The 111,640-nt window shown below is 72.0% G+C and carries 115 protein-coding genes and 2 pseudogenes (1 of these 117 cut by a window edge); 76 read left to right on the top strand and 41 right to left on the bottom strand.

What is annotated here, in order from left to right; genetic code table 11:
* Positions 1-235 carry the 3' portion of a helix-turn-helix domain-containing protein gene (locus ABZS77_RS15715; RefSeq protein ID WP_354822994.1) on the top strand. The gene continues 1,001 nt to the left of window position 1, outside the view, so the window shows 235 of its 1,236 coding nt (coding positions 1,002-1,236); its start codon lies off the left edge, out of view; the stop codon is at positions 233-235.
* A gap of 171 nt (positions 236-406) precedes the next feature.
* Here the strand turns inward: ABZS77_RS15715 and ABZS77_RS15710 are convergent, their stop codons facing one another.
* Positions 407-1,198, bottom strand: coding sequence for an SDR family oxidoreductase (locus tag ABZS77_RS15710; RefSeq protein WP_354822992.1), 792 nt, complete (start codon positions 1,196-1,198; stop codon positions 407-409).
* Between the two features lie 434 nt (positions 1,199-1,632).
* Positions 1,633-2,727 (bottom strand): acyl-CoA desaturase, encoded by a 1,095-nt coding sequence (locus ABZS77_RS15705; RefSeq protein WP_354822990.1) that lies wholly within the window; start codon positions 2,725-2,727, stop codon positions 1,633-1,635.
* A gap of 53 nt (positions 2,728-2,780) precedes the next feature.
* On the opposite strand from ABZS77_RS15705, the gene ABZS77_RS15700 reads away from it, so the two are divergent.
* A complete protein-coding gene (locus tag ABZS77_RS15700; RefSeq protein ID WP_354822988.1) occupies positions 2,781-3,065 on the top strand; it encodes a hypothetical protein in 285 nt (94 codons plus the stop codon).
* A gap of 171 nt (positions 3,066-3,236) precedes the next feature.
* Here the strand turns inward: ABZS77_RS15700 and ABZS77_RS15695 are convergent, their stop codons facing one another.
* Positions 3,237-3,605 carry a VOC family protein gene (locus ABZS77_RS15695; RefSeq protein WP_354822986.1) on the bottom strand — a complete coding sequence of 123 codons (369 nt, stop codon included), beginning with the start codon at positions 3,603-3,605 and terminating at the stop codon, positions 3,237-3,239.
* A 1-nt stretch (position 3,606) separates the two neighbouring features.
* Positions 3,607-4,380, bottom strand: a complete 774-nt coding sequence (locus tag ABZS77_RS15690; protein WP_354822984.1) for an oxidoreductase — start codon at positions 4,378-4,380, stop codon at positions 3,607-3,609.
* An 82-nt stretch (positions 4,381-4,462) separates the two neighbouring features.
* Between ABZS77_RS15690 and ABZS77_RS15685 the strand changes: the two genes are divergently transcribed.
* Positions 4,463-5,083 carry a TetR family transcriptional regulator gene (locus tag ABZS77_RS15685; protein WP_354822982.1) on the top strand — a complete coding sequence of 207 codons (621 nt, stop codon included), beginning with the start codon at positions 4,463-4,465 and terminating at the stop codon, positions 5,081-5,083.
* A gap of 61 nt (positions 5,084-5,144) precedes the next feature.
* The gene (locus tag ABZS77_RS15680) at positions 5,145-5,528 is read left to right on the top strand and encodes a hypothetical protein (protein WP_354822980.1); all 384 of its coding nucleotides are present in this window, start codon (positions 5,145-5,147) and stop codon (positions 5,526-5,528) included.
* Between the two features lie 87 nt (positions 5,529-5,615).
* Here ABZS77_RS15680 and ABZS77_RS15675 read toward each other — a convergent pair whose 3' ends face one another.
* Positions 5,616-6,689 carry a glycoside hydrolase family 43 protein gene (locus ABZS77_RS15675; RefSeq protein WP_354822978.1) on the bottom strand — a complete coding sequence of 358 codons (1,074 nt, stop codon included), beginning with the start codon at positions 6,687-6,689 and terminating at the stop codon, positions 5,616-5,618.
* A gap of 312 nt (positions 6,690-7,001) precedes the next feature.
* Here ABZS77_RS15675 and ABZS77_RS15670 point away from each other — a divergent pair, with 312 nt between their 5' ends.
* The 5 genes from ABZS77_RS15670 to ABZS77_RS15650 all read left to right on the top strand — a co-directional run bounded on the left by ABZS77_RS15670 (position 7,002) and on the right by ABZS77_RS15650 (position 11,098).
* Positions 7,002-7,382 (top strand): hypothetical protein, encoded by a 381-nt coding sequence (locus ABZS77_RS15670; protein WP_354822976.1) that lies wholly within the window; start codon positions 7,002-7,004, stop codon positions 7,380-7,382.
* A gap of 13 nt (positions 7,383-7,395) precedes the next feature.
* Complete coding sequence (locus tag ABZS77_RS15665; protein ID WP_354822974.1) at positions 7,396-8,916, top strand: hypothetical protein; 1,521 nt, start codon at positions 7,396-7,398, stop codon at positions 8,914-8,916.
* A gap of 30 nt (positions 8,917-8,946) precedes the next feature.
* A complete protein-coding gene (locus ABZS77_RS15660; RefSeq protein ID WP_354822972.1) occupies positions 8,947-9,390 on the top strand; it encodes a DUF5990 family protein in 444 nt (147 codons plus the stop codon).
* Between the two features lie 124 nt (positions 9,391-9,514).
* On the top strand, positions 9,515-10,504 hold the full coding sequence (locus ABZS77_RS15655; protein ID WP_354822970.1) for a hypothetical protein: 990 nt from the start codon (positions 9,515-9,517) through the stop codon (positions 10,502-10,504).
* 63 nt (positions 10,505-10,567) lie between these two features.
* A complete protein-coding gene (locus ABZS77_RS15650) occupies positions 10,568-11,098 on the top strand; it encodes a hypothetical protein (protein WP_354822968.1) in 531 nt (176 codons plus the stop codon).
* Between the two features lie 95 nt (positions 11,099-11,193).
* Here the strand turns inward: ABZS77_RS15650 and ABZS77_RS15645 are convergent, their stop codons facing one another.
* Positions 11,194-12,285, bottom strand: a complete 1,092-nt coding sequence (locus ABZS77_RS15645; RefSeq protein WP_354822966.1) for a winged helix DNA-binding domain-containing protein — start codon at positions 12,283-12,285, stop codon at positions 11,194-11,196.
* A 61-nt stretch (positions 12,286-12,346) separates the two neighbouring features.
* On the opposite strand from ABZS77_RS15645, the gene ABZS77_RS15640 reads away from it, so the two are divergent.
* The gene (locus ABZS77_RS15640; RefSeq protein WP_354822964.1) at positions 12,347-12,886 is read left to right on the top strand and encodes a hypothetical protein; all 540 of its coding nucleotides are present in this window, start codon (positions 12,347-12,349) and stop codon (positions 12,884-12,886) included.
* A gap of 29 nt (positions 12,887-12,915) precedes the next feature.
* Here the strand turns inward: ABZS77_RS15640 and ABZS77_RS15635 are convergent, their stop codons facing one another.
* The 3 genes from ABZS77_RS15635 to ABZS77_RS15625 form a co-directional block, all read right to left on the bottom strand.
* On the bottom strand, positions 12,916-14,973 hold the full coding sequence (locus ABZS77_RS15635) for a glycogen debranching N-terminal domain-containing protein (protein ID WP_354823115.1): 2,058 nt from the start codon (positions 14,971-14,973) through the stop codon (positions 12,916-12,918).
* A gap of 5 nt (positions 14,974-14,978) precedes the next feature.
* Positions 14,979-15,347 carry an SCP2 sterol-binding domain-containing protein gene (locus ABZS77_RS15630; protein ID WP_354822962.1) on the bottom strand — a complete coding sequence of 123 codons (369 nt, stop codon included), beginning with the start codon at positions 15,345-15,347 and terminating at the stop codon, positions 14,979-14,981.
* 117 nt (positions 15,348-15,464) lie between these two features.
* A complete protein-coding gene (locus tag ABZS77_RS15625; RefSeq protein ID WP_354822960.1) occupies positions 15,465-15,926 on the bottom strand; it encodes a hypothetical protein in 462 nt (153 codons plus the stop codon).
* A 512-nt stretch (positions 15,927-16,438) separates the two neighbouring features.
* Here ABZS77_RS15625 and ABZS77_RS15620 point away from each other — a divergent pair.
* From ABZS77_RS15620 to ABZS77_RS15595, 6 genes are all read left to right on the top strand, one after another.
* Positions 16,439-17,389: an SRPBCC family protein gene (locus ABZS77_RS15620; protein WP_354822958.1), complete on the top strand. Its 951-nt coding sequence runs from the start codon at positions 16,439-16,441 to the stop codon at positions 17,387-17,389.
* A gap of 28 nt (positions 17,390-17,417) precedes the next feature.
* The gene (locus ABZS77_RS15615; protein ID WP_354822956.1) at positions 17,418-18,590 is read left to right on the top strand and encodes a zinc-dependent alcohol dehydrogenase; all 1,173 of its coding nucleotides are present in this window, start codon (positions 17,418-17,420) and stop codon (positions 18,588-18,590) included.
* A gap of 125 nt (positions 18,591-18,715) precedes the next feature.
* A complete protein-coding gene (locus ABZS77_RS15610) occupies positions 18,716-18,949 on the top strand; it encodes a hypothetical protein (RefSeq protein WP_354822954.1) in 234 nt (77 codons plus the stop codon).
* A gap of 10 nt (positions 18,950-18,959) precedes the next feature.
* Positions 18,960-19,532, top strand: coding sequence for a GNAT family protein (locus tag ABZS77_RS15605; RefSeq protein ID WP_354822952.1), 573 nt, complete (start codon positions 18,960-18,962; stop codon positions 19,530-19,532).
* 19 nt (positions 19,533-19,551) lie between these two features.
* The gene (locus tag ABZS77_RS15600; protein WP_354822950.1) at positions 19,552-20,862 is read left to right on the top strand and encodes an alpha/beta fold hydrolase; all 1,311 of its coding nucleotides are present in this window, start codon (positions 19,552-19,554) and stop codon (positions 20,860-20,862) included.
* A gap of 133 nt (positions 20,863-20,995) precedes the next feature.
* The gene (locus tag ABZS77_RS15595) at positions 20,996-21,382 is read left to right on the top strand and encodes a DUF2267 domain-containing protein (RefSeq protein ID WP_354822948.1); all 387 of its coding nucleotides are present in this window, start codon (positions 20,996-20,998) and stop codon (positions 21,380-21,382) included.
* A gap of 65 nt (positions 21,383-21,447) precedes the next feature.
* On the opposite strand, the gene ABZS77_RS15590 is transcribed toward ABZS77_RS15595, so the two are convergent.
* Positions 21,448-22,464, bottom strand: coding sequence for an LD-carboxypeptidase (locus tag ABZS77_RS15590; RefSeq protein WP_354822946.1), 1,017 nt, complete (start codon positions 22,462-22,464; stop codon positions 21,448-21,450).
* 166 nt (positions 22,465-22,630) lie between these two features.
* Positions 22,631-24,109 (bottom strand): glutamate--cysteine ligase, encoded by a 1,479-nt coding sequence (locus ABZS77_RS15585; protein WP_354822944.1) that lies wholly within the window; start codon positions 24,107-24,109, stop codon positions 22,631-22,633.
* A gap of 154 nt (positions 24,110-24,263) precedes the next feature.
* Here ABZS77_RS15585 and ABZS77_RS15580 point away from each other — a divergent pair, with 154 nt between their 5' ends.
* Positions 24,264-24,602, top strand: a complete 339-nt coding sequence (locus tag ABZS77_RS15580) for a DUF3817 domain-containing protein (protein WP_354823113.1) — start codon at positions 24,264-24,266, stop codon at positions 24,600-24,602.
* A 39-nt stretch (positions 24,603-24,641) separates the two neighbouring features.
* On the opposite strand, the gene ABZS77_RS15575 is transcribed toward ABZS77_RS15580, so the two are convergent.
* On the bottom strand, positions 24,642-25,190 hold the full coding sequence (locus ABZS77_RS15575; RefSeq protein WP_354822942.1) for a hypothetical protein: 549 nt from the start codon (positions 25,188-25,190) through the stop codon (positions 24,642-24,644).
* 142 nt (positions 25,191-25,332) lie between these two features.
* On the opposite strand from ABZS77_RS15575, the gene ABZS77_RS15570 reads away from it, so the two are divergent.
* From ABZS77_RS15570 to ABZS77_RS15560, 3 genes are read left to right on the top strand one after another with little or no spacing between them, the layout of a single operon-like run.
* Positions 25,333-26,457: a Vms1/Ankzf1 family peptidyl-tRNA hydrolase gene (locus ABZS77_RS15570; RefSeq protein WP_354822940.1), complete on the top strand. Its 1,125-nt coding sequence runs from the start codon at positions 25,333-25,335 to the stop codon at positions 26,455-26,457.
* A complete protein-coding gene (locus ABZS77_RS15565; RefSeq protein WP_354822938.1) occupies positions 26,450-28,201 on the top strand; it encodes a thiamine pyrophosphate-binding protein in 1,752 nt (583 codons plus the stop codon). The genes ABZS77_RS15570 and ABZS77_RS15565 overlap by 8 nt, the downstream gene beginning before the upstream one ends.
* A gap of 49 nt (positions 28,202-28,250) precedes the next feature.
* Complete coding sequence (locus ABZS77_RS15560; RefSeq protein WP_354822936.1) at positions 28,251-29,342, top strand: iron-containing redox enzyme family protein; 1,092 nt, start codon at positions 28,251-28,253, stop codon at positions 29,340-29,342.
* A 5-nt stretch (positions 29,343-29,347) separates the two neighbouring features.
* Here ABZS77_RS15560 and ABZS77_RS15555 read toward each other — a convergent pair whose 3' ends face one another.
* Positions 29,348-29,578: a CDGSH iron-sulfur domain-containing protein gene (locus tag ABZS77_RS15555; RefSeq protein ID WP_354822934.1), complete on the bottom strand. Its 231-nt coding sequence runs from the start codon at positions 29,576-29,578 to the stop codon at positions 29,348-29,350.
* A 184-nt stretch (positions 29,579-29,762) separates the two neighbouring features.
* Between ABZS77_RS15555 and ABZS77_RS15550 the strand changes: the two genes are divergently transcribed.
* Positions 29,763-31,166, top strand: a complete 1,404-nt coding sequence (locus tag ABZS77_RS15550; RefSeq protein ID WP_354823111.1) for a hypothetical protein — start codon at positions 29,763-29,765, stop codon at positions 31,164-31,166.
* 224 nt (positions 31,167-31,390) lie between these two features.
* A complete protein-coding gene (locus tag ABZS77_RS15545; protein WP_354822932.1) occupies positions 31,391-32,533 on the top strand; it encodes a SigB/SigF/SigG family RNA polymerase sigma factor in 1,143 nt (380 codons plus the stop codon).
* 66 nt (positions 32,534-32,599) lie between these two features.
* Here ABZS77_RS15545 and ctaD read toward each other — a convergent pair whose 3' ends face one another.
* The 5 genes from ctaD to ABZS77_RS15520 all read right to left on the bottom strand — a co-directional run bounded on the left by ctaD (position 32,600) and on the right by ABZS77_RS15520 (position 38,241).
* Positions 32,600-34,591 (bottom strand): cytochrome c oxidase subunit I, encoded by a 1,992-nt coding sequence (gene ctaD, locus ABZS77_RS15540; RefSeq protein WP_354822930.1) that lies wholly within the window; start codon positions 34,589-34,591, stop codon positions 32,600-32,602.
* Positions 34,592-34,714: 123 nt separating this feature from the next.
* Positions 34,715-35,443 (bottom strand): STAS domain-containing protein, encoded by a 729-nt coding sequence (locus tag ABZS77_RS15535; protein ID WP_354822928.1) that lies wholly within the window; start codon positions 35,441-35,443, stop codon positions 34,715-34,717.
* Between the two features lie 92 nt (positions 35,444-35,535).
* Complete coding sequence (locus tag ABZS77_RS15530; RefSeq protein WP_354822926.1) at positions 35,536-35,982, bottom strand: DUF4383 domain-containing protein; 447 nt, start codon at positions 35,980-35,982, stop codon at positions 35,536-35,538.
* A gap of 98 nt (positions 35,983-36,080) precedes the next feature.
* On the bottom strand, positions 36,081-37,238 hold the full coding sequence (locus ABZS77_RS15525) for a glycosyltransferase (protein WP_354822924.1): 1,158 nt from the start codon (positions 37,236-37,238) through the stop codon (positions 36,081-36,083).
* A gap of 19 nt (positions 37,239-37,257) precedes the next feature.
* Positions 37,258-38,241, bottom strand: coding sequence for a glucosyl-3-phosphoglycerate synthase (locus ABZS77_RS15520; RefSeq protein ID WP_354823109.1), 984 nt, complete (start codon positions 38,239-38,241; stop codon positions 37,258-37,260).
* Between the two features lie 230 nt (positions 38,242-38,471).
* Here ABZS77_RS15520 and ABZS77_RS15515 point away from each other — a divergent pair, with 230 nt between their 5' ends.
* The 7 genes from ABZS77_RS15515 to ABZS77_RS15485 all read left to right on the top strand — a co-directional run bounded on the left by ABZS77_RS15515 (position 38,472) and on the right by ABZS77_RS15485 (position 47,157).
* A complete protein-coding gene (locus ABZS77_RS15515; RefSeq protein WP_354822922.1) occupies positions 38,472-39,482 on the top strand; it encodes a Gfo/Idh/MocA family oxidoreductase in 1,011 nt (336 codons plus the stop codon).
* Positions 39,475-40,563 (top strand): zinc-binding dehydrogenase, encoded by a 1,089-nt coding sequence (locus tag ABZS77_RS15510; RefSeq protein ID WP_354822920.1) that lies wholly within the window; start codon positions 39,475-39,477, stop codon positions 40,561-40,563. Before ABZS77_RS15515 ends, ABZS77_RS15510 begins: the two co-directional genes overlap by 8 nt.
* Positions 40,564-40,604: 41 nt before the next feature.
* Entirely contained in the window at positions 40,605-42,356 is a 1,752-nt protein-coding gene (locus ABZS77_RS15505) for an ABC transporter ATP-binding protein (RefSeq protein WP_354822918.1), read from the top strand.
* Positions 42,357-42,429: 73 nt separating this feature from the next.
* On the top strand, positions 42,430-44,721 hold the full coding sequence (gene secA2, locus ABZS77_RS15500) for an accessory Sec system translocase SecA2 (protein WP_354822916.1): 2,292 nt from the start codon (positions 42,430-42,432) through the stop codon (positions 44,719-44,721).
* A 181-nt stretch (positions 44,722-44,902) separates the two neighbouring features.
* The gene (locus ABZS77_RS15495) at positions 44,903-45,643 is read left to right on the top strand and encodes a GAF and ANTAR domain-containing protein (protein WP_354822914.1); all 741 of its coding nucleotides are present in this window, start codon (positions 44,903-44,905) and stop codon (positions 45,641-45,643) included.
* 201 nt (positions 45,644-45,844) lie between these two features.
* Positions 45,845-46,336, top strand: coding sequence for a DUF2231 domain-containing protein (locus ABZS77_RS15490; RefSeq protein ID WP_354822912.1), 492 nt, complete (start codon positions 45,845-45,847; stop codon positions 46,334-46,336).
* Between the two features lie 62 nt (positions 46,337-46,398).
* On the top strand, positions 46,399-47,157 hold the full coding sequence (locus tag ABZS77_RS15485) for a class I SAM-dependent methyltransferase (RefSeq protein WP_354822910.1): 759 nt from the start codon (positions 46,399-46,401) through the stop codon (positions 47,155-47,157).
* 13 nt (positions 47,158-47,170) lie between these two features.
* On the opposite strand, the gene ABZS77_RS15480 is transcribed toward ABZS77_RS15485, so the two are convergent.
* Positions 47,171-48,121 carry a DUF3500 domain-containing protein gene (locus ABZS77_RS15480; protein WP_354822908.1) on the bottom strand — a complete coding sequence of 317 codons (951 nt, stop codon included), beginning with the start codon at positions 48,119-48,121 and terminating at the stop codon, positions 47,171-47,173.
* A gap of 32 nt (positions 48,122-48,153) precedes the next feature.
* Entirely contained in the window at positions 48,154-48,546 is a 393-nt protein-coding gene (locus ABZS77_RS15475) for an ankyrin repeat domain-containing protein (RefSeq protein ID WP_354822906.1), read from the bottom strand.
* A 65-nt stretch (positions 48,547-48,611) separates the two neighbouring features.
* Here ABZS77_RS15475 and ABZS77_RS15470 point away from each other — a divergent pair, with 65 nt between their 5' ends.
* From ABZS77_RS15470 to ABZS77_RS15425, 10 genes are all read left to right on the top strand, one after another.
* On the top strand, positions 48,612-48,989 hold the full coding sequence (locus ABZS77_RS15470; RefSeq protein WP_354822904.1) for a signal peptidase I: 378 nt from the start codon (positions 48,612-48,614) through the stop codon (positions 48,987-48,989).
* A gap of 106 nt (positions 48,990-49,095) precedes the next feature.
* Positions 49,096-49,551 carry a cysteine dioxygenase family protein gene (locus tag ABZS77_RS15465; protein ID WP_354822902.1) on the top strand — a complete coding sequence of 152 codons (456 nt, stop codon included), beginning with the start codon at positions 49,096-49,098 and terminating at the stop codon, positions 49,549-49,551.
* Between the two features lie 47 nt (positions 49,552-49,598).
* Positions 49,599-50,087: a rhodanese-like domain-containing protein gene (locus tag ABZS77_RS15460; protein WP_354822900.1), complete on the top strand. Its 489-nt coding sequence runs from the start codon at positions 49,599-49,601 to the stop codon at positions 50,085-50,087.
* Positions 50,088-50,138: 51 nt separating this feature from the next.
* Entirely contained in the window at positions 50,139-50,681 is a 543-nt protein-coding gene (locus ABZS77_RS15455; protein WP_354822898.1) for a winged helix-turn-helix domain-containing protein, read from the top strand.
* 260 nt (positions 50,682-50,941) lie between these two features.
* Positions 50,942-51,547 carry a winged helix-turn-helix domain-containing protein gene (locus ABZS77_RS15450; protein ID WP_354822896.1) on the top strand — a complete coding sequence of 202 codons (606 nt, stop codon included), beginning with the start codon at positions 50,942-50,944 and terminating at the stop codon, positions 51,545-51,547.
* Positions 51,548-51,588: 41 nt separating this feature from the next.
* A complete protein-coding gene (locus ABZS77_RS15445; protein ID WP_354822894.1) occupies positions 51,589-52,236 on the top strand; it encodes a uridine kinase in 648 nt (215 codons plus the stop codon).
* A gap of 164 nt (positions 52,237-52,400) precedes the next feature.
* Positions 52,401-52,799, top strand: a complete 399-nt coding sequence (locus ABZS77_RS15440; RefSeq protein WP_354822892.1) for a TraR/DksA C4-type zinc finger protein — start codon at positions 52,401-52,403, stop codon at positions 52,797-52,799.
* A gap of 48 nt (positions 52,800-52,847) precedes the next feature.
* On the top strand, positions 52,848-53,720 hold the full coding sequence (locus tag ABZS77_RS15435; RefSeq protein WP_354822890.1) for a DUF72 domain-containing protein: 873 nt from the start codon (positions 52,848-52,850) through the stop codon (positions 53,718-53,720).
* A 123-nt stretch (positions 53,721-53,843) separates the two neighbouring features.
* Positions 53,844-54,029, top strand: coding sequence for a hypothetical protein (locus ABZS77_RS15430; RefSeq protein WP_354822888.1), 186 nt, complete (start codon positions 53,844-53,846; stop codon positions 54,027-54,029).
* Positions 54,022-54,450 (top strand): DUF2267 domain-containing protein, encoded by a 429-nt coding sequence (locus ABZS77_RS15425; RefSeq protein WP_354822886.1) that lies wholly within the window; start codon positions 54,022-54,024, stop codon positions 54,448-54,450. Before ABZS77_RS15430 ends, ABZS77_RS15425 begins: the two co-directional genes overlap by 8 nt.
* Positions 54,451-54,480: 30 nt before the next feature.
* Here the strand turns inward: ABZS77_RS15425 and ABZS77_RS15420 are convergent, their stop codons facing one another.
* A complete protein-coding gene (locus tag ABZS77_RS15420) occupies positions 54,481-55,260 on the bottom strand; it encodes a DUF72 domain-containing protein (protein ID WP_354822884.1) in 780 nt (259 codons plus the stop codon).
* 156 nt (positions 55,261-55,416) lie between these two features.
* On the opposite strand from ABZS77_RS15420, the pseudogene ABZS77_RS15415 reads away from it, so the two are divergent.
* A pseudogene (locus ABZS77_RS15415) lies at positions 55,417-55,653 on the top strand (hypothetical protein); the annotation flags it as partial.
* A 15-nt stretch (positions 55,654-55,668) separates the two neighbouring features.
* Positions 55,669-56,937 carry a cupin domain-containing protein gene (locus ABZS77_RS15410; protein ID WP_354822882.1) on the top strand — a complete coding sequence of 423 codons (1,269 nt, stop codon included), beginning with the start codon at positions 55,669-55,671 and terminating at the stop codon, positions 56,935-56,937.
* Here ABZS77_RS15410 and ABZS77_RS15405 read toward each other — a convergent pair whose 3' ends face one another.
* The 7 genes from ABZS77_RS15405 to ABZS77_RS15375 all read right to left on the bottom strand — a co-directional run bounded on the left by ABZS77_RS15405 (position 56,938) and on the right by ABZS77_RS15375 (position 65,236).
* The gene (locus ABZS77_RS15405; protein WP_354822880.1) at positions 56,938-57,453 is read right to left on the bottom strand and encodes a trypco2 family protein; all 516 of its coding nucleotides are present in this window, start codon (positions 57,451-57,453) and stop codon (positions 56,938-56,940) included. It lies immediately after the preceding gene.
* 40 nt (positions 57,454-57,493) lie between these two features.
* A complete protein-coding gene (locus ABZS77_RS15400; RefSeq protein WP_354822878.1) occupies positions 57,494-60,016 on the bottom strand; it encodes a CHAT domain-containing protein in 2,523 nt (840 codons plus the stop codon).
* 73 nt (positions 60,017-60,089) lie between these two features.
* The gene (locus ABZS77_RS15395; RefSeq protein ID WP_354822876.1) at positions 60,090-60,752 is read right to left on the bottom strand and encodes a hypothetical protein; all 663 of its coding nucleotides are present in this window, start codon (positions 60,750-60,752) and stop codon (positions 60,090-60,092) included.
* Positions 60,749-63,424, bottom strand: coding sequence for an FtsK/SpoIIIE domain-containing protein (locus ABZS77_RS15390; protein ID WP_354822874.1), 2,676 nt, complete (start codon positions 63,422-63,424; stop codon positions 60,749-60,751). Before ABZS77_RS15390 ends, ABZS77_RS15395 begins: the two co-directional genes overlap by 4 nt.
* On the bottom strand, positions 63,417-64,436 hold the full coding sequence (locus tag ABZS77_RS15385) for a hypothetical protein (protein WP_354822872.1): 1,020 nt from the start codon (positions 64,434-64,436) through the stop codon (positions 63,417-63,419). Before ABZS77_RS15385 ends, ABZS77_RS15390 begins: the two co-directional genes overlap by 8 nt.
* A gap of 6 nt (positions 64,437-64,442) precedes the next feature.
* Complete coding sequence (locus ABZS77_RS15380) at positions 64,443-64,703, bottom strand: hypothetical protein (RefSeq protein ID WP_354822870.1); 261 nt, start codon at positions 64,701-64,703, stop codon at positions 64,443-64,445.
* A gap of 152 nt (positions 64,704-64,855) precedes the next feature.
* A complete protein-coding gene (locus ABZS77_RS15375) occupies positions 64,856-65,236 on the bottom strand; it encodes a hypothetical protein (protein WP_354822868.1) in 381 nt (126 codons plus the stop codon).
* 139 nt (positions 65,237-65,375) lie between these two features.
* Between ABZS77_RS15375 and ABZS77_RS15370 the strand changes: the two genes are divergently transcribed.
* From ABZS77_RS15370 to ABZS77_RS15360, 3 genes are read left to right on the top strand one after another with little or no spacing between them, the layout of a single operon-like run.
* A complete protein-coding gene (locus tag ABZS77_RS15370; RefSeq protein WP_354822866.1) occupies positions 65,376-67,931 on the top strand; it encodes an ATP-dependent Clp protease ATP-binding subunit in 2,556 nt (851 codons plus the stop codon).
* The gene (locus ABZS77_RS15365) at positions 67,928-68,137 is read left to right on the top strand and encodes a hypothetical protein (RefSeq protein ID WP_354822864.1); all 210 of its coding nucleotides are present in this window, start codon (positions 67,928-67,930) and stop codon (positions 68,135-68,137) included. Before ABZS77_RS15370 ends, ABZS77_RS15365 begins: the two co-directional genes overlap by 4 nt.
* Positions 68,137-68,487: a DUF3140 domain-containing protein gene (locus ABZS77_RS15360; RefSeq protein ID WP_354822862.1), complete on the top strand. Its 351-nt coding sequence runs from the start codon at positions 68,137-68,139 to the stop codon at positions 68,485-68,487. Before ABZS77_RS15365 ends, ABZS77_RS15360 begins: the two co-directional genes overlap by 1 nt.
* 60 nt (positions 68,488-68,547) lie before the next feature.
* Here the strand turns inward: ABZS77_RS15360 and ABZS77_RS15355 are convergent, their stop codons facing one another.
* The 3 genes from ABZS77_RS15355 to ABZS77_RS15345 all read right to left on the bottom strand — a co-directional run bounded on the left by ABZS77_RS15355 (position 68,548) and on the right by ABZS77_RS15345 (position 70,518).
* Positions 68,548-68,793 (bottom strand): hypothetical protein, encoded by a 246-nt coding sequence (locus ABZS77_RS15355; protein ID WP_354822860.1) that lies wholly within the window; start codon positions 68,791-68,793, stop codon positions 68,548-68,550.
* Between the two features lie 68 nt (positions 68,794-68,861).
* Entirely contained in the window at positions 68,862-69,833 is a 972-nt protein-coding gene (locus ABZS77_RS15350; protein ID WP_354822858.1) for a LysR family transcriptional regulator, read from the bottom strand.
* Positions 69,834-69,915: 82 nt separating this feature from the next.
* Positions 69,916-70,518, bottom strand: a complete 603-nt coding sequence (locus tag ABZS77_RS15345) for a hemerythrin domain-containing protein (RefSeq protein ID WP_354822856.1) — start codon at positions 70,516-70,518, stop codon at positions 69,916-69,918.
* A gap of 160 nt (positions 70,519-70,678) precedes the next feature.
* Between ABZS77_RS15345 and ABZS77_RS15340 the strand changes: the two genes are divergently transcribed.
* Both ABZS77_RS15340 and ABZS77_RS15335 read left to right on the top strand, forming a co-directional pair.
* Positions 70,679-71,986, top strand: coding sequence for a M20/M25/M40 family metallo-hydrolase (locus tag ABZS77_RS15340; RefSeq protein ID WP_354822854.1), 1,308 nt, complete (start codon positions 70,679-70,681; stop codon positions 71,984-71,986).
* Between the two features lie 58 nt (positions 71,987-72,044).
* Positions 72,045-72,707, top strand: coding sequence for a hypothetical protein (locus tag ABZS77_RS15335; protein ID WP_354822852.1), 663 nt, complete (start codon positions 72,045-72,047; stop codon positions 72,705-72,707).
* A gap of 45 nt (positions 72,708-72,752) precedes the next feature.
* Here ABZS77_RS15335 and ABZS77_RS15330 read toward each other — a convergent pair whose 3' ends face one another.
* Both ABZS77_RS15330 and ABZS77_RS15325 read right to left on the bottom strand, forming a co-directional pair.
* Positions 72,753-72,944 carry a DUF5703 family protein gene (locus ABZS77_RS15330; RefSeq protein ID WP_053655860.1) on the bottom strand — a complete coding sequence of 64 codons (192 nt, stop codon included), beginning with the start codon at positions 72,942-72,944 and terminating at the stop codon, positions 72,753-72,755.
* Positions 72,945-73,025: 81 nt separating this feature from the next.
* Positions 73,026-73,997, bottom strand: a complete 972-nt coding sequence (locus ABZS77_RS15325; RefSeq protein WP_354822851.1) for an aldo/keto reductase — start codon at positions 73,995-73,997, stop codon at positions 73,026-73,028.
* A gap of 177 nt (positions 73,998-74,174) precedes the next feature.
* Here ABZS77_RS15325 and ABZS77_RS15320 point away from each other — a divergent pair, with 177 nt between their 5' ends.
* The 16 genes and pseudogenes from ABZS77_RS15320 to mshC all read left to right on the top strand — a co-directional run bounded on the left by ABZS77_RS15320 (position 74,175) and on the right by mshC (position 89,741).
* Entirely contained in the window at positions 74,175-75,227 is a 1,053-nt protein-coding gene (locus ABZS77_RS15320; protein ID WP_354822849.1) for an LLM class F420-dependent oxidoreductase, read from the top strand.
* Positions 75,224-76,060, top strand: a complete 837-nt coding sequence (locus ABZS77_RS15315) for an undecaprenyl-diphosphate phosphatase (RefSeq protein ID WP_354822847.1) — start codon at positions 75,224-75,226, stop codon at positions 76,058-76,060. The genes ABZS77_RS15320 and ABZS77_RS15315 overlap by 4 nt, the downstream gene beginning before the upstream one ends.
* 182 nt (positions 76,061-76,242) lie before the next feature.
* On the top strand, positions 76,243-77,688 hold the full coding sequence (locus tag ABZS77_RS15310; protein ID WP_354822845.1) for a sugar porter family MFS transporter: 1,446 nt from the start codon (positions 76,243-76,245) through the stop codon (positions 77,686-77,688).
* A gap of 169 nt (positions 77,689-77,857) precedes the next feature.
* The gene (locus tag ABZS77_RS15305; protein WP_354822843.1) at positions 77,858-78,160 is read left to right on the top strand and encodes an urease subunit gamma; all 303 of its coding nucleotides are present in this window, start codon (positions 77,858-77,860) and stop codon (positions 78,158-78,160) included.
* A 41-nt stretch (positions 78,161-78,201) separates the two neighbouring features.
* A pseudogene (locus ABZS77_RS15300) lies at positions 78,202-78,537 on the top strand (urease subunit beta); the annotation flags it as partial.
* 173 nt (positions 78,538-78,710) lie between these two features.
* Positions 78,711-80,429: an urease subunit alpha gene (locus ABZS77_RS15295; RefSeq protein WP_354822841.1), complete on the top strand. Its 1,719-nt coding sequence runs from the start codon at positions 78,711-78,713 to the stop codon at positions 80,427-80,429.
* 60 nt (positions 80,430-80,489) lie between these two features.
* Positions 80,490-81,053, top strand: coding sequence for an urease accessory protein UreE (ureE, locus tag ABZS77_RS15290; protein ID WP_354822839.1), 564 nt, complete (start codon positions 80,490-80,492; stop codon positions 81,051-81,053).
* Between the two features lie 22 nt (positions 81,054-81,075).
* Positions 81,076-81,753 (top strand): urease accessory protein UreF, encoded by a 678-nt coding sequence (locus ABZS77_RS15285; RefSeq protein WP_354822837.1) that lies wholly within the window; start codon positions 81,076-81,078, stop codon positions 81,751-81,753.
* Positions 81,754-81,796: 43 nt separating this feature from the next.
* Complete coding sequence (gene ureG, locus ABZS77_RS15280) at positions 81,797-82,426, top strand: urease accessory protein UreG (protein ID WP_354822835.1); 630 nt, start codon at positions 81,797-81,799, stop codon at positions 82,424-82,426.
* Entirely contained in the window at positions 82,423-83,340 is a 918-nt protein-coding gene (locus tag ABZS77_RS15275) for an urease accessory protein UreD (protein ID WP_354822833.1), read from the top strand. Before ureG ends, ABZS77_RS15275 begins: the two co-directional genes overlap by 4 nt.
* An 18-nt stretch (positions 83,341-83,358) precedes the next feature.
* Complete coding sequence (gene yut / locus ABZS77_RS15270; protein ID WP_354822831.1) at positions 83,359-84,384, top strand: urea transporter; 1,026 nt, start codon at positions 83,359-83,361, stop codon at positions 84,382-84,384.
* Between the two features lie 25 nt (positions 84,385-84,409).
* Complete coding sequence (locus ABZS77_RS15265) at positions 84,410-86,080, top strand: ammonium transporter (RefSeq protein WP_354822829.1); 1,671 nt, start codon at positions 84,410-84,412, stop codon at positions 86,078-86,080.
* Positions 86,081-86,146: 66 nt separating this feature from the next.
* Complete coding sequence (locus tag ABZS77_RS15260; protein ID WP_354822827.1) at positions 86,147-86,851, top strand: MSMEG_4193 family putative phosphomutase; 705 nt, start codon at positions 86,147-86,149, stop codon at positions 86,849-86,851.
* Positions 86,852-87,038: 187 nt separating this feature from the next.
* Entirely contained in the window at positions 87,039-87,620 is a 582-nt protein-coding gene (locus ABZS77_RS15255) for a DUF3090 domain-containing protein (protein WP_030332806.1), read from the top strand.
* Positions 87,617-88,435, top strand: a complete 819-nt coding sequence (locus tag ABZS77_RS15250; protein WP_354822825.1) for an SCO1664 family protein — start codon at positions 87,617-87,619, stop codon at positions 88,433-88,435. The genes ABZS77_RS15255 and ABZS77_RS15250 overlap by 4 nt, the downstream gene beginning before the upstream one ends.
* A 67-nt stretch (positions 88,436-88,502) precedes the next feature.
* Positions 88,503-89,741: a cysteine--1-D-myo-inosityl 2-amino-2-deoxy-alpha-D-glucopyranoside ligase gene (mshC, locus tag ABZS77_RS15245; protein ID WP_354822823.1), complete on the top strand. Its 1,239-nt coding sequence runs from the start codon at positions 88,503-88,505 to the stop codon at positions 89,739-89,741.
* Between the two features lie 154 nt (positions 89,742-89,895).
* Here mshC and ABZS77_RS15240 read toward each other — a convergent pair whose 3' ends face one another.
* The gene (locus ABZS77_RS15240; protein WP_354822821.1) at positions 89,896-90,687 is read right to left on the bottom strand and encodes a GntR family transcriptional regulator; all 792 of its coding nucleotides are present in this window, start codon (positions 90,685-90,687) and stop codon (positions 89,896-89,898) included.
* 123 nt (positions 90,688-90,810) lie between these two features.
* On the bottom strand, positions 90,811-91,680 hold the full coding sequence (locus tag ABZS77_RS15235) for a PAC2 family protein (RefSeq protein WP_139586737.1): 870 nt from the start codon (positions 91,678-91,680) through the stop codon (positions 90,811-90,813).
* 262 nt (positions 91,681-91,942) lie between these two features.
* On the opposite strand from ABZS77_RS15235, the gene metH reads away from it, so the two are divergent.
* From metH to ABZS77_RS15200, 7 genes are all read left to right on the top strand, one after another.
* On the top strand, positions 91,943-95,458 hold the full coding sequence (gene metH / locus ABZS77_RS15230; protein WP_354822819.1) for a methionine synthase: 3,516 nt from the start codon (positions 91,943-91,945) through the stop codon (positions 95,456-95,458).
* Between the two features lie 59 nt (positions 95,459-95,517).
* Positions 95,518-95,844, top strand: a complete 327-nt coding sequence (locus ABZS77_RS15225) for a hypothetical protein (protein ID WP_354822817.1) — start codon at positions 95,518-95,520, stop codon at positions 95,842-95,844.
* Between the two features lie 212 nt (positions 95,845-96,056).
* Positions 96,057-96,413: a winged helix-turn-helix domain-containing protein gene (locus tag ABZS77_RS15220; protein ID WP_354822815.1), complete on the top strand. Its 357-nt coding sequence runs from the start codon at positions 96,057-96,059 to the stop codon at positions 96,411-96,413.
* A complete protein-coding gene (locus ABZS77_RS15215) occupies positions 96,414-96,641 on the top strand; it encodes a hypothetical protein (protein WP_354822813.1) in 228 nt (75 codons plus the stop codon).
* Positions 96,638-97,228, top strand: a complete 591-nt coding sequence (locus ABZS77_RS15210; protein WP_354822811.1) for a CDP-alcohol phosphatidyltransferase family protein — start codon at positions 96,638-96,640, stop codon at positions 97,226-97,228. Before ABZS77_RS15215 ends, ABZS77_RS15210 begins: the two co-directional genes overlap by 4 nt.
* The gene (locus ABZS77_RS15205) at positions 97,225-97,725 is read left to right on the top strand and encodes a hypothetical protein (RefSeq protein ID WP_354822809.1); all 501 of its coding nucleotides are present in this window, start codon (positions 97,225-97,227) and stop codon (positions 97,723-97,725) included. Before ABZS77_RS15210 ends, ABZS77_RS15205 begins: the two co-directional genes overlap by 4 nt.
* Before the next feature lie 156 nt (positions 97,726-97,881).
* Positions 97,882-98,322 carry a VOC family protein gene (locus ABZS77_RS15200; RefSeq protein ID WP_354822807.1) on the top strand — a complete coding sequence of 147 codons (441 nt, stop codon included), beginning with the start codon at positions 97,882-97,884 and terminating at the stop codon, positions 98,320-98,322.
* Between the two features lie 138 nt (positions 98,323-98,460).
* Here ABZS77_RS15200 and ABZS77_RS15195 read toward each other — a convergent pair whose 3' ends face one another.
* Together ABZS77_RS15195 and ABZS77_RS15190 are read right to left on the bottom strand one after the other, a co-directional pair.
* Positions 98,461-98,673, bottom strand: coding sequence for a hypothetical protein (locus ABZS77_RS15195; protein ID WP_354822805.1), 213 nt, complete (start codon positions 98,671-98,673; stop codon positions 98,461-98,463).
* Positions 98,674-98,774: 101 nt separating this feature from the next.
* Positions 98,775-99,494, bottom strand: a complete 720-nt coding sequence (locus tag ABZS77_RS15190; protein ID WP_354822803.1) for an SDR family oxidoreductase — start codon at positions 99,492-99,494, stop codon at positions 98,775-98,777.
* Between the two features lie 157 nt (positions 99,495-99,651).
* Here ABZS77_RS15190 and ABZS77_RS15185 point away from each other — a divergent pair, with 157 nt between their 5' ends.
* Both ABZS77_RS15185 and ABZS77_RS15180 read left to right on the top strand, forming a co-directional pair.
* Positions 99,652-100,545, top strand: a complete 894-nt coding sequence (locus ABZS77_RS15185; RefSeq protein WP_354822801.1) for a LysR substrate-binding domain-containing protein — start codon at positions 99,652-99,654, stop codon at positions 100,543-100,545.
* Positions 100,546-100,634: 89 nt separating this feature from the next.
* On the top strand, positions 100,635-101,084 hold the full coding sequence (locus ABZS77_RS15180) for a GNAT family N-acetyltransferase (protein WP_354822799.1): 450 nt from the start codon (positions 100,635-100,637) through the stop codon (positions 101,082-101,084).
* Here the strand turns inward: ABZS77_RS15180 and ABZS77_RS15175 are convergent.
* The gene (locus ABZS77_RS15175; protein ID WP_354822797.1) at positions 101,081-101,992 is read right to left on the bottom strand and encodes an NAD(P)H-binding protein; all 912 of its coding nucleotides are present in this window, start codon (positions 101,990-101,992) and stop codon (positions 101,081-101,083) included. The two genes, ABZS77_RS15180 and ABZS77_RS15175, sit on opposite strands and share 4 nt — an antisense overlap.
* Before the next feature lie 109 nt (positions 101,993-102,101).
* On the opposite strand from ABZS77_RS15175, the gene ABZS77_RS15170 reads away from it, so the two are divergent.
* The 3 genes from ABZS77_RS15170 to ABZS77_RS15160 all read left to right on the top strand — a co-directional run bounded on the left by ABZS77_RS15170 (position 102,102) and on the right by ABZS77_RS15160 (position 104,177).
* On the top strand, positions 102,102-102,530 hold the full coding sequence (locus ABZS77_RS15170; RefSeq protein ID WP_354822795.1) for a VOC family protein: 429 nt from the start codon (positions 102,102-102,104) through the stop codon (positions 102,528-102,530).
* A 69-nt stretch (positions 102,531-102,599) separates the two neighbouring features.
* Positions 102,600-103,184 (top strand): hypothetical protein, encoded by a 585-nt coding sequence (locus ABZS77_RS15165; protein WP_354822793.1) that lies wholly within the window; start codon positions 102,600-102,602, stop codon positions 103,182-103,184.
* A gap of 48 nt (positions 103,185-103,232) precedes the next feature.
* Entirely contained in the window at positions 103,233-104,177 is a 945-nt protein-coding gene (locus ABZS77_RS15160; protein ID WP_354822791.1) for an acyltransferase domain-containing protein, read from the top strand.
* Between the two features lie 79 nt (positions 104,178-104,256).
* Here ABZS77_RS15160 and ABZS77_RS15155 read toward each other — a convergent pair whose 3' ends face one another.
* The 3 genes from ABZS77_RS15155 to ABZS77_RS15145 form a co-directional block, all read right to left on the bottom strand.
* Positions 104,257-107,088 carry a PQQ-dependent sugar dehydrogenase gene (locus tag ABZS77_RS15155; RefSeq protein WP_354822789.1) on the bottom strand — a complete coding sequence of 944 codons (2,832 nt, stop codon included), beginning with the start codon at positions 107,086-107,088 and terminating at the stop codon, positions 104,257-104,259.
* A gap of 87 nt (positions 107,089-107,175) precedes the next feature.
* On the bottom strand, positions 107,176-108,312 hold the full coding sequence (locus ABZS77_RS15150) for a ThuA domain-containing protein (RefSeq protein ID WP_354823107.1): 1,137 nt from the start codon (positions 108,310-108,312) through the stop codon (positions 107,176-107,178).
* A gap of 361 nt (positions 108,313-108,673) precedes the next feature.
* Positions 108,674-109,294: a TetR family transcriptional regulator gene (locus ABZS77_RS15145; protein WP_354822787.1), complete on the bottom strand. Its 621-nt coding sequence runs from the start codon at positions 109,292-109,294 to the stop codon at positions 108,674-108,676.
* Positions 109,295-109,402: 108 nt separating this feature from the next.
* Here ABZS77_RS15145 and ABZS77_RS15140 point away from each other — a divergent pair, with 108 nt between their 5' ends.
* Both ABZS77_RS15140 and ABZS77_RS15135 read left to right on the top strand, forming a co-directional pair.
* Positions 109,403-109,876, top strand: a complete 474-nt coding sequence (locus ABZS77_RS15140) for a MarR family winged helix-turn-helix transcriptional regulator (protein ID WP_354822785.1) — start codon at positions 109,403-109,405, stop codon at positions 109,874-109,876.
* On the top strand, positions 109,873-111,516 hold the full coding sequence (locus ABZS77_RS15135; RefSeq protein WP_354822783.1) for an MDR family MFS transporter: 1,644 nt from the start codon (positions 109,873-109,875) through the stop codon (positions 111,514-111,516). Before ABZS77_RS15140 ends, ABZS77_RS15135 begins: the two co-directional genes overlap by 4 nt.
* Positions 111,517-111,640: the final 124 nt, after the last annotated feature.

The following is a 111,640-nucleotide window of genomic DNA, read 5'->3' as shown; positions in this document are numbered from 1 at the left end:
GCGGCGGTTGCCGGCCGAGTATCGGGGCGCGTACCTGATTGATGTCGCGCGGGCGTACCTCCAGGTGGGTGACCTGCGCGGCGCCGCACGGGCCCTTGTGGACGCGGACAGTGTCGCGCCGGCCGAGGTTCGGTGCCGGCCGTCGGCGCGTACGGTGATCGCCGAGATCGCCCGTGCGAATCCGGCGCCGGCCGGCGTGGCGCGACTGGCGACGCTGGTCGGCCTCACCCGCTGACCGGCCGGCTGCTCCGGCCCAGGACGACGGCGTGTGGCTACGCCGGGGCGCGACGATGCGCGGTCCTGACCCCGATGCCTGCCATCGCGGTCAGGACCGCGGCCCGGGTCCTGCTCGACCGGCGACGGCAGAAGCTTCGCCGCCCCGGCCACCTCGCCGCCTGCTGCGGACTCACAGAATCGTTGTCAACACACCTCCATCGACGCGTACCGCCGATCCGTTGATTGCGGACGCGGCGGGACTGGCGAGGAAGGTCACGGTGTTCGCGATCTCGCTCGGTTCGATGAAGCGTCCCAGCAGGGAGGTCTGGTTGGCGCCGATGATCGCCACTTTCAGGTCGTCCTCCAGCAGGGATTGGGCATCGGCTAGCGACCTGACCGTTTCGGCGACTCCGGTGGAATACGTGGGGCCGCCCAGCACCGAGTTGACGGTCACCGCAGTGCCCTTCGTGAGCTTCGCCAGGCCGTTGCCCACTGCGAGCATCGCCGTCTTGGACGTGCCGTAGTGGATCATGTCGGCGGGGATGTTGACGCCCGACTCGCTGCTCACGAACACGATCCGGCCCCACCCTCGTTCGAGCATTGCCGGCATGAGGTGCCGCGCGAGCCGGACCCCGCTGAGCACGTTCACCTCGAAGTAGCGCCGCCATTCCTCGTCGGAAATGAGGTCGAAAGGTTTGAGCTCGAAGAGCCCGACGTTGTTGATGAGAATGTCGACGCTGGGCAGTTCGTCGCACAGCCTGTCGACGTCATCGACAACCGAGAAGTCTGCCGGGATACCAGTGACGGATACGCCGGGCGCCTCCCGACGCAACACGTCGACAGCCTCGGCCAGCTTTGCCGGGTCGCGGCCGTTGAGGACCACGTTCACGCCCTCGCCGGCCAGGGCCTTCGCGATTGCGTAACCGATGCCTTGACTGGATCCGCTGATGAATGCGGTCTTGCCGCTGAGCTGCAGGTCCACGTGCTGTTCTCCTAGTGATGTGGTCGCCAACCGGTGGCAGAACGGTGCGCCTGCCGCAATTCCGCAAGCGCTCCTCTCGACCTTGCCGCAGACCGATGAGCATCTGATGAGCACCGCGTCAGTGGCTGACGCTGGTGTGGTCGGACCGCTGGTACCTGCCGCCACGGCCGATCGATCTAACTGCGAGGAAAGTCCCGCCTCGGGGTTCCTGGGTCTTTCGTACCGGTCCGCGGTGATGACCCGCCCACAACCGGGCGCTGCGCATGGCGGCTGCGGATTACCGCTTCCGCACTCCACATTGTGGGTCGGAGCCGTTCTGAACGACGCCGGTTCGGCCGGATCGCTCATCCGCTCGTCCGCCATCGCCCAGGATCACCTCGTCACTGCTGGTGAAGCTCGGCGAGGCCGACCTAGCCTGGCTGGCCGCTACCGTTTCAGCCGTCGCCCGGTCGGGTCGATCCGGCGCCCACTGCCCGTAGGTGTGCCAGCCCTTGCGCCCAGGACTGGATGAGGGTGGTTTCGCGGTACGCGATCTCGTGTTCCGCGCAGAACCGGCGGATCAGCGGCTGGGCCTGGGGGAGGTTGGGTCGGGGCATGCTGGGGAAGAGGTGGTGTTCGATCTGGTAGTTGAGCCCACCGAGTAGCGCGTCGAGGAACGGGCCGCCGCGCACGTTGCGGGAGGTGAGGACCTGTCGGCGTAGGTAGTCGAGGTTGTCGGCCTCGGTGAGGACGGGCATGCCCTTGTGGTTCGGGGCGAAGGAGCTGCCCAGGTAGAGCCCGAAGAGGGCCTGGTTGACCAGGATGAACACGATCGCCTGCGGCACGCTCAGCACCAGGAACACGGCAGCGAGATAACCGGCGAAATGCAGGACGAGCAGGCCAGCCTCGGTACGTCGGCGTTTGAGTCCGCCACGGCTGACGACCGCTCGGACGCTGGCGGCGTGCAGGTGCAGACCCTCCGCCAGCAGCAGGGGAAAGAACAGTGCCGCCTGGTGCCGGACGAACAGCGCCCCCAGGCCGCGCTGCGCCGCAGCCTGACCGGGGGTGAAGGACAGCGGCCTCACCGCTAGGTCGGGGTCGCGGCCTTCGGTGTTCGGATGCGCGTGGTGGCGGTTGTGCTTGTCGACCCACCACCCGTAACTGATTCCGGTCACCAGGTTGGCGCACACCAGGCCGACCACGTCGTTTGCCTGGCGGGAACGGAAGATCTGCTGATGCCCGGCGTCGTGACCGAGAAACGCCAGCTGCGCGAGGAGCACCGCGACGCCGGCCGCGGTGGCCGTCTGCCACCACGACGACCCGAGCCGCACGAACAGCACGCCCATCAGTACGAGACAAGCGAGGATCACCGTCACCCGGGCCGCGTAGCGGCGGGGTCGCCGGTCGAGGAGACCCGTGTCTCGGACCAGGCGGGAGAGGTCGGCGTACTCACTACCCCGGTCGCTGCGGGAGCCGAGATCCGTTTCACTCAACGTCGCCACTCCCTTGTCAGCCACGCCCATCGGCTGGTCGGCTCCGCCGTCAGCCATGCCAGGCACTCGCCCTCTCGGGTAAGTCTGCCGATCTGCTGCGAGCTTCGTTCGTGAAGTCCGACAATCAGCACCATGAAGTCACGTTGGGTTCGGGGGTAGTCATGGCACGCAAGAAGAAGTCCACCGCGAGGCAGGCACTCATCCTTGCCTTCACGGCCGGGACGCTGACCGGAGCGGCAGGCATGCTCACGCTGCGACGTGCCCGGCAGGATCGTGACTTCGCGCGAGGTGATGTCGCCGGGCAGCTCGGCGAGAGCATCGCTCCGCCGCTCGGCGGGCGTTTCGACGCCTCCCCTCAGGGGCCCGTGAGCGCGCCCGCGGCGCAGCACAGCTGACCCGCCGGGACCGCCGGTCGCCACAGGGGTGGTGCTCCCGGCGGCGATCATGCCCGACGCTGTGGCGACTCTGATCGTCACGGTGATTAGCCGCACCGGCGGCCAAGACCGACGTCAGAACCCGTGCACGCAGCAAAGCCACTACCGCCGTCGGCGGACTCCGATGGCGGGTCAGGCGGGCCGCAGGCAGAAAGGGTGTCCGGCGGGACTGGCGTAGACACGGCTGCCCTGGTGGGTGGCGAGATCGGCGTCGTCCGTGGGACGCAGCCGACGTGCGCCGGCTTCGAGCGCCGATCTGTCCGCTGAGGCGAGGTCGTCGGTGGCCAGGTCCACGTGCATCTGCTGGGCGCCGTCCTGCGGCCAGGCCGGCGGAACGTGTCCCGGAGCTCGCTGGATCACGACTGCGGGGAACCCGTCGACGCGCAGGAAGTGATGGTTCTCGGTTTTCGTGATCGAGCCGCCGAGCAACCGGTGCCAGAAGGTGCTCTCGGAGTCCACGTCGGCCGCGTCGATGATGATGGCGGCAAGGTTGAAGGTCATGTCAGACCACCGGGATGATTCCGCCGTCGACGCGGAACTCCGCGCCAGTGATCCACTTCGCGCGTCGGGACGCGAGGAAGACGATCATCTCGGCCACGTCGTCAGGATCGCCGGGCCGGCCCATCGGGACCTTCAGGTTCTCCACGATCTGCTGCTTGAGTTCTTCGAGGCCGATGCCCTGCTGGTCGGCGATGTGGGTCAGGTGCCCGACGGCGCCGGCGGTGGCCACGAACCCCGGCAGGACACAGACCACGCGGACCCCGTGCGGGCCGACCTCGGTGGCCAGTTCGCGGCTGTAGACGTTCAGTGCCGCCTTGGCCGCCGCGTACGAAGCCTCGGTGCGCTGCGGCAACCGGCTGGCGATCGAGGAGACGTGTACGACGACGCCGGAACCCCGTTCGACCATGCCCGGGACCAGCGCCCGGTCGAGCCGGACGGCGCTGAGCAGGTTCATCTCCAGGTCCGAATACCACGATGAGTCGGAGCGTTGCAGCGTCGGCGCGGGTGCGCTCGCGCCAGCCGCGTTGTTGACCAGCACGTCCACCCCGCCGACACGGTCGACGATCAGCCGGCCGAGTTCGGCCACTCCCTCCTCGGTCGCCAGGTCGGCGGGGAAGTGGGTGGCCGGCAGGTCCTCCGGGGGCGTACCCCGCGATGCGGTCAGGACCGTTGCCCCCGCGGCGGCGAACCGGCGGACGGTCGCCTCACCCAGGCCCCGGCTGCCGCCGGTGACCAGCACACGAAGGCCCTTCAGGCCCTCTTCCTCGTGGGTCATGTGTGTTCCTCTGCGGTAAGGTGAACCGGACTCCGGAAAGCTAACACATAAGCGGAGTCGGACTCATATTATGGAGGATCTGTTGCCCACGTCACGGCCGCTGCGCGCCGACGCCCGCCGCAACCGCCAGGCGCTGCTGACCACGGCCCGGGAGGTGTTCCTCGCCGGCGCGGCCGACACCGGGGTGGAGGAGATCGCGCGGCAGGCGGGAGTCTCGGTGGGAACGCTCTACCGCCACTTCGCCACCCGCGAGGCTCTCGTCGAGGCGGTCTACCGCCAAGAGGTCGACGAACTGTGCGCCGCCCCCGCGGACCTCCTCGATCGGCACGCCCCGGACGAAGCCCTGCGTCGCTTCCTGCTGCTGCTCGTCGACCACGCCGCCATCGGCAAAGGCATGGCCGAGGCCCTGGAGAGCATCATGGCCACCGACTCTCCGGTCTTCGACGACGCCCGCACCCGGATGGCGCAGTCACTCGATCGGTTGCTCGCGGCGGGAGCGGCAGCGGCCATCATCCGCGACGACGTCACCGGGCGCACACTGCTGCGGGCGATGGGCGGCATCTGCGAAATGCGGGCCATCGCCGGATGGCAGCAGGAGGCCCGGCAGATCTCCGCGATCCTCTTCGACGGCCTCCGTCACGTCACGCTGTCAGGGAATTCACAGACTATTCGAAGCTTAGACGGCAGTGAATCAGATGCTTGACGCTTCAACTTTCCCGGTGGTAACTTTCATCGACCGATATCCCTGGGGAGAAGAGAGATCTGTGCGACTGAAATCCCTCGCGCTTGCCCTGTCCACCGCGGGTCTGCTGGCCGCTGCCCCCGCCGCTTCGGCCTCCGCCGCCGCGCCGAACGAGGAGCCGTGGCCGCCCGGCAACTGCCAGTCGGGCACGTTCTGCGCCTGGCCCAACTGGGCTCCCCCGAACACCGGCCCCACCGAGACCCCGTCGCTGGTCACCACCGGCGCGTGGGCCGGCAGCGCCCCGACGAAGCAGTTCTACAACTACACGTCCGCGAACGTCGAAGTGGAATACCACCACACCTGGCAGAACGGTTCGACGGTCATCACGCACTGCGCGACGCCTGGCGGAAACATTTTCTACCTCCAGGTCATCGTGACCAAGGTGAATTGGCACGGCTCCTGCTAGTGGCGTAGCGCCGGCCGCCGGTGTGGGTGCGACTGACCACGCTCGTCGACCCCCACCCGGCGGCCCGGCCGCTGATGCCGCAGAGATTCATTCGAAGAACTTGATGCTGAACCCGGTGTCGGCCGTCGGGCCGGGCACGTTGGCGCGGCGGTAGGTGGTGTTGCCCCACCAGCAGAAGGTGCCGGTGTACCAGTAGCGGTTCGCCCACGAGTACGCGGTGCCCTTCGGTACGGCGTGGAACATCAGCGGGAACCTCGGCCCGGCCGGCGGGCTCGTGGCGATGTCGCCGTTGAGCAGCACGAAGCTGTGGTGGCCGGGGCCGTTGACGTACAGGGTGGGGTCCCAGCCGGACATCATGGTGGCCCGGTTCGACCCGAACAGGCAGCCGTTCGACTTGTACCAGTCCCACACGTACGTCGGGTCGCCGCCGGCGCGCAGCCGCAGGTCGGCGATGCAGTACTGGTCACTCCAACTGCCGTTTGCGGAGTAGACGATGTGGAGTTGCCCGTTCGGGTCCCTGATCGCCTCGGGGGACTCGTTGATGAACGGGTTGCCGACGACGCGTTCCCAACTCTCCCTCGGCTGGGAGATGATGAACCGGCCGCCGGTCGGGGTGAGCGGGTCGCTCATCCGGCTGAGGTAGATGTTCTGTTCGACGTTGGTGTCGCCGGCCCAACCCGACCAGACGAACCACCGCTGGCCGTTGAAGGTGAACAGGCTGCCGTCGATGGCCCACTTTCCGCCGGGCAGCGCGAGCTGCCGCTCGGCCGTGTAGCCGCTCGCCGGAGACGCCGAGTGGATCACGTACATCCGGTGTGCGGCGGCGCGCCCGGCCGAGAAGTAGATGTAGTAGCGGCCGCCGTCGGTGACGATTTCCGGGGCCCAGACCTCACCGAGGTTGCGGCTGTCCGTCCACACCTGCCGGGCGGGTGCCGCCGCCAGCCCGGCGGTCGATGAGGCCTGCCGTACGGCGACCCCGCCGTTGAGCGACTGCACGGAGATGTACGTGCTGCCCACGCGGATGACGCTCGGGTCGGCGGCCCGCAGGCTTGTCTGCCCGGCCGCCGCCGGCCCGGCGCCGGCAGCGGACAGGCCGGCGGCGAGTACGGCGGTCAGCACCACGGAGAGGATGCGCGCAAGGGTTCGGTCGCCCACGTTCACGATGGGGACTCCTTTTCGGCCGGCCGACGAACTCGCTGACCCTCAGGACGCTGCCACAAGGTCACTCCCATGGCCACCGCTGACGCGGCAGCGGAGTCGCTTGAGGAGCCACGGGGCGGACGACGCCGCAGGTGTCGCAATCCGGACAGCACCCGACGCGCTCGGCCCCCGTACCCGCTCGTGACCTGTCCAAAGGCGCGCGGCCGGACCGCCGTTCCCGGCCGCTGACGCGACGCCTCGCCCGTCGCGGGCATCCACGCGGCGGTGTACGGATGGTGCAATAGGGTCAGTCGTCGCTGACCGGAGGTACGCGTGGACGGTGTGGAACTGCTTCTCGCCGCCTTGACGGCGGGCGCCACGGCGGGAGTCACCGACGCGACGAGCGGCCTGGTGCGCGACGCCGCCACCAACCTTCGCGCTCTGGTGCGGCAGCGGTTGACCGGCGACGGCCGGGAGGCGCTGCGGTCGCTGGAGGCGGCCCCCACCGAGTCGGGTGTCTGGCAGGTACGCCTCGCCGACGACCTGGTCCGCGCGGGTGTCGACCGGGACGAGCAGGTCCTCAGCCTCGCACGGGACGTGCTGGCGCGGGCCGAGGCGGCCGGCGGCCGGACCGACATCGGGCCGGTCGACCTGCGCGGGGCGAAGGGTGTGCAGTTCGGCACCGCCAACACCCAGCACAACACTTTCAACTGAGGCGACCGGGCGGATGGGCGACAGCGGACAGCCGGAGGAGCGCCGATCGCGGGAGGTCGACGCCCGCGACGCCAAGGGTGTGCAGTTCGGGGACAACAACATCCAGTACAACAGCTTCGGTCCCGTGGTGCGGTCGGCGTATCTCGCGGAGGTCCGCCGCGTCGCCCCCGCCGAGCTGCTCGACCGGGAGGCCGAACTGGCCCGGCTCGCGGCCTTCGCGACCGGCGACGGACCGGACCCGTACCTGCGGTGGGACGCCCACTCGGAGTCCGGGATGACGGCGCTGCTGTCCTGGTTCGTGCTGCACCCGCCGCCGGGCGTGCGGGTGGTGTCGTACCTGGTCCCCGCCGGCCGCACCGACCGGAAGAACCGCGACGCGTTCGTCGACGTGGTGCTGGAGCAATTGGTCGAGCTGACCGACGGGTCGATGCCGGGCCACCTGACCGTGGCGACCCGCCAGGCGCACCTGTTGGGCGGGTACGCCGAGGCGGCCGAGGCGTGCGCGCGGCGCGGCGAACGCCTGGTGCTCGTCGTCGACGGGCTCGACGACCGGCGCAACGTCTCAGGTGTCGTGAGGCTGCTGCCGGACCGGCTGGTCGGCGGGATGCGGGTCGTGCTCGGCACCAGCGTCGGCTGGCGGCCGCCCACGGACCTGCCGCCGCATCATCCGCTGCGCGAGCAGAAGCGTTCCATCTACCTGTCGCCGTACCTCAGCCCGGCCGAACGGCTCGAGCGCGAAGCCGAGCAGGCCGAGTGGGACAGGGAACACGGTCGGCGGGAGGCCGAGCGGCAACGCGCCGCCGAGGCACGCCGGGCCGCGCAGCGACAGGTCGACGAGTGGCAGGCGGCCGAGGCGGCCCGGATCAGCACGGCGGCCCGTGCGGCGGCCGTGCGGCGGGCGCTGGTGTTCGTCGCCGGGTGGACGGGCGCCCTCGTCGTCGTCGCCTGGCTGGCGTGGGCCTGGTATGCCCCGCAGGTCGCCGGCATCCTGACCGCCCAGATCGTGGCCGGCGGGGTGGGCGCAGCCCTCGGGCTCGCGCCGGCGGCGTTCCGGCTCGGTGCCGCGTACGCGCCGGCGTCGCGTACCCCCGCGTCCTGGTTCCCGTCGCCCCTGGCCACTGTGGTCCGGGGCGGTGCCGCGCTGGTATTCGTCTGGCTCGCCGGGGCCGTGGCGGCCGACTACGTCGACGCCCACCAGGACCGCCTGCTGGAACGGTCAGTCGGCCGGGCCGGAGCCCTGCCCTCCTTCGCGGAGGCGGTGGCGTTCGTGTTCCTCGTGCTGGTGGCGCTCGGGTGTGTGGTGGCCGGTCTCTACGTCGGGGCGGCGGCCGCCGCCCCGTGGCGGGAACGCCACCAGGCCGGGCTGCGCGCGTACCAGGCCGCCACCATGGCGGTGGCCGCCGCGACGGAGCGTTCGGCGTACGCGGACATGTCCGCCGACGTGATGTCCCCGAAATCGGCGGTCCGCGCCCAGGTGTACCAGGATTTCCTCGCCCGACTGTCGGGCGAGCCGCGACGCCGACCGCCCCGCTGAGGGCCCGACCAGGCACCTAGAGTCGCAGGCATGCGGATCCGGATCGAGGGCAGCGACCTTCCCGGGCGACGCGTCAGCGCCGGGGCCGACGCGCTGCGCCTGGGCAACGTGCACGTCGGGATGCAGCGAAAGGCCGAGGTGGTCGACCAGGTGCCCGCCGACGCGACGGAGGCGACCTGGTCCGTCGAGGTGTCCAGCCGGGAGATCGACGGCGTGCTGGACGTCGGTGGTCCGTGGGTGCACGGGCGCCCCGGCTCGCGATTCCTGTACCTGAGCTGGGGTGCGGTGACCGACGACGGCTTCGCGATGTTCCGGCGGGCGAAGCTGATGTTCACCGACATCCCCACCGAGCTGCTCCGCGCCGCGCACGAGGACGGTGGGATCCTGGTCGGCCGGCTCGGCCTGACCGACGCCACCGGCGAACCGCTCTGCGCCCGGGTACGCCCTCCCGCCATCGCCTGGACGGTGGAGTGACGCTCCCGGTACCGGGCAGGGACGGACTTCCGACGTTGCGGGCCTGTCCGCCACCGGGGTGGCCCATCCTTGTATTCGGCTCACCACTCTGGGTGACCGTACACAAGGGACTGTGGAGGTCGGCATGCTGACGATCGCTGAGGACCGGACGACATATCCGCCGGACGGCCAGATCCCCAACCTGGAGGACGACGAAACGGCGTGCGCCTCCATCGGTACGCGCATCGAACGGCTGCTGCCGGCCGACTACCAGGGAGAGGTCTTCGCCCGCCTGGTCACGTGGTCGGCGAGCGGGCTGAGCAAGCAGAGCTTCCCCACCTGGGCCGACGCCATCGCCGCCGCCACCAAGTACGCGCGGGAGGAGTTCGCCGGCGGCACCGACCAGCGGCGTCGTGAGAAGGCCCTGGACGCCACCGACCTCACCAGGCTCGGCACGGCCGTCGTCAGCACCGGACGGACCGACGACCCGCGGATCGCGGCGCGCGACAAGAGCCGCAAGTGGGCCAACTGTGGCCTGGCCGCATTCCAGATCCGCGAGCGGCTCGGCATCCTTGGCGGCGAACCGGTCCGCCGGTCGGCGCACACCTACGGGGCCGGTCAGGGCGATGCGCTCCGGAATGCCCTGCTGGTGCTGCCGGCGAACGCCCAGACCGTCCTGCTGCTCGACTGCCAGTTCCCCCAGGTGCACAACTTCATGATCGAGGTGCACCGCGACGGTTCCCGCTACCTCGCCCAGGGCTACCAGGGCACGTACCTCGCGCACTGGTGGCTCGGGCTGGACGCCACCTACTCGGGCACGCCCGGCGCGGAGATCCTCGCCCTGCGCGAGCGGTACGGGCTCGGCCGTCCGATCAGCACGCCCGACTACACGACCCTGCTCGACGGTCTGGTCGCCGCCATCTCCGGCGGCTGGCCGCAGGCCGCCGCCCAGTGGCGGACGCTGCCGTTCAACCCGGACCAGCAGGAGGTCGAGGGGATCGGCCGACGATCCGCCTCCCCGACCATCCTGATCGAGGAGTTCGAGGTACGTAGGCCGGAGGTGGCCCGCGCGGCTCTCGGCGGCGGCGACGCCTCGCTCAGCGAACTGACGACCCGAGGCTTGACCACCGACTGACCGGCGAACCAGGTCCGCCAAGCGGATTGATCATCACGGGGGCTTCGGTTAACGTGCGCGTCTGTGAAGCCCAGTCGCGTCGCCTCCGCCCTGTTGATCCTCGCCGCTACGACGGTCCTCACCGCCTGTGGGGGAGAGGACGCGGCGCCGACGGCTGGCTCGACCCCGCCGGCGCCGACGTCCGCGGCCCCGGCCTCGGCAGCGCCCTCCACGCCGGCGACCCCGACGTCGGCCGCCGCGGCCCCGTCGGGCGCGACGACGGGCGGGACGAGCGACAAGAAGCTCTGCGAGTCGGCGAAGAAGGCCGGTGACGAGATGAAGGCGGCCCTCATCGAGATGGTGAGGACGGGCGAGCCCTCGGCGGCGGACTACAAGAAGATCCTGACCGGGATCGACCGCGAACTGACCAGGGTGGCCTCGACCGGCGCGGCGAACAGCAAGGTGGCCGCCGCCCTGCGCCGCTTCGGTGACGAGGCGGCCAAGGCGGCGGCCGCGCCCGACCCGGCGAGCGCCGCCGACAACCCGACCTTCGAGAAGGCCGGGGCGACCATCACCTCCGCGTGCAAGGCCGCCGGCGTCAGCGTGAACTTCTGACCAGGCGTCCGCCGAACGGCGCCACGTGGCTTCCGCGAGCGCGGCACCGAGGACCCTCAGCCGTACGCGCGGCGCCATGCCTCCGCGTGGCGTGACTAGCTGGCGAACTCGACGCCGGCGAGGGTGACCGAGCGGTGCGCGGCGAGGAGTTCGGCCTGTGCGGTGATGGCCTTACGCGTGGCGTCCGACAACCTTTGCCAGGGCTGGACGGCGACCGTGAACGTCCGGCCCGACTTGCGGGGACGCCAGGCGCCGACCACCTCGCCGTCGGCCAGGACGGCGCCGGGTCGACCCAGCACCGGCCACAACTCCTTGGCGCGGGCGGCGTCCGGCACCACCGTCGCCCGGTCCTTGGCCTGTAGGAACAGGTCGTACGGGCCGAGCAGGTGTGTCCCGGTGCCCTCGGTCGACTCCAGCGCCTCCTCGTCGGCGGCCAACAGCGAACGCGCCTCGCCGTCGACCCGCACCTCGATCACGTCGTCGGGCCAGAGCGCCTTCACGTCCTTCACCGGCGCGTCGAGGTAGTCGGCCACCTGTTTCGGGGTGGCCGGACCGAGCAGGCGAAGGTACGCGCGCACGAGGTCGAATTGCTCGCCCGCGGCCGTCGCCTTCCGGAATCCGGCGATGCGTCGCAGGACCGGAGGCGACGTGTCGAGATCCAGCTCCAGGCCGGCCCGCACGGCGGCGAGCCGGAACGGCATCTCGTAGACGTGCGTGGCGTCGCACGGCCGGCAGAACCGCAGGTACGGCTCGGGCAGCATGGTGGCCAGACGGCCGGACACCGCACCCTTGACCGTCGGCGCGGTGACGATGGCCCGCATGCGGTCGGCCACCTCGTCGAGGGCGGCGAGGTTGCCGATACCGGCGGCCTTCAACGGCTTGGACGCGTCGTAGATGCGCTTGCCCGCGTCGGCGTCGGAGAACGGCTCGACCGCCGCCGCCACCGCGCCCACGTCGGCCCGACGGTAGAGGTGGGGAGCGCCGCGCACCGTCCACAGCAGGATCACGTCCCGGTCGGACAGCGCTGTCACGTCGACCCCGCGCGCGGCGAGTGCCCACCGGGCGCCGTCCGGTCCGGTGTTCTGCACACCGATGTCCAGGACCGCGGTGTCGGCGAGCGTGCCCTCGCTCCGGTCGAGCTGCTGGGCCCGGATGCGGAAGTTCATCACCTGGTGACGATCGACCATGCCTGCACCCTAGTCGGGCACAATGACACGCTCGTGCCAACGCCGCCGGGAGGAGGCTCCGATGGGTTACAGCTTCGAGCACGTCGACCTGCCCGAACCGGCCGCCAACGCGCGCACCCACGCCGAGGAGTGCCTCGACCTCGGCGGATCGTGCGGCAGTTGGCCACGGTGCCGCGACGACTACCACTCGCTCGCCGCCGACCACCAGTTTCACCTCAACATCGCCGGCATGGGGTTCTGCCGGGAACTCATGCGGCGCGCCGGCATGACCTACCAGGCGACACCGCGTCCCTTCCCGGACTGGCCGTTCGACAGCGTCGACGACTGGCGCGACGCCGACCAGAGCCGACGGGACGCGTACAAGGAGGCCGAACGGGCCGCCGCCGCGCAGACCGAGCCCGGCATGGTCGGGATCCCCGAGTTCAAGTTCACGAGCAACGGCCCCTGGCTGGTCGGCCCGACCGAGATCGAGCAGGCGCTGATCTTCTACGAGGCGTCGCCGGCGGACCTGCGCGCCGAATGTGAGGCCGACGAGCTGTGGGTCGCCTGGCTCGGCTGGCTGCGTGAGGCGCGCGCCCACGGCGGTTTCACAGTCAGCTGAGCTGTCCGTAGGCCGCGCGCTGGTGACACCTACGTCGCCCGACGGCCGGGCTGGTCGGGGCGTTGGCGGGCGAAGGCGTCGGTGAGGCCCCAGCGGCCGGGGATGTCCAGGAGCGCGATCCGGCCGAAGGCGGCCGGCAGGGCGGGATTCACCGCCAGGTGGTCCTCGTGTGGGTTGATGCCGAGCATCGTGCGGATGAGCAGCATCGACGCCCCACTGGACCAGGCCTGTGGGCTGCCAGCGGTCGGGTACCGCACCGGGTACCGGGTGGTGCGGCGGTCGAATCCACCGAAGGCCTCCGGCAGACGGCCCTGGAAGTAGGTGGCGGCGGAGAGGATGCTCTCGGCGATGCGGCCCGCCTCCGCGCCGAACCCGTACCGGCGCAGACCCCAGGCGATGAACGAGTTGTCGAACGGCCAGACCGTGCCGTTGTGGTATCCGAGGGGGTTGTAGCGGCCCTGCCCCTCGGCGAAGGTCCGCACCCCCCAACCGGAGAACAGGGCCGGACCCATCAGATGCTCGACGACCTGCGAGGCCCGCTCGCGTGGCACGATGCCGCTCCACAGCAGATGCCCGATGTTCGACGACAGGCTGTCGACGGGGGTGCCGTCGTGGTCGAGTGCCAACGCGTAGTAGCCCCGGTCGTCGAGCCAGAAGTCCCGGTTGAAGCGTTCGTACAGGGCCGCCGCCTGGTGTTCCAGCCGGTCGGCGTAGTCGGGGTCACCCCAGACGGTACGGGCCAACCGCGCCCCTCGGATCTTCGCGTCGTACGCGTACCCCTGGGCTTCGCAGGTGGCCCTGGGGAAGCCCGGCAGCCGTCCGTCGGCGTACGAGATGCTGTCCCAGGAGTCCTTCCAGCACTGGTTCTCCAGGCCGGTGTCGCGGTTGCGCCGCTCGTACCAGATGTAGCCGGTGCCGGTGAGGTCCGCGTACCGGTCGATCCATTCCAGTGCCGCGCGGGCCTCCTGCTCCAGCTCGACCACCAGCGCGCGGTCGCCGCTCCACCGTTCGTACTCGTCGAGCAGCACCACGAACAGCGGTGAGGCGTCCACAGTGCCGTAGTAGGGGGAGTGCGGCTGTTCCTCGAACGCGGCCGACTCCCCGTAGCGCAGCTCGTGCAGGATCCGACCCGGATCCTCCTCCAGGACGTCGTCCCGGCGGGCGCCCTGGAGCGAGGCGAGGATCCGCAGCGTCGGCGGGGTCAGCGACGGCGTGACGGCCAGGGTCTGTAGGCAGGTCAGCAGGCTGTCGCGGCCGAACAGGGTCATGAACCAGGGCAGACCGGCCGCGGGTACGGCGGCGCCGCCGAGCGAGAGCGGGGAGAAACGCAGTGCCGCCAGGTCCACCAGGCTGCGCTGGTACACCTGCTGGAGGGCGGCGCTGTCGGTGTCGAGTGTCGGCGCCTGGGCGACCCACTCGCGGACGCTCTCGGGCAGGGTGGACTCGTCCGGCCGGAGCACCCGCAGGGCCGACCGGAGGTCGAAGCCGTCGGGGCGCAGCGCCCGCATGACCACCTGCAACCGGGTCGACCACTGCTGGCCGGCCCCCAGCCGTGTCGTGAAGCGCAGACCCCGCGGGTCGAAGGTGGCCGGTTCGCTCGCCGTCACGGAAACCTCGCGCTGGTACGTGCCGCGCCGGTAGCCCAGCCGCAACTCGTTCTGCTCGACCTCGGTGTAGTGCTGGCCCACCTTGTCCTGGATGTCGAACTTGATCTCGAAGATGTCGGCGAAGTCGGCCGTCACGTCGAGCCGTACGTCCAGGTCGAGGTCATGGTCGCCGTAGTTGAAGATGGTCAGGGACTCGGTCAGGTCCGGACCGATGCGTCGCCGCCGGATCGCCGACACGTCGGCCTGCACGTAGTCGACCGCCCCGCCCGGTACGACGAAGAACGTGATCTCGTAGTACTGGCTGTCGTCCACCGACAGCGCGTTCAACCGTTCCCCGTTGACGGTGAGCACCCAGCCGGACAGGAAACGCGTGTCGGCGGCGAACAGGCCGACCGGAGCGGAGGACGACGCCTCCACGTCCCCGCTGGCGTCGGACACGATGAACGTGTTCCCGTCGATGCACGCCACCGTGCCGGGGATGTCCCTCATCGGGGTGTTCCCGGATCCGGAGCGCCGCCCACGGGCGTCTCCGACGCTCGGGGGAACAACCGGCCGACCCGCAACGCCAGGCCGAGGTCGCCGTCGACCATGATCTCGCCCCGCGTGATCGCCGCCAGGCCGTTCACCTCACCACGTGCCATCGCGTCGGCGACCTGGGCGGACACCCGGATGACGGTCGTGGCGGGTTCGGGACTCTTCGTCACCCGGATCCGGCCATGATCGATGTTCAGTAGCCACTGTTCCAGGTCGTCCCCGTCGCGGATGTCGAATCGCACGCTCCCGCAGACCTTGCGGAACCGTGGATCCTCGCCGGCATCGGTCAGCCGTTCGAAGAACACGCTTGTCGCAGTCATCCGACCTCCCCGACGCCTGCTGGAGCGGGTGTCGGCTACCCGGAAGCGGCCACTGTTAACTCCGGCCCGGCGACGCGTTGACGGGGGAACCCGCCGCGTCGGGCCGACCGGTGGCGCTCAGCTGGGCAGTCGGAACAACACCATGCTGACCCGGGTGAGCGCACCGTACGACAGCCGGCGGGTCGTGTCGCCGTCACCGGCGCGCACCGCCACCTGGATACGGATCTGGGTGCCGGTGGGCAGCTCCACGTTCACGTCGGGTGTGTTGACGACGAACACCCCGCCGGCCGTGTCCGGGTTGATCGACACCAGTTCCTGGGTCAGCAGGGGCGTGGACAGCTCCGGGTGGCCCGGCTCGGTGTACTCCGCGCGTATCCGTACGAGATCGTCGAGCTGTAGCCCGCGCAGGTCGACGGTGGCCTGGATTGCGGCGAGCCCCGCGTCCGGCAGTGTCCAGTGGTAGTCGCCGGCGGTCCACCGGATGGCGTGGAAGGTGTCGTTGGTGTCCAGCGTCTGGCCGGGGTGCGGCACGCTGAGGAACGTGGCGCAATTCGTCGTCTCCTTCCGGCGCTTTCGCACCGATCATCTCCGCGAAATCGTCGATGGTGCCGCGAAAGGTGTCCGCGTCGCAGGTGTGCTGCCGGCCGATGATCGCCGAATCGGTGAACTGCCAGATGCGCGGCATGGAATCCGGCTTCCCGGGCGGTCGCTGAAATCGTTCCGGAGATTGTCGGGTCCACTCCGGACGGGCTTTTCCGAATCGGCGCGAAAACAATTCGAAGACATTCATCAAAGGCCAGCCAGAATGGGGGCACGGCGGATCGACGTCCGCGTCGGACGTATCGCTCAAAACGGTCCCGTGTGGTCGATGCTACTGGCTGCTCCGCAATTAGGCCACTGCGGGCGGCGGCCAATTACGCAAACAATTCTCGCTATCGTGCCGTGTTCGCGGCACTGCGGTGATTCGTTCGCAGGCGTGGTCTGCTCCGAATCGGGCGCACGCGTCACGCGCACCGCATAGCGTCACGGGGGCGGAAGCACCGCCGCTCCGCTGGCCGGCCGGCCGTCACGTCCACCGGGAGGGACCGGGTATGAGCCGTATCGACACTGTTCTCCTGCCGGAGTTGGACGGGCCGGTGCCGGCGACGCTGCCGAGGGCACTCGGCCTGCTGAGCCTGGCCCTGGGCGTGGGCGCCCTGGTCGCCCCCGGACCCCTCGCGCGCCTGACCGGGGTGGACGACTCCGCGGCCGCGCGGGCCGTGCTCCCAGCCGTCGGCCTGCGTGAACTGGGCAGCGCCGCCGGCCTGCTCAGCGGCCGTCGCCCCGCCGGCTGGGCCTGGAGCAGGGTGGCCGGTGACGCCATGGACCTCACAATGCTCGGACGAGCACTCGCCGACCGCGGCGGTGACCGGCAGCGTCGGGTCGCGCTGACGACCCTCGCGATCGCCGGCATCACCGCCGTCGACGTGCTCGCCGCCGTCCGTATCGGGCGGGCCCGACGGGCCCGGTCCCGCCTGATCCGGATGCGGATCGCGGTGACGGTGAACCGGTCGCCCGCCGAGGCGTACCGGTTCTGGCGGGACATGGAGAACCTGCCCCGGTTCATGGCACACCTGGAGTCGGTGCACGCCGACGACCTGCGCCGCTCGCACTGGATCGCCCGAGGCCCGGCCGGCCACCGCGTCGAGTGGGACGCCGAGATCATCGACGACCAGCCGAACAAGTCGATCACCTGGCGTTCACTGCCGGGTAGCCGGGTGCCCAACGCCGGGCGGGTCGCGTTCGTGCCCGCCCCCGGCGACCGGGGCACCGAGGTCCGGGTGCACCTGCGCTATGCGCCGCCCGCCGGGGCGCTCGGTCGGGCGGTGGCGAAGCTGTTCGGCGAGGAACCCGCGCAGCAGGTCCGCGACGACCTGCGCCGGTTCAAGCAGGTCCTGGAGGCCGGCGAGGTGGTCCGCTCCGAGGGCAGCCCCAACGGCATCTCCGTACGCCAGCAGGCCATGCAGCGTCCCGCGCAGCCCTTGCCGGCGTCCCGCCGCTGACGCACGCGAGTTTGGAAAGGGACCGACCATGAAGGCCACCGCCTGGATGGGCACCGACAGCGTCAAGGTGATCGACGTGCCCGACCCGACGATCATGAACGCGCGGGACGCCATCGTCCGGATCAGCACCACCGCGATCTGCGGCTCCGACCTGCACCTGTACCACGGGTACATCCCCGCCATGCGCAAGGGCGACATCCTCGGCCACGAGTTCATGGGCGAGGTGGTGGAGGTCGGCCCGCAGGTGCGCAACCTCAAACCCGGGGACCGGGTGGTCGTACCCTTCCCGATCGCCTGCGGGCACTGTTCCTCGTGCCAACGTGGCCTCTACTCGGTCTGCGAGAACTCGAACCCCAACGCCGGCATCGCCGAGAAGATCATGGGGCATTCGCCGGCCGGCATCTTCGGCTACTCGCACCTGCTCGGCGGGTACGCCGGCGGTCAGGCCGAGTACGCCCGGGTGCCGTTCGCCGACGTCGGCCCGCTCAAGGTGCCCGACGACGTCCCCGACGAGCAGGCGGTCATGCTCGCCGACGTGTTCCCGACCGGCTACATGGGCGCCGAGATGTGCGACATCAAACCCGGTCAGGTGATCGCCGTGTGGGGCGCCGGGCCGGTCGGGCTGCTCGCCGCCGCCAGCGCCCGGCTGCTCGGCGCCGAGCGGGTGATCGTCATCGACCGGTACCCGTACCGGCTGCGGCTGGCCGAGGAGCACGCCGGCGCCGAGACGATCAACTACGAGCAGGACGACGTGCTGGACACCCTCAACGAGATGACCGCCGGCCGGGGACCGGACGCCTGCGTCGACGCCGTCGGCCTGGAGGGTCACCACGGCAACGCCGCGATGTACGCGTACGACCGGGCCAAGCAGGCCACCCGGACCGAGACCGAACGGCCGTTCGCGCTGCGTCAGGCGGTCCTGGCGTGCCGATCGGGAGGGGTGGTCTCGGTCGTCGGCGCGTACGGCGGCTTCGTCGACAAGTTCCCGATGGGCGCCTTCATGAACAGGTCCCTGATCATGCGGACCGGTCAGTGCCACGTGCAGCGCTACACCCGGCCGCTGCTGGAGCGGATCCGGCGCGGCGACATCGACCCGAGCTTCATCGTCAGCCACCGGATGCCGCTGCGCGACGCCCCGAAGGGCTACAAGATCTTCCAGAAGAAGCAGGACGACTGTACGAAGGTGCTGCTCTCGGTCTGAGCGGTGCGGCGGGTCAACTCCACAGGGCACTCACCACCGTCGCCCACCCGCTCCGCCCCCGGTCCGCCCGGCCTGCCGGCGCGGGAGGGACCCCGACCGTCGCCCGGCGTCGGTAGCCTCGCGTCATGTCGAACGACATCCACCGGCCTCAGCTTCGGGTCGAGGTCCGCGCGTGGACGGCTGCCGACGCCGTGACGTTGGCGGGGCTTCGATGGCGAGGGCTGACCGAGGAGGGCGGCTACACCGGCGACGGCACGACGGGCCACGTGAGGGTCCACTCCAGTGAACGCGCGGTGCCCCTGTATCAGCGGATGGGCTTTCGGAGCGGGCGGGCCTGGCTCAGCTGGCAGCCCGAGTGAGGTGACCGACATGCCGTCGACGGAGAGTGCGGACCCGGCGCCGTCCATCGGGGACACCGTGCGGCTTCGACCGGTGGACGAGGCGGACCTGGCGATGTTCCGGCGGTTCTGCGTCGAGCCCGGTCTGATCGGCCTCGACTGGGCCGGCTTCCGCGACCCCGGCGCGCCGGCGCGGCGTTTCGCCGTCGACGGCTGGCTGGGCGCAGACGACGGGCGGCTCATCGTCGAGGTGGAGCAGGATCAGGCCGCCGGCTTCGTCAGCTACACGTCCGGGCGGTACGGCGGGTCGGCGTCGTACTGGGAGATCGGGATCGTGTTGCTGCCCGGGTGGCGGGGCAGGGGCGTCGGCTGGCGGGCCCAGGCGCTGCTCTGCGACCACCTGTTCACCCACACCCCGGCGCAACGCGTTCAGGCCGGAACCCATCCGGAGAACGTCGCCGAGCAGCGGTCGCTGGAGAAGGCCGGCTTCCAGTTCGAAGGCGTGGTGCGGGCCTGCGAGTTCCGGGCCGGCCGGTGGCGCGACGGGTATCTTTACAGCCGGCTGCGCGACGATCCGCGGCCCGAAGCGCTCGCCGGGACGTGATCCCCGGGAAGGGACACCCGTGCCGGTCCACCACCACCCAGGCACCGTCATCACCGACCACCGCTTCCCGGTGCCGCTCGACCACGCCGACCCGGCCGGGGAGCGGATCGAGGTGTACGCCCGCGAGGTCGTGGCCACCGCGAAGCAACACGAGGCGCTGCCGTGGCTGCTCTTCCTGCAGGGCGGCCCCGGTGGTCGCTCACCACGTCCGGTGGGCCGGGACGGCTGGCTGGACCGGGCGTTGGACGACTACCGGGTGCTACTGCTGGACCAGCGGGGCACCGGCCGTTCGACTCCCGCCGACCGGCACAGCCTGCCGCTGCGCGGCGACGCGGCCGCCCAGGCCCGGTATCTGGCCCACTTTCGAGCCGACTCGATCGTGCGGGACTGTGAACTGATCCGCCGGGACCTTCTCGGCGAGGACGGCCGGTGGAGTCTGCTCGGCCAGAGCTACGGCGGCTTCTGCACCCTCACCTACCTGTCGTACGCGCCGCACGGCGTCCGTGAGGCCTTCGTGACCGGCGGCCTGCCCGGTCTGCGCAGCACCGCCGAAGACGTCTACCGGGCCGCCTACCCGCGCGTGCGGCGCAAGGTCGAGGCGCACTACGCGCGGTACCCGCAGGATGTGGAGATCGTCCGGGAGATCGTGCGGCACCTGCGGGAGCGGGAGGTGCGGTTGCCCGGCGGTGGACTGCTGACCGTCGAGGCATTCCAGGCGATCGGGATCCTGCTGGGCACCGGCAACGGGTCGCACACCCTGCACTACCTGCTCGAGGACGCCTTCCTGCCGGGGATGCCCGGCCGCCGGCTCTCCGACCCGTTCCTCGCCGAGATCCAGGGTCACCTGTCGTACGCGAGCCGCCCGCTCTACGCCCTGCTGCACGAGTCGATCTACGGTCAGCGTTCGGTGACGCCACGCGCCACCGGTTGGACGGCCGAGACGGTGCGGGCCGAGTTCCCGGAGTTCGACGCCGACCGGGCGGTGGCGCAGGACCGACCGGTGCTGCTGACCGGCGAGATGATCTACCCGTGGACGGTCGCCACCGACCCCGCGCTGGCCCCGCTGGGCGAGACGGCGGAGCTGCTGGCCCGGCGTACCGACTGGCCGGACCTGTACGACCCGGACCAGCTGGCCCGCAACGAGGTGCCGGTCGCCGCCGCGATCTACCACGACGACATGTACGTCGACACCGACGACTCGACGACCACCGCGCGGGCGGTGCGCGGCCTGCGCCCCTGGATCACCAACGAGTACGAGCATGACGGTCTGCGGGTCAGCGGGGGTCGCGTCCTCGACCGGCTGATCCGACTGGTTCGCGACGAGATCTGAGGCCCCTCTGGCGTCCGGGCGGAACGTCCGGGTCGGCGCCCGGGCCCGTTTGTGGTCGGGGAGCCGGGGAACCCGCCTCGTTCGTCCGCCGCCAGGCCCGACGGCCGGTCGCGGAGACCGAAGGGAGCGGGTCATGGAGTACGAGCAGATGATCGCCACCGTCCGGCAGCGCGCCGGTCTGGGGGAGAACGAGGCCGTGCGGTCCGTGCAGGCCGTCCTGTCGGTGCTCGGCGAACGACTCGCCGGACAGGAGGCCGACAACCTCGCGGCACAGCTGCCGGACCCGCTGAACGGGTCCGTCACCCGTAATCCGCAGGGTCGCCGGTGGGACGTCGGCGAGTTCCTCAAACACGTCGGCGACCGCGAGCAGGTCGCGAACGCGGACCACGTGCGCCAGCACGCCCAGGCGGTGCTGCGGACCGTCGCCGAGGCACTCGACGACGACGAGCGGCACGACCTGCTGGCCCAGCTGCCCGCCGGCATCATCGATCTCTTCGGCGTGCCCACCCCGCGTGGCTGAGTAGCCGCCCCGTCGCGACCGGCGCGCGGCGGGTCGGTCCCGCCGGCGCGCCGGTCGTCACACCGTCACCGGGCGCGGACCCCGGCCTCCACCGTCAGGGTCCCGGCCTCGGCGTCGATCGTGGCCCGCGTGCCGAGCGGGACGGTGAGCTGCCCGTCGCCGTGCCCCAGCCGAAGCCCGCCCAGGACCGGCACGCCGAGGTCGTACAGGCGGTCCTTCAGCACCGATGCCGCGTCCCACTCGCCCGGTTCACCGACGCTGTTGGTGATCTGGCCGATGACCACCCCGGCGACCCGGCGCAGCACGCCGACCCGGCGCAACTCGGTCAGCATCATGTCGATGCTGTACGGGGCCTCGTCCACGTCCTCGAAGAACAGGATCGCGTCGTCGAAGTCCGGGGCGTCCTGCGCGCCGAGCGACGTGGAGATCAGCGTCAGGCAGCCGCCGAGCAGCGGCCCCGACGCCCGTCCCGGCACCAGGACGGGGGCGGCGGTCTCGGCCGGATCCCTGGTGATGGTGACGGGTGCGGTGGTCATCACCGCCCTGCGCAGCGCCTCGGCCGACTCGGGACCGGTGCGGCTGTCGTTCCAGTTGACCATTGGGCCGTAGAAGGTGGACAGCCCGATCTCACGCCACAGCCTGCCGTGGATGCTGGTGATGTCACTGAAGCCGACGACCACCCGCGGATCCCGGCGGAGGCCGGAGACGTCGATCTGATCGGCGATCCGCTGCGTCCCGTAGCCGCCCCGGGCGGCGAAGACGGCACGGACCCCCGGGTCGTTGAGCGCGGCGTTCAGGTCGGCCAGCCGCTCCGCGTCGGTGCCGGCCAGGTAGCCGTACCTGGTGAAGACGTGCCTGCCCAGCTCGACCTTCAGGCCCCAGCCGCGCAGGATCTCGATGCCGCGGGCCATGTTCGTGGGGTCGGGGGTGCTGCCGGGCGACACGACCCGCACCCGGTCGCCGGGTGCCAGCGCCGGCGCCCGCAGGACGCGTTTCGTGCGACGGGGAGCGGCCTGGGCGGACGCGGCCTGCCCGCTGCCGACGAGCACGGCGCCGCCGGTAATAGCTCCCATCCGCAGCATGCGTCGACGGGACAGGGGTGCTCGCGCGGGAATCTCTGTCGGGGTGGGGTCTGTTCCGGAAGTGGCCACAGGCGTCCCTCTCATCGTCAGCAGAGCGATGGTCCGAGTTGCCACAGCCTACGACGATGTTCGATTCGTCAGGGGGTCCACAGAGGACGCCGGGAGCCTACGGGATCGGCCACTCGTGCACCGGACGGTTGCTGTGCATCAGGTCCACGTAGTGCCGGACCACCTCGCGCAACGCCGCCGGACGGTCCAGGTGGTCGGCCGACTCCAACCGGTGCAGGGTCTCCACCTGCCAGGTCGCGCCGTTGCGGCCGGTCAGGCAACGCTGCTCGATGATGCCGAGCAGGCGGTCCCGTTCACCCGGGTCGAGCCCCCACCGGTCCAGGCCGTGATGCGCCATCGGCAGCAGCCGGCGCAGCACCAGCTCGGTCACCGGCAGATACCCGAGGCCGGGCCAGAACACCTGCGCGTCGATGCCGTACCGGGCGCAGCTGGTGAAGTTCTCCTCCGCCGCGCTGAACGACATCTGCGACCACAGTGGCCGGTCCGACTCGGCCAGGGCGCGCACCAACCCGAAGTAGAAGGCGCCGTTGGCGATGGTGTCCAGAACGGTCGGGCCGGCCGGAAGCACCCGGTTCTCCACCCGCAGGTGCGGCCGGCCCCGCGACACGTCGTACACCGGCCGGTTCCACCGGTAGATGGTGCCGTTGTGCAGCCGCAGTTCCGCGAGGTTGGGCACCTCACCCGAGGCGAGGGCCTGCGCCGGATCCTCCGGGTCGCAGACCGGGAGCAGCGCCGGGAAGTAGCGGACGTTCTCCTCGAACAGGTCGAACACGGTGGTGATCCACCGTTCGCCGAACCAGACTCTGGGGCGTACCCCCTGGGCCTTGATCTCCTCCGACCTGGTGTCGGTGGCCTGCTGGAACAGCGGGATGCGGGTCTCCCGCCACAACTCGCGGCCGAAGAGCAGCGGCGAGTTCGCGCCGACCGCGACCTGGATGCCGGCGATGGCCTGGGCGGCGTTCCAGTAGTCGGCGAACTGCGCCGGGCTGACCTGGAGGTGGAACTGGGTGCTGGTGCAGGCCGCCTCCGGGGTGATCGTGTCGGCGGTCACCGCCAGCCGCTCCACCCCGCTGATCGCGATCGGCAGATCCTCGCCACGGGCGGCGAAGATCTGCTCGTTGAGCAGCGCGTACCGGGGGTTCGCGGAGAGCGTCTCGGCGGTCAGGTGCTCCGGGCGCAGCGTCGGCAGGATGCCGATCATCACCATGTGCGCGCCGATCGAGCGGGCCTTCTCCTCGGCGGCGTTGAGACTCGCCCGCACGTCCTGCTCGAAGGCCGCGGTGCCGGTGCCGGTCAGCCGCCTCGGTGGCACGTTGATCTCGACGTTGAACTGGCCCAGCTCGGTCTGGAACAGCGGGTCGGCGATGGCGGCCAGGACGTCGGCGTTGCGCATCGCCGGCATCGAGGTCTCGTCGACCAGGTTCAGTTCGATCTCCAGCCCGGTCATCGGCCGGTCGACGTCGAAGCGTGACTCACGCAGCATCTCGGCGAAGACGTCGAGACAGATGCGGACCTTCTCGCGGTAGCGGGCGCGGTCCTCCCGACTGAAGGTCCGAACCCCGACGTCCTCGCCCATGGTCACCACCCTGTCACCGCTGGTCCCCCCCAACCTCGCACGGGCCCGGCGGGCGGGGGAAGACCCGATGGTCCCTTCCTACCCAGCTGCCCGCCCCGATAGCCCAGCTGGAGCGCACCGATAGCATGGCGTTCCGAAAGGTGGTGGCGTGGGGATGCGCGAGAAGGTGACCCGACTGTTCGTCGCGGCGGCGATCGCCGAGGCGTGCTCCTGGCTGGCCCTGCTGGTCGGGATGGCGGTCAAGTACGGCCCGCCGGACAACGAGCTGGGGGTGCAGATCTTCGGCCCGATCCACGGCGGCCTGTTCGTCGCGTACGGCCTGCTGGTGCTGGCCGTGGCCCGGCTGCGCCGGTGGAGCCTGCCGGCCACGGTCGTGGCGCTGGCCAGCGCCGTGCCGCCCTTCGCCACGCTGATCTTCGAGCGCTGGGCCCGCCGCCGGGGGATGCTCGGCGTCGAGCGCGAAGCCGTCCGCGAGCCCGCCCCGGTCGGCTGACCCGCCGCCCGGTCGGGGCGCGCCGGCCGACCGTGCCGCTCAGGTCAGCGCCGAGCAGGCCACGATGCCGGTCAGCAGCAGAACACCCAGCATCGCCTGCAACAGCAGCGGCGGGCCGAGGTGCGACCAGAGCGTCGCGGTACGCGGGGTGAGCAGCTGCCCGGTGGTGAGGTTGACGATCCGCTCGATGCGCGGCGGCAGGTCCGGGTCGCGCTGCCCACGCAGGGTGAGCTGGAGATGGTCCGCCGGGTGCAGGGCGCTCTGCGGCAGGTGCCCGTGCAGCTCCACCTCGCACAGTTGGCCGGCGGTGTCGCGCAGACGCACCGGGGTCACCAGGTACTCCGGGCCCTGCTTCAGCTCCTTCCAGCGCCGCCGGGTGCCGCCGCCACCGAAGGAGAACAGGGTGCGCAGCAGCAGGGCGGGCAGGCGGGCGACCGCCGCCGCGACCAGCACGGCCACCAGCACCGGTTGCCCGACGCGTACCTCCCGGGTGTAGCCGTCGAGCAGGCGGACCAACCGCCCGGTGACGATCCGTTCCGTCGGGTGCACGATGCGTCGGGTTTCGAGTCCGCTGTCCATTTCCACCACCGAGAGTCCGCGTCCGTTCACTGATCGTATCGATGTCCTCGGTTGAACGACGTGAATGAAACCTGGTCACGGGCTCACGGCGGCGAGGTGACATCCCGGGCGAGCAGGGTAAGCGGGGGGCCGAGCTGGAAAGGGGTCGAGCATGCAGCTGTCCTTCCTGCGCCCGCTCTACGACCGTCCCGGGCCGTGGTGCTCGGTGTACGTGGACGCCTCCGCCGACACGGAGGACGCCCACGAGGCGCTGGCCCTGCGCTGGCGTGCCCTGGAACGCGCCCTGGCCGACCAGGGCGCCGACGAGGCGAGCATCGCCGCGTTGGACCGGGTGGTCCGTGGCCACGACCCGATGGTCGGGGACTACGGGCTCGCGGTCTTCGCCAGTCACGGCCGGGTGGTGCTCTCCGAGTACCTGTCCGCGCCGCCACTGCGCGACCTGGCCCACTACGGGCCGCTGCCGCACGTGATGCCGCTCCTCGCCCAGCGCGGCGAACAGGTCGCCTGGGTGCGGGTGCTCGCCGACCGCACCGGCGCCGACGCGGTCGCCATCAGCGCCGGCGGGGTGCCCCGACGGGCGCACGTCACCGGCCGGGAGACCTTCCCGCTGCGCCGGGTGCAGCCCGGCGGCTGGTCCCAGTCACACCACCAGAAGGCCGCCATGGAGGCGTGGCACCACAACGCCGGGGACGTCACCGCGGCGACCGTGGAGCTGGCCGAGAAGGTCGGCGCGGAGGTGGTGGTGGTCGCCGGCGACGTCCGGGCCACCGGGATGATCGCCGCGCAGATGCCCGAACGCTGGCAGGACCTGATGGTGCGGACCGACGCGGGCTCCCGCGCCGGCGGCGCCGACCAGACGCTGCTGGACGACCTCACCGTGCAGACCATCGCGGAGGTCGCCGACCAGCGGATCGCCGCCACACTTGACAGGTTCGGTGTGCAGGAGGACGTCGGCGGCGGCCTCGACGCGGTCGTCTCGGCCCTGCAACGCAACCAGGTGGACACCATGCTCATCGTGGACGACCCGTCCGCCAACGGTGAGCTGTGGATCGGTCCGGAACCCACCGAGATCGCCGTCGACCCGGGGCAGCTGGCCGCCATGTCGGTGCGTGACCCGCAGCGGGTACGCGCCGACGCGGCGCTGGTCCGGGCCCTCGTCGGCACCGACGCGGCGTTGACCGTGCTGGGTCCGGAGGAGGCGCCCGACCTCGCCGACGGCGTCGGGGCGGTCCTGCGCTACGTCGACCCCGGCACCCCCGGGCGCGGCAATGGCTGAGCGGCGCGTGGCCGACCTCGTGGTGCAGCGCCTGCTGGCCTGGCGGGTGCCCCGCGTGTTCGGCTACCCGGGCGAGGCGATCGCCCCCCTCGTCGAGGCGTTGGAGCGGACCGGTGGCGACCCGGGGTTCATTCCGGCCCGGCACGAGGAGACGGCCTCGTTCATGGCCACCGGGCACGCCAAGTTCACCGGCGGCATCGGCGTCTGCCTGGCCACCCAGGGGCCCAGCGCGGTCCAACTGCTCAACGGCCTGTACGACGCCAAGCTGGACAGCAAGCCGGTCGTGGCGATCGTCGGCGAGGACATCTCCGGACCGCTCGGCGGCGCCCACCAGGAGATCGGGCTGAGCCGGCTCTTCGCGGACGTGTGCAACCAGTTCGTCCGCTACGGCCGCACCCCGCAGGAGGTGCCGGGGCTGCTGGACCAGGCGTTCCGTACGGCGGCGGCGACCCGCAGCCCGACCTGCGTGGTGCTGCCACGGCAGTTGCAGGAGGCCCTGGTGCCCGACCTGCAGGGCAACTCGGTCGGGGTGATCTCGGCGACGCCCGGTGAGCCGCTGGCCCGGGTCCTGCCGCACGAGGTCGACCTGGAGGCCGCGGCACAGCTGCTCGGCGGTGGCCGGCGCACCGCCATCCTGGTGGGCCAGGGCGGGCGGGGCGCCGCCGCGGAGATCGTCGAGCTGGCCGACCGGCTCGGCGCCGGGGTGGCCACCTCGCTGCTGGGCAAACCGGTCCTCGACGAACGGCTGCCCTTTCACACCGGGGTGCTGGGCGAGGTCGGCACCCCGGCCGCGGCCGAGCTGATGGGCGGCTGCGACACGCTGCTGCTGGTCGGCACCAACGATCCGTGGACCGACTACCTCCCGGTGTCGGGGCAGGCCCGCACGGTGCAGATCGACATCGACGGCCGGCGCATCGGCGCCCGCTACCCGGCCGACGTGCCGCTGGTCGGCGACGCCGCCGAGACGTTGCGGGCGTTGCTGGCCCGGGTGCCCGACCGACCCAACCCGCAGTGGCGCGCCACCGTGGAGAGCTCGGTCGACCGCTGGCGCGCCGTCGCCGCCGACCGGGCCGCCGCGCCGGCCGAACCGATCAACCCACAGCTCGTGCTCCAGGAGCTGTCCAGCCGGCTGCCGAGCGGCGCGGTCGCCGTCGACGTCGGCTCGGTCCTCTACTGGTACGCCCGGCACCTCGTCCTGCCGCCCGGGGTCAACGCGCAGCTGTGCGGCACCCTCGGCTCGATGGGCTGCGCCCTGCCGTACGCGGTGGCCGCCAAGCTGGCCGCGCCCGACCAGCCCGTGGTGGCGCTGGTCGGCGACGGCGCCATGCAGCTCAACGGGCTCGCCGAGCTGATCACCGTCTCGCACCACTGGCAGCGCTGGCGTGACCCTCGACTGGTCGTGCTGGTGCTCAACAACCGGGACCACAGCGGCATGGGCGGCGGCCGGGAGGCGTCGAGCGACCCCACCCACCGCCGGCCCGACGTGCCGTACGCCGGCTGGGCGCGGCTGCTCGGGATGCACGGCGTCCGGGTGGACCGGCCCGAACTCGTCGGCGCGGCCTGGGACGAGGCCCTCGCCGCGGACCGTCCCTGCGTCCTGGAGGCCGTCGTCGACCCGGCGGTGCCGTTGGTGCCGCCCGAGCCGGCGTTCGCCGACCTGCGGGGCCTGTACGCCGACGGGGCGGCGGCCCGCAAGGTCCGGGAGCAGACCGAACGTACGGTGGCCGCCCAGTACCTCGTTTAGACGTGCTGCTCAGGGGCATCAGAAGCGGCCCGACGACGCTGGAGGTCACATGCCGGAGCCCGCCGACCGCCGCAACGGTCCCGCGCCCCTACCGCAACCGCGCGGCCCGCTGTCCGCGGCGGTGACCGACGCCCTGCGGCGTGCCCCGCACGACCTGCCGGCCAGCCTGGGCGCCGACCTCGACCCGGCGGACCCGCTCACCGACGAGGACCTGCAACTGACCCTGTTCCTCTGCTACGAGCTGCACTACCGGGGTTGGCGGGGTGTGGACGAGCGCTGGGAGTGGCAGCCGACGCTGCTGGGCCTGCGCGCCCGTGTCGAACGGCCCTTCGAGGAGGCGCTGCGCCGGCTCGTCGGCTTCCCCCGGGTGCCGGCCGCAGGCGTGGCCGCCGGACTGGTCGAGCTGGTCGCGGCCGACGACGGCCCGTCCCTGGCCGCGAACCTGCAGCGACGGGCCGACCTCACCCAGTTCCGCGAGTTCGTGGTGCACCGGTCCGTCTACCACCTGCGCGAGGCGGACCCGCACAGCTGGGCGCTGCCCCGCCTCGGCGGCGAGGCCAAGGCCGCCCTCGTGGAGATCCAGACCGACGAGTACGGCAACGGCCGGCTGGACCGGATGCACGCCGAACTGTTCCGGCGCACCCTGGACCGGCTGGGCCTGGACACCGCGTACGGCGCCCACCTGGACGCGGCGCCCGCCGTGACGTTGGCGACCAACAACCTCATGTCGCTGTTCGGGCTGCACCGGCGCCTGCGCGGGGCGCTGCTCGGGCACCTGGCCGCCTTCGAGATGACCTCCTCGCTGCCCAACCGTCGCTACGGCAACGGGCTGCGCCGGCTCGGCTTCGACGAGGTCGCCACCCGCTTCTACGACGAGCACGTCGAGGCCGACGCGGTGCACGAGCAGATCGCCGCGCACGACCTGTGCGGCGGCCTGGTCCGCGCCGAGCCGGCCCTGGCCCCGGACGTGCTGTTCGGTGCGGCGGCGGGGCTCGCGGTGGACCGGCTGTTCGCCGCGCACCTGTTGGACAGTTGGGCCGCCGGCCGCAGCTCACTGCGCGCACCCGCCCCGCGCAGCATCTCGGTGTCCACGACCGCCCTGCCGGCGACCACCGGGGGACCGCTGGCCGGGGTGGCCTAGCCGGGTCAGCCCTCGCGGGAGGTGCCCGCGCGGAAGTTCACCACCTTGTGGGTGCCGTCGCAGAACGGCTTGAGCGCCGACTTGCCGCAGCGGCACAGCGCCACCGTGCCCCGGCGGGCGTCGATCCGCTCGCCGTCCGGCGTGACCAGAGCGAAGTCGCCACGGACCAGGAGCGGTCCGTCCTCGTACGGGGTGATCGTGGCGGCCGCGGGCTCGCTGGTGTCGTCGGTGCGCATGGCCCCGGATGTGCCCGCCCTGGCTGCCCCGAAACCCGAGGGACCGAACGCCGGTGATGACCGGCGCACCCCACCGACCAGCGGATTGTGCCGCCGGGAGGGTGATGCCCCGTTTGAACCCCATCGGGACGGGAAGCCGGGCCGCGTGGTGAGCGAACGAGGCAAGGTGGGGCCGGTGCACAAGGTGCGCAAGGGGCTCACGGCCGATGGCGCCGGTCTGGCCGGCGACCGGGTCGTGGCCGTGGGCAGCGCCGCCCGGGTGCTGGTCGCCGCCACCGCCCGCGCGCTGAACGGCACGGACTGCGCCGACCTGGGACACACCGGGCCGATGTCGCGGTTCTCCGGGACACCCGAGCCGGTGCGACGGGCCGCCGTGAGTCGGGCGGCGGGACGCGTCGCCCTCACCGCCGCCCAGGTCGACGAGGTGGACGCCGCCCGGGTGGCCCGCTGGTTCGTGGACCAGTACCCCCGGCGGCGCTACCCGGGGGTGCTGATCGGCTCGCCGCACGGCGCGGCGGCACACCTCGCGGTGGCCCTCGGCGTTCCGTGGCTCCCGGCCGGCTTCGAGATGACCGCGCACTGGTCCGACGGCGCGGTGGACCGCCCGGCGGACGCGCTTGAGCACGGCGCGGCACTTGTCACCCGGCTGCTCGCCGGCAACGCCGACCTGCACCTGCGTCAGGTGCACTGCCCGGCCAGCCGCGGCTCCCTGACCGGGGTGACGGTGTCGCTGACCGCCGTGTGGCAGACCCTGCCGGACGCGTACGGGCAGTTCCTGGCCGACCGGCTCGTCCCGGGCGCCCCGGTCGTGCTGGTCCGCGACGGGCGGACCTGGCCGGTGCTGGAGCGGGGCCCGCGGCACAGCTTCCAGGTCGGCTGCCCCGCCAGCGGGCTGGACCCGGTGGACTTCCACCCGGACAGCCACGCGCTGCGACAGGTGCTGCGCTCCGTCGGCGGCGACGCCGCCCGGTGGGAACCGCCGCAGGTGTCCGCGCCGTCCGGTTACGCCGAGAACGGCGTCGACCCGGGCTTCGAGCTGTCGGCGCGGGACTGGGCGGCCCGCCGTGACCACCCGCTGCACCGGGTGCTGGTGCCCCGGCCGGCGGCGCTGAGCGCGGGCGTGGCCGACCTGTACCGCCGCTGGCTGCGCGGCGCCGGGAAGACCGGTGACCGGTTGGTGGTGGAGTGCGGCCGGCTGCTGGACCCGTGGCAGGTGGTGCGGGCGGGGCTGGTGCCGTACTGGTGTGAGAACGCCACCCGGCGCAGCGTCGACGAGGCCGAGTGGTGGCTGGCCGGCAGTGAGGCGTTCACCTCGGTGGACGTGCTGCCCGAGCCGCCCGGTGTGCGCTCGCCGGCGCTGGCCGGCCTTCCGCAGTGGCTGGCGGTCGCCGGGTTCGGCCGGCGGCGTCGGGCGCTGGACCGCACCTCCGCCCGCGGCTACCCGGTCACGTCGGTGCCCACCCGCCGGGCCACGGAGGTGCTCCGCTCCCAGCCGTACGACCTGCCCGCGCCGCCCCCTCTGGGGGCCGCCGAGGCCCTGTCCACGCTCCAGGACAGCGGCCGCCACCAGGGGTTGTTGGTCTCCTGAGGCGGAGGACGCCGAAACATCCTCGCGAACCCGGGGTCCCGTGATTGAGTACCTACGGAGCGGGAACATCGCTGGCTGCGACGCCCTCATCGCGTTGCGTGCAGGCGTTGTCGCCCGCTGGCATCCCAGTCACTGACCCACCTTTTCCGGCCCGGTGCGTGGCTCGACCACGCGCACGACCGGTTTCCCGATCCGGGCGGGGGACCTTCCTGAGGGAGGCGCGGATGTTCGGACAGACGAGCACGACCACGACCACACCACCACCCACCGAGCGCGGTCTGGAGGACCTCGACGCGGCGGCGCTGGCGTACGCGGCCCGGATCGAAGGGCTGCCGCCGGAGCGCCGGCAGGAGGCACGGGACGACCTGGTCCGCTTCGCGCTGCCGTTCGCCGGACGGCTCGCCCGCCGCTACCGGGGGCGCGGAGAGCCGCTGGAGGATCTGGAGCAGGTGGCCCGTCTGGGGCTGGTCAACGCCGTCGACCGGTACGACCCGGAACGGGGCTCCTTCACCGCGTACGCCGCGATCACCATCGTCGGTGAGATCAAGCGGCACTTCCGGGACCGCACCTGGGGTGTGCACGTGCCCCGGCGGCTGCGGGACCTGATCCTCGAGGTCGGTCAGGCCACCGCCGCGCTGACCAGTGAGCTGTCCCGGGCGCCCACGGTGGCCGAGTTGTCGGCCCGGCTGGAGACGCCGGAGGAGGAGATCCTCGCCGCGCTGGAGTCGGCGGCCGGCTACAGCCCGGCCTCGCTCAACGCGCCGGTCGGCGGGGAGAGCTCCGCCGAGTTCGGTGACCTGGTCGGCGAATCGGACAACGCGCTGGAGTCGGTCGACGACCGGGTGACGGTCAGCGGCCTGCTGCACCGGCTGCCCTGGCGGGAACGGCGCATCCTGGCCATGCGCTTCTACGGCAACCAGACCCAGGCGGAGATCGCCGCCCGGTTCGGCATCTCGCAGATGCACGTGTCCCGGCTGCTGTCGCGGGCGCTGACCTGGCTGCGTCAGGCGATGCTCGCCGACGCGCCGCCCCCGTGGCAGAACGGCGCCGCCGAACCGGACCCGGGCAAGACCCGGATCTCGGTGAAGCAGAACGGCGACCGGGTGGTGGTGGAGGTCGGCGGCGAGGTCGATCGCGACGGCGCGGACCAGCTCCGTCGGGCCATGCTGGAGGCGGTCACCGGCCAACCCAGCGAGGTGGTCGTCGACCTGGTCGGCGCGGGAGGCTTCGACGCCGGCGGGATCGCCGCGCTGATGGCCGGACGGGAGGCCGCGGAGCGTACCGGGGTGCCGCTGCGGCTCACCCGGGTCCAGCCCGCGGTACGCCGTTCGCTCACCGCCGCCGGTCTGGCGCCCGCCCGGGACTGACCCGCTGGTCGAGAGACGACGAGGGCCGACACCGGGTGGGGTGTCGGCCCTCTCGGCGTACGCCGGTCAGCGGTCCTCGGTGTTGCTGTCGCCGCGCGGGTGCCGCCACCGCTCGTGCGGCTTCGGCGCGTCCTCGGCGTCCTGGGGCGGGTCGCTCTGCTCGAAGCTCGGTCGCCTTATGCCCTCGGGTTCGGGCACGTCCACCGGGCGGGCGCCGGAGCGGGGGGCCGGCTGGTACTCGGCGGCGTCGCGGGCGCCGTGCGCGCCCTCGGCGGCCGGCGACTCCGGAACGTGGTGCTCCATGTGCAGCTCCTCGGCGAACTGCTGCGGCGGCTTCGTGGTGCGCTGCGGCAGGTCCCGGCCCAGGTCGGAGACGAGCGGGCCGTACTTGAGGTCGAACGCGGGCCGCTCGGAGCGGATCCGGGGCATCTCGTCGAAGTTGCGCAGCGGCGGCGGGCAGCTGGTGGCCCACTCCAACGAGTTGCCGAAGCCCCACGGGTCGTCCACCGTCACCATCGCCCCGTACCGCCAGGACTTCCAGGCGTTGTAGATGAAGAACAACGTGGACAGGCCGAGGATGAAGGCGAAGATGCTGGAGATCGTGTTCAGCGTGGTGAACCCGTCGCTGGGCAGGTAGTCGGCGTACCGGCGGGGCATGCCCTTGGTGCCCAGCCAGTGGTGCACCAGGAAGGTGCCGTGGAAGCCGATGAACATGGTCCAGAAGTGCGCCTTGCCCAGCCGCTCGTCGAGCAGCCGCCCGGTCATCTTGGGCCACCAGAAGTAGTAGCCGGCGAAGAGGGCGAAGACCACGGTGCCGAAGACCACGTAGTGGAAGTGCGCCACGACGAAGTAGCTGTCGTGGGTGTGCCAGTCCACCGGCGGGCTGGCCAGCAGGACCCCGGTGAGCCCGCCGAGCAGGAAGGTGACCAGGAAGCCGATGGAGAAGAGCATCGGTGTCTCGAAGGTGAGCTGTCCCTTCCACATGGTGCCGATCCAGTTGAAGAACTTCACGCCGGTGGGCACCGCGATCAGGTAGCTCAGGATGCTGAAGAACGGCAGCAGCACCTGCCCGGTGGCGAACATGTGGTGCGCCCAGACCGTCATCGACAGCACGGTGATCGCCACGGTCGCCAGCACCATGCCGGTGTAGCCGAACAGCGGCTTGCGGGAGAAGACCGGAATGATCTCGGTGATGATGCCGAAGAACGGCAACGCGATGATGTACACCTCGGGATGGCCGAAGAACCAGAACAGGTGCTGCCAGAGCATCGGGCCGCCGGTGGCCGCGTCGTACACGTGGGCGTTGAGCAACCGGTCGGCGGACAGCGCCAGCAGCGCGGCGGCCAGCAGCGGGAAGACCAGGATCACCAGCACGCTCGTGAACAGCATGTTCCAGGTGAAGATCGGCATCCGGAACATGGTCATCCCGGGCGCGCGCAGGGTGAGGATCGTGGTGATCAGGTTGACCGCGCCGAGGATGGTGCCGAGGCCGGAGACGACCAGGCCGACCACCCACATGTTCGCGCCCACGCCGGGGCTGTTCTCCACGCTGCTCAGCGGGGTGTACGCCGTCCAGCCGAAGTCCGCCGATCCCTGCGGGGTGAGGAACCCGCCGATCACCATGAGGCCGCCGAACAGGTACAGCCAGTAGGCGAGCGCGTTGAGGCGGGGGAACGACACGTCCGGCGCGCCGATCTGGATCGGCACGATGAAGTTGCCGAATCCGAACGCGGCGGGGGTGGCGAACAGCAGCAGCATCACCGCGCCGTGCGAGGTGAACAGCTGGTTGTACTGCTCGGCGGAGAGGAACTGCATGCCCGGGCGGGCCAGCTCCCCCCGGATCAGCATCGCCTCCAGTCCCGCCACCAGGAAGAACGCGAAGGAGGTCAGCAGGTACAGGATGCCGATCTGTTTGTGGTCGGTGGTGGCGAGGAACTTGATCAACGAGTTGCCGGGGACCGGCGCCCGCACGGGTCCGGGGAAACCCCCGAAGCGTGCCGGTGCCAGGATCGCCGGACCTCGATCGCGACCGGGTTCCGTGGTTACCCGCTTGGGCATGGCTGCTCACCCCGTCGTGACGGCAAAAGGACGGGCGTGCCTACCCGGCCCTCTGACCATGAAACCAGGCCGAAGGGGTAATTTCGGTCAGATCGCCAGGACCGGCGGAACCACCGCGAACTCTCAGCCGACCGGCAACAGCGCCCAGACGGCCTTGCCCGGACCGATCGGCACGCTGCCCCACCGCTGCGCCAACTCCCGCACCAGCAGCAGCCCCCGGCCACCCTCGGCGCGCAGGTCCAGTCCGGCCGGCTCGGCCGCCGCGCGGCTGCCGTCCACCACCGCCACGTGCAGGTACGGCCGACGCAGGGTCAGCGTCACCTGCATCGGCGTGCCCGCGTGGCGGACCACGTTGCCGACCAGCTCGCTGAGCACCAGCGCGGCCGGACCGGCAGCCTCCGGCAGATTCCACCGGGTGCACGCGTCCCCGACCAGCTCCCGCGCCCGCCGGCAGGCGCCGGCCACCGGCTCCAGGCGCGCCCGCAGCCGGGGCGAGCTGGCGGCGCCGGCCATCCGGGTCGCCTCCGCGCAGTCCTGCGACACCGGCACCACCCGGCACGTCGTCGACTCGGCCAGCCAGCGCGCGGCGGCCGGCGGGGGAGCGCAGAGCACCACAGGCACGGCCGGCCACTCCTCGGCCCGCCGGGCGGTGGCGGCGAAGACCGACAACGCCAGCCGGTCCTCGACGGTGACCTCGGCGAGGTCGACCACGAGCGCGTCCGGCTGGGCGGCCAACGCCCCGTCGAGCGCCTGATGCACAGACCTCATGGTGCCCAGGTCAAGGGCGCCGGTGAGCCGGACGACCGCCACCGGTGCCGTGTCGCGCACCTCGCAGGTGATCCGGCTGGGCATGCGGGTCCCTCGATTCACTCGATCGGTCGGTGTCTGCCAACTACCCGAGCCCGAGGAGCGTCAAACCGGACCGACCGACCGGCCGGCGCAGGTCACCGCCGGACCCTGGCGGTCAGCAGGCCCAGCGCGATCATGCCGGCGCCCAGGCCGAGGTGCAGCCACCCGTCGGCGTCGTTGACCGGCAGAACGTTCGCACCGGTGTCGTGGTCCACCGCCAGCCCGTACAGCCACAGCACCAGGTAGACGGCGCCGCCACCGACCAGGAAGGTCCGCGCGCCGCCGACCGTGCGCGCCAGCACCAGGCCGGCCACCCCGAACAGCAGGTGTACGAGGTTGTGCAGCACCGACACCTGGAAGACGCCGAACAGGAACGCCCCCGAGCCGTGCCCGGCGAACCGCAGGTCACCCGTACCGCTGGTGATCCCCGGCACGAAACCGAGCACGCCGACAAGCAGGAACACCACAGCCACAGTGCCCGCCGCCCGCCGTACCGGCGGTTTGCCCTCGGCCGGATTCGCCCGGGCCCGGGAATGCGCCATCGGTCCGACCATCACCGGCTCCTCGCTGCGCGACGGGCATGGGCGCCGCCGCCTACCCGTTGCCGCCGACGGCAAACCGCCGACGGCAACGGGGCAGGTCAGGCCGGTTGCAGCCGGGGCGTACCGGCCAGCTCGCGGACCCGCTGGTACAGCTCGACATAGCGCTGCGCCATCACCGCCGGGGTGAACCGTCGCGCGGCCACCCGCCGGCACTCGTCGGGGTCGAGCAGCTCGGCGGCCAGCACGAGGTCGGCCAGCTCGTCCTCGTCGGCAGTCAACAGCCCGGTGCGGCCGTGCTCGATCAGCTCCGGCAGGCAGCCCCGGGCGGTCGCCACCACGGGTGTGCCCAGGGCCAGGGACTCGACCACCGCCGTACCCCCGGGCTCCTCCCACCGCAGCGGGAACAGCGAGGCGCGGGCGCTGGCCAGCAGGTCGTCCCGCTCCTGACCGGCCACCGTCCCGATCCAGCGGACCAGGTCACCGTCGACGTGCGGCGCCACCTCGTCGAGGAAGAACCGCACATCCGGGTTCTGCCGGGCCTCGTCGCCCGCCGCGGCCAGGTCGGCCGGCCGATGGTACGGACCCACCGGGCCGGCCAGCACCAGCGGGAACCCGACCCGGTGCGCCAACCGTGCGCCCACGTCCTGCCCCTTGCCCGGGTTGATCCGGCCGAGGATCAGCAGATGCTCACCCTTGGCCGGGCGGGGCCGCCGGTCGGCGTCCACGGCCAGCGGGGTGGACAGGTGCACGTGCCCCACCGAGTGTTCCCGCAGCGCCAGCGGCGCCCGGGCCAGCTGGGACGCGGACACCCCGTTGACCCGGACCCGGTCGCCGCCGTCCAGGCTGCCGTACAGGGCGGGGTGCTTGGCCAGATCCCAGTGCAGGGTGTGCAGGGTCGGCGGACCGGCCGGCCCCATCGCGGCCATGGTGGCCAGCCCGACGGCCTCCACGTGGTCGTGCACCAGGTCGATGTCGTCGCGGGAGTGCAGCTCGCGGACCACCCCGGCGAGGTGCGCCTGGGCGATCCCGCAGACCTGGTTGTACGGGCGCTGCAACGCGGCGAACTGCCCGTCGGGGAAGACCGACATCCGGTCGTCGACCGGCAGGGTGCTGCTGCCCACCGAGGCGAGCACCACCCGTACGCCGAGTCGCCGCAGCTCCGGCACCAGCGTGGCGATGACGTTCTCGATGCCGCCGTAGCCGGGCGGCGGCACGGACAGCCAGGGACCCGCGTTCATCAGCACGGTCAGGCTCATCGGACGACCTCCCGGGCGCTCATGCGGCGGCCACCCGTCGGCGCGGCACCCGGTGCCGCAGCTCGGCGAGCGGCGGACGCTCCTCGATGGACACGTCGCTGACCACGATCTCGCGGTCGAGGTGCGGCAGCGTGTCCGAGCCGCCCCGACGGAACTGGGTCAGCAGCGCCTCCGGCGACAGCTCGGGGCTCGCCCAGCCGCGCCGCTGCAGGCGGGACCACGCCGTCAACATGATCTGCGCGGACATCCGCCCGAGCGCCGCCGTGTCCTGGTGCCGGTGCTTGCGCTCACCGAGGTCGACCTGCGCCAGCGCGTCAAGACCGACCAGGTCCAGCAGGTCGATCAGCATCGCCGTCTCGACGCCGTACCCGGAGACGAACGGCACCCGGGCGAGCACGTCGCGCCGGGCGGCGTACTCGCCGGCGAGCGGCTGCACGAAGCCGGCCAGCTCCGGCCAGAACAGGTTGAGCAGCGGGCGGGCCATCAGCTCCGTCACCCGGCCGCCGCCGTCCTGCTCGACGGTCGCCGTACCGACCAGGGGCCGGTGGTAGAAGCCCTTCACGAAGTCGACCGACGGGTCGGTCAGCAGCGGGCCGAGCAGCCCGCTGACGAAGTGCGGCCGGAACTCGCGCAGGTCGGCGTCGATGAACGCCACCACGTCGCCCTCGGCCGCGGCCAGGCCGGCCCAGAGCGCGTCGCCCTTGCCGGTGAGCCGGGGCAGACCCCGGGTCATGTCGTCCTGGCTGACGACCTCCGCGCCGGCGGCGCGGGCCACCTGCACGGTGCGGTCGGTCGACCGCGAATCGACCACGATCAGCTCGTCGACCAGGGCCACCCGGTCCATCAGATGCTCCCGGATGGTCGACACGATGGCGCCGACCGTGGCCTCCTCGTTGCGCGCCGGCAGCACCACGCTGACCCGGCTGTCGCCCTTGGCGCGCAGCAGCCGGCGTGCCGGCCAGTCCGCCGCCGAAGTGGTCCGGTACGTGGCCCACGCCTCCACCACCGGTGACACGCTCGATGTCGTATCCCGCACTGGCACCCCTTATGAATCGTGGGCGGAAAGAACCGCGTTTGGTAGTTCCCATTCCCCACCACGCGCTAACCGCTTCCAGGGCAACAGCTTGATCACACAGGTGACGACGTGGCGTTCCCGGGGGATGAACGTTTGATTGCGCACACACCAGGGGACTGCTCACAGCGCTCATGAAAAGTTCTCGAAGGGGTTGTCGAATGCGTAGATGCCGGGTGGGTCTGGTCGGCGCCGGGGGAGTGGCACAACGCCACGCCCGGGTGCTGGACGGGTTCGATGACGTCGAGTTGATCGGGGTGACCGACGTGGTGCCCGACGCCGCCGCCGCGCTGGCCGCCGCGCACGGGACGCGGTCCTACGCCGACGTCGCCGAGCTGCTCGCCGCCGGCCCGGACGCGGTGTACGTGTGCGTGCCGCCGTTCGCGCACGGCCCCGCCGAGCAGGCGGTGCTCGACGCCGGACTTCCGATGTTCGTGGAGAAGCCCGTCGCCGTCGACCTGGCCACCGCCGAACACATCGCCGCCGAGGTGAACCGCCGAGGGCTGCTGACCGCGGTCGGCCACCACTGGCGGTACCTCACCGTCCTGGACGAGGCCCGCGCACTGCTCGCCGACCGTCCGGTGCGGATGGTCAGCGGCGCCTGGCTGGACAAGGTCCCCCCGGTGGCGTGGTGGGCACAGCGGGACCGCTCCGGCGGCCCGGTGGTCGAACAGGCCGCCCACGTGCTGGACCTCGTCCGGGCGCTGGTCGGCGAGGTGAGCGAGGTCACCGCGTACGGCAACGGCACCCCGCCGCCGGTCGACGGCGCGGACATCGACTCGGTGACCACCGCCGTGCTGCGCTTCGCCGACGGCGCGGTCGGCACCCTCAGCGCCGCCTGTGTGCTGGGCTGGAAGCACCGTGCCGGGCTGGAGATCCTCGCCGACGGGCTGGCGCTGTCGCTCACCGAGGAGGGCCTGACCGTCCGCGACGCCGACGGCGAGCGGCACGTACCCGCCGACCCCGAGGCCGCCCGGGTGGCCGTGGACCGCGCCTTCGTCGACGCGGTGCGCGGTGTCGGCGACGACGTCCGCGTCCCGTACGCCGAGGCGCTGGCCACCCAACGGCTGGCCCTCGCGGTGTCCGACTCGGCCCGCACCGGCAAGACCGTGAGCCTGGCCACCGCCAGCGCCCCGGCGGTGCTCAGCAGTGGGGTGACCGTCGATGCGTGACAAGGTCGTGGTGGTCACCGGGCCCGGCCGCGTCGAGGTGGTGGAGCAGGACGCCGCGCCGCTGCGCCCCGGCACCTTCCGGGTCGAGACGCTGTTCAGCGGCGTCTCCGCCGGCACCGAGCTGAGCTACGTCAAGGGCACGAACCCGTACCTGAACGTCACCTGGAACGCCGACCTGGGGCTGTTCCAACCGGGCGAGGCGAGCACCCCGTACCCGGTGAACCGGCTCGGCTACATGCAGGTCGGCCGCGTGGTGGAGAGCGACACCCCGGCCGTCGCGGTGGGCACGGTCGGCGCGATGACGTACGGGCACCGCACCGGCTGGCTGGCCGATCCGGTCGCCGAACGGTTCGTGCCGCTGCCCGACGACCTGGACCCGCTGCTCGGCGTCTACGTCGCGCACATGGGCCCGATCTGCGCCAACGGTCTGCTGCACGCCGCCGCCGACCTGCACGGCACGGACGTGCGTACGCTCGGCGACGGCGTCCGCGGCCGGCGGGTCGCCGTGGTCGGCGCGGGAGTGGTGGCCCTGCTGACCGCCCTGTTCGCCAAGCGGCACGGCGCGGCCTCCGTGGTGGTGCTCGACCCCACCGAACAGCGCCGGCAGGTCGCCGAGGCGCTCGGCCTGGAAACCCTCGACCCCGAGGGGGACGACCCGGCGGCCGTGCTCAAGACCCGGTGGGCGCACACCGCCGGTGACCGGGGCGCCGACGTGGTGTTCCAGTGCCGGGGGCAGGCGTGGGCGTTGCAGCTCGCGCTGCGGCTGCTGCGCCCGCAGGGCACCGTCATCGACCTCGCCTTCTACCAGGGCGGCGCGGACGCCGTCCGGCTCGGCGAGGAGTTCCACCACAACGGGCTGGCGCTGCGCTGCGCGCAGATCGGCCGGGTGCCGCGTGGGCTCGCCCCCACCTGGGACCGGGAACGGCTCTCCGCCGAGACGATCGAGCTGCTGCGGGCGTACGGGGACGGGATCCGCAAGCACCTGGTCTCGGCGGTGGTGCCGTTCGACGAGGCGGCCACCCTGCTCACCGACCTGGCCGATCGGCGACGTCAGGAACTACAGGTGGTCCTGGCCGCCTGACCTGGCGTCCGGGCGTGCCCCGGCGGACTACCGTTCCCGGCATGACCGCTTCGAAGGGCCGGCCTCCCGGCCTGGCCGCGCTGCTGCCGTACCTGCGGGACCACCGCGGCACCCTCGCCGTGGTGGGCGCGTTGTCGCTGGTCGGCGCGGCGGCGTCCCTCGCTCAGCCGCTGCTGACCCGGTCGGTGCTCGACCGGGTCGGCGGCGGCCTCGGGGTGTCCGACCTCGTCGCGGCGCTGGTGGTCCTCGTGCTGCTCGGCGCGGCGATCGGCGGACTGCGCGACTACCTGCTGCAACGCACCGCCGAGGGGCTCGTGCTGGGCACCCGGCGGCGGCTCGCCGGGCACCTGCTGCGGCTGCCCATCGCCGAGTACGACAGCCGGCGCACCGGCGACCTGCTCTCCCGGCTGGGTTCGGACACCACCCTGCTGCGGGCGGTCGTCACCTCCGGACTGTTCGAAACGGTCACCGGGGCGGTGATGGTGCTCGGCGCCGGCACGGCGATGCTGCTGCTCGACCCGCTGCTGTTCGGCGTCACCCTGCTCGGGGTCGGCCTCGGTCTGGGATTCGCGCTCACGTTCGCCCGCCGGGTCCGGGCCCTCGCCCGTGCCGCCCAGGAACGGATCGGCGAGATGACCTCGGCGGTGGAGCGGGCCATCTCCGCCGCCCGGACCATCCGGGCCAGCCGCGCCGAGGCCCGCGAGGCCGAGACGGTCACCGGCAGCGCCCGCGAGGCGTACACGGCGGGACTGCGGGTGGCCCGGGTGCAGGCGGTGGTCGGACCCGTGGGCTCGGTCACCGTGCAGGGCGCCTTCCTGCTGGTTCTCGGAGTCGGGGGCGCCCGGGTCGCCGCCGGCGCGATCACCGTCGGCGACCTGGTCGCCTTCGTCATGTACCTGTTCTTCCTGGCCCTGCCCCTGGCTCAGGTGCTGCGCGCGTACACCCAGTTGCAGTCCGGCCTGGGTGCGTTGCAGCGGATCGAGGAGATCCTGATCGTGCCCGCGGAGGGCGCGGCCGACCGGCCGGCCGTGGGAGGCGCCACGGCGACCCCCCGCCGACCCGCCCCGATGATCGAGTTCGACCGGGTGGGCTTCGGCTACCCGGGCGGGGCGCCGGTGCTGCGCGAGGTCAGCTTCGCGGTGCCGGCCGGCACCCGCACCGCCCTGGTCGGCCCGTCCGGCGCCGGCAAGTCGACCCTGCTGGCCCTGGTCGAACGCTTCTACGAGGTCAGCGACGGCGCGGTCCGCCTGGACGGCGTCGACGTACGGGACCTGCCCCGCGACGCGCTGCGGGCCCGGCTCGGATACGTCGAGCAGGAGGCGCCCGTGCTGGCCGGCACGCTGCGCGAGAATCTGCTGATCACCACCCCGGATGCCACCGACGACCGGCTGCGCCAGGTGCTCGACGAGGTCAACCTCGCGCACCTGGCCGAGCGCACCCCCCAGGGCCTGGACGTCCAGGTCGGCGAGGGTGGCGTGCTGCTCTCCGGTGGTGAACGCCAGCGCCTGGCCATCGCCCGGGCGCTGCTCGCCGGCCCGCCGGTGCTGCTGCTGGACGAGCCGACGAGCAACCTCGACTCGCGCAACGAGGCCGCCCTGCGCCGCGCCATCGACGCCGTGGCCGTCCGCCGGACGCTGTTGATCGTGGCGCACCGGCTCGCCACCGTGGTCGACGCCGACCAGATCGTCGTCCTCGACGGCGGTCGGGTGGTGGCCACCGGCACCCACACCGAGCTGAGCGCGACCGACCCGCTCTACCGGGAATTGGCCGCCCACCAGCTACTGGTCGCCTGAGCCGTCCGTCGGGGGCGGACATGCCGGCGGCCGGGCCGCGCAAGCCGGCCCGGATCGCGTACCGTTGCCGCTCATGGGTGTCTCGCAACGGTTCAAGAGCAAGTTCCGGCGGTTCCTCCAGCGCCCGGGCTCGACCGTCGAACTCGCTCCGCTGGAGAAGCTGCTGCCCGCGATCGAGGCACGCGAGGCCGACCTCGCGGCGCTTGACGACGCCGAGCTGACCGAGGCCGCCGGTGCCGCCACCGGGTACGAGGAGATCTGCGCCGTCGGCCGCGAGGCCGCCCGCCGGGGCCTCGACCAGCGGCCGTACGACGTGCAGCTGCTCGGCGCGATGGCGCTCCTGTCCGGCAAGGTCGCCGAGATGGCCACCGGTGAGGGCAAGACCCTGACCGCCGTGATCGCCGCGTACGGGCACGTACGGCTCGGAAACGGGCCGGTGCACGTGCTCACCGTCAACGACTACCTGGCCCGACGCGACGCCCAGTGGATGGAGCCGGTCTACACCCTGCTCGGCCTGACCGTGGGCTGGGTCAACGAGGCCTCCGGCCCGCAGGAGCGGCGCGACGCGTACGCCTGCGACGTCACCTACGTGTCGGTCAGCGAGGCGGGCTTCGACTACCTGCGCGACCAGCTCGTCACGGACATCGCCGACCGGGTGCAGCCGCCGCTGACCACCGCGATCGTCGACGAGGCCGACTCGATCATGATCGACGAGGCGCGCGTGCCGATGGTCCTCGCCGGCGCCGTGCCCGGTGAGCAGGACCCGGTGCACGCCGCCGCCGCGCTGGTGCGTGGGCTGCACAAGGACCGGCACTTCACGGTCGCCGAGGACGGTCGCAGCGTCGCGTTCACCTCCGCCGGCCTCGCCGCCATCGAGGCCAAGCTCGGCATCGACCTGTACGACGAGGAGCACGTCGCGCAGCTCTCCGCCGTCAACGTGGCCCTGCACGCGCACGCCCTGCTGCACCGCGACGTGGACTACATCGTCCGCGACGGCTCGGTCGAGCTGATTGACGAGATGCGCGGGCGGGTGGCCCAGCGCCGTCGCTGGCCCGACGGGCTCCAGGCGGCGGTCGAGGCCAAGGAGGGCCTGGACGCCACCGCCGAGGGTGAGGTGCTGGGCACCATCGCGGTGCAGGCGTTCATCGCCCTCTACCCGAAGGTGTGCGGCATGACCGCCACCGCCGTGCTGGTCGGCGACCAGCTTCGGGAGTTCTTCGACCTCGAGGTGGCGGTGATCCCACCGAACACGCCGTGCGTCCGGGAGGACGAGCCGGACCGCATCTACGCCACCCGGGCCGAGAAGGACGAGGCGTTGATCGACGAGATCCAGCGCTGGCACGCCAAGGGGCGGCCGGTGCTGGTCGGCACCCTGGACGTCAAGGAGTCCGAGGCGCTCGCCGCCGGCCTGAACGCCGCCGGGGTGCCCTGCGCGGTCCTCAACGCCAAGAACGACGACGAGGAAGCGGCGATCATCGCCGAGGCCGGCGCGTACGGGGCGGTGACCGTCTCCACCCAGATGGCCGGCCGGGGCGTCGACATCCGGCTCGGCGGCAGCGACCAGGCCGACCAGGAGCGGGTTGCCGAACTGGGTGGCCTCTACGTGATCGGCAGCGGCCGGCACGACAGCCGGCGGGTCGACGACCAGCTGCGCGGCCGGGCCGGCCGGCAGGGCGACCCGGGTGGGTCGGTGTTCTTCGTGAGCCTGGAGGACGACCTGGTCGTCCGCCACGCCTCCGACTCGGTGCCCGCGTCGCCACGGATGAACGCCGACGGCCTGGTCACCGACGAGCAGGTCGACTACGCGGTGGAGCACGCCCAGCGGGTCGCCGAGGGCGTCAACCACGAGATCCACCGCAACACCTGGCGTTACAGCGTGGTGATCGAGCAGCAGCGCAAGGCCCTCGCCCAGCGCCGGGAGCGGCTGCTGACCAGCGACGTGGCCGCGCTGATGCTGCTGGACAAGGTGCCTGAGAAGGCCGGCGAGATGGACGAGGACCTGCTCGCCCGGGCGGCCCGGTCGATCGCGCTCTACCACCTGGACCGGCTCTGGGCCGAGCACCTGTCCGAGCTGTCGGAGGTCCGCGAGGGCGTGCACCTGCGGGCGCTGGGCCGTCTCGACCCGCTCGACGAGTTCCACCGGGCCGCCGTGCCGGCCTTCAACAACCTGGTACCGGAGATCGAGGCCCGCACCATCGCCACGTTCAACGAGACCGAATTCGACGAGGGCTGGGAGCCCGACGACGGCACCCTGGTGCGGCCGACCGCAACCTGGACGTACCTGGTGCACGACAACCCGTTCGGCTCCGAGCTCGACCGTTTGATCGCCTCGATCGGGCGGCGGCTCAGCGGCGCGTCGCGCTGATCGCTGCGGCGGGGCTCCTGCTCACGCGCCACCCGGCGCGGCAGGAGCCCCGTTTTACGCCGTTTCGACCCGGGTTCCGCAGGGTAGTAGGGCGGGTCGGTCAAGTCGGAAGAGAGCAGACGATGACACAGGTGACGATGCCGGCTGGGCGGGCACGGAGGCGTACGGGAGCTGCGGACCAGTGAACCTGGACACGCGGGAACCCGTGGTGCACAACCTCGGCGTACTGGAGACCGCCGCTCTGTTGCGGGAGCTGACCGCCGGCCTGATCGCGCTGACCGATTTCGATGAGGCGCTGCTGGCGTTGGTGCGGGTCACCCGGGACGCCGTGGCCGGCGTGCGCTGGTGCGGGTTCACGGCGCTGCGCGCCGGTGAGCCGGCCGGCGCGGCCGCCTCCGACGAGCGGCTGGCCGGCCTGGACGACCTGCGCCACGGTCCGGACTCGCCGGCGATGAGCGCGATCCGGCGCCGCGAGATGATCCTGGCGGTCGACCTGGCCGGCGAATCACGCTGGCCGGCCTGGACGGCGCGCGCCCGGGACCTCGGCGTACGCGGGGTGATCTCCGCCCCGGTGGACATCGACGACCAGGTGATCGGGGCCATCAACCTGTACGCCGCCGGACCGAACCTGCTCACCCCGCAGCACCAACTGACCGCGATGCTGCTCGCCGAACACGCCGGTCTGCTGCTGGCCGCCGTCCGGGACCGGGGCCGGCAGGCCGAGATGGCCGGCGCGCGCGACGCCGAACTGCTGCTCGACGGCGTGATCGGCCAGGCCGTCGGCGTCATCATGACGCAGCGTGGCTGCCCGCCGGCCGAGGCGCTCGACGTGCTGCGTACCGCCGCGTCCTCGCTGGACATCCCGCTGCGCGAGGTGGCCGAGCGTCTGGTCCGGACGGTGTCCCGCCAGCGCGAGAACTGACCGACGCGCCGTACCCGATCTCCCGGTCGGCGACGGCGGCCCCTGGGCGGCGCGGCCGTCCTTCGGAGCTGAACCGTTCCGACAGCGCCGACCCGCGCCCGCTCTGGCACGCGGCGGCGATTCGGGCGGTGTCGTTTCGTGAAGACGGGACACGGGTAGCACCCTGGTACTGGTGAGCTGCGCCGACCCTGGGGAGGACCGATGCAGAGCCGGCTGCGGGTGCAGGGGCACCCCATCCAACCGATGCTCGTGACGTTTCCGCTCGGGCTGTTCGTCAGCGCCACCGTCTTCGACCTGAGCGATGTCATCGGCGGGCCGGCGTTCCTCGGCGAGGTCGGCTACTGGACGGGCGTCGCCGCCCTCTTCGCCGCCGCGATGACCGCGATCGCCGGCATGGTCGACCTGTGGGACGTGCCGGTCGACCGCACCCGCCGCACCGCCGTCGCCTTCAATCTGGTGAACGCGGCGATGGCCGGCCTGTTCCTGGTCACCTGCCTGGTGCGGGCGCAGTCGCCGCAGCGCGGCGCGACCGTCGCGATCCTGCTCACCGAGCTCGTCGCGCTGGCCGCCGGTGGTGCCGGCGTGCGCCTGGGCGCCCAGCTCATGCGCCAGTTCGACACCGGCCGCGCCGAGGTCGGCAGCCTCGACGCGCTCGCCGGCTCCACCGTCGAGGTCGCCCGCCCGCGTCCCTGACCGACCACGTACGACGGCAATTGGGTTGCCGCCGGCGGGGACGGCCGGCGAGGCTGACCGCCATGAACACCGAGCGGGAAGCCGACGAGTTGATCGCGGAGGCGGCCGCCGCGCCGGTCGACGGCTGGGGCTTCGACTGGTTGGCCGGTCGGGCCACCGAGGAACGTCCACCGTGGGGGTACGCCCGGCTGGTCGCCGACGCGATGGCGCAGGCGCACGCGGCGTTGGACGTGGACACCGGCGGCGGCGAGGTGCTGGCCGAGGTTCCCCGCCCGCCGAGGCTGCTGGCGGCCACCGAGGGCTGGCCACCAAACGTCGAGGTCGCCCGGCGCACCCTGCGGCGCGTCGGCGCCACGGTCGTGGCCGTCGACCCGGACGCGCCTCTGCCGTTCCGGGACGCCTCCTTCGACCTCGTGGTGAGCCGGCACCCGGTGCGCACGGACTGGGCGCAGACCGTGCGGGTGCTGCGCCCCGGTGGGCGGTTCCTGTCGCAGCAGATCGGCGCGGGCACGATGCGGGAGCTGAGCGAGGCGATCCTCGGCCCGTTGCCGCCGCCGTCGCAGCGACACCCCGAGCAGGCGGTGGCCGACGCCGAGGCCGCCGGGCTGCGCGTGGTCGACCTGCGCCGCGCCTCGCTGCGGGCGGTCTTCTCCGACATCGGCGCGGTGGTCTGGTTCCTGCGCAAGGTGATCTGGACGGTGCCCGACTTCACAGTGGACCGTTACCGCCCCCAACTGCACGCCCTGCACCACCGGATCGTCACTCGCGGTCCGTTCGAGGCCCGGTCCACCCGCTTCCTCATCGACGCCGTCCGCCCCTGACTCCGGCGGGCGTTCAGTGGGGATGGGACCGGTGGTGGTCCGCCAGGACGTCGGCGCCGAAGTCGCTGGCGGGGCGGCGCAGGACGGTGTGCGCGTGGTTGCCGTCCTCGGCGGTGTTGTCGTACTCGATCAACAGGTCGTCGCCCTGGACCCGGTAGTAGTGGCGCTGCCCGGGGCGGGTCGGCCCGGCCCAGGCGAAGTGCAGCTCGCCGCCGTCGAGACGCCGCGCCTCGCGGATGGCCAGCTCCGGCGGTAGCCGGTCCAGGTAGAGCGCGACCACCTGGTCCAGCAGCGCGCGGGCGGTCGGTCCCAGCCGGTCGGCCGGCACGCCGAGCGGCTCCAGTGGGGTGTCGACGTGGGCGCGGGTGGCGCTGATGATGTCCGCCGGGGCCTCGTCGGCGACGATCGCGGCGGATCGTCCGGCCGGGTCGAGCGCGTCGAGCAGGGCGCGGGCGAGGTCTTCTTCCACGCCGAGCGGCCGGGAGACCGGGCGGCCGGCGTACCGGACCGCCGCCGGGTTGGCACCGAGGAAGATCGGCGCGGGGGAGACCTGGTCGTCCACGACGGTCATGGTCACCGACAGGTGGTGCCCCTCCAGCCGCCACGACCAGCGGTCGTCGCGTGCCGGATCGCCGAAGACGGCGACCCAGTAGTCGCCGCTGTGCCGCCCGCGACGCCAGCCCTCGGCGCGGTCGAGGACCTCCTCCAGCGCGATGATCGCCATCGCCTGCGCGTACGCGGACGGGCTGAGCGCCGTGGCGAGCAGCCGGTGTGCGGCCTTGCGCCCGACGACGTCCAGCTCGGCGAGGCTGACGCCGGGTCTGGGCCGGGGCCGGTACTCCAGCCAGCGTCGGGCGGACTCGTCGTCGAACGGGTGCGTGGCCTGGTCACGGGCCGCCGGGTCGAGCGCGGCCAGCAGTGCCGTGCCGGCGGCGCGCATCTGCTCGGGCAGGGGATCTTCCACCGACCCTGTATACCTGTCGGCCGGGGTCGACGTCAGCCGGCGCGCAGCAGTTCGGTCATCTCCGGCAGGTCGAAGAACTCGGCGGTCTCCACCGCGGAGGGGGTGCCGTGCGCCGGGTCGGCTCCGGCCGCGAGCAGCGCGCGGACGGCGTCGGTGCTGCTGCGGAAGACGGCGGCGGCCAGCGCCGTCTGGCCCCGGTCGTTCACCCGGGTGTGGTCGGCGCCGCGGCTGAGCAGGGCGGCCACCGTGTCCGGGTGGGAGTGGTACGCGGCCAGGATCAGCAGCGTGTCGCCCTTGTCGTTGGTGAGGTTGACCGGCAGGCCGGCGTCGATCTGCGCGGACAGATCCTCGGTGGAGCCCGAGCGGGCCAGGTCGAACATCCGGTGCGCGAACGCCAGCGTGGCGGCGTCGAGGTCCTCGGTCACCGCTCCAGGTTAGGCCCTGCGGCCCTGATACGTTGCTCGGCCGGTGCGTGGGGGAGAGGGTTCCGATGGGTGAGACGGTGTACGTGGGCAACGCGGGTGTCGACGGCGCCACCAACGCCGGCTGGCTGCTCGGCCACTTCGCGCCGCCCGGGGAGGTGCGGCACAGCACCGACGTCGAGGTGAAGTGGGGCGTGCACCCGCCCGGGCAGGCCCGGTCGCGGTGGGCGACGGGGGAGCGGCGTACCACTCTGCTCGTACTCGTCCAGGGGTGTTTCCGGGTGGAGTTGCCGGACCGGACCGTGCGGTTGGCCGAGCCGGGCGACTACGTGGTGTGGGGCCGCGGGGTGGACCACTCGTGGTACGCGGAGCGCGCGTCGGTGGTGCTGACCGTGCGGTGGCCGTCGGTGCCCGGCTACCGGGTGGACCCTCCGGTGCTGCGCTGAGGTCGACGGGTGGAGCGTCCCACCAGTCGGTATTACCTACTAAACCTATAGGGTTTACCGGCTAGAGTACGGGAGCACCCCACCGAACGACCTCACGAGGACCGCCATGATCCACCACAGTCCGGAACGTGACCTGCTCGCCGTCGCCGCCCGGTGGGCCGACCCGACCGAATGGCCGGTGCCGCTGCGGTACGACGCCGCCGAACGCTGGTACGCGCGGCTCGCCGCCGACGACGACCACGAGGTGTGGGCGCTGAGCTGGCTGCCCGGGCAGGGCACCGACCTGCACGACCACGGTGGCTCGGCAGGGGCGTTCCGGGTCGTCGCCGGCGCCCTCACCGAGGAGACCGTCGCCGCCGGACGGCTGCGCCCACGGCTGCTGCCCGCGGGCGTCGGCCGTCGCTTCGGCGCCCGCCACGTCCACCAGGTGACCAACCGGGGCACGACGCCTGCGGTCAGCGTGCACGTCTACCGGCCGGCGCTGCGCCGGATGACCCGTTACCACCTCGTCGACGGGCGCCTGCGGGTCGCCGAGGTCGCCGAGGCCGGACGCTCCTGGTGACCGCCGCCCAGTCCCGAACCGACCCCCCACACCGGAAGGAACCGATGATGCAGACGACCGCCGAGCACTGTCCGGCCCCCGTACCACCGCCGGGCTCCCGGGGCATCGACCAGATCCTGGCCGCCGCCCGCGCCCGGCTCGACCGGCTCGACCCGGAACGCGCGCACCTGGCGTACCGGTCCGGAGCGCTGCTGGTCGACATCCGGCCGGCCGCCCAGCGGGCCGCCCACGGCGTGGTGCCGGGCTCGCTGACCATCGAGCGCAACGTGCTGGAGTGGCGCTTCGACCCGCGCTGCCCGGCCCGGCTGCCCGAAGCGGTCGACTACGACGTGCCGGTGGTGATCCTCTGCCAGGAGGGCTACACCTCGTCTCTGGCCGCCGCCGCGTTGCAGGACATCGGCCTGCACCGCGCCACCGACGTGGTCGGCGGGTTCGCCGCCTGGCGGATCGCCGGCCTGCCGGCTCTCGGCCCGACCCCGCTGCACCGCCCGTTCCCCCTCGCGTCCCCGGTCACCGCCGGCTCGGCGCGCCGCTGACCGCCACGCCGCACCGGTCGTGGCGGTCGTACCGCCATCTCAGGAGGCATCATGTCCGTCGTCGCCATTCCCACCCGCCCCCACCACCCGGCGGCCCGCGCGGCCCGCCCGCGCACCGGCCCGACCCTGACCATCACCCTCGACCTCGCGGCCGGACCGCTGACCCCCCGGCTGGCCCGCCTGGTGCAGCTCATCGGGGAGCTCGCCGAGTCCGGGGAGGGCCAGCTCCGCGCCGTCGAGGACGTGCCCCGGCCGCGTACGGCCCCGAGCCCCCCCGAGCCGGCCGCCGACGCGGACCACGTGCGCATCCTGGCCGGCTCGCGGATGGTCCTGCGGGGTGACCAGGTCATCGCGCTGACCCGCATCGAGTACGAGCTGCTGCTGTTCCTGGCCGAGCGTCCCCGACGGGTCTTCACCCGCCTGCAACTGCTGTCGAGCGTGTGGGGCTACGAGCACGCGGTGGCCCGGACGGTGGACGTGCACGTCCGGCGGCTGCGCGCCAAGTTGGACGGCGCCGAGGTGGTCACCACCGTCTACGGGGTCGGTTACCGGTTGGCCGACGAGGCGCGGATCAGCGTGGACCACGCCCGCTGACCACCGGCCGGGTGGCGGCCCGGACGTGACGTGACCGGCCCCGGTGAACCGGGCGGGGACCCCCGTAACGGGGCATCTCGGAGGCTCTGCTGTAATCATCTGGCTTCGTACGCAGAGCGAGCACCCGGCTCCGATGTGTTCGTCAATTGTCACATTCATGCAACGCAGCCGCCTCTTGACCCTCGCCCGGACGCCGGGAAGCATCGATGAAGCGGCGTCCCGGGCCGTGGGGAGATACCCGGACAAGCCCAAGGAGGACCATGTCGGTCAGCCCCGCCTCGTCGCGCGCCGGATGGCATACGTCCCAACCCGCGGTGCCCGGTCGACCCCCCGGCGGTCAGCGCCGCCCGGCGAACACGGCCGCGCCGATGCTCACCGTGACGCTGTCCATCCCCCTGGCCTGCGAGGAGTCGCTGACCCCGCCGGCACGTCGACTGCTCGAGGCGGCCCGCGAGATGCTGGAGCGGGGCGAGGCCGTCATCACCGGTACGGTGCCGGTCGAGCGCCGCCCCGACAGCGTGCCGGCCAACCGGACGCCGGCGCGGGCGCTCAGCCCGACCATTCCCGCCCTGCACATCCTCGCCTCGTCCCGTTCGGTGCTGCGCGACGACGAGCCGCTGCCGCTGACCCGCCTCGAGTTCGACCTGCTGCTGCACCTGGTCGCCCACCCCCGGCGGGTGTTCACCCGGCTGCAACTGCTCAACGCCGTCTGGGGGTACGAGCACGCCGGTGTCCGTACCGTCGACGTGCACGTACGCCGGCTGCGCGGCAAGGTGGGCGTGGACGTCCCCCTGGTCACCACCGTCTACGGCGTGGGCTACCGGCTGGCCGACGACGCCCGGGTCACCATCGACCGCACCGGCTGACCGCCGCCACCGCCGCACCCGACGCGGGGCAGGATGGTCCGGTGCGCATCCGTCCCATCTCGCCCGAGTTGCTCGTCGCCGAGCTGACCGCCCGCCTCGTCGACGCCGCCGCCACCGCCGAGCCGGCCCGGCTGCGGGTCGCGGTGGACGGCGCCCCCGCCGCCGGCCCGGACGACCTGGCCGCCGCGCTCGTCGACCCGTTGCGCGCCCGCGGCCGCCCGGTGCTGCACGTGCGCACCACCGACTTCCTGCGGCCCGCCTCGCTGCGCTTCGAACTCGGCCGGACCAACCCGGACGCCTACTACGAGAGCTGGGTGGACGAGGCCGGACTGCGCCGCGAGGTCCTCGACCCGGCCGGCCCCGGCGGCACCGGCAAACTGCTGCCCACCCTGTGGGACACCGACGCCGACCGGGCCAGCCGCGCCCGCTACGTCGACGTACCGCCCGGCGGTGTGGTCCTCGTCAGCGGTGCGCTGCTGCTCGGCGCCGGTCTCCCCTTCGACGTCACCGTCCACCTGGCGCTGTCGCCCGCCGCGCTGCGCCGCCGCACCGAGGTCGCCGGGCACTGGAGCCTGCCCGCCTTCGACAGGTACGCCGCGGAGGTCGACCCGGCCAGCTTCGCCGACGTGGTCGTACGCGCCGACGACCCCCGCCACCCTGCCCTCGTGGAGCCCGACACCAGCGCCTGACGGTCGCCGAAAAATGCCCGGTTTGATCGACTCGTCCGGCGGGTACTCGCCCGGCTCACAGAGCGCGGGTGACCGCCCGCGTACCGGATGCGACCGTGACCGGGGCTCCGCGCCGCCGGCACCCGGTGCACCTTGAGCCACTGGCCCAGGAAAGGCAGGCAGCGATGCTCGTCCACGACACGGTCGGTACGGGCCGATCCCAGACGGAGATCGACCAGATCCGGCTCTCCCTGCAGGCCCGCTACGACGAGCTGACCGCCGAGTACGAGCAGGCCGTCCTGCAGAGCCAGGTGCTGCGGCTGGTGGAGGTCGGCGACACGGCCGGCGACGACCAGGCCGACAGCGGCACCAAGACCGCCGAACGGGACACCGCGCAGTCCCTCCTGCGCACCATCCTGGACCGGCGCGCCCAGTACGAGCACGCCCTGGGCCGGCTCGCCGAGGGCACCTACGGCTGGTGCGAGGGCTGCTCGGCGGCGATCCCGGTGGAGCGTCTGGAGATCTTCCCGGCCGCCACCACCTGCGTGACGTGCAAGCAGACCCGCGAGCGGCGGGCCGCCTGAGCGAGGCCAGCGGTTGCCGGTCGGTCCGCGACACGATGGACTCCACCCATGGGTGACATCCTCGTGGGCACCGCGTCCTGGACCGACCGCACACTGCTGGACTCGGGCTGGTATCCGCAGACCGCGGACGACCCGGAGGAGAGGCTGGCCTACTACGCCCGGCAGTTCCCGCTGGTCGAGGTGGACGCCACCTACTACTCGCCGCCCGCCGAGGCGACCGCCCGGCTGTGGGCCGACCGCACCCCGGACGGCTTCACCTTCAACATCAAGGCGTTCAGCCTGCTGACCGGGCATCCCACCCGCGTCAGCGCCCTCTACAAGGACCTGCGGCCCGACACCGAGAAGAAGAACGTCTACCCCGACGACCTGCCGGCGCAGTCGTACGAGGAGGTGTGGACGCGCTTCCTGTCCGCGCTGGACCCGCTCGTCGAGGCGGGCAAGCTGGGCGCGGTGCTGTTCCAGTTCCCGCCCTGGTTCACCATCAAGCGGGCCAACAAGCAGTACCTGCTGGAGGTGGCGAAGCGCTGCGCGCCACTGCGGCCGGTCTACGAGTTCCGGCACGCCTCCTGGTTCGACGGCGACAACGCCGACGAGACCCTGGCGTTCCTGCGCGAGCACCGCCTCCCGTACGTCTGTGTGGACATGCCGCAGGGCCACCGCTCGTCGGTGCCGCCGGTGCTGGCCGCCACGGCGGACCTCGCGGTGGTGCGCTTCCACGGCCACAGCGACAAGTGGACGAGCAGGGACATCCACGAGAAGTTCGGCTACCACTACTCCAAACGGGAGCTGGCCGACTGGGCGCCGAAGCTGCGCGAGCTGGCCGGCGACGCCGAGCGGACCCACGTGCTCATGAACAACTGCTACCGGGACTACGCGCAGACGAACGCGAAGACCCTCGCCGGGCTCCTCGACGCCGACTGACCTCCGGTCGCCGACTCACCTCATCGAGGTGAGGCCGACTCACCCGTCCCGCCGGCAGGGTGGACACGGTGCGTGCGGACACCCCGGGTGGCGCACGCCGGAGACGACACGGAGGTGACGGGGATGACGGTTCGAGTGGTGACGGATCGACGGCGCGGTGCCGTCCTGCACGTGGTCGGCACGGCCGACGACTCCCGGCGCGCGCCGCAGCGCAGCCCGGTGCGGGCCCGCCGTGGCCCGGTGGGGCCGCCACGCCGCGACGACGACCGGCGGTGGGAGACCACGGAACGGAGGTCGACCGATGGCTGACACCATGATCTCGGCGTTCGAGTCCTCGCTGGACAAGACGAATCTGATCCTCAAGGACATCGAGGCCGCCTACGGCTGGCCGAAGGATCGGCGCAACCAGTCGTACGCGGCCCTGCGCACGGTGCTGCACCTGCTGCGTGACCGGTTGCCGGTGAACGAGAGCGTGGAGTTCGCCCAGCAGTTGCCGGTGCTGGTCCGGGGAATCTACTTCGACGGGTGGAACCCGTCGGACGTGCCGATCAAGCTCAACCGCGACGACTTCCTCTACGAGGTTCGCCAGGGCTTCCCGTACGACGTCGACGGCGGTGCGGAGCGCGTGACGCAGGTGGTGCTGGACACCCTGCGCCGGCACGTCACCCAGGGTGAGTGGCAGGACGTGAAGGACACCATGCCCAAGGATCTCGCCATGTTCCTCCCGTGAGCCGTGGGCGCGCGGGACACCTCGGGCGGGTCATCCGTCCGAGGTGTCCGCCTCGGCGGCCGACGGCACCCGGGACACCGCGCGCCCGGCCCGCCGGGCCAGCGCGGCGAAGGTGACGGCGTCGGTGACGGCGGCTCCGCCGGGGTCGTTGTTGAAGAAGACGTACGCCGGCTCGTCCGCGCCGAAGGCGTCGGTGAGTCGGCCCACCCAGGAGCCGAGGGCGGTACGCCCGTAGTGCGGCCACGGCCGGGCCCGCCCCTCGTGCAGGCGCAGGTACCCGAAGTCGGTGGTACGCCAGCGCGGGGCGACCGGCCGACCGAGCCGGTCCGCCCAGACCAGCGCCGCCCCGCGGCGCTCCAGCACCGCCCGGGTGGCGGCGGTCCACCAGGATGGGTGCCGAGGTTCCACCGCGACGCGTACGTCGGCCGGGAACAGCCGCAGCGTCGCGTCGAGCGCGTCGACGTCCGCCCGCAGGTTGGGTGGCAGTTGCAGCAGCACCGGCCCGAGCCGGTCACCGAGCGCGGTGGCCCGGCCGAGGAACCGGGCCACCGGTTCGGCCGGCTCCCGCAGCCGCTTGATGTGCGTCAGGTAGCGGCTCATCTTCACGGCCACGCAGAAGTCCGCCGGGGTCCGTGCCCGCCAGGCGGCGAAGGTGTCCCGCTCCGGCAGCCGGTAGAACGCGTTGTTGACCTCGACGGTGGCGAACCGGTCCGCGAAGTGTTCCAACCACAGCCGCTGCGGCAGCGTCTGCGGGTAGAAGCGGCCCCGCCAGTCCCGGTACTGCCAGCCGGACGTACCCACCAGAATCACCCCACCATCCTGGCATCGTCCCCGCCGTGGGTGAACCGCCCGTGTCGCCCCGGTTCGGCGTCTACGGTGAGGGTTAGAGAAGATCGCGCGTGGGGTACCACCCGCAGCACGACGGACCCCGACGTACGGCGGGGCGGCACACCCGAGGGAGTACCGATGGCACTCAACGACGATGACATGCAGACCACGGGCGGCGGCGGCCTGGAGGGCCCGGCCGACGGCGGTGCGACCCCGGGTCACCAGGACGGTGGCGCTGACGGTGGCGCGGAGGGTCCGGCCGATGGTGGCGCGACCCCGGGTCACCAGGACGGTGGCGCTGACGGTGGCGCGGAGGGTCCGGCCGACGGTGGCGCGACCCCCGGCCAGCAGGACGGCGGCGCCGACGGCAGCGCCCGGTAACGGTCCGTCATGACGCACCTCGACCCGCCGGGCGGCCACGGCCGCCCGGCGGTTCCGTCCGCCGCCGCGGCGCTGGCCCGCTGTGTGTCGGTCGAGCCGGCCAAGTTCGCCGCCGCGCACTGGGGACACACCCCGCTGCTGTCCCGCGCCGCCGAGCTGCCCGACCCGGCCGGCTTCACCGACCTGTTCAGCCCCGACGACGCCGACGAACTGCTGAGCCGACGCGGTCTGCGTACCCCGTTCCTGCGCGTCGCCAAGGACGGCCAGCTCGTGCCGGCGGCCCGCTGGACCGGCGGCGGCGGCGCTGGCGCGGAGATCGGCGACCAGGTGCTCGACGAACGGGTCCTGGAGCAGTACGCGGCCGGCGCCACCCTCGTTCTCCAGGGGCTGCACCGGATCTGGCCCCCGCTCGTCGACTTCGCCCGCGACCTGGGCCTCGCCCTCAACCAGCCCCTGCAGATCAACGCCTACCTGACGCCCGCCGGCAGCCAGGGCTTCGCCACCCACTACGACACCCACGACGTGTTCGTGCTCCAGGTCGACGGCCGCAAGCACTGGCGGATCCACCCCCCGGTGCTGCCCGATCCGCTGGAGAAGCAGCCGTGGGGTGGCCGCGCCGACGAGGTGTCGGCCACCGCGCAGGGCCCCGCCGCGCTGGACGTGGTGCTCGCCCCCGGCGACGCGCTCTACCTGCCCCGTGGCTGGCTGCACAGCGCCCAGGCGCAGGACGCCAGCTCGCTGCACCTGACCGTGGGCGTGCGCGCCCTCACCAGGTACGCCCTGGTCGAGGAGCTGCTCGCCCTCGCCGCCGAGGACCAGCGGCTACGTGCGAGCCTGCCGTTCGGCACCGACGTCGCCGACCCCGACGCCATCGAACCGGAGCTGACCGAGACGGTGGAAGCCCTGCGGGACTGGCTGCTGCGCGCCGACCCGGCCGCCGTCGCCGCCCGACTGCGTCAGCGTGCCTGGCCGGCCGCCCGCCCGGCGCCGATCCGGCCGCTCGCCCAGGCCGGCGCGCTGGCCGCGCTGGACGCCGACTCCCGGCTCACCCTGCGCCCGGGCCTGCGTTGGCAGCTCGTGCCGCACGGGCCGGACACGGTGGCGTTGCGGCTGTTCGACCGCACCATCACCCTGCCCGACTCCTGCGAGGAAGCGGTCCGGGCCGTGCTCAGCGGCGCGGTCACCCGCGTCGGGGACCTGCCCGGCCTGCCCGACGACGCCGACCGGGTCACCCTGGCCCGCCGCCTGCTGCGCGAGGCCGTCCTGGTCCCGGCATAGCTAGCCGACCGGGGCCGCGATCAGCTCGATCCGGAGGGTGTTCGTGACCTCGTCGGTCAGTTCGCCCTCCGCCCCGAACGAGATCGTGCCCTGGTCGGTGACACCGAAGACGAGTTCAACCGCGCCGGCCTTGAGCACCAGCGGATCGTCGCCCCCGGCGCCGGCGGCCACCACCGCGCGGATCGTGGTGATGGCGTCCACGAGGGTCGCCTCGACCGCGCTGTGCCGCAGCTCGTGCCGTTCCTGGAGATCCTCGGCGACGAGCGTGATGTCGATGGTGTGGGTCCTCTGGTGGGACTGACTGCCGCCCACCGTGACCTTCCAGCCGATAACCGGCACCCGGAGATCCAGGCCGCCCCCGTGTTTCGTGGTGACGACCGCGCTCAGGATCAGCTGGACCTCGCTGACCCGCAGGTCCCGTCCGGCGTCGGTCGTCGAGATGCCGGCCTGCTGCACCGCGTTCTTCACGGCACACACCAACTCGTCGACCGGCACGCTGCCGTCGCTCACGTACATGCCCCGCCCCTGCCCTTCTGCGCGATTGAGTGCCGACCGCTCAGACGGCGGCGGTGGCGAACGGGTCGCCGTAGATGGTGTAGGCCAGCCAGGTCGGGTCGAGCAGGTCGTCCTGCTGGTCGGTCCGCGCGGCGAGGGCCGCAGCGCCGAGCGTGGCGCCCGCGGCGAGGGACCTGTAGAACGCGGTCGCGAAGCGGACCGAGCTCTCCGAGCGCACCGCCCACAGTGTGCCGACGAACGCGCCCGCGCCGGACGACATGAACTGCTGCGCCCAACCGAGCATCCTGGTGTACGTCGGTGCCACGCCCGCGCTGCGGCAGGCGTTGATGAACACCAGCGGGCCGGCGTCCGCCAGCACCTTGCGGATGCTGGCCTCGGCGAGCAGGGCCGGCTTGAAGCGTCCGCCGTCCATGTCGATGAACGAGCCGTCCGACGAGAACGTGTTGTGGCAGGCGAAGTGGGTGGCGCCCAGCGCCCCGGAGTTGATCAGAGCGAGGAGTTCGTCCGCTCTGGTGATCGGTTCGCCGTCGCCCGCCCCGAGGATCGCCCGGATCGCGGCGACCTCCTCACGCGCCCCGGTGGGTGCCCTCGTCGGCACCACGAAGTGAGGGTTGCGCAGGCCGATCGTCGACGTCCGGCGCTGCCCGTACGTGCGACGCACGACCGGGACCCGCTCCACGAGAAAGCCGTCGTCACGCTCGGCGCTCAGGGGATACAGCAGCTCCCACGGCACCACGTCGTAGTCGGTGGCGATCGTGAACGCGCGCATGTCCGAGCCGACCTCCCAGAACTGGTCCCGGACGTCGGCTGGCACCAGCTCCGACCACAGTTGGATGCCGGCGGAGCGGATGATCGCGCGGGTCATCGCCGGGCTGTCGCGCGAACCGCCACCGGCCACCTGCTGAAGCTCCCGGATCGCGTTCTCGACGGCGGCGTTCGGGCTGTTCGTGACCGACTCGACGACCGGAGTGAACATCTTCGCGTGGGAGCGCACCTGGAAGGTGTAGCGGCTGCCATCGAACCGCACCTCCATCGTCACCTCACCCAGCCGTGCCTCCGGGTCGGCCATCGACGCGGTCCTCTCCGGCCCGTCGCGGAACGGCCCATCGTCCGCCACTGACACCTCGACGGACACCTCGGCGAGGAACGTGCCGCCGGCCCAGGCGGTCACGTCGATGCGATGCCGTCCGGCGGTACCAGCCCCGAACCCGAACCGGATCGGCGCCGGGTCCTCGTGCCGCTCGACGAGGACGGTCTGCTGAAGCGGTCCGTCGGCGTGCAGGCCGGGAGGCGCGTGGACGGTTACGGTGACCGGAGTGCCGCCGTCGGCGACGAGGAGACGCGGCATCGGTGCGCTCGCACCGTATCGAGGAGTTGGCCGGCCCTCGGTGACGATCCAGACCTCGACGCTCAACTCCCGGCCCACCGGGACCCGGGCGGGCGCCCGAGCCACCAGCAGTCGCCCTGGTTGCCGGGCGGCATCCGGAGTCGACATGTCCGGGGGTGCAGATGAGACCGGTTGATCCGAGTCGGACGGTGGCGCCGCGCGGGCCGGTTGTTGCCACGCCTCCACAGGCACGGAGCGCGACAGCAGCTCGGGCGTAACGAATTCGAGCAGCGCAAGCCTCCACTCCCGCTTTTCCCGCAGGAATCGGCTGTCCTCGTCCTCCAGACCAAGCCGCGGACGTACGGAGAGCAGGGTGACGCCACCGGGCACGGCGGTCTCGCTGGCGAACAGTCGGTCGACGGCCGCCTCGGCGTACGCTGTCTCGTCGATGCCGAACTGCCTGGTGACCGGCCGGCTCCGGGCCAGCACGACGTCCAGGAGCGGAACCCTGTCGCCCGCGAGCGCGGCACGGACGACCTGCGCCGGGTCGGTGACCCGCAAGCGGACGATGAACGACGCCCTGAAGTGGTACCGGTCGTCCCTGCTGGGCAGCAGGCCCTCGATGAGCACCGTTCGTTCGCTGATGTCGACCTCGTAGCGTGTGGTGAACACGCCGTCGGCCATCGACTGGCCGCTGTCGGCGACAGCCAGTCGCCCTCCGCTGTCCGCATAGACGAACACCGTGCCGGGCCGGGATGCCGAGTGGGGCAGCCGCGCCGGCTCTTCGCCGAGGATCAGCGGGACCGCCGGCCGGACGCCCTCGACGTTCGTCCCGTACGAGGAGGCGAGCCTGTCGACGAGGTCCCCGATGTCCGCCCCGATCGTGCGCGGACCGATGTGCCAGAACTGGTAGTCGGCGAGCGGCCGCAGAGATTCCGGAAGGTCGCTCTCGCGTGCCAGGATGGCATCGCCCACCAGGACGGGAACGACCGGAATCCGCCTTCCCAGGGCGACATTAAGCTGCCGCTGGAGCAGCGGGTCGCGCAGACGCTCTGCGGCGCGCGGCCCCGGTCCGACCACGACGATCAGCGCCGCCGCGTCGAGCAGCTGGCCTCCGAAGCCGCCGGGGAAGTCGTGGATGACGTTGTCGACGCCGAACCGGTCGGTAAGCGCGTCGTCGATCAGACGCCCGGCGATGCTCCCGTCGGTGCTGTAGCTCAGATAGAAGCTGACCATTTCGCGTACCGTAGCGGAGATCGGGAGTTGATTGGTCGCGCCGGCCGTCGGCTATTCGACACCCGACACCGGGTCAGCTTCCGAGGATCAGCAGCAGCGCGGTGGCCACCGCGCCCGCCCCGAGCACCACGGTGATCGGGCGCGGCCCGAGCACGGCGTGCCGGCGGTCGGCGAGCACCCGCGCCGGCACCAGGCCGATCAGTGGCCCGATCAGGGTCACCAGAAGCGCCAGCACCGGCATCCCGACCGCCAGGTCGCCGCCGTACCCGACGCCGAGCGCCCGCGCGCCGGTGCCCAGGGCGTACGCCAGCACCGCGCCCGCCACTCCGCAGAGCGCGAGCAGCGGGTTCACCGAACCGGGCAGCTCGCCGGGCTGTCCCGCCCGGTCGAGCAGGTCCCGGGCACGGGTGAGCAGCAGCACCGGGTCGATCGCCCCGATGCCGTTGGTGGGCGTGGGCGGGCCGCCGAGGCGACGGTCGCCGAGTCGGGCGCGTACCTGCTGCCACAGGTGGGCCACCTCGGCGTCGACGTGTTCCTGCTGCTCCCGTGCCGCGACCAGCTCCTGCTCGGCGGCGCGTACCTCGTCGGTGGCGTCGGCGACGGCCCGGTCGGCTGCCGCGCACTGCCGCTCGTACCAGGTGTGCGCCTCGGTGCGCTGCTCGCGGACCCGGGCGGTCAGCTCGGCCAGTCGCCGTAGCTGCGCCGCGTACGTCTCACTGGTCACCGGTTGGTTCATCGTGACGGTCCATACGGGATGATCACCTGTCCGGTGCGGTGCACCGCCCGGTCGAAGAAGAGCCCCCGCCACGGGCGGGGATACCAGTCCGGGCCGCCGGTGCCCGGGTAGAGCGAGGCGCCCAGCTCGCCGCCGTGCGCGTCGAGGGCCACCCACGCGCCGATCTGGTCGGTACGGGAGGCCGGGCCGCCCAGGTCGGCGCGCATCCGGGCCACGCCCCGCCACCAGGCCAGCACGTGGGTCCGCCGCTCCGGCCCGTCGTGCAGGATCCGGCGCAGCTGCTCCAGGCCGGTACGTCCACCGGCCGGCGCGGCGAGGGTGCCGGTGGCCGCGTCGACCGCGAACAGCAGCAGGTAGTGCGGGCTGTGCGCGCCGCCGAGACCGTCGGCCGTCTCGCCCATCAGCTCACCGAGGGTCTCCTCGTCGTACCAGGCGGCGTCGTCGGCCAGGTCCTCGTAGAGGGCGCGGGCGACCGGGTCGGCGTCGGGGTCGAGGCAGGCGATGGAGAAGCGCGCGGTGCCGGGCGGGTGTTGGCGGGCCAGCGATCGGGCCGCCGCGTCCAGCACGGCGCACGCCTCGTCGACGCGGGTGCCCAGCACCGCGAGGTTGCGTCCGGGGGCGCGGGGGAGCCGCAGGGCCGCCGAGCGGGCCTGCACGTCGATGATCTCGCCGAGCAGGGCCACCGGGTTGCGCGGTGCGTTGCCGTCGGCGGGCGCGGCGAGCGCGCGGTAGTCCGGGGCCTCGGCCAGCCGGGGTACCGCGTCGCCGTCGAAGAGACGCGCCGGCGCGGCGTCGGCCGGGCGCATCCCCCACAGCCGGTGCTGGAGCTGGCTCCACGTCTCCCAGTCGCTTGCCGACGGGATCCGGGCGACCTCGTTGCCCTCCACCATGCCCGACTCGGCGTTGACCACCGCGTGCCAGCGGGGCAGCGACTGCGCGGCGTCGTTGCGTTCGGCGAGGATCCGCAGCGCCTTGGGCAGCGCGATGCGCAGGGCGAACTGGGCGACAAGCGCCGGGCGGCCCCACAGCGCCTCGATACCCCGCACGTCCTGCGATGCGAGTACCAGGTGGATGCCCTGCGACCGCCCTCGGCGGGCCAGGTCCTCCAGCAGGTCGGCAGCCTCCCGGGCGAGCACGTCCCGGCCGGCCAGCAGCATCTGGAACTCGTCGACCACGGCGACGATCCGGGGCCAGTGCCCGGTGGGGTCGACCGCGCGCAGCTCGGCCAGCTTGGTCACCTCGTGCTTCTTGGCCGCGTCGGCGCGGCGGCGCAGCTCCTCGGTGAGGAACCGCAGCAGCGCCAGCCCGAACTCCCGGTCGGTGTTGACGTTGATCCCGACCAGGCGCATGTGCGGCAGCCAGCTCGGGTCGCGCCGGCCCTGCGCGAACCGGGCGAAGGACACCCCCTCCTTGAAGTCGAGCAGGTAGAACTCCAGCTCGGCGGGGGAGTAGCGGGCCGCCAGCGCGCCGATCCAGGCGAAGATCAGGTTGGTCTTGCCGGTGCCGGACGGCCCGCCGATCAGCGCGTGCGGCGGGTAGTCGCCGAGCGTCAGGCGTACCGGGCGGCCCTGCGGCCCCTCGCCGATCGGGGCGGTCAAACCGCTGGCCGAGTCCTCCCGCCACATCTGCTCCGGCGGCGGCAGCAGGTCGGTGAACGGGGTCGGCGGCGGGCCGGCGTTGACCCGGGCGGCGATCTCCCGGCAGGTCTCGGTGACAAGCGTCGCCGGCGGCGGTGGGTCCAGCCGGACCGGCAGCCCGGACGGCCCGCCGATCAGGGCGCCGGACGTCCCGGCCACCACCCGGGTCACCGTCGGGTCGTCCGGCAGCGGGATCCCCCGGACCACCAGGTGCACCCCGCACGCGGCACCGGCGCGTACCACCCGTTCCAGCTGGCCGCGCTCGTGCCGGCTCAGCTCGTCGCCGCCGAGCAGCACCGCCACCCGCCACGGCTCGGGGCGGCGGCCGGTCGCCGAGGCCAGCTCCCGCAGCGAGCCGTGCTCCCCGGCCAGCACCGTCTCGTTGATCCGGCGGATCTGCTCCACCAGGTCGTCGAGCAGCCCGCCGAGGCCACCCGGGCCGACGAAGGTGAGCAGCCCGGCGGTGCCCAGCGGGGCGAAACCGGCCAGGCCTCCGCCCAGGTGCTCGGGGTCGTACCCGATCAGTCGGACCGCCCCGGGGTCGGCGCGGCCGGCGGCGCGCAGCAGCAGCGCGGACACCACCGCGTCGCAGCCGGCGCGGTCGTCACCGGCGAGGTGCACGTGCCCGGCGTCGAGCAGCGGCACCAGCGCCGGCACCGGGTCGACGTCGTCGATGTGGACCGTGCCGATCCGCAGCGACCCCGGCGGCTCGGCCCGGCGGGTGGGCGTGGGTGTCCATCCCGGCCAGTCGGCGCCGGCGCAGCCGGGCGCCTCCCGCAGGGCGGCGTCGGCCGCGTGCCTGGCGAGTTGCGCGATGCGCGTGGAGTGCCGGGCGTCGATCTCGGCGAGCCGGCGGTCGCGTTGGGCGCCCACCCGCTGCGGTACGGCGGCGGCCGCCCGCCGGACCCGGGTCAGCCGCTCCCGCCCGGCGGTCAGGTCGGCCTGGGCGGCCGACAGCCGGGTACGCGTCGCGCCCAGCGCCTCACCGAGGGTCTGCCGGATCCGGGTGGCCAGTTGGCCGCGCCGGTCAGCCATCGGAACCCCGGCGGGTGGGCGCGTCCCGCCACGGGCTGCCCGATCGCGGCGCAAGCCCTCCGGAGCGCTGGGAGCCGTTGCTCGTCGGTCGCCGGCCGTTGCCGCCGGGCCGCTGGTCGGCGCGGGCCGGCGGGGGTGCGGTGTCCGGCCGCTCCGGACCGGCCGGGCGCTGGTCGGCGGACGGTAGGTCACGGCCGAGTCGGGCGAGCAGCAACCCGGTCGCCACGCCGGCGGTGACCGCCGAGTCGGCGGCGTGCGGCGGCTCCCCGGAGGAACGCGGCGGGGGCATCCGGCACACCCGGGTCAGCAGCGTCTCCAGCACCGGTGGCGGCAACCCGGGCAGCAGGTCCCGCACGCGCCCGTCCAGTTCGCCGCGCAGCCGGCCGAGGTCGGCGGCGCGTGGCGGATGCCCGAGCAGCTCACCGGCCAGTTCCCGCAGCAGCGGCGGCGCCAGCGCGGCCATGCCCAGCCCCACGTCGGCCGGTGCCCGGCGCAGTTCGGTACGCAACCGGTCCCGGTCGCCGGCCCGTACGCCCCCGACGACCCGGCGCAGCAGCTCCCGTGAGTCGTCCAGCCGCTCGTCGGGCTCGTCGTCTGCGCCCGAACGCCCGCCGGTCAGCTCCGCCACCCGCACCGACCACCAGCGGCGCATCCGGACCTGCTGGGCCGGTTCCGGGGCCACGCTGGCCGGACCGTCCTGCGGTGGCGTGTCGTGCCGGGGGGCGCGTTGCTCGGGGCGGGGCGGCGGGGCCCCGTCCCCGGCCAGGCCGATCGCGGCCAGGTACGCCGACAGCTGCTCCTGCGCCACCCGCAGCGCGTACCCGGCGCTCTCGGCGTGCTCGGTGGCGGCGGACAGCTCGGGCACCCCCATCGGGTTCGCCGACTCCTGGCGTACCCAGCGCAGCCGCTCGGCGGCCAGGCCGAACTTCTCCAGTGCCTGCCCGAGCAGGGCCAGCGGGAACTCCTCGCTGGCGGCGCGGACCTGCCCACCGACATCCTCGATGATGGACACGGCGGCCTACAGGGTGGAGACGTAGAGCTGCGCCTGCTCCACGGCGACGAGTGTCGCGGCGAGACAGTCCTCCAGCTCCTGGCTGGCCTGGGTCAGCGAAGCCTGGGCCGCCTCGACGGTCTCGTGCCCACTGCCCTCCAGCGCGCCGGCCAGGGTCTGCTGCGCCTCGGTCAGTTTCTCGCCGGCCGCCTGCACGGCTGTCTGCCCGTCCCCGATCTGTTGCAGGGCGACATCGATGGCAGCCTTCAGCTCGGCGACGCTCGCCACGGCGGAACCTCCTGGGGGCGGGGAGATCTCCATTAGAGCCTATCGGCGTCGCGGAAAGAACATCCGCCCTGTCGGTGTTCCTGCCCGCCTGTCCGGAAGGCACCCGGAAGCGCCGGGAGTCCGTTCTGTGGGAGTCCCAGTGCGAGAATTTCTCAACTATCGCGGAGCCAGCGCGGCCCGTACACCTCGGCGCCCAGGGCCGTGACCCGCTCGCGCAGCTCCCGGTCGGCGGTGACCACCAGCCGGCGGCGCCGCGGCGCGCCCGCGACCAGATCGACCACGCTGTCGTCGCCGGAGCCGGGGGCGGAGACCACCCGGACGTCGTCCGTGCCGGGCACGTCCCGCGCGGCCCCCTCGACCACCAGCACCACCTCGACGGGCGCGGGCAGTCGGGCCGGCAGCCCGACGGTCGCCACCGGCGCCAGGGAGTCGCGCAGCCGCGCGGCGGCCCCGGCGCGGTCCCGCCACCACCCGTTCGGGCGGGAGCCCACCACGTTGGCGCCGTCCACGATCAGCAGCGGGGTGTCATCCATGTCGCCAGCCTGCCACCACCCGGGCGGCCCGGGCCGGACCGCCACACCCGAACCGCCCGCGCGCCCCGTGCGGCGTTTGTCGGGCCCCGCGCCGGGTAGCCCCTGCCGACCGTGCCGCGCCCGACTGCGGAGGACAGACATGATGGGACCCGGTGACCTCGGCTCCGACCCGTGGGACGAATTCCTGGCCCGATACTTCGGCCGGGGTGAGGGAGGACGCCGACCGCCGCACCGGGTCGACATCACCCGCCTGATGACCGCCGACGCCCGGGAGATGCTGGCCGACGCGGCCCGCCGGGCGGCGCAACGGCACAGCAGCGACCTGGACACCGACCACCTGCTCTGGGCGGCGCTGCAACGCGAACCCCTGCGGGACCTGGTCCGGCGGGCCGGGGCCGACCCGGACACCCTGCTCAACGCGCTCGGTGGGAAGGGCGACGGCGCGCCGCGGGGCGAGGTGCCGCCCAACCTGTCGTTGACCCCGGCAGCCAAGCGGGCGCTGCTCGACGCCCACCAGCTGTCCCGGGCGATGGGCGCCAACTACATCGGCCCCGAACACATCCTCATGGCGCTGCCGCTCAACCCGGAGTCGCCGGCCGGCCGGATGCTGGCCGCCGGCCGGATCCAACCCGAGTCGTTGCAGGCCGCCAACGCCGAGCGTGGCCCGATGAACGGTCCGAAGCCGGACCGCGGCACCCCCACCCTCGACCAGTATGGGCAGGACCTCACCGACCTGGCCCGCAACGACCAGATCGACCCCGTCATCGGACGGGCCGACGAGATCGAGCAGGCCGTCGAGATCCTCTCCCGGCGCACCAAGAACAATCCGGTGCTGATCGGCGAGGCCGGCGTCGGCAAGACCGCGATCGTCGAGGGCCTGGCCGAGCGCATCTGCGACGGGGACGTGCCGCAGACCCTGCTCGGCAAGCGGGTCGTCCAACTCGACCTGGCCGGCCTGGTCGCCGGCACCCGCTACCGGGGTGACTTCGAGGAGCGGCTGAAGAAGGTGATCGACGAGATCCGGGCACACCGGGACGAGCTGATCATCTTCATGGACGAGATCCACACCCTGGTCGGCGCGGGTGGCGCCGGCAGCGAGGGCGGCATGGACGCGTCGAACATGCTCAAGCCGGCCCTGGCCCGCGGTGAGCTGCGCGTCATCGGCGCCACGACCCTCGACGAGTACCGCAAGAGCATCGAGAAGGACGCCGCGCTGGCCCGGCGCTTCCAGCCGGTGCTGGTGCCCGAACCCGGAGTCGACGACACGATCGCCATCCTGCGCGGGCTGCGCGACCGGTACGAGGCACACCACCAGGTGCGCTTCACCGACGAGGCGCTCGTCGCCGCCGCCGAGCTGTCCGACCGGTACGTCACCGACCGCTTCCTGCCGGACAAGGCCATCGACCTGATCGACCAGGCCGGCGCGCGGGTGCGACTGCGCACCCGCACCCCGGCGTCCGACGTGCGCGAGCTGGAACAGGAACTCGACGAGGTACGCCGGGACAAGGAACAGGCGGTCACCGACGAGCAGTACGAGCGCGCCTCGGCGCTGCGCGACCGGATCTCCGAGCTGGAGGAGGAGATGCGCCGCGCCAACGGCGACGACGGCTCCACCTCGCAGGTGCCGGAGGTGGGCCCGCAGGAGATCGCCGAGGTGGTCTCGCGGGCCACCGGCATCCCGGTCAGCCAGCTCACCGAGGAGGAACGCGACAGGCTGCTGCGCCTGGAGGGCCACCTGCACGAGAAGGTCGTCGGCCAGGACGACGCGGTCACCGCGGTCGCCGAGGCGGTCCGCCGCTCCCGCGCCGGGCTGGCCGACCCGGAGCGTCCGATGGGCAGTTTCCTGTTCCTCGGCCCGACCGGTGTCGGCAAGACCGAGCTGGCCCGCGCGCTGGCCGAGGCGCTGTTCGGCGAGGCGGACCGGATGGTGCGGGTCGACATGAGCGAGTTCCAGGAACGGCACACGGTCAGCCGGCTGGTCGGCGCCCCGCCCGGGTACGTCGGCTACGAGGAGGCCGGTCAGCTCACCGAGGCGGTACGCCGCCGCCCGTACGCGGTGGTGCTGCTCGACGAGATCGAGAAGGCCCACCCGGACGTGTTCAACATCCTGCTCCAGGTGCTCGACGACGGGCGGCTGACCGACAGCCAGGGCCGCACGGTGAACTTCAAGAACACCGTACTGATCATGACGAGCAACCTCGGCTCGGAGCTGATCACCGGCACCCAGCGGGCCGTCGGGTTCGGCACCGGCGCGCCCGGCAGCGAGCAGGAGAACGACGAGCTGCGCGAACGGCTCATGCGCCGCCTCCAGGAGAACTTCCGGCCGGAGTTCCTCAACCGCATCGACGAGGTGATCATCTTCCGCCGGCTGGAGGCCGAGCAACTGCGCGACATCACCGCGCTGCTGCTGGAGGAGACCCGCCGCCGGCTGCACGCCCAGGACATCCAGGTGGAGTTCACCACCGCCGGCATCGACTGGCTGGCCGAGCACGGGTACCAGCCGGAGTTCGGCGCCCGCCCGCTGCGCCGGGTGATCCAGCGCGAGGTGGACAACCACCTGTCCCGGATGCTGCTGGAGTCGTCGATCTCGCCCGGTCAGAAGGTCACCGTGGACGCCCGCGACGGGGCGCTCACCTTCGACGTCGTCGCGGGCGAGCGGGGGTACACCGCCGCCACGACGACACACCCGCGATGAGCGGGGCGCGACGAGGCGAGACCGAGGAGCCGCACGAGCACGCGGGCTCCGAGCAGACCCGGGACGAGGACGATCATCCCGACCCGATCCTGGCCTCGCCCACGGCGAACCCCCGCCGGACGCGGGTGCCGCCGGAGGGCCTGCACCCGAAGGCCGACCAGGACGACACCGAGACGACCGACCGCCCCTTGCGAGAGGAGACCTGATGGTACGCGAAGCCCGGCTCGACCCCGAGGTGGAAGTGCTCTGGGAGGACTTCCACGCCGAGGTCAACGTCCCGTCGGAGCAGTTGCGCACGTGGCTGCTGACCCGGGGGTCCGGTGAGGAGTCGTTCGGGTCCAACCCGACCCTCGACCTGCCCCAGCCGGGGCGGGAGATCCTCAAGGTGCTCAACAAGCGCAAGGTCGACCTCACCCCGGAGGACATCGAGGTGATGCGCGAGGCGGTCGAGCGGATCCGGGAGCTGATGGACGCCAAACCGTCACGCGGCAACGCCGACGACAGCTGGCGGCACTCGCTGCTCGACCTGGGCCACGACCCGCTCGTCGAACGCTGACACCGCGCCACGACGCGGGCGGCGCCGTCCCGGACCGGGTACGGCGCCGCCCGCGTCGTCCTACTGGCCCCGGTCGGGCTCCAGGCTGCCGATGGTCAGCCCCGCCGCGTCGGCCGCGGCGTCCCGGTCGCCACGGGTCTGGTCCTCGCGGCTGAGCAGATTGGCGTACTCGGTGACGTCGGCCGGGTCGGGCACCTCCGGCAGGCGGCGCAGGAACGCCTCCACCTCGCGGGTGGCGGCGGTGTGCGCGGCGGCCGCCTGGCGCAGCAGTTCCCGGTCGTCGGCGGGTGGGTAGAGGTCCGTCATGGTCGGCGCTTACCCCGCCAACGGGCGTTCGCACCGCCGCCGGCGGGCCATCACCCGCCCGGGTGGGCTCACACCCCGCTGGGCTGGCGCACCCCGAACCCCGGGTTGCGCAGCAGCCAGTCCAGGTAGGTGGGGTGCGGCGCCAGCGAGTCGGTGTACGCCGCCTTGGCCATCTGCAGCACCAGCGGGGCGCTGCGGGCCGCGGGGGAGTCCGGGTGCCAGCCCAGCAGCAGCCGCCAGCGCAGCGGGACCCCGGCCAGCCGGCGGGTGACCAGCCCCGCCACCGGCCGGAACGTGGCCTGGCACAGCGCCACCGCCACGCCGGCCTCCACCAGGTCGACGCAGCCGCGGATGTCGGTCTCGTACACCTTGCGCGGAGCGAAACCGGCGCGGGCGCAGGCGGCGGCGAAGCAGTCGCTGAAACAGCCGTCACCCGGTGCCGCCACCCACTGCTCGTGGCGCAGGTCGGCCAGGCGTACCTCGTCGTGGTCCGCCCGGGGGTGGGTCTCGGGCAGCAGTACCAGCACCGGGTCGACGGACACCTCCCGCCAGCGCAACCCGAACCCGACGGACGGGCTGGCGTCGCCGCACACACCCGCCAGCGCGAAGTCCAGCCGACCGCCCGCGACCAACTGCGCCAACTCGTCCACCGACCAGGAGGCGTACGTGGTGATCTGGGCGGGTGGATGCTCGGCGGCCAGCCGGTGCACCAGCCGGCCCAGGATCGGGCTGTTCACCCCGCCGAACCGGTAGCACGGCGGCGCGTCGCCGGAACCGGCCAACCGGGCCGCCTCGTCCTGCAACCCCTTCATGGCCGGCAGCAGCACCCGGGCCCGGGCCAGCACCAGCTCACCGAGCGCGGTGGGACGCGCGCCGCGCCGGTCCCGGTCGAACAGCGGACCGCCGAGTGTCCGTTCGATCCGCTGAAGCTGGGCGGTGAGCGCCGGCTGAGCCAGGCCGAGCGCCGACGCCGCCTTGGTCACGCTCCCCGTCTCCGCGATCGCGCAGACCACCCGCAGGTGACGCAACTCCAGGTTCATACCGTGACGGTAGGACTACGCCGCAGTCGGCGGAAGAGCCTGAAGGGATCGGTGAGATTGAATGCACAGGCGGTGTCGCCGATCAGCCGCGCGGCGGCTCCGGTAGGTCCGCCAGGTAGGTGGGCCGCCGGGTCACCGCGTCGCGGACCTTGTCCACCACACCCACCGCCGGCTCGACGATCCGGTTCCACGGCGGTGTCGCCGGGGTGCCCGGATGCGGCCGGGTCGGTGCCGCCTCCTCGGCGATCTCCAGCCGGTTGCCCAACCGGATCAGCTCCTCCGGGGTGGCCACCGCGCGCAGCTCGGCGACCAGCCCGCCCACCCCCTCGACGTGCCGGCGCACCCGGGCGGCGACCTCGGTCAACGTCTCGTCCGTCAGCCCCTTCAGGACGCCCAGCAGCGCCGCGTCGGCGTCGATCTCGGCGTCCACCCGCCCGTCCGCGTCCGGCAGCGCCGCCCGCGCGGCCGGAAGCAGGTACTGCTCCTCCGCCGACAGGTGCCGCGACAGCGCGGCGGTGAGCACCGCCAGACCCTCCTGCGGCGTGGCGTCCGGGCCCGTCAGCTGGTCCAACAACGTCAGCAGCTGCTCGTGCTCCCGGTCCACGATGTCGGCGATGCTGCGGCCACCGGGCCGGAAACCCTCCTCGGGCGTGGGCGGCAGCGGCGGCAGGGGAACGGCGGACATGGTGCCCTCCTCGACTGGCGGGCGGAAGCTCCGGCAGGGACGTACGGTCGACCGCGGCGATACCCGGACGCGCTCGCGGCGAAACCGGGCCCGTCGATGCGTCCACCCGCGCCGCAGGTGCGCCGGCCCGTCGGCCGGCTCGGGCTGGTATGAAGAGGCGATGACGAGCGAACCCACCGCGGAGGTCGTGGACCTCTGCCGCGACCTGCTGCGTATCGACACCACCAACACGGGGGACAACGACACCAGCGTCGGCGAGCGCTGCGCAGCCGAGTACGTGGCGGAGAAACTCGCCGAGGTGGGCGTCGACTCCGTCCTGCACGAATCCGTCCCGGGACGGGCGAACGTGGTGGCCCGCATCCCCGGCGCCGACCCGAGCCGGGGCGCGCTGCTGGTGCACGGCCACCTGGACGTGGTGCCCGCCGACGCCGACGAGTGGTCGGTGCACCCCTTCTCCGGCGAGGTGCGCGACGGCTACCTGTGGGGTCGGGGCGCCATCGACATGAAGGACTTCGACGCCATGGTGCTCGCCGTGGTGCGGCACTGGCAGCGCACCGGCGTCCAGCCCCCGCGCGACATCGTGCTCGCGTACACCGCCGACGAGGAGGCGGGCAGCGACCACGGCGCGCGGTTCCTGGTGGAGAACCACCGCGACCTCTTCGACGGCTGCACCGAGGCGATCGGCGAGGTCGGCGGCTTCTCCTACTCGGTGAACGACAACCAGCGGCTGTACCTCATCGAGACCGCCGAGAAGGGCCTCGACTGGCTGCGGTTGCACGCCAAGGGCCGACCCGGGCACGGCTCGATGGTGCACGACGACAACGCCGTCACCGCGCTCGCCGAGGCCGTCGCCCGGATCGGCCGGCACCGCTTCCCGGTCGTGGTCACCGACACCGTGCGGGCGTTTTTGGAGGAGGTGTCGGACCTGCTCGGCGTCGAGCTGGACCCGAACGACCCGGAGACGGCCATCGCCAAGCTCGGCCCGATCGCCAACATCATCGGCGCGACCATCCGCAACACGGCCAACCCGACCCGGCTCAGCGCCGGCTACAAGGACAACGTCATCCCCGGCCGGGCCACCGCCACCATCGACTGCCGCAGCCTGCCCGGCCAGTCCGAGCTGCTGGAACGGCAGCTGCGCGAGCTGGTCGGCCCGGACATCGCCATCGAGTACGTCCAGCGCCAGCCGGCCCTGGAGACCACGTTCGACGGCGACCTGGTCGAGGCCATGTCGGCGGCACTGCGCGCAGAGGACCCCGGCGCGCGTCCCGTTCCGTACATGCTCTCCGGCGGCACCGACGCCAAGGCGTTCTCGCAGCTCGGCATCCGCTGCTTCGGTTTCGCCCCGCTGCGGCTGCCCGCCGATCTGAACTTCTCCGCGTTGTTCCACGGCATCGACGAGCGCGTTCCGGTCGACGGACTACAGTTCGGCGTGCGGGTTCTCGACCGGTTCCTCCGCACCTGCTAGCCGTGTCCGGTAGCTGCACCCGGCGCGTTACCTCCCCATCGTGAAGGGACTGCCCCACATGACCGACCAGCACGGTGAGCTGGACGCCGCTCTCGAGCGGGTGATCGAAGCGGCCCGTCACCACCTGGCCGCCGTACGTGCCGCGCAGGGCCGCGTCGACGACGACGACGTCTGGCAGGCGTACGTGGCGTTGAACAACGCCTCCTTCGCGTACGACGAGCGTCTGCTCGACGCGTTCGGCGAGGTGACGCCGTGGGACGTCGACTCGATCGACCCGGACGAGGCCGACGAGCGTTTCGGCGGCCCCGAGGGGTCCGAGGCCAGCGACCCGCACCCCCGCGTCATCTCGGTGCGTCAACGCCGCGACTACCGGGTGCCGAGCGTCTCGGCGCTGCTGCGGGTCGCCGAGGCGGCCCGCCGCGAGGGCACCCCGGAGGACGACGAGCCGGCGCCGGTGGAGGGCGTCGGCGAGGCGGTGCTGGAGCTGCTGCAGAGCGGCGACGGCTCGCTCGGCGCGCTTGACGTGCCCGAACTGGAACCCCTCGACGGCGTGGTCATGGTCAGCGAGGTGGGCACCCCGGTCGACCTGGAGTCGTTCGACGACGACGACGCGGTCGGCCCGTTCCAGCCGGCGGCCGACGACCGGCTGGTCGGGCGACTCGACGAGCACCCGTTCATGGAGCTCGACGACGACCACGACCACGCCGGGCACCAGCACTAGGTGGTCCGACGCCCGGGGCCCGTCGCGGCCCCGGGCGTCACCCGTTCAGTAGGACAGGCCCGGCTGCGGCTGGTTGACCCGTCGACGGCGCAGCACCACCTGCCGCGTGCCGTCGCGGAACAGCCGCACCCGGGCCAGCTCCCATCCGGAGAACTCCGCCTGGATCGCCAACTGCGCCGCGGCGGTCAACCGGTCGACGTTCGGCGGCAGCCGCAGCGGCGCGTACTCGTAGTCCATGTCACCCATGCTGCCCAGCCCAGCGGCCGTCCGCCACCCCTTGCGGGGTGATCGACGCCGCTGCCGTGCCGGGCCGGCGGGTCAGCCGTCGCGCTCCGGGTAGCCCACCGGGACGGCGGAGACGTCGTCCAACGCGGTGATGATCTCCTCGGGGAGGGTGATCCGTTCCACCTGGAGCGCGCCGAGCAGTTGGCCCACCGTCCGGGCGCCGAGGATCGGCGCGGTCACGCCCGGCCGGTCCCGGATCCACGCCAGCGCCACCTCCAGCGGCGACACGCCGAGCCCGCCGGCCGCCGTCGCCACCGCCTCCACGATGCTGGAGCAGCGCGGCTCCAGGTACGTCGCCACGAACCGCTCGAAGTGTGGCGAGGCGGCGCGCGAGTCCGCGGGACGGCCGTGCCGGTACTTGCCGGTGAGCACTCCCCGGCCCAGCGGCGACCAGGGCAGCACGCCGAGGCCGAGCGCGTCGCAGGCGGGCAGCACCTCCCGCTCGACGCCCCGCTCCAGCAGCGAGTACTCCACCTGGGAGGCCACCACCGGCGCCCGGCCCGGCCAGGCGGTCTGCCAGGCGGCGGCCCGCGCGGTCTGCCAGCCGGAGAAGTTCGACACGCCGACGTAGCGGACCTTGCCGCTGGCCACCGCGTGGTCCAGGGCGGCCAGGGTCTCCTCAAGCGGGGTGTCCGGGTCGTACCCGTGCACCTGGAACAGGTCGACGTGGTCGGTGCCGAGGCGGCGCAGCGACGCCTCCAGGGTCCGCAGCAGGTGCCCGCGGGACCCGTCCCGACGCCGGCCGCTGCCCGGGCGCAACCCGGCCTTGGTGGCGATCAACAGCTCGTCGCGGGGGACGAGGGAGCCCAGCAGCGAGCCGATCACCGACTCGGCGTCACCGTCGCCGTACACGTCGGCGGTGTCGATCAGGTTGCCGCCCGCGTCCAGGTAACTCTTCAGCTGGGCGGCCGCGTCGTCGGCGTCGGTGTCCCGACCCCAGGTCATGGTGCCGAGCGCGAGCCGGGAAACCGCCAGCCCGCTTCGGCCGAGCGGTCGCTGTTGCATGGGTGAACCTTATTTCGAACCTGCCGCCACGGATATCCTCGCTCCCGTATCTCTGCCGGTTCCGCCGTCACGGGCTGCCGTGATGGAGGGGGGACCAAAGGTGTCGAGCCGGTGATCGGGTCCGTTACCGGCATTGCGTAACCTGATGCGACCTGTGCCACGGATGGGGGAGGACCAGTGCGACTCGGGCTCAGCCTCGGATACCAGACGGCGTGGAGCACGCCGGCCGACCACCTGGCGTTGGCCCAGGAGGCGGACCGGCTCGGCTACTCGGTGGTGTGGGCGGCGGAGGCTTACGGCTCCGACTCGCCAAGCATGCTCGCCTGGATGGCCGGCCAGACCGAACGGATCGACGTCGGCGCTGCGGTGATGCAGATCCCCGCCCGTACGCCGGCGGCCACGGCGATGACCGCGGCCACCATCGACGCGCTCTCCGGCGGCCGGTTCCGGCTCGGCCTGGGCGTGTCCGGCCCGCAGGTCTCCGAGGGCTGGCACGGGGTGCGCTTCGCCAAGCCCCTCGCGCGGACCCGCGAGTTCGTCGACATCGTCAAGCTCGCCATCGCCCGCAAGGAGGTGGCGTACGACGGCGAGCACTACACGCTGCCGCTGCCGGACGGACCCGGCAAGGCGCTGCGGTTGGGCTTCCACCCGCCCCGCGAGCACATCCCGATCTACCTGGCCGCGGTCGGCCCGAAGAACCTGGAGCTGGCCGGCGAGATCGCCGACGGCTGGCTCGCCGTGTTCTACGCCCCGGAGTTCGCCGACGAGCAGCTCGCCTCCGTCGCCGCCGGACGTGCGAAGGTCGGCAAGGAGCTGGCGGGTTTCGACGTGGTGCCGTCGGTGCCCGTGGTGATCGGCGACGACGTGGCGTCCTGCGCCGAGCTGGTCCGCTGGTACGCCGCCCTCTACGTGGGTGGGATGGGCAGCCGGCAGCAGAACTTCTACAACCAGCTCGCCACCCGGATGGGCTACGGCGACGCCGCCCGCGAGGTGCAGGACCTGTACCTGGCCAAGCGGCAGCGCGACGCGGCCGCCGCCGTGCCGATGGAGTTCATCGACCGCACCTCGCTGCTCGGCCCGAAGGAGCGCGTCGCCGAGCGGATGCGGGAGTACGCCGCCGCCGGCGTCACCACGCTGTCGGTGTCGCTGTTCGTGGCCGACCGGGACAGCGGCGTGCAGACCCTGCGGACCGTCGCCGAGGCGCTGGACCTCTCGGGAGTCGGCGAGTGACCTGGGTCGAGGCCATCGTCCTGGGCATCGTCCAGGGACTGACCGAGTTCCTTCCGGTCAGCTCGTCGGGGCATCTGCGGATCACCTCGGCGATCTTCTTCGACCGTGACGCCGGGGCGTCGTTCACGGCTGTCACGCAGCTCGGCACCGAGGCGGCCGTGCTGATCTACTTCGCCAAGGACATCTGGCGGATCACCCGGACGTGGCTTGTCGGGATCAGGGACTCCTCGGTGCGTTCCAGCCTCGACTACCGGATGGGCTGGTACGTGATCGTCGGCTCGATCCCGATCGGGCTGTTCGGTTTCGTGTTCAAGGACCAGATCAAGACGGCCGGACGCAACCTGTGGGTGGTGGCGACCACCCTGATCGTGTTCGCGTTCGTGCTGGCGTTCGCCGAGTACTGGGGGCGGCAGACCCGTACGTTGGAGAACTTCCGGATGAAGGACGGCGTGGTGATGGGGTTCGCCCAGGCCATGGCGCTGGTCCCCGGAGTCTCCCGGTCGGGTGGCACGCTCACCGCCGGTCTGCTGCTCAACCTGACCCGGGAGGCGGCGGCTCGGTACTCGTTCCTGCTGGCCATCCCGGCGGTGGTGATGTCCGGCGTGTTCAGCCTCGGTGACGTCTTCGAGCCGTCCGCTCCGGGCACGTCGGTGCCCACTGTGGCCCAGACGCTCGTGGCGACGGTGATCGCCTTCGCCATCGGTTACGCGGCCATCGCGTGGCTGCTGCGCTACGTCGCGCACCACACCCTGTACGTCTTCGTGCTGTACCGGGTCGCGCTGGGCACCCTGGTCCTCGCGCTGCTGATGACCGGCACGATCAGCGCCACCTGATCCGTCCGTTGCCGCGCCGGCCTCCGCTCCCCGCCCGGGGACCGGGGGCCGTCGCGTTTCCGGGGTGCCGGGCGGGTGCGCCCCGCACTTCGGTGCATTTTTGCTCAATCGCCACAGAGCGCACCTAGTCTTTCCCTGTCGGGGTCGACGTCCCGGACGAGACGCGCGGGAGAGGGGCGAGGGTGACCGCCAGCGGCGCGAGGCGCGGGCGGGACAGGCCGCCACGGCGCAACCTCATCGCGGTCCTGGCGATCGTCGCGCTGTCCGGCGCGTTCTTCGGCTACGACCAGGGCGTCATCAGCGGGGCGCTGCGCGACATCCGGCAGACCTTCGACGCGAACACCTTCGCCGTCGAGGTGGCGGCGAGCTGGGTGACCCCCGGGGCGCTGGTGGGCGCGCTGCTCGGTGGTCACCTGGCGGACCGGATCGGTCGCCGGGGCGCGCTGTGGGTCGCCGCCGTCGCGTTCGCGGTGGGCACCCTCGTCCAGGCGTTCGCGCCGGTGATCGGGGTCATGTTCGGCGCCCGGCTGATCCTGGGTCTGGGCATCGGGGTCGCCTCGGTCGCCGGCCCGATGTACGCGGCGGAGGCCGCGCCGCAACGGATCCGCGGCAGCCTGCTGGCGCTCTACCAGTTCTCCACCACGTTCGCCATCTTCATCGGCTACCTGGCCGACGAGCTGTTCGAGGCGGGCAACTCGTGGCGTTACCTGCTCGCGGCGGCGGTGCTGCTGGGTGCGGCCCTGGCCCTGGTGACCACCGTGATCCCCGACTCCGCCGTCTGGTACGTCGGGCGGGGCGACAAACGCCGGGCGGAGGCCTCGCTCAAGGCGACCGTGCCGCAGCGCAAGGTGCCCGAACGGCTGCACGCCATCGAGGAGAGCCTCGCGGCCGGCAAGGCGGGTTGGCGGGAGGTGCTCTCGCACGAGTGGCGGCGTCCGTTGGTGCTGGGTGTGGGCCTGGCCCTGTTCCAGCAGTTGACCGGGATCAACGGGATCATCTACTACGCCGACTCGATCTTCTCGGCCGCCGGGTTCCACACCCCCCAGGCGCAGCTGGCCGCGACCACCTGGTCGATCGGCGCGGTCGACTCGCTCTTCACGCTGGTCGCGGTCGCGTTCCTGGACCGGCTCGGTCGACGGCCGTTGCTGCTGGTCGGGCTGCTGGGCATGGCGGTGTCGCTCGTGGTGGTCAGCGTCAGCTTCGCGAAGATGGACCCGTCGGCGCAGACCGCCGGAGCGACCGGGCACCATCCCACCGACGCGGGCATCTTCCTGCTGGTGGGCGTGGTCCTGTTCGTGGCGTTCTACGCGATGTCGATCGGCCCCACCGCCTGGACGGTCATCAACGAGATCTTCCCGGGGCGGATCCGGGGCCGGTGCGTGGCGATCGCCTCGGCCACGCACTGGGGTTCGGAGTACCTCATCACCCAGTTCTTCCTGACCCTGCTCGACACCCTGGGGCGGTCGGGGGTCTTCGCGCTGTTCGCCGGCACCTGTGTGCTGGGCTTCCTGTTCGTGTGGCGGTACCTGCCGGAGACCAGGGGCAAGACCCTCGAACAGATCCAGCGGATGTGGCAGACCGACGATCAGGCCCGTGGTCCGCACCGTGCCGGCGGCGGGTCTCGCTGATTCCGGTTTCTGACCCGCGAGGCCAGGAACCAGGCGTACTTTCGAACCGAAGCCGCCCAAAACGGATCTCTAGGACAAAGCGCCCTATTGGGGTAGAGCCTTCGCTCACCCGGCGCCGACTCCGCTCGGGACGGCGGCCCCTGACCGACAGTCACGAAGGACCAGGACAGTGCATCTGACACCAAGGGAATTCGACAAGCTGACGATCCTCTCGATGGCCGTCGTCGCCAACGCCCGCAAGGCCCGGGGGGTGAAGCTCAACCACCCCGAGGCCGTCGCGGTGATCTGCGCCGCCGCACTGGAGGGCGCCCGGGACGGCAAGACCGTGGAAGAGGTCATGAACGACGCGCGCAGCACTCTCAGCGCCGACGACGTGATGCCGGGCGTGCCCGACATGCTGCCCATGATCCAGGTCGAGGCCGTGTTCACCGACGGCTCCCGACTGATCACCGTGCACTCACCGATCCAGTAGGCGCACCAGCGCAGAGCGGTCTCCAGGAAGGCGGAGCAGACATGACCAAGCAGCATCCCGGGCCCAACTCGAAGCATCTGCGACCCATCGGCGGCTACGTCCTGAGTGACCAGCCGCTGGAGTTGAACGAGGGCCGACCGGTGACGGAGGTCGTCGTCCAGAACACCGGCGACCGACCGATCCAGGTCGGCTCGCACTTTCACTTCTTCGAGGTCAACCGCATGCTCGCGTTCGATCGCGAGGCCGCCTTCGGCAAGCGGCTGAACATCCCCGCGACGACGTCGATCCGTTTCGAGCCGGGCGACAAGAAGACGGTGCAGCTCATTCCCTTCGGTGGCCTGCAGCGCGTGTACGGGTTCAACGGGCTGGTCCAGGGGTGGACCGGCAGCCAGTCGGCGCCGAGCTACCGGCCGGACCGGACTGAGGCGATCCACAACGCCAAGACCCGGGGCTTCAAGTTCGGCCCGGAGAAGCAGGACGACTCCAAGGGCGACAAAAAGTAGATCCACTATCCCCGCAGGGCTGCCAGCCTCGGGCAGGAGATGATTCGATGAGCCAGATATCTCGGCAAGAGTATTCGGGAATGTTCGGCCCGACGACGGGTGACCAGATCAGGCTGGGCGACACCGACCTGTACATCGAGATCGAGAAGGATCTCCGGGTCCTCGGCGACGAGGTGATGTACGGCGGGGGCAAGACCCTGCGCGACGGCATGGGCGTACAGAACCAGTACACGAACGCCGAGGGCGGCCTGGACCTGGTCATCACCAACGTGACGATCGTCGACGCGACCCTCGGGGTGGTCAAGGCCGACGTCGGGGTCAAGAACGGCAGGATCGCCGGCATCGGCAAGGCCGGGAACCCGAACACCATGGACGGTGTGACGCCCGACCTGGTCACCGGTCCGGGCACCGAGGCGATCTCCGGCGAGCATCTCATCCTGACCGCGGGTGGCATCGACGCGCACGTGCACCTGGTGACGCCGTTCCAGGCGCAGGCGGCCCTGAGCAACGGCGTCACCACCCTCTGGGGTGGCGGCACGGGCCCGACGGACAGCACCAACGGCGTCACCATCACCCCCGGCCCCTGGAACATCCAGGCGATGATGCGGGCCTTCGAGACCATCCCGGTCAACATCGGCCTGATGGCCAGGGGTAACAGCACCGGCCGCGCGCCGCTGGTGGAACAGATCATGGCGGGCGCGCCGAGCTTCAAGATCCACGAGGACTGGGGTGCGCCGCCGGCGGTGATCCGGGCCTGCCTGGACGTCGCCGACGAGTTCGACGTGCAGGTCAGCATCCACACGGACACCCTCAACGAGAGCGGCTACCTGGAGGACAGCGTCGCCGCGTTCGAGGGCCGGACGATCCACACCTTCCACACCGAGGGCGCCGGTGGTGGGCACGCGCCGGACGTCATCAAGATCGCCAGCCAGATGAACGTGCTGCCCAGCTCGACCACGCCGACCGTGCCGTACGGCATCAACAGCCAGGCCGAGCTGTACGACATGATCATGGTCTGCCACAACTTCAACCCGAAGGTCCCCTCCGATGTGGCCTTCGTGGAGAGCCGCATCCGGACCGAGACGATCGCCGCCGAGGACGTCCTGCTCGACGAGGGCGTCATCTCGATGATGCAGAGCGACTCGCAGGCCATGGGACGCGTCGGGGAGACGTGGCTGCGGACCATCCAGCTCGCCGGGCAGATGAAGATCGCGCGCGGCAAGCTCGCCGAGGACTCCAGCGCCAACGACAACTTCCGGGTGCTGCGGTACGTCGCCAAGATGACCATCAACCCGGCCATCACCCAGGGCATCTCGCACGTGGTGGGCTCGGTGACCCCGGGCAAGATGGCCGACCTGGTGCTCTGGGAGCCAGCCTTCTTCGGCACCAAGCCGAAGATGGTCCTCAAGGGCGGCATGATCGCCTGGTCGATCATGGGCGATCCGAACGCCTCGCTGCCGACGCCGCAGCCGGTCTACTACCGACCGTCCTTCGGCGCGATGGGCAGCCAGCTGGCCAAGAACTGCGTCACCTTCGTGTCCCGCGCCGCACACGAGGCCGGGGTCGCCGAGCAGCTCGGCCTGCAACGGCAGGTCATGCCGGTGTACCGGACCCGGAGCCTCACCAAGCGCGACATGGTCCGCAACGACCGGACCCCGAAACTCGAGGTCGACCCGGAGACCTTCGCGGTGACGATGGACGGCGTGCACGCGACAGTGCCGCCGGCCCGGAACCTGCCCCTGAGCCAGCTCTACTTCTTCAGCTGACCCCCGGAACGCCCCGCGCCGCCCCGCGTGGTCGCGGCGCACCATGGAAAGGAGACGCCCGTGCTCGTCGAATCGGTGCTGGGCAACATGAACGAACCGGACTGGACGCTCCGGCTGAAGGAAGCGCGCATCGACGACCTGGTCCTGGACCAGTGGGACGCCCAGAAGAGCCGGATCCGCAAGATGACCAGTTCCGGGGCGGAACTGTCCGTCGCGCTGGCCCGGGGGGTCCGGCTGCGCGACGGCGACATCCTCGCCTGGGACGACCTGAGCGCCACCGCGGTGGTGGCCCGGGTGCAGTTGGGCGAGGTGATGGTGGTCCACCTCGACAGGTTGCGTGGCGAGTCGGCGGAGCTGCTCATCCGCTCGGCCGTCGAACTCGGTCACGCGATCGGCAACCAGCACTGGCCGGCCGTGGTGAAGGGCACCAGGATGTACGTCCCGCTGACCGTGGACCGCAAGGTCATGGACTCGGTGATGCGCACCCACGCGTTCACCGGCATCACCCACGAGTTCGTCCCCGGCACCGAGGTAATCGCGTACCTCGCGCCGCACGAGTCGCGGCGGCTGTTCGGTGGCGCCGACTCGACGCCGCACTCCCACCTTCCAGCCGACCTCAACTGAGCGGGGCCGGACGGTGCGCACGATGGCGGAGACCCTGAAGCTGCTGCAGTTCGGTGACTCGGTCTTCCCGGTCGGGGCCTTCTCCTTCTCCAACGGGCTGGAGATGGCCGTCGAGCACGGCGTGGTGCACGACCGGACGACTCTTCAGGACTTCGTCCGGACGGTCACCCGGCTCGCCGCCACGGCAGACGGGGTGGCCCTGCTCGCCGGTCACCGGGGCGCCCGTGCCGGCGACCTCGACCGGATCCGGCAGGCCGACGAGGCCGTGCACGTCCGCAAGATCAACGAAGAGATGCGCACCATGTCGGTCCGGATGGGCCGCAAGCTGGCCGAGGCCTCGACCCGGATCGTCGGCGAGACGCTGCTCAAGAAGCGGATCGACGAGTCGGCGAACGGGGTGCCGGTCACCTATCCGGTCGCGCTCGGCGTGGTCTTCGCCGACCTCGGTGTCGGCGAGGAGGACGCGTTCGCGGCCCACCAGTACGGCGCGGCCTCGACGGTGCTCAGCGCCGCCATCCGGTTGATGCGGGTCGACCACCTCGACGCGCAGTCGATCCTCTTCGCGGTCAACGAGCGGGTCACCGACGACTACCGCGAGGTGCGCACCGCGAGCCTCGACGACATGCAGACCTTCGGACCGCACGCCGACGTGCTCGCCGCCGCGCACCAGCACGTGCACGTGCGGATGTTCATGAGCTGAACCGCATTTCCCAGACACGTAGCAAGGAAGGACAGGTCACCGCATGAAGTCGGCAAGTCGTATCGGAGTGGGCGGCCCGGTGGGCAGTGGCAAGACCGCGATCATCGAGGCGGTCGTGCCACGACTCGTGGAGAACGGGCTGCGAGTCCTGGTGATCACGAACGACGTGGTCACCACGGAGGACGCGAAGCACGTCCGGCGGGCGCTCACCGGCGTCCTGGTCGAGGAGCGCATCATCGGGGTGGAGACCGGGGCCTGCCCGCACACGGCCGTGCGGGAGGACCCGAGCATGAACCTCGCCGCCGTGGAGGACATGGAGTCCAGGTTCCCGGACAGCGACGTGGTGCTGATCGAGAGCGGCGGTGACAACCTCACCCTGACCTTCAGCCCCGCCCTCGTGGACTACTTCATCTACGTCATCGACGTCGCCGCCGGCGACAAGATTCCGCGCAAGAACGGCCCGGGGATCTCCAAGTCCGACATCCTCGTGATCAACAAGACCGACCTGGCGCCCTACGTGGACGCCGATCTCGACCTCATGGCGAGGGACGCGGACGTGACGCGCAACGGCAAACCGGTCATGTTCACCAACTGCAAGACCGGCGAGGGCATCGACGACCTCGTCTCGTTGATCCGCCGCAACGCGCTCTTCGACGCCGAAGTGGTCGCATGATCTCACTGGACACTGCCCGGGAGCTGGCGCCGTACCAGGACCAACCGGCCCAGCTACCCGCGGCGTCCAACGGCAAGGTCGGGATCCTGCGCCTGGGGTTCGAGCGGCGCGGTGACCGCACGATCCTGCGCGACCTCTTCCGGCAGTCGCCGCTGCTGGTGCAGCGCGCGCTCTACTGGGACGAGGAGATGCCGGACCTGCCCTGCGTCATGATCCTCACCACCTCCGGGGGCGTCCTGCAGGGGGACCGCCTCCAGATGGACGTCACCCTGGCGCCCGGCAGCCAGGCGCACCTGACCACCCAGGCCGCCACCAAGATCCAGCAGATGGACGCGAACTACGGGACGCAGGTCCAGCGGTTCACCCTGGGCGAGGACACCTACCTGGAGTTCCTCCCGGAACCCGTGATCCCCTACCGGGCCAGCCGGTTCGTCACCGACACCCGGGTGTGCCTGCCGGAGAACGCCACGATGCTGTACGGCGAGATCCTGCAACCCGGGCGCAAGTACTACCGCGACGGCGAGCTCTTCGCGTACGACCTCTTCTCCTGCTCCCTGCGGGCGGAGCGTCCCGACGGCCGGGCGCTGTTCGTCGAGAAGTTCGTGGTGTCCCCGAAGGATTTCGGCGTGGCGCGGGTCGGGGTCATGGACCGCTTCCACATCTTCGGCAACGTCGTGCTCCTCACCGACCCCGAACGGGCGGCGCGGGTCTTCGAGCGGACCTCGGCACCGGTGTGGGACGAGCGGACCCCGCTGGCCAGTGCCGTCGGCCGGCTGCCGAACGACGCGGGTCTCATCTTCAAGGTCCTGGGTCAGGAGACCGAGCCGGTTCGCGCCGCGGTACGCGCCTTCTGCGTGGCCGCCCGCGAAGAGGTGACCGGCCGGAGCTTCCCGCAAGCGTTCAGCTGGCGTTGAGATGGCGAGGAGAAGTCCGTGACCGCAGTGGCACACCGGTGGGACAGGCTGGGTGACGGCAACCCGCTGGTCGGGTTCGTCGACGCCTGCCTGCGCGGGCCGGCGCAGGTCCTGCTCCAGAACAACCCGCTCACCGGCGTGCTGGTCCTCGTCGCGGTCGCCTGGGGTGCGTTCGAGAACGGGCAGCCACGGGTCTTCGGGGGTGGCGTCGTCGGCCTCGTCGTCGGCACCGCCACGGCACTCGCCCTGCGGGTGGACGAGGGATCCCTGCGCAAGGGGCTGTTCGGCTTCAGCCCGTTCCTGACCGGCATCGCCGTGCCGACGTTCCTCGACCAGCGGCCGTTGATGTGGCTCTACCTGGTGCTCGGCGCGATCGGTACGACAGTGGTCACCCTTGCCCTGAACGCGATCTTCAAGACCTGGGGGCTGACCGCGTTCACCATGCCGTTCGTGCTGACCACCTGGGTGCTGCTGCTGGCCGCGTACCAGTTCGACCGTTTCACGGTGCTGACCAACCTCAAGCCGATGTTCCCCGGTGAGGGGCAGCTGACCGGTGGCCGCTTCGACTGGGACCTGATCCCCACCTTCCTGCGCGGGGTGTCCCAGGTCTTCCTGATCGACAGCTGGGTCACCGGGTTGATCCTCCTGGTGGCGCTGCTGGTCAACTCCCGCTGGTCGGCGCTCTTCGCGGTGCTCGGCAGCGTCGTGGCGACCCTGCTGGCGCTCTGGTTCGGCGCCGACGCGACCTCGCTGGACAAGGGCCTGTTCGGCTTCAACGCGGTGTTGACGGCGATCGCGGTGGGCGCGGTGCTGCACCGCCCCGGCGCGCTGGTGACCCTCTACACCCTCTTCGGCATCGCCCTGACGCTGTTCGTGCAGATGGCCCTGGCCACCGTGCTCACCCCGCTGGCCATCCCCGTCCTCACCGGACCCTTCAACATCGCCACCTGGCTGCTGCTGCTGCCCAAGCGGCACTTCGCGCCGGTGCCCAACCACGAACGCGCCAGGGAGACCGTCGTCTCGACGGTGAAGCACTCCGTCTGACCGTACCGAGAAAGAGGTGAGGTCCATGCTCGCTCAGCAAGCGGTCGACTCGGGCGACACCGCCTGGGTGCTCGTCTGCACCGGCCTGGTGCTGTTCATGACGCCGGGCCTGGCCGCCTTCTACGGCGGGATGGTCCGCACCCGCAACGTGCTCGCCATGTTGCAGCAGAACATGATCGCGTTGGGCGTCGTCAGCCTGACCTGGGTGCTGGTGGGCTACACCATCGCCTTCGGCGACGACGCCGGCAGCGGCCTGCTGGGCAACTTCGAACTCTTCGGGCTCACCAACCTCGGCGTGCCGCCGGCACCCCACCTGCACGTGGTCGCCGGCCAGGTGACCGTCCCCACCCTGGCGTTCGTGGCGTACCAGATGATGTTCGCGGTGATCACCCCCGCGCTGGTCACCGGCGCCACGGCCGGCCGGCTGAAGTTCCTCGGCTGGGTGGTCTTCCTGGCCGTGTGGTCCATCGTGGTCTACGCGCCGATCGCCCACTGGCTCTGGCACCCCGACGGTTGGCTGGCCCGGTTCGGCACCCAGGACTGGGCCGGCGGCATGGTGGTGCACGCCTCGGCGGGCGCGGCAGTCCTGGCCGTCCTGCTGGTCGTCGGCCGTCGCCGGGGCTGGCCGCACACCGCAGCCCCGCCCAACTCCATCCCGCTGACCATCCTCGGGGCGGGCATCCTGTGGTTCGGATGGTTCGGCTTCAACGGCGGCGACGGGCTCCAGGCCAACGGCGTCGCCGCCCAGGCGGTGATCAACACCCACCTCGCGGCGGCCGCCGGCATGCTCGTCTGGCTGGTCGCCGAGCGGGCCAAGGACGGTCACAGCACCGTCGTGGGCGGCGTCTCCGGTGCCGTCGCGGGCCTCGCGACGATCACCCCGGCCGCCGGGTACGTCAACACGCTCTCCGCCATCGCCATCGGCGCGATCGCCGGCATCGTCTGCCACACCGCCCTGCGCCTGAAGTACCTGCTGCGGCTCGACGACGCGCTCGACGTCCTCGCCGTGCACTTCGTCGGCGGCATGCTGGGTTCGCTCCTGGTCGGGTTCTTCGGCAACGCCGGCACCAACCCGCTCGGCAAGGACGGGCTCTTCTTCGGCGGCGGCGGTTCGCTGCTGTGGCACCAGATCGTCGGCGTGGTCGTCGTGGTGGCCTTCTCCTTCGTGCTCAGCTGGGCGATCGCCGCCGCCGTGCAGGCGACCCTCGGACTCCGCGCCCCCGTCGACACGCAGGACGACCTCGACCACGCCCAGCAGGGCGCTGACGCGTACCACCTGGGCGGCGTCGCGGCGCTCAACGGCACCGGCGCGCCCGAACGTCGCCGCCGGACCGGCGGAGACCGTTCCGCCCCCCGTCCCGCCGGCCCGAACCCGACCGGCCAGCCGGCCCGGCTGGTCACCGCCACGGTGGACCCGGCGCGCCTGCCGACCACCCGCGAGCTGCGCGAGGCCCTGCTCGGGGCGGGTGCCACGTCCATCGTCGTCTTCGACGCGACGGTCTCCACCGCCGAGCCAGCCGCCCGTGCGCTGCCCCGGGGCTACTGGCAGGACCAGGATCTGCTGGACCGCGCCCGGGTCGAGGTGGTCGCGCCCCAGGGGGCGGTGTCCGCGGTGCTCGTCGTGCTCGACGGGTACGGCGCCGACCGGTCGGACAGTTTCGTGCAGGATGTCCAGCCCGCCACGGACGTACGGTGACGTGCCCCGCGAGGTCCGCGCATGCCGGCGGGAACGTCGGTCGGGGGCAGGTCATAGGGTGATCCCGTGGCGACCCTTCTGCTTCTGCGACACGGCCGGACCACCGCGAACGCCGACGGTGGGCTGGCCGGCCGTCAGCCCGTCGAGCTGGACGACACGGGCCGGGCCCAGGCGACCGCCGTGGGCGAGCGCCTGCGGGCGGTGCCCCTCGCGGCGGTGGTGACCAGCCCGTTGATCCGCTGCCGGCAGACGCTGGAGCTGGCACTCCCGCAGGCCGCTCCGGTGGTGGAGGAAGGGTTCATCGAGTGCGACTACGGCAGCTGGGAGGGCCAGCCGCTCAAGAAGCTGGCCAAGGAACCGCTCTGGCCGGTGGTCCAGCAGCACCCGAGCGCCGCGGTGTTCCCCGACGGCGAGGCGATGGCGGCGATGGCGGCCCGTGCCGTGGCGGCCGTCCGCGCCTGGGACGCCCGGATCACCGCCGAACACGGGGCCGAGGCGGTGTGGCTGGCGTGCAGCCACGGCGACGTGATCAAGGCGATCGTGGCGGACGCGCTCGGCGTACACCTGGATCTCTTCCAGCGGATCGTGGCCGACCCGGCGTCGGTGACCGCGATCCGGTTCACGCCGCTGCGGCCGTTCCTGGTCCGGCTCAACGACACCGGCGGCGACCTGGCCGCGCTGGTGCCGCCGCCGGCCAAGCGGCGCCGGCGCGCGGCGCGTGCCACCGACTCGGACGCGGCGGTCGGCGGCGGGGCCGGTGCGTCCCGGTGAAGCACGTCACGACGCCCGGCCACCGTGGCGCGACAGGCCCCCGCGGCGTCGTGGTCGACGCGCCGACGGTCAGCCCGGTCGCCGCCACGCCCGGGTGCGACCCCTGGTACGCCGGGCGCGCCGCCCTCGCGGCGATTCGGGTCGGTGGGGTGCGCGGCGCCCTGGCGGGCCGGATAGGGTCGTGGGTATGACCCACCAGGTGCACGCCTTCGAACCGCCGGAGCGGTTCGTCGCCGGGACCGTCGGGCCGCCGGGGGAGCGCACGTTCTTCCTCCAGGCCCGCGGCGGCGGCAGGCTGGTCAGCGTCGCGCTGGAGAAGGTCCAGGTCTCCCTGCTCGCCGAGAAGCTGGAGGAGCTGCTCACCGAGGCCCAGCGTCGCTTCGGGGTCGACCTGCCCGAGCTGGCGCCGGTGATCGGCGACAACGAGCCGCTGGACACTCCGGTCGACGAGGAGTTCCGGGTCGGGACCCTCGGGCTGGCCTTCGACGTCGACACCGCGACCGTGGTGATCGAGGCGATCGCGGCGGGCGAGGTCGAGCCCGAGGTCGAGCTGGGCGACGAGGACGACGACGAGGACGACGAGGACGACGACGAGCCGGACGAGGACCTGGACCGGCTCCGGGTCCGGCTCACCCCGCAGGCGACCCGCCAGTTCATCGAGCGGGCGCGGCGTGTGGTGAACGCGGGCCGGCCGCCCTGCCCGCTGTGCGGCCAGCCGTTGGATCCCGCCGGGCACCTCTGCCCGCGGCACAACGGTTACCACCGGTGACCTCGTCCGGCCTCCAGCCTCGCCAGGACGGCGACGCCGCGCTGCGGCTGCTGCGTGACGGCGTGCTCGACCTGGAAGGTCGGCTGGTCGACGCGTCGAACACGACGTTGCGCGGCATCCTGACCCTGGACGGGGTGACCGCCCGCTGCGTCTACAAGCCGGTGCGCGGCGAGCGTCCGCTGTGGGACTTCCCGGACGGCACCCTCGCCGGTCGGGAGGTGTCGGCGTACCTGGTGTCCCGAGCCACCGGATGGGACCTGGTGCCGCCCACCGTGCTGCGCGAGGGCCCGTTCGGCCCGGGGTCCTGCCAGTTGTGGATCGACGAGCCGCAGGACGCGGAGCCGCTCGTCGGTTTCCTGCCCGCCGGGGAGCTGCCGCCGCGCTGGTTCCCGATCGCCGCGGCGCGGGACGACGACGGGGCCGCGTACGCCCTCGCCCACGCCGACGACCCCCGGCTGGCCCGACTCGCGGTCCTCGACGCGGTGATCAACAACGCGGACCGCAAGGGCGCCCACGTGCTCGTCGGCGACGACGACCGGATCTACGGCGTGGACCACGGGGTGTGCTTCCACGTGGAGGACAAGCTCCGCACGGTGCTCTGGGGCTGGGCCGGCAAGCGGTTGCCGCCGGACGCCGTGGAGATGCTCGACGGGCTCGCCGGGCAGCTGTCCGGTGCGCTCGGCGCGGAGCTGGCCGACCACCTGACGATCAGCGAGATCGCCGAGCTGGCCGGCCGCGTCGACAACCTGCGCGAGACCTGCCGCTTTCCGCAGCCGCCGGAGGACTGGCCGGCGATTCCCTGGCCACCCATGTGACCCCGCTGTCATCTTGATCACCCGTACGGCGACGCGGGGCCGTCGTACGGCTGGCTAGGCTGAGGCCATGGAGTCTTGGGCTGGACATGAGGTGCCACGGCTGCCGGGCAGGGGCGAGCCGTTGGCGTTGTACGACTCGGCGCGGCAGGCGGTCCAGCCGAGTGTGCCGGTCGACGCGGGCAGCATGTACGTCTGCGGCATCACCCCGTACGACGCCACCCACCTCGGCCACGCCGCCACCATGATCACGTTCGATCTGGTGCAGCGGATGTGGCGCGACGCCGGCCGTCCGGTGCGCTACGTGCAGAACGTCACCGACATCGACGACCCGCTGCTGGAGCGCGCGGCCCGCGACGGCGAGGACTGGGTGGTCCTGGCGATGCGGGAGACGGCGCTGTTCCGCGAGGACATGGAGGCGCTGCGGATCATCCCGCCGGAGCACTACGTGGGCGCGGTGGAGTCGATCCCGGACATCGTCGACAAGGTCGAGATGCTGCTCAAGGACGGTGCCGCGTACCGCCTCGACGACGGCACCGGCGACGTCTACTTCGACATCTCCGCCACCGGTCGGTACGGCTACGAGTCCAACCTGACCCGCGAGCAGATGCTGGAGATCTTCCCGGAGCGCGGCGGTGACCCGGACCGGGCCGGCAAGCGCGACCCCCTGGACCCGCTGCTGTGGCGCGGCGCCCGCGAGGGTGAGCCGTCCTGGCCGGGTGGCGAGCTGGGCGCGGGCCGCCCCGGCTGGCACATCGAGTGCGCCGTGATCGCCCTGAACCTGCTCGGCGACCGGATCGACGTCCAGGGCGGCGGCAACGACCTGCTGTTCCCGCACCACGAGGCGTCCGCGGCGCACGCCGAGCGGTTGACCGGTCAGGCGCCGTTCGCCGAGCACTACGTGCACGCCGGGATGATCGGCCTGGACGGCGAGAAGATGTCGAAGTCCCGCGGCAACCTGGTCTTCGTCTCGCGGCTGCGCGCCGACAAGGTCGACCCGATGGCGATCCGGCTGGCGCTGATCTCCGGGCACTACCGCAGCGACCGCACGTGGACCGACGAGCTGCTCACGGCCGCACACGAGCGGCTGGACCGTTGGCGCCGGGCCGCCGCTGCGCCCGCCGGGCCGTCCGGAGCCGCGCTGCTGGCCGGGGTACGCGAGCGCCTGGCCGACGACCTGGACACCCCTGGCGCCCTGGCGGTGGCCGACCGTTGGGCCGACGCCACCCTGGCGGGAACAGCGGAAGACCCCGAGGCCCCCATCCTGTTCACGAATACGGTGGACGCCCTCCTAGGCATCCGCCTCTAGACCACCCCACCCCACCCCACCCACCCGGCCCCACCCGGCCCTACCGGGTTGATCATGAGGTTGACGGGCACTTCGATCTCTGTCGGAGCCGTCAACCTCATGATCAACCGGGGCGGGGCAGAGGGGCGGGGCGGGGCGGGGGAGCTGGGCGGTGTCAGCCCAGGACCAGGCCGGGGTCGGGTTCCGGGTCGGGGGTGGGGCCAGGGATCTTGTACTCCTCGGTGAGGGTGGTCATGGGGCCGGGCCAGGTGGCCTGCGCGACCTCGATCGGCTTGCGGTTGGCGTCGTACGCCACGTGCAGCAGGTGCAGCACCGGGGTGTCGGGTCGGATCTGGAGGGTTTCGGCCTCCTCCCGGCTGGGCTGGCGGGCGCTTATCGTGTCGGTGGCCGACACGTACCGCCGGCCGGTGGCCTCCTCGGCCTCCTGGTAGAGGGGCCGGCCGAACGCCACGACGCGTTCCAGTGAGGTGCCCGTGGTGTCGCGGGGCAGGAACCATGAGGCGCCCACTTCGACGGGGGAGTCGTCGGTGCGTACGAGGTGCCGGCGGCAGAGCAGTTCGGTGCCGTCGGGCACTCCGAACGCGTCGGCGACCTCGGCGGGGGCGGGGGAGCGGCCGACCGAGACGAGTTGTTGGCGGTACCGGGCTGCCAGGTCGGTGTGGTAGCCGCGGAAGCCGCCGTACCGGCCTCGGGAGAGCCGGTTGAGTCGGCGCCGGGTGCCCCGGACGTACGTACCGGAGCCGGGTTTGGTGATCAGGATGCCCTCGACCCGTAGCTGGTCGACGGCGCGTTGCACGGTCTGTTTGGCGACGCCGAACATCTCGGCGATGGCCGGGATGGACGGGAGTCGTTCGCCGGGTCCCCAGTCGCCGCGGCGGACCTGGGCCTTGAGCTGCGCGGCGATCTGCCGGTGGGGGAACTCGGCGGCGCCGGGGTTGATCTGCACACCCGCCTCCTTGATCACATCTAGGTTCCTAGGATGCCCTAGAGGGTGTGACGGCGCCACCCTCGACACACGGAAAACGGGCCCCCGGACCACGAAGGTCCAGGGGCCCGCGACAGAACAGTGCTACCAGGAACCGGCGGTGGGGCCAGCCGAACCGCCCCGGCGGCGCAGGTACTTCTCGAACTCCTGGGCGATCTCGTCACCGGTCAACGGGGTGATGCCCTCGTCGCCGACCCGTTCCTCCAGCTCGCGCACGTATTCGCCCAGCTCGGCGTCCTGCTCGGCGGCGCTGCGTACCCGCTGCTCCCACTCGGCGGACTCCTCGGCCAGGTCGGCCATCGGCACCGGCAGGTCGACGACCTCCTCGACCCGGTGCAGCAGGGCGAGGGTGGCCTTCGGGCAGGGCGGGTTGTTGGCGTAGTGCGGCACGTGCACCCAGAACGACACGGCGTCCACCTCGGCGCGGGTGCACGCGTCGTGCAGCACGCCGACGATGCCGGTCGGCCCGTCGTAGCGGGTGGGGGTGAGCTGGTAGCGCTCGGCGGCCTGCGCGTCGGAGGCGCTGCCGCTGATGGGCAACGGCCGGGTGTACGGGACGTCGGCGAGCAACGCCCCGAGCAGCACCACCCGCTCCACCTCGAGGCTGTGGCAGATCTCCAGCACCTGCTCGCAGAACGTGCGCCAGCGCATGCTCGGCTCGATGCCCCGGATCAGCACCACGTCCCGTTCGGTGCCTTCCGGGCTGGCCACCATGAACCGGGTCGTCGGCCACTCCACCCGGCGGGTCTCCCCGTCGGCCATCGTGATCGTGGGTCGGCTGACCTGGAAGTCGTAGAACTCCTCCGGATCCAGTTCGGTGATCTGGCGGGCCTGCCACACCTGCTCCAGGTGCTCGACGGCCGCGGTGGACGCGTCGGCGGCGTCGTTCCAGCCCTCGAACGCGGCGATGGCCACCGGGGACCGCAGCACCGGCAGTCCGTCGAACTCGGTCACGCCGTCACCTCACCCTGCTCGTCGCGGCCGTCTCCGGGACCGCGCCCGGTCGTCGGGCCGTGGTGCACGGCGGCGTCCCTGTTGTCCTTCACGTCCGTCAGCCTACGTGCCGAGCGGGGGCGCGGCCCGTCGGCCGCGCCGGTCGCCCCCTCCGGCAACCGGTCAGACACTCACGAACCGGACAGGGTGATCCCGCTGACACAATATGGGATCGGGTGCCGAGGGGCGCTGGGCTCGACGGCTACCGCACTAACCTGAACGGGTGCGGACTTCGTTGATGGATGTGCTGGCCGACCGGATTCTCATCGCCGACGGTGCGATGGGCACCATGTTGCAGGCGGCGGATCTCACGCTCGACGACTTCGACGGCCTCGAGGGATGCAACGAGATCCTCAACGTAACCCGCCCGGACGTGGTGCGCGGCGTGCACGACGCCTACCTGGCAGCCGGCGCGGACTGCGTGGAGACCAACACGTTCGGCGCCAACCTGGCCAACCTCGCGGAGTACGACATCCCGCACCGCATCCGTGAGTTGTCCGAGGCGGCCGCCCGGATCGCCCGGGAGGCCGCCGACGCGGCGAGCACCCCGCAGCGGCCCCGGTTCGTGCTGGGCTCGATCGGGCCGGGCACCAAGCTGCCCACCCTCGGGCACGCCGACTACGCGACCCTGCGCGACGCGTACCAGGAGAACGCCGCCGGTCTGATCGTCGGTGGCGCGGACGCGCTGATCATCGAGACCTGCCAGGACCTGCTCCAGGTCAAGGCGGCGGTGGTCGGGTCGAAGCGGGCGATGACCGAGCTGGGCCAGTCGGTGCCGATCATCTGTCAGGTGTCCGTCGAGACCACCGGCACCATGCTGGTGGGCAGTGAGATCGGTGCGGCCCTGGCGGCGATCGAGCCGCTCGGCGTGGACCTGATCGGGCTCAACTGCTCGACCGGCCCGGCCGAGATGAGCGAGCACCTGCGATACCTGTCGCAGCACTCCCGCATCCCACTGTCGGTGATGCCGAACGCCGGCCTGCCGGTGCTGACCGCCGATGGGGCGTACTTCCCGCTGACTCCCGTGGAGATGGCCGAGGCCCTGGAGCGGTTCGTCACCGAGTACGGCGTGGGGCTCGTCGGTGGTTGCTGCGGCACCACCCCGGAGCACATCCGGGTGCTGGCCGAGCGGCTGCACGGCGTCACCGCCCCGGCCCGCGAGCCGCGCCACGAGGCGGGCGTCTCGTCGGTGTACCACCCGGTGCCGTTCGCGCAGGACGCGTCGGTGCTGATGGTGGGGGAGCGGACCAACGCCAACGGCTCCAAGGCGTTCCGGGAGGCGATGCTCGCCGCCGACTGGCGGGCCTGCGTGGAGATCGCCCGCAGTCAGGCGCGCGACGGCTCGCACCTGCTCGACCTGTGCGTGGACTACGTCGGCCGCGACGGCACGCAGGACATGCGCGAGCTGGCGGGCCGGTTCGCCACCGCGTCGACCCTGCCGATCATGTTGGACTCGACCGAGCCGGCGGTCGTCGAGGCCGGCCTGGAGATGCTCGGCGGCCGGTGCGTGGTCAACTCGGTGAACTTCGAGGACGGCGACGGCCCCGAATCCCGCTACGCGCGGGTGATGCCGATCGTCCGCGAGCACGGCGCGGCTGTGGTGGCGCTGCTCATCGACGAGGAGGGGCAGGCGCGTACCCAGGAGTGGAAGGTCCGGGTCGCGGCGCGGCTGATCGACGACCTGACCGGTCGGTGGGGGATGGACCGCTCGGACATCCTCATCGACGCGTTGACGTTCCCGATCGCCACCGGGCAGGAGGAGACCCGCCGCGACGGCATCGAGACCATCGAGGCGATCCGGGAGATCGCCCAGCGCTACCCGGGCGTCAACTTCACGTTGGGCATCTCGAACATCTCGTTCGGGCTCAACCCGGCGGCCCGGCAGGTGCTCAACTCGGTGTTCCTGCACGAGTGCGTGCAGGCCGGTCTGACCTCGGCGATCGTGCACGCCAGCAAGATCCTGCCGATGTCGAAGATCCCGGACGAGCAGCGCGAGGTCGCCCTGGACCTGGTGTACGACAGGCGCCGCGAGGGGTACGACCCGGTGCAGCGTTTCCTGGAGTTGTTCGAGGGCGTCGACGTGACGAGTGCCCGGGCCAGCCGGGCGCAGGAGTTGGCGGCGCTGCCGCTGGACGAGCGGCTCAAGCGGCGGATCATCGACGGTGAGCGTAACGGCCTGGAGGCCGATCTGGACGCGGCGATGGCCGGCGGCCGGGCCCCGCTGTCGATCATCAACGACATCCTGCTGGACGGGATGAAGGTGGTCGGCGAGCTGTTCGGCTCCGGCCAGATGCAGCTGCCGTTCGTGCTCCAGTCCGCCGAGGTGATGAAGACCGCGGTGGCGTACCTGGAGCCGCACATGGAGACCGCGGAGGACGGCGGCAAGGGCCGCATCGTGCTCGCCACCGTACGCGGCGACGTGCACGACATCGGCAAGAACCTGGTCGACATCATCCTGTCGAACAACGGCTACGAGGTGGTGAACATCGGCATCAAGCAGCCGATCAGCGCCATCCTGGACGCCGCCGAGCAGCACCGCGCCGACGCGATCGGCATGTCCGGGCTGCTGGTCAAGAGCACTGTCATCATGAAGGAGAACCTGGCCGAGATGGCCACGCGCGGGGTCGCCGAGCGGTGGCCCGTCCTGCTGGGCGGGGCGGCGCTGACCCGCGCGTACGTCGAGGACGACCTGCGATCGGTGTTCCCCGGGCAGGTGCACTACGCGCGGGACGCCTTCGAGGGGCTGTCCCTGATGGACAAGGTGATGACCGCCAAGCGCGGCGGCGCGCCGGTGATCGACCCGGAACGGGAGGCGGCCCTGGCGGCGCGGCGGGCCCGCCGGGAACGGCAGCGGTCCATGGTCACCGAGTCGCTGCCGGGGCTGCACGACTCGTCGGTCCGCTCCGACGTGGCAGTGGACGTGGCGGTGCCCACCCCGCCGTTCTTCGGCACCCGGGTGGTCAAGGGCGTCCCGATGGCCGACTACGCGGCGCTGCTCGACGAGCGGGCCACCTTCCGTGGGCAGTGGGGGCTCAACGGCGCGCGGGGTGGCAACGGCCCGTCCTATGACGAGCTGGTGGAGACCGAGGGCCGCCCGCGCCTGCGCTACTGGCTGGACCGGTTGATCGCCGACCAGGTGCTGGAGGCGGCCGTCGTGTACGGCTACTTCCCCGCGTACTCCGAAGGCAATGACCTGGTGGTGCTCGACGAGAACGGGCACGCGGAGCGCGCCCGGTTCTCGTTCCCCCGCCAGCGCCAGGAGCGGCGGCTCTGCCTGGCGGACTTCTTCAAGCCCAAGAGCGACCAGCTCGATGTGGTCGCGTTGCAACTGGTCACCGTCGGTCAGCCGGTCAGCGAGTACGCGGCGAAGCTGTTCGCCCGCAACGAGTACCGCGACTACCTGGAGGTGCACGGCCTGTCCGTGCAGCTCACCGAGGCGCTCGCCGAATACTGGCACCGGCGTATCCGTGCCGAGCTGACCCTGCCCGACGGCCGTCCGCTGGGCCACGACGACCCGACGGACCTGGCCGGTCTGCTGCGCAACGACTACCGGGGCTGCCGGTACGCGTTCGGCTACCCGGCCTGCCCGGACCTGGAGGACCGGGCGAAGATCGTCGACCTCCTGGGGTCGGAGCGGATCGGGGTCGAGCTGTCCGAGGAGTTCCAGCTCATGCCGGAGCAGGCCACCGACGCGATCGTCGTGCATCACCCGGAGGCCAGCTACTTCAACGCCAAGTGACGGGCGCGGGCCGGAGCCGTACGGAGGTTTTGTCGCCCTGGTAACGGGCAGCCGCGGGCGTGCGCATCAACGTGGAGGAACCAAGGGCTGCCGAACGATTCTGGGAAGGGCTGCGGGAGGTGGCCGCTGCCGCTGCCCGGCACCAGGATCCCGACCTGTACCACTCAGTGGTCAAGATCGGCAGGTCGGCGCTGTCCCAGGGCGTCGAGCTGGTGCCGTCGAGTGGACTCTTCCTGGAGTGTCCCGTCTGTGAGGTCCTGCCAGGTCAGCGGTGTATCAACGTGCCCAGGCATCCTCTACAGGACAACGTTCTTCATGCTGAGCGGTCGGAGTTGGCGGAGAAGGCGTTGAGGGGAGAAGTCCCCTTTCCTGTTCCGCTTCGCTGACGCCGGGGGCCCGCCGGCTGGCTGGCTGGGTGGGCGACGACCGGTCCGCGTCGAGCCCGCTGTGCCGGGTGGGTCGGAGGTCCCTGCCCGAGGCATGCCCATGGCCGCCGCCGCGCCTCTGGGGCCAGAAGAAGCTGAGTTCGTTCTCCCGCCGGGTCCCTGAGGGTCCGGCAGTTTGACGATCGCACTTGCGTATGCCAATAATAGTTGGCATGAGCCAAGGCGAGCTATGGGGGCTGAGCGGTGACCGGCTGGTCGAGGTCCTTGCCACGCTGGCCAGCCCGCACCGATTGCGCGTGCTCGCGGCGTTGGCCGGCGGGCGCGCCTACGTCTCACAACTCGCCCGCGACCTGGGCATCAGCCGCGCGCTGCTCCAGGTGCACCTGAAGAAGTTGGAGAAGGCCGGGCTGGTCACCGCGCATCTGGAGTTGTCCCCGGATGGCAAGGCGCTCAAGTACTACGAGACCGCCCCGTTCTCGCTGCACCTCACTCCCGACGTGGTGGCGCTCGCCGCCACGACCCTGAGCACCGCCGGAGACGGCGACGCCGTACCCAAAGGAAACAGTTAGATGGACATCGCCGCCTCGGTCTTCCTCGTCGTCGTCGCCGCCGTGGTCATCGCGGCCATCTGGTATGCCGGCGTCCGCAAGCGGGTCGCCGTCTCCGCCGAGCTGCAGCGGCAGTACGGCGAGCAGGCCGCCGAGACGCAGCGCCAGCTCACCGAGATGAGCGCGCAGCTGGCCGATCTGAACCGGCGCACCGCCGAGATGCACCGCATCCTCAAGGACGCCGAATGACAGCACTGGGCCTCAGCGCTCCGGTCACGCTGGTCAACGTTCCCAATGCCGTCACCGCCGTGCGGACAGCCACGTCGGTGGCGCTCGCCGTGGCGGCGCTGACCCACCGCAGCGTGCACCTGCTCGTCGCCGCGTACCTGATCTACTGGATCGGCGACATCCTGGACGGTGCCGCCGCCCGGGCCCTGGGCCAGGAGACGCGCACCGGCGCGGTCTTCGACATCGTCGCCGACCGTGCCTGCACCTCCGCCTGCGCCGCCGCGCTGGTCGTGCTGCGACCCGCCACCGCCCTCCCGATCGCGGTGTTTCTCGTCCAGTTCATGGTCGTCGACCAGTTGCTGAGTCTGATGTTCCTGCGCTGGCCGCTGCTCGGTCCGAACTACTTCGCCAGCGTCGATCGGCGCATCTACCGGTGGAACTGGTCGCCTCCGGCCAAGGCGTTGAACACCGCGGCGGTGGTGATCCTGGCGGTCGTCGCCCCGACGGCGGTGGCCGTCACGTTCGCCCTCGCGGTCGCGGCGGTGAAGGTCGTCTCGTTGGTCTGCGCCGCCAGGCTGCCGGCGGACCTGCCGCACACCCGGCCATGATCGCGGTCCTGGCGGCTGCGGCCGTCGGGCTCCTGTCGGCCTTCCTGCCGTTCACCCCGGCCGAGCCGTACCTGATTGCGGCCGCGGCGACGACCGGGGCGCCGTCGGTGGCATTGGGAGTCGCCGCCGCCGTCGGTCAGACTGCCGGCAAGGTCCTGATCTTCCTCGCCGCGCGCGGCGCGATCCACTCGTCCTGGCTGCAACGCCGGCTCCGCAGGCGCCCGCCTGCCGTGCGGGAGCCGACGGGACGGTTGGCGACGATGCTCGCCCGCCCGAAGGCGGCCGGGGCGCGCCTCGTCGACGTGCTGGAACGTCCCCGTCAGGCCACCGGTGTGCTGCTGGTCAGCGCGGTCACCGGATTCCCGCCGCTGCTGGCCGCCAGCGTCTACCTGGGCCGGACACCGATGCGGTCCACGGCCTTCGCGGTGACCTGCCTGCTGGGCCGGACGATCCGTTTCGTGACCATCGCGCTGGCCCCGCACGTCGCCGGCTACTGAGCGGGCGGAACGAGCGGGCCGCCACCAGGGCGAACCACCCGAGGCAGGGTGCGGCCGGACGCGGCGCCAGCGACACCGGTGTCGAGAACGGCCCTGCGGCTCCGTCCCGGGGGAGGATGCGGCCACAGTGGCCGTACCGGACCAGGGAGATCCAGCATGGCGATCCAGCGGATGGACAACGTCCTCATCGTTGTCGAGGACCTCGACGCCGTCATTGCGTTCTTCGTCGAACTCGGCATGGAGCTTCAGGGCAGAGAGCCGGTCGAGGGACGGTGGGTGGAGCGCGTCATCGGGGTCGACGACGTCCGACAGGAGGTCGCGATGCTCTGCACCCCGGACGGCCAGGGCAAGGTCGAGCTGGCGATGTTCCACACGCCGACGGCGATCAGCCCCGAGCCCAGGGATGCGCCGGCCAACACGCTCGGCATTCGTCGCATCATGTTCGCCGTCGACGACATCGAGGACGTCGTCACCCGCCTGCGCGCCCGTGGCGCGGACCTCGTCGGTGAGCTGGAACGGTACGAGGACATCTTCCGCCTCTGCTACGTCCGTGGTCCCGAGGGCATCATCGTCGGGCTGGCCGAACAGCTCAGGTGACGGCCCGGCGGGATGGTCGCCGAGTGGTCAGGCCCGGACCTCCGCGACCGACCATCGTGTCGGCGTTCTCGAACGACTCGACCGTGCGGAACCCTTCGGCCACGTACAGCCCTCTGGCGACGTTCGCCCTCTCCACGCTCAGCGAGACCGTGCGGACGCCGCGCTCGCGGGCGGCGTCCAGGAGTCGTCGGGCCGCATCCACCCGGTGACATAGTGAGCCAGCGCCGGGTCAGCCAGGATCTGCTCGCGAGGCCAGTTGCGCTCCGGCAACCAGTTCACGGCCGCCGCGAGCATGTCGACCAGGAAAGCGCGATCGGCCGAGGTGGCCGCGCGGACACCGAAGTCCTTCACCGCCAAACCCTGGCACAGAACCGCACCCTCTGTCGATCATCAAGTGGTGGTGTGTGACGGAGGGGCCCACCGACTCCATGATCGACCTGGCCCGGCCCGACTCAGGCGACCAGGGTGCCGCCGTCGACGGTCACCACCGTGCCGGTGGCGTAGGTCGCCCGCAGCAGGTAGACGAAGGCCTCGGCGACCTCCTCCGGCTCGCCCACCCGGCCGAGCGGCAGTGACTCGCCGAGCCGGGCGTACATCTGCTCCCGGTCGTCCCGCGGGAGCGAGTCCCAGAGCGGCGAGCGGATCACGCCGGCCGAGACGGCGTTGACCCGGATCGGGGCGAGTTCGACGGCGAGCGCGCGGACCAGCGCGTCGATCGCCCCGGTGATGCTGGCCGCGACCGACCAGCCGGCGCTCGGCCGGTGGTTGGCGGTGCCGGTGGTGAGGGTGATCGACCCGCCGGGCCGCAGGTACGGCAGTGCCGCGTTGACCGCCGACAGGGAGCCGAAGTAGCGCAGGTCGAAGGCGGTACGGGCGGCGGCGGGGTCGAGGGCGTCGACGGACATCAGCGTGAGCGGCTCACCGGCGGTGTAGACGAGGTGGTCGAATGGCCCGAGGCTCTGGAACAGTCGCGCCACGTCGCCGGGGTCGGTGAGGTCGGCGACGTACCCCTGGGTGCCGGTCGGCAGGGTCGCCAGGGCGCGGTCGACGCTGCGCCGGTTGCGCGAGGCGACCACGACCCGGGCGCCCTCGCGGGCGGCCCGGGTGGCGGCGGCGAGCCCGATTCCCGAGGTTCCGCCGAGTACGACGACACGCTTGTCGCTGAGATTCATGATCGTGCCCTTCCGGGTTCGTGGTGGGAACGGTTCCCACCATGCGTCGACCCCGACGCCCCCGTCCAAGACCTCTTTCACCTGCTGTGATACCCGCTGAGCATGAAGGCGATGGGTATCGTGGACCGATCAGCGACCGGGACCGGACGGGGCTTGGATGGACGTGGATCTGCGCAAGCTGCGCTACTTCGTGGCGGTCGCGCAGGAGTTGCACTTCGGTCGGGCCGCCGCGCGGCTGCACATCGCCCAGCCGGTCCTGTCGCGCCAGATTCGGGCGTTCGAGCACGAACTCCGCGCCGAGCTCTTCGTCCGGGACCGCCGCTCCACCGTGCTGACCGAGGCCGGTCGCCAACTGTTGGCCGACGCCGGCCCGCTGCTCGCCTCCGCCGAGGCTCTGCACCGTCGGGTGCAGCGGGCGGCGCACGGCCGGCAGACGTTCACCATCGCGTTCATGCCGGGCATCATCGTCACCGCCGAGGCCCGCGCCATCGCCCGGCGGCACCCCGACCTGGCCGTCGGTGTCATCCGCACCTCCTGGGACGACCAGGCCGAGGTGCTCCGCGAGGGGCGCGCCGACGTCGGCTTCGTACGGCTCCCGGTCGACCAGCGCGGCCTGCGCCTGCGCCCGCTGTTCACCGAGCCCCGTGTCGTGGTCCTGCCGGACGAACACTGGCTGGCGGGCAGGGAGTCGGTCGTCCTCGCCGAGCTCGTCGAGGAGCGCCTGCTCCAGGACCCGGACGCGGTGCCGGAATGGCGGGACCTGCCGAACCGCCCGACGGATCCCGAGCCTCGCCCCCGGCCGGCGCTGACCTCCGTCGAGGAGAAGTTGGAGCACGTCGCCGCGTACGCCGGGGTCGTGATCTTGCCGCTGTCGACCGCGACGTTCTACACCAGGCCGGGCGTCGTCCACGTGCCGGTCGACGACCTCGGGCACAACCAGGTGTGTGTGGCCTGGGCGGAGGACGACCGGTCGCCACTGGTGCGGGAGTTCGTCGACATCGCCGCGCGCCAGGTCCGGACGGTCGCTGACCCGCCTGCGGAGACCGGCTAGCTGTGGTGTCGACGGCGTACGCGGGCGACGGTGTCCGGATGCCTGTCCGCGCCGGGCGCCGCACACGCCGCCTTCGTTAGGCTCCGGGCATGTTCCGTGCGGCCCGGCCCGACGACTTCGCGCAGATCATCCGCCTCTACCGGCAGTTGAACCCGGACGACCCGGTGCTGGACGACGGCTCCGACGCGGCGGCCTTCCAGCAGATCCTGGACACGCCGGGGCTGCGTCTGTTCGTCCTCGACCTGGACGGGGTTGTCGTCGCCACGACGTACCTCAACGTGATCCCGAACATGAGCAGGTCCGCGTCGCCGTACGCGGTCGTCGAGAACGTCGTCGTCGAGGAGTCACGCCGGGGCACCGGGCTGGGCCGGCAGATCATGGCCGGCACGCTCCAGGCCGCGTGGGACGCCGGCTGCTACAAGGCGATGCTGATGACGGGTTCGCGTACCCCCGCGACCCATGCGTTCTACCGGGCCTGCGGCTTCTCGCCCGACGTCAAGACGGCGTACCTCGCCCGACCATCGGCGCCCCGGGGCTAACCGGCGGGGAAGGTCTCGCGCAGCGCCGCGTCCAGGGACCGGCCGGTCGTCGGCTCGACGAACAGGTCGGCGAGCAGGAGGTCGGCGAGATGGCGGGGGTTGATGCCGGACTCCGTGCGCCCGAGGGCCTGGAGCGTGCCGCCGAGTCGGAGGGCGGCCTTCGCCGCGCCGGATGGCAGGCGGGACACCCGGCGGCGTCGACCGACCGCCCCGGCGACGCGCGTGATCATGTCGTTCCAGGTGAGGTTCTCGTCGGCGACCGGAATGTCGTCGCCGCGTCCCTGCTCCAGGGCGTCCACCGCGATCTCGGCCACGCTGCGCGCCGAGGCCGCGGCGGTCCCGCCGGTGGGGGCCACCAAGGGGGTACGCGAGCGGGCCCACCGGTCCAGCGGCCCGGCCCAGTTCGGTAGCCGGTCGCCGGCGCGGCCGAAGACGAAGGGCAGTTCGAGGACGGCGACCGGCAGATCCTGGCCGGCGGCCACCCGCCCCTCCCGTGCCTGCTCGATCCGGCACCGGATGTACGTGTGCCGCTCGGCGAGCCGCCACCGTGGGTGCAGCCGATGGAAGTACGTGTAGTACGAGCCCATCACCACCCCACGGGTGAGGCCCTCCTGGCGTGCGGCCGTGAACAGGCGTACCACGGGATCGACGTTGTCGCGGCGGAACCGCGGGTAGATCGGCTTGGGCAGCGGGCGTTGCTCGTCGGTGCGGGTGGCGTACACGACACCGTCGTGGCCGGTGAGCAACGGCCGCAGGTCGTCGACCGACGCGGAGTCGACGTCCATCAGGTGGTCGACACCCGGCCGGGCGGTGCGCGCCACGGTGGTCGCGGCGTGGCCGCGTTCGCGCAGCACGTCCACGACGTGCGCGCCGATCAGACCGCTGCCGCCCACCACGAGGATTCGCACGCCCAATCGTCCACTCCGGAACGGGTCGCCTGTCAAGCCAGGCGCAAGGGGCGGCCGCGGATGCGGCCGCGGGGTGGCACGGCGAGAATGGCGTCGGAGGTGATCGAGAATGGTCGACCAGGAGAGTGTGCCCACGTGGTGTTCGGTGGTGCTCGACTGTACCGACGCGCGGGAGTCGGCGGAGTTCTACCGGCAGCTGATGGGCTTCGTCTACCGGTCCGGTGACGAGCCGCCGGCGGATGGGCGACCCGACGAGCGCGGTCGTGACTGGCTGGTGCTGAGGTCTCCCGGCGGCGGCCCGCAGATCGCGTTCCAGCAGGTCGACCACCTGCCGCAGGCGACCTGGCCGAAGAGCGACGTGCCGCAGCAGCTGCACCTGGACCTGACCGTGGAATCCGTCGAGGAGCTGCTGGTCCAGCACGAGCGCGTGCTCCGCCTCGGCGGCCGGCTGCGGTACGACCGCATCGAGGACCCCGACGAGCCGCTGCGCGTGTACGCCGACCCGGCCGGTCACCCGTTCTGCATTTTCGTGGGGTAGTCGTCCGCGCCCCGTGGATGGCATAGGTTCGACGGTGGTGGACGCCATCGTCATGAAACGGGGTCGAGCATGCCGGAGCCGCGCGCCTTCTGGGTGGACGAGCAGTTCGACCGCGAGCACGGCACCGGCGGGCAGGGGCGGTACGAGGCCGAGGTGCTCCGCCGGATCGACGACTTCGCCGACACCTGGGACGACATCGCCCCCGTCGCGTTCGGGGCGACGGCCTGGCGGGTGGCGAGTGAGCTGTCGCCCGGGTTCGTCCGCTGGCACCGGCGGATCATCTCGGCGACCTGCGCGCGCAGCCCGTGGGACGGCAGCATGGTCTGCGCGGTCACCGTCGCGTCCCGCTGGCCGGCCGAGTTGACCTGGACCAGGCAGTGGCAGCGCGACCGTGGGTGGCACGACTGGCCCCAGCTGTTCGGCCAGTTCACCACACCCACCGAGCAGGACCACACACGCCGGCCCCATCTGCGCGCGCTGCTCCAGGTGGAGGCGCCGGTCCCGCTCGACGACCTGCCGCCGGCGCCCGCCGGACCGCAGGACGATGTCACCTCCGCGGCGCGCCGGGCGGTGGTGGTGCTGGCTCGGGAACTCAACGACCTCCTCGCGCCGATGATCGGGCAGCTCGACGCCGGGGTGCCGGCGGACTCCTGAGCTCCCCGGGCCCCCACCGGGCACGTCCGCGCCGGTAGGGTCGGCGCCGTGGATCTGCACGACACCGCCGCCCGGCTCGGCGTACCCGTCGAGGACGTCGAGCGGGTGCACCGGCTCGCCGGCGATCGGCCGTCGGCGCCGCTGCCCGCCAGGGCCGACGCGCCCGCGATACTCGACCGGCTCGCCGTGCCGCCGGACGACGCCGCCGAGATCATGGCGGGCTGGCCCGACGCCGACTCTCCGCTGTGGACACCCGAGCTGCGCTGGCTGCTCGACCGTTCCATCGCGCTGGTCCGCGCCGACCTCGGGGGACACGAGTGGCTGCCGCCCGGCCCGGAACTGCCGCGTGACCGTGGCCCCGCCTGGCGGCACCTCTACGTGTACGCGTACCTGGCCCTGGTCGACGTCGCCCGGGCGTACCACCGCGACCACGACGTGCCCGACGCCGTGTCCTGGTCGAGTCTCGCGGACCTGGGTCGCAACCTCGCCATCGACAGCCGGATGCGCGGCGAGGGCTGGCCGGTCATGCAGAGCTGGCTGACGCTGCACGTCCGCGGCAGCATCTACGAGCTGGGTCGGTTGCAGCACCACCGTGGCGGCGCCGACCTCTCCCTGCACATCCCCGACGCGGGGCCGCTGACCCCCGACGCCATCGACGCGTCGCTCGACGAGGCCCGCGCGTTCTTCCCCCGCCACTTTCCCGACGAGCGCTACGAGGCGTTCGCCTGCGGCTCGTGGCTGCTCGACCCGCAGCTGCTCGAATACCTGCCGGCGGAATCGAACATCGCCCGGTTCCAGCGGCGGTTCGAGCTGACCCCCTACCAGGAGCAGGAGGGGCCGGACGCCGACGTCGAGGTGCTGCGGTTCGTCTTCCGCACCTTGCGCACACCGCTGGACGAGCTGCCCCGGCGTACCGTGCTGGAACGCGCAGTCGTCGACCACCTGAAGGCCGGCCACCACTGGCAGTGGCGGCACGGCCGCTTCCCGATCTAGCCACCCGGACGCTGGCGGCCGACGGTGCGGTGGGTCCGGCCCGGCCGCCGACCAGGGCGGGCCGGACCCACCACCGGCGTCAACCGGTGAGCGTGAACCTCTCCCAGGCGCCGACCGTGGCACGGTTGGCGATCAGAGACCCGGCACCGGCGTTCTCGGCGGCCACGATCTGGTTGTTGACCGTGGCGCGCAGGCTGACCGTCCCGTCGGAGTTCGTGATGAGCTGGAAGGTCTCCCACGCCCCGATGGTCGTGCGGTTCGCGACCAGCGGTTCCGTGCCGGCGTTCTCGGCGCAGACGTACAGGCCGTTGGCACGCGAGCGCAGGGCGATGGTGCCGTTACCGGCGTCCACCCGGTCGAACTGCTCGGTCGAGGTGACCGTGGCCTTGTTGGCGATCAGCGGGTTCGTGCCGACGGCCGACACGTACTGGCTGTTCACCTGCGCCCGCAGCGTGATCCCCCCGGTCGGCGGGGTGCTGGTGCCGGTGGTGAAGGTGAATGCGTCCACGTCGAACAGGTAGCCCGACCCGCCCTTGAACACCAGGTACAGCATGGTCGTCGCGGCGGGCGGGTTGCTGATGGCACCGGACGCCTCGGTGAAGGTCTCCCAGTTCCCGGTCACCGGCACCGTGACGGTGCCCAGCAGGGTGCCGGTCGCCGAACCGGCCCGTACCTCGACGGTGCCGCCGGCACCGGCCGACGACGCCCGCACGGTGATGCGGTTGGCGGCGGCCAGGTTGTACGGCTGGTACGAGATCCAGTCGTTGTTCTCGATGAACCCGGCGGTGCGGCCACCCTCGGCGCTGGCATGGTCGGTGGCCTGGACGCCCGACTGGGCGCCGAAGTGCTCACCCTGGCGGTGCCTCGGTTGCAGGGTCCTGATGCTGTGCGTGGTGAGCCCACCGTTGTCGGTGTACGCGGCGTCGAATACCCCGTAGATGTTCGCCGCCGCGTCGTGCTCCCCGTCGGTCGGAACGGTGATCGAACCGCTGCACCCGGTCTTCGAGGTGATCTGGTGGGCGTGACTGTCGTGGCCCAGCGCGTACGTCAGGCTGACCTTGGCACAGTCGATCGTGCCGTCCTGCGGGTCGCTCACGCTGATCTGGTACGGCACCGTGTCACCGAAGCTGAACAACTGCCCGTCGGCGGGCGCGGTGAGCGTCACCGTCGGGGCGGTGTTGCCAACGGTGACGACCAGGCTCGCCGTACCGGACAGGCCGGTCGGGTCGGTGACCTTCAACGTGGGGGAGTACGTGCCGTTCGTGGTGTACGTCTTTGTGGGGTTCGCCGCGGTCGACGTGGTGCCGTCGCCGAACGTCCACAGGTAGCTCAGCGCCCCGCCCTCGGGGTCGGAGCTGCCGGCCGACGAGAAGGTGACAGTCAACGGGTTGGCCCCGGACGTGGGGTTCGCCGACGCGACCGCGATCGGGCTGCGGTTGCCTCCACCGATGTACTCGATCCGGAACAGCGCCTGGTTGTTCGAGCCGGTGCCGTAGTCCAGCACGTACAGGGCGCCGTCCGGGCCGAAGGCCATGTCCATGACCTGGGTGCCGCTCCACGGGAAGCTGGAGATCTCCCCGCGCGTGCCGTCGGCGTTGATGGCGATGGGCTTGATCCAGCGGCGGCCGTACTCGCCGGCGAAGAACTGGCCGTTGAGCGATGCCGGGAACTTGATGCTGGAGTTGAGCGAGGCGTCGTACCGGTAGACCGGCCCGGCCATCGGCGACTCGGAGCCGCTGCCGAACTCCGACGGTGAGCCGGAGTCACCGGCGTACTTGATCCAGGCCGGCCTCGCCGCGGGCAGCGTGCCGAGGCCGGTGTTGCGGAACGAGTTGTTCGTCGGCCCGCCCGTGCAGTTGTACTTGGACTGCGACGGACCGGACGGGAACGTGTATTCATTGTATGTTTCCGCGCTCGTGTTGCTGCCGGTGCAGTACGGCCAGCCGAAGTTGCCGGGTGCGGTGATGCGGTTGAACTCCACCTGACCGGAGGGGCCCCGACTGGAGTTGGTGCTTCCGGCGTCGGGGCCGTAGTCGCCGAGGTAGACGACTCCGGTCGCCTTGTCGACGCTCATCCGGAACGGGTTGCGCAGACCCATCGCGTAGATCTCCGGGCGGGTGCCGGCCGTGCCGGGCGCGAACAGGTTGCCCGACGGGATGGTGTACGTGCCGTCCGCCTGCGGCTTGATCCGCAGCAGCTTGCCGCGCAGGTCGTTGGTGTTGCCCGCCGAGCGCTGGGCGTCGAACTGCGGGTTGCGGTTGGTCCGTTCGTCGAGCGGCGCGTACCCGGACGACTCGAACGGGTTGGTGTCGTCGCCGGTGGTCAGGTAAAGGTTGCCGGCGGCGTCGAAGTCCAGGTCACCGCCGACGTGGCAGCACTGCCCACGGTCGTTGGCGACCTGGAGCACGATCTTCTCGCTGCCCAGGTTGAGCGTGTCGTCGGTGTTGAGGGTGAACCGGGACAGCCGCAGGTGCCCCTTCCACCGGTCCCAGTCGGTCTGCGAGCCGGTGGTCGGGGCGTCCCCGGACGGGGTGCTCAACGTGGGCGAGTAGTACAGGTAGATCCACCGGTTGGTGGCGAAGTTGGGGTCGACGGCGACGCCCTGCAACCCCTCCTCGTCGTGGGTGTAGACGGACAGGGTGCCGGAGACCCGGGTGTTGCCGGCCACGTCGGTGACCCGCAGGACGCCGTTGCGGGCGGTGTGCAGCACCGAGCGGTTGGGCAGAACGGCCAGGGACATGGCCTCGCCCAGCTCGGCCGAGCCGGTGGCGAGCTTGACCTGCTGGTAGTCGGATGCGGGAATGACCGCCGCCTGCGCGGTGGACGGTGCGGCAACGGCCAGGGTCACGCTCGCGGCGGCGGTGAGCGCCGCCACGAGGGCCCGGGACCAGCGCCGGGGGCACGAGAACATGATCGTCCTTCCTCGACGACCGGGGCCGGGCGTGCGGGGGCGCACCACGGCCGAAAGGGGAGTGGTGAGGAGCGCGTCGAGGCGCGGTCAGCCGGTGACGAGGTCGAACTTCTCCCACTGGCCGATGGAGGTCCGGTTGGCGATCAGCGCGGCGGCGCCCGCGTTCTCGGCGGCGACGTAGCGGCTGTTCACCGTGGCCCGCAGGCTCACCGTGCCGTCGGAGTTGCGCACGAGCTGGAAGGTCTCCCAGGCGCCGGCGGTGGCCCGGTTGGCGATCAGCGCGGCGGCGCCGGCGTTCTCGGCGGCGACGTACTGGCCGTTGCCCTTGGCGCGCAGCGCCACGTTGCCGTTGCCGAGGTCGACGAGGTCGAACCGCTCGGTGGTGCCGGCGGTGCTGCGGTTGGCGATCAGCGGGGTGGTGGCGTTGGGCGCGCTGACGAACTGGTTGTTGGCGCGGGCTCGCAGGGTGGAGCCGCTGGTCGTGGGCGGCGGGGTGGTGGTGCGGGGGGAGCAGTCCGCCGTGACGGCGCCCGCCGCGACGCGCAGGCCGCCGAGCAGCATCTGGGTGAACTTCGGGTCGGTGTACGACGCCTCGGTGTGCCCGAGGCCCGTGTACCAGGCCCGCCCGCCGCCGTACGCCTTGCACCAGGTGATCGGGTGGTCGCCGTTCATGTTGCCGCCGCTGTACGACGACTCGTCGAGGCTGGCCAGGACCCGCGCGCTGGAGCGGGGGTTGGTGCGGTAGTTGTACCACTCGTCGGAGCGGACCCAGGTGGTGCCGAGGTGCGCGGTCGACGGGTTGGTGGTGTCCTCGATCTTCACGGTCGCGGTCTGGATCGCCGGGTGCGAGTCGAACCAGGCGCCGACCAGCGAGCCGTACCACGGCCAGCTGTACTCGGTGTCGGCGGCGGCGTGTACGCCCACGTATCCGCCACCGGCCGCGATGTACGACTCGAAGGCCGTCTGCTGGCTGGCGTTGAGCACGTCGCCGGTCGTCGACAGGAAGACCACCGCCTGGTACTGGGCCAGGTTGGAGGTGGTGAACTGCGCGGCGTCCTCGGTGGCGGTGACGGTGAAGCCGTTGGCCGAGCCGAGCTGCTGGATCGCGGCGATGCCGTTCGGGATCGACGAGTGCCGGAAGCCGGCGGTCTTGCTGAACACCAGGACCTTGGTCAGCGGCGCCGCCGAGGCGGGGGTCGGCATCACGGCCAGGCTGGCCAGCATCACGGCCAGGCCGGTGACGAGTGCCAGCAGTCGGGGACGGGAACGCATGGGTGCTCCTTAGCTGAGCGTCGACCCCGGTCGTGCGCGGGCACGCCGGAGGCCATGGTGGCGGTGGTGCGAAAAGCCGGGCCGCCGATGCTCGGCTGAGGTGGTGCGGGTGGCGACGGGCCCGATGCGCCAGTGTGGACGGTCCAGGCGCATCGACTTGTATCGCTGACGCAGTAAACCTCCGATGTCTTTGGTGCGTCAAGACCGCGCCCGTTGGCTACCACCCACTGGACGGCGCGTCACCGGGACTCGTCGGGCCAGCACGGTGCCCGCGACCCGGAGCGACGGGAGTCCCGGGGATCGGAGGTCGGCGCTAGGCGCCGGTGCTGGTGCGGTGGCTCTCGGGGGCCGCCACGGGAGCGGCCGCGGCGAGCGCGGTCCGCACGGTGTGCGCCATCGGGTCGTCCGGGTGCTCGATCCAGTGCTGGACGGCGACCCGCAGGATGGCCAGGAAGGTCGCGGCCAGGAGGCGGGAGCGCAGTGCCACGTCGCCGGCGGTCAGCCGGTGGGCGAGTTCCGTGGCCAGTTCGCGCTCGATCGCGGCGTACGCCGCGACCTGGTGGGGAGCCAGGCCGGGGTGCCCGCGCAGCTTGCGGCGCTGGGTGAGCCAGGAGGGCTCGGAACCGCCGAAGACCTCCTCGGTGAGGCGCTCGGCCGCCCGGCTCAGGACGGTCCACGGCGCGTCGTCGACCGGCTGTTCCCGGATCAGCTCCAGCAGCCGGTGCAGGCGCATGGTGTCGCCGTGGAAGAGGGCCTGCTCCTTGCTCGAGAAGTAGTTCGAGAAGGTCCGCCGGGAGACGTTCGCGGCGTCGGCGATCGCCTCGACCGTCACCGCGTCGATGCCCTGGTCGGCGGCGAGGCGCAGGGCCGCCTCGTGCAGCGCGAGGCGGGTGGCCGCCTTCTTGCGCTCCCGCAGACCGGTCGTTTCGTCCATCGCACCGAGGGTACGGGCGGGTGAGCCACTTCTCAATGAGCAAACTTGCCTAATGGGCAAGATCGGTGAATGCTTGCTTGAGGCAACCAACATCGTGTGGGAGCAGACGTGGAAAGCGGCGCTCGTGAACTCGGCCTTCGCCTGTACGACCTGGTCAGAAGCGTCCGGTTGCTGAAACAGCGCCGTGCCGACGAACGACCGGCCATCCCGCCGGGGATGCTCGGCACGCTCGTGCAGATCGATCAGCTCTCCAGCGACTGCCATGCCCGCGACCTGGTCGACCGCACGCGGCTGGACGCGTCGACCATCAGCCGCTCGGTCACGGCGCTCGTCGCGCAGGGCCTGGTCGAACGGCGGCCGGACCCGACCGACAGGCGGGCGACCTTCCTGGCGGTCACCCCGGCCGGCCGTGCCGCCCTGGCCGACAGTCACCGCTGGTACGGCGAGGTGATCGAACGAGCGCTCACCGACTGGACTCCCGACGAGGTGGCGGCGCTGGTCGCCGCGCTCGGCCGGTTCGCCGGCGACATCGAGGTCGCCCTCGGAAACAACGACAACGACACCCTGGAGGCCGCGCGATGAGCGCACCCACCATCACGGCCGGCGCTGAGCCGATGACCCATCGGCGGACACTGGAAGCGCTCAGTGGCCTGCTGCTGGTGCTCTTCGTCGCGATGTTGAGCAGCACGGTCGTCTCGACCGCGCTACCCAAGATCATCGGATCGTTGAACGGCTCGCAGACCCAGTACACCTGGGTGGTCACCGCGACCCTGCTCACCGCGACGGCAACCACCCCCATCTGGGGCAAACTGGCCGACCTGTTCAACAAGAAGACCCTCATCCAGGTCGCCATCGTGGTCTTCCTGGTGGGCTCGGTCGTCGCCGGCTTCTCGCAGAGCGCCGGCCAGCTCATCGCCGCCCGCGCGTTCCAGGGCATCGGGGTCGGCGGCCTGCAGGCACTCGTCCAGGTGGCGATCGCGGCCATGATCCCGCCGCGCGAGCGAGGCCGCTACAACGGATACCTCGGTGGCGTCATGGCCGTCGCCACCGTCGGCGGCCCACTGCTCGGCGGCCTGATCGTCGACACGTCCTGGCTCGGCTGGCGCTGGTGCTTCTTCGTCGGCGTGCCGGTGGCGGCCATCGCCCTGGTCCTGCTCCAGGCCACCCTGCGCCTGCCGACCGTACGGCGTGAGAACGTCAAGATCGACTACCTGGGTGCCAGCCTCATCGCCGCGGGCGTCAGCGTGCTGCTGATCTGGATCTCCTTCGTCGACGGCTCGTTCGCCTGGGCCTCCTGGCAGACCGCTGCCATGGTCGGCGGTTCGCTCGTCCTGCTGGCCCTGGCGGTCTGGGTCGAGTCGCGCGCGGCCGAGCCGGTCGTCCCGCTCGGAATCGTTCGCCAGCACACCACCGCGCTGGCCATCCTCGGCAGCCTCGCGGTCGGCATGGCCATGTTCGGCGGTGCCGTCTTCCTCGGCCAGTACTTCCAGATCGGCCGCGGCTACAGCCCGACCGAGGCGGGCCTGCTCACCATCCCGATGATGGCCGGTGTCCTCGGCTCCTCGATCGTCGCCGGCCGGCTGATCACCAAGAGCGGAAAGATCAAGCCGTACATCGTCGCCGGTTCGATCCTGCTCGTCGCCGGGTTCGCCCTGCTCGGCACCATCGACCACGAGACGTCGCTGGTCCTGGTCGGCGCCGCCATGTTCATCGTCGGCGTCGGCGTCGGCATGACCATGCAGAACCTCGTCCTCGCCGTTCAGAACACGGTCTCGCTCAAGGACATCGGCGCGGCCAGTTCCAGCGTCGCGTTCTTCCGGTCGCTCGGCGGCACCATCGGCGTCTCCGTGCTCGGCGCCGTCCTCGCACGCCGGGTCGGCGACCAGATCACCCGCGACCTCACCGCCGCCGGGATCCCCGTCTCCGGCGGCTCGGAGGGCAGCAGCAACCTCAACATCACCGCCCTGCCCGCGCAGGTCCAGGACATTGTCCGGGCCGCGTACGGTGACGCCACCGGACACATCTTCCTGATCTCCGCCGCCATCGGGGTCGTCGGTATCATCGCCGCGCTCCTACTCAAGCCGATCACCCTGCGGACCAGCCTCGACCTACCGGACGCCGCCACGTCGTCGGCCGTCGCCGCCGACGCGGTCGACGGCGCTCCCGCCTTCGACCAGGTGCGCGTCGACACCACGCCTGACGGGCCGACCTCCCGACGCTGACGTCGGGCCGTTCGACCCGGGGCCGGGGCGCCGCCCGGGCGCCGCGCCGGCCCCCCCCCGCGGGCCGGGGCCGCCCCGCCCACCAAAACACAAAAAAGAAGAAAGGGAGGAAAACGAGAACGCA

This window comes from Micromonospora sp. NPDC005298, assembly GCF_040607375.1.
In the GTDB taxonomy this organism is placed as follows: Bacteria; Actinomycetota; Actinomycetes; order Mycobacteriales; family Micromonosporaceae; genus Micromonospora.
This window is presented reverse-complemented; position numbering and strand designations above follow the sequence as displayed.

Bases quoted from the DNA above. Each gene is read 5' to 3' on its own strand.
- ABZS77_RS15405 (WP_354822880.1), bottom strand. From the start codon at position 57,453: ATGTACGTGAGCGACGGCAGCGTGCCGGTCGACGAGTTGGTGTGTGCC.
- ABZS77_RS15690 (WP_354822984.1), bottom strand. From the start codon at position 4,380: ATGACCCACGAGGAAGAGGGCCTGAAGGGCCTTCGTGTGCTGGTCACC.
- ABZS77_RS15265 (WP_354822829.1), top strand. From the start codon at position 84,410: ATGCTCGCTCAGCAAGCGGTCGACTCGGGCGACACCGCCTGGGTGCTC.
- ABZS77_RS15350 (WP_354822858.1), bottom strand. From the start codon at position 69,833: ATGAACCTGGAGTTGCGTCACCTGCGGGTGGTCTGCGCGATCGCGGAG.
- ABZS77_RS15375 (WP_354822868.1), bottom strand. From the start codon at position 65,236: ATGGATGACACCCCGCTGCTGATCGTGGACGGCGCCAACGTGGTGGGC.
- ABZS77_RS15340 (WP_354822854.1), top strand. From the start codon at position 70,679: ATGACGAGCGAACCCACCGCGGAGGTCGTGGACCTCTGCCGCGACCTG.
- ABZS77_RS15620 (WP_354822958.1), top strand. From the start codon at position 16,439: ATGAGCCGTATCGACACTGTTCTCCTGCCGGAGTTGGACGGGCCGGTG.
- ABZS77_RS15430 (WP_354822888.1), top strand. From the start codon at position 53,844: ATGACGGTTCGAGTGGTGACGGATCGACGGCGCGGTGCCGTCCTGCAC.
- ABZS77_RS15150 (WP_354823107.1), bottom strand. From the start codon at position 108,312: ATGCTGGCCAGCCTGGCCGTGATGCCGACCCCCGCCTCGGCGGCGCCG.
- ABZS77_RS15370 (WP_354822866.1), top strand. From the start codon at position 65,376: ATGATGGGACCCGGTGACCTCGGCTCCGACCCGTGGGACGAATTCCTG.
- ABZS77_RS15400 (WP_354822878.1), bottom strand. From the start codon at position 60,016: ATGGTCAGCTTCTATCTGAGCTACAGCACCGACGGGAGCATCGCCGGG.
- ABZS77_RS15555 (WP_354822934.1), bottom strand. From the start codon at position 29,578: ATGCGCACCGACGACACCAGCGAGCCCGCGGCCGCCACGATCACCCCG.
- ABZS77_RS15660 (WP_354822972.1), top strand. From the start codon at position 8,947: ATGCGGATCCGGATCGAGGGCAGCGACCTTCCCGGGCGACGCGTCAGC.
- ABZS77_RS15365 (WP_354822864.1), top strand. From the start codon at position 67,928: ATGAGCGGGGCGCGACGAGGCGAGACCGAGGAGCCGCACGAGCACGCG.
- ABZS77_RS15570 (WP_354822940.1), top strand. From the start codon at position 25,333: ATGCAGCTGTCCTTCCTGCGCCCGCTCTACGACCGTCCCGGGCCGTGG.
- ABZS77_RS15640 (WP_354822964.1), top strand. From the start codon at position 12,347: ATGGGTTACAGCTTCGAGCACGTCGACCTGCCCGAACCGGCCGCCAAC.
- ABZS77_RS15145 (WP_354822787.1), bottom strand. From the start codon at position 109,294: ATGGACGAAACGACCGGTCTGCGGGAGCGCAAGAAGGCGGCCACCCGC.
- ABZS77_RS15695 (WP_354822986.1), bottom strand. From the start codon at position 3,605: ATGACCTTCAACCTTGCCGCCATCATCATCGACGCGGCCGACGTGGAC.
- ABZS77_RS15285 (WP_354822837.1), top strand. From the start codon at position 81,076: ATGGCGGAGACCCTGAAGCTGCTGCAGTTCGGTGACTCGGTCTTCCCG.
- mshC (WP_354822823.1), top strand. From the start codon at position 88,503: ATGGAGTCTTGGGCTGGACATGAGGTGCCACGGCTGCCGGGCAGGGGC.
- ABZS77_RS15185 (WP_354822801.1), top strand. From the start codon at position 99,652: ATGGACGTGGATCTGCGCAAGCTGCGCTACTTCGTGGCGGTCGCGCAG.
- ABZS77_RS15135 (WP_354822783.1), top strand. From the start codon at position 109,873: ATGAGCGCACCCACCATCACGGCCGGCGCTGAGCCGATGACCCATCGG.
- ABZS77_RS15565 (WP_354822938.1), top strand. From the start codon at position 26,450: ATGGCTGAGCGGCGCGTGGCCGACCTCGTGGTGCAGCGCCTGCTGGCC.
- ABZS77_RS15610 (WP_354822954.1), top strand. From the start codon at position 18,716: ATGTCGAACGACATCCACCGGCCTCAGCTTCGGGTCGAGGTCCGCGCG.
- ABZS77_RS15490 (WP_354822912.1), top strand. From the start codon at position 45,845: ATGCAGAGCCGGCTGCGGGTGCAGGGGCACCCCATCCAACCGATGCTC.
- ABZS77_RS15665 (WP_354822974.1), top strand. From the start codon at position 7,396: ATGGGCGACAGCGGACAGCCGGAGGAGCGCCGATCGCGGGAGGTCGAC.
- ABZS77_RS15535 (WP_354822928.1), bottom strand. From the start codon at position 35,443: ATGCCCAGCCGGATCACCTGCGAGGTGCGCGACACGGCACCGGTGGCG.
- ABZS77_RS15645 (WP_354822966.1), bottom strand. From the start codon at position 12,285: ATGGTCGATCGTCACCAGGTGATGAACTTCCGCATCCGGGCCCAGCAG.
- ABZS77_RS15630 (WP_354822962.1), bottom strand. From the start codon at position 15,347: ATGACTGCGACAAGCGTGTTCTTCGAACGGCTGACCGATGCCGGCGAG.
- ABZS77_RS15200 (WP_354822807.1), top strand. From the start codon at position 97,882: ATGGCGATCCAGCGGATGGACAACGTCCTCATCGTTGTCGAGGACCTC.
- ABZS77_RS15595 (WP_354822948.1), top strand. From the start codon at position 20,996: ATGGAGTACGAGCAGATGATCGCCACCGTCCGGCAGCGCGCCGGTCTG.
- ABZS77_RS15440 (WP_354822892.1), top strand. From the start codon at position 52,401: ATGCTCGTCCACGACACGGTCGGTACGGGCCGATCCCAGACGGAGATC.
- ABZS77_RS15505 (WP_354822918.1), top strand. From the start codon at position 40,605: ATGACCGCTTCGAAGGGCCGGCCTCCCGGCCTGGCCGCGCTGCTGCCG.
- ABZS77_RS15450 (WP_354822896.1), top strand. From the start codon at position 50,942: ATGTCGGTCAGCCCCGCCTCGTCGCGCGCCGGATGGCATACGTCCCAA.
- ABZS77_RS15465 (WP_354822902.1), top strand. From the start codon at position 49,096: ATGATCCACCACAGTCCGGAACGTGACCTGCTCGCCGTCGCCGCCCGG.
- ABZS77_RS15330 (WP_053655860.1), bottom strand. From the start codon at position 72,944: ATGGACTACGAGTACGCGCCGCTGCGGCTGCCGCCGAACGTCGACCGG.
- ABZS77_RS15455 (WP_354822898.1), top strand. From the start codon at position 50,139: ATGTCCGTCGTCGCCATTCCCACCCGCCCCCACCACCCGGCGGCCCGC.
- ABZS77_RS15515 (WP_354822922.1), top strand. From the start codon at position 38,472: ATGCGTAGATGCCGGGTGGGTCTGGTCGGCGCCGGGGGAGTGGCACAA.
- ABZS77_RS15460 (WP_354822900.1), top strand. From the start codon at position 49,599: ATGCAGACGACCGCCGAGCACTGTCCGGCCCCCGTACCACCGCCGGGC.
- ABZS77_RS15395 (WP_354822876.1), bottom strand. From the start codon at position 60,752: ATGAACCAACCGGTGACCAGTGAGACGTACGCGGCGCAGCTACGGCGA.
- ABZS77_RS15655 (WP_354822970.1), top strand. From the start codon at position 9,515: ATGCTGACGATCGCTGAGGACCGGACGACATATCCGCCGGACGGCCAG.
- ABZS77_RS15295 (WP_354822841.1), top strand. From the start codon at position 78,711: ATGAGCCAGATATCTCGGCAAGAGTATTCGGGAATGTTCGGCCCGACG.
- ABZS77_RS15345 (WP_354822856.1), bottom strand. From the start codon at position 70,518: ATGTCCGCCGTTCCCCTGCCGCCGCTGCCGCCCACGCCCGAGGAGGGT.
- ABZS77_RS15215 (WP_354822813.1), top strand. From the start codon at position 96,414: ATGGACATCGCCGCCTCGGTCTTCCTCGTCGTCGTCGCCGCCGTGGTC.
- ABZS77_RS15545 (WP_354822932.1), top strand. From the start codon at position 31,391: ATGTTCGGACAGACGAGCACGACCACGACCACACCACCACCCACCGAG.
- ABZS77_RS15435 (WP_354822890.1), top strand. From the start codon at position 52,848: ATGGGTGACATCCTCGTGGGCACCGCGTCCTGGACCGACCGCACACTG.
- ABZS77_RS15180 (WP_354822799.1), top strand. From the start codon at position 100,635: ATGTTCCGTGCGGCCCGGCCCGACGACTTCGCGCAGATCATCCGCCTC.
- ABZS77_RS15325 (WP_354822851.1), bottom strand. From the start codon at position 73,997: ATGCAACAGCGACCGCTCGGCCGAAGCGGGCTGGCGGTTTCCCGGCTC.
- ABZS77_RS15615 (WP_354822956.1), top strand. From the start codon at position 17,418: ATGAAGGCCACCGCCTGGATGGGCACCGACAGCGTCAAGGTGATCGAC.
- ABZS77_RS15210 (WP_354822811.1), top strand. From the start codon at position 96,638: ATGACAGCACTGGGCCTCAGCGCTCCGGTCACGCTGGTCAACGTTCCC.
- ABZS77_RS15390 (WP_354822874.1), bottom strand. From the start codon at position 63,424: ATGGCTGACCGGCGCGGCCAACTGGCCACCCGGATCCGGCAGACCCTC.
- ABZS77_RS15355 (WP_354822860.1), bottom strand. From the start codon at position 68,793: ATGACGGACCTCTACCCACCCGCCGACGACCGGGAACTGCTGCGCCAG.
- ABZS77_RS15510 (WP_354822920.1), top strand. From the start codon at position 39,475: ATGCGTGACAAGGTCGTGGTGGTCACCGGGCCCGGCCGCGTCGAGGTG.
- ABZS77_RS15560 (WP_354822936.1), top strand. From the start codon at position 28,251: ATGCCGGAGCCCGCCGACCGCCGCAACGGTCCCGCGCCCCTACCGCAA.
- ABZS77_RS15590 (WP_354822946.1), bottom strand. From the start codon at position 22,464: ATGCTGCGGATGGGAGCTATTACCGGCGGCGCCGTGCTCGTCGGCAGC.
- ureG (WP_354822835.1), top strand. From the start codon at position 81,797: ATGAAGTCGGCAAGTCGTATCGGAGTGGGCGGCCCGGTGGGCAGTGGC.
- ABZS77_RS15155 (WP_354822789.1), bottom strand. From the start codon at position 107,088: ATGTTCTCGTGCCCCCGGCGCTGGTCCCGGGCCCTCGTGGCGGCGCTC.
- ABZS77_RS15190 (WP_354822803.1), bottom strand. From the start codon at position 99,494: ATGAATCTCAGCGACAAGCGTGTCGTCGTACTCGGCGGAACCTCGGGA.
- ABZS77_RS15170 (WP_354822795.1), top strand. From the start codon at position 102,102: ATGGTCGACCAGGAGAGTGTGCCCACGTGGTGTTCGGTGGTGCTCGAC.
- ABZS77_RS15605 (WP_354822952.1), top strand. From the start codon at position 18,960: ATGCCGTCGACGGAGAGTGCGGACCCGGCGCCGTCCATCGGGGACACC.
- ABZS77_RS15275 (WP_354822833.1), top strand. From the start codon at position 82,423: ATGATCTCACTGGACACTGCCCGGGAGCTGGCGCCGTACCAGGACCAA.
- ABZS77_RS15580 (WP_354823113.1), top strand. From the start codon at position 24,264: ATGCGCGAGAAGGTGACCCGACTGTTCGTCGCGGCGGCGATCGCCGAG.
- secA2 (WP_354822916.1), top strand. From the start codon at position 42,430: ATGGGTGTCTCGCAACGGTTCAAGAGCAAGTTCCGGCGGTTCCTCCAG.
- ABZS77_RS15410 (WP_354822882.1), top strand. From the start codon at position 55,669: ATGACGCACCTCGACCCGCCGGGCGGCCACGGCCGCCCGGCGGTTCCG.
- ABZS77_RS15205 (WP_354822809.1), top strand. From the start codon at position 97,225: ATGATCGCGGTCCTGGCGGCTGCGGCCGTCGGGCTCCTGTCGGCCTTC.
- ABZS77_RS15165 (WP_354822793.1), top strand. From the start codon at position 102,600: ATGCCGGAGCCGCGCGCCTTCTGGGTGGACGAGCAGTTCGACCGCGAG.
- ABZS77_RS15470 (WP_354822904.1), top strand. From the start codon at position 48,612: ATGGGTGAGACGGTGTACGTGGGCAACGCGGGTGTCGACGGCGCCACC.
- ABZS77_RS15360 (WP_354822862.1), top strand. From the start codon at position 68,137: ATGGTACGCGAAGCCCGGCTCGACCCCGAGGTGGAAGTGCTCTGGGAG.
- ABZS77_RS15335 (WP_354822852.1), top strand. From the start codon at position 72,045: ATGACCGACCAGCACGGTGAGCTGGACGCCGCTCTCGAGCGGGTGATC.
- ABZS77_RS15255 (WP_030332806.1), top strand. From the start codon at position 87,039: ATGACCCACCAGGTGCACGCCTTCGAACCGCCGGAGCGGTTCGTCGCC.
- ABZS77_RS15530 (WP_354822926.1), bottom strand. From the start codon at position 35,982: ATGGCGCATTCCCGGGCCCGGGCGAATCCGGCCGAGGGCAAACCGCCG.
- ctaD (WP_354822930.1), bottom strand. From the start codon at position 34,591: ATGCCCAAGCGGGTAACCACGGAACCCGGTCGCGATCGAGGTCCGGCG.
- ABZS77_RS15585 (WP_354822944.1), bottom strand. From the start codon at position 24,109: ATGGGCGAGGACGTCGGGGTTCGGACCTTCAGTCGGGAGGACCGCGCC.
- ABZS77_RS15525 (WP_354822924.1), bottom strand. From the start codon at position 37,238: ATGAGCCTGACCGTGCTGATGAACGCGGGTCCCTGGCTGTCCGTGCCG.
- ABZS77_RS15425 (WP_354822886.1), top strand. From the start codon at position 54,022: ATGGCTGACACCATGATCTCGGCGTTCGAGTCCTCGCTGGACAAGACG.
- ABZS77_RS15705 (WP_354822990.1), bottom strand. From the start codon at position 2,727: ATGGCTGACGGCGGAGCCGACCAGCCGATGGGCGTGGCTGACAAGGGA.
- ABZS77_RS15485 (WP_354822910.1), top strand. From the start codon at position 46,399: ATGAACACCGAGCGGGAAGCCGACGAGTTGATCGCGGAGGCGGCCGCC.
- ABZS77_RS15220 (WP_354822815.1), top strand. From the start codon at position 96,057: ATGAGCCAAGGCGAGCTATGGGGGCTGAGCGGTGACCGGCTGGTCGAG.